102 protein-coding genes, 2 tRNA genes, 1 other RNA gene and 1 pseudogene (1 of these 106 running past the window's edge) are annotated in these 112657 nt (G+C 67.5%); 54 read left to right on the top strand and 52 right to left on the bottom strand.

Annotated elements, in window-relative coordinates:
* Together BBX35_RS09025 and BBX35_RS09020 are read left to right on the top strand one after the other, a co-directional pair.
* Positions 1 to 41, top strand: partial view of an aldehyde dehydrogenase (NADP(+)) gene (locus BBX35_RS09025; RefSeq protein WP_067218823.1) — the end only. The gene continues 1540 nt to the left of window position 1, outside the view; only the last 41 of its 1581 coding nucleotides appear in the window; its start codon lies beyond the left edge, outside the window; it ends in the stop codon at positions 39 to 41.
* 131 nt (positions 42 to 172) lie between these two features.
* On the top strand, positions 173 to 2650 hold the full coding sequence (locus BBX35_RS09020) for a mechanosensitive ion channel domain-containing protein (protein WP_067218821.1): 2478 nt from the start codon (positions 173 to 175) through the stop codon (positions 2648 to 2650).
* A gap of 154 nt (positions 2651 to 2804) precedes the next feature.
* On the opposite strand, the gene BBX35_RS23380 is transcribed toward BBX35_RS09020, so the two are convergent.
* Complete coding sequence (locus BBX35_RS23380; RefSeq protein ID WP_141687839.1) at positions 2805 to 3014, bottom strand: hypothetical protein; 210 nt, start codon at positions 3012 to 3014, stop codon at positions 2805 to 2807.
* On the opposite strand from BBX35_RS23380, the gene BBX35_RS09015 reads away from it, so the two are divergent.
* The 5 genes from BBX35_RS09015 to BBX35_RS08995 all read left to right on the top strand — a co-directional run bounded on the left by BBX35_RS09015 (position 3013) and on the right by BBX35_RS08995 (position 8396).
* A complete protein-coding gene (locus BBX35_RS09015) occupies positions 3013 to 4617 on the top strand; it encodes an ABC transporter substrate-binding protein (protein ID WP_088941657.1) in 1605 nt (534 codons plus the stop codon). The genes BBX35_RS23380 and BBX35_RS09015 overlap by 2 nt on opposite strands.
* Before the next feature lie 125 nt (positions 4618 to 4742).
* Positions 4743 to 5750 (top strand): ABC transporter permease subunit, encoded by a 1008-nt coding sequence (locus BBX35_RS09010; RefSeq protein WP_067219916.1) that lies wholly within the window; start codon positions 4743 to 4745, stop codon positions 5748 to 5750.
* A gap of 13 nt (positions 5751 to 5763) precedes the next feature.
* Positions 5764 to 6681: an ABC transporter permease subunit gene (locus BBX35_RS09005; protein WP_067218819.1), complete on the top strand. Its 918-nt coding sequence runs from the start codon at positions 5764 to 5766 to the stop codon at positions 6679 to 6681.
* A 3-nt stretch (positions 6682 to 6684) separates the two neighbouring features.
* On the top strand, positions 6685 to 7563 hold the full coding sequence (locus tag BBX35_RS09000) for an ABC transporter ATP-binding protein (protein ID WP_083206153.1): 879 nt from the start codon (positions 6685 to 6687) through the stop codon (positions 7561 to 7563).
* Positions 7560 to 8396 (top strand): dipeptide ABC transporter ATP-binding protein, encoded by an 837-nt coding sequence (locus tag BBX35_RS08995; protein WP_067218816.1) that lies wholly within the window; start codon positions 7560 to 7562, stop codon positions 8394 to 8396. Before BBX35_RS09000 ends, BBX35_RS08995 begins: the two co-directional genes overlap by 4 nt.
* Positions 8397 to 8441: 45 nt before the next feature.
* Here the strand turns inward: BBX35_RS08995 and BBX35_RS08990 are convergent, their stop codons facing one another.
* Positions 8442 to 9659 (bottom strand): coiled-coil domain-containing protein, encoded by a 1218-nt coding sequence (locus BBX35_RS08990; RefSeq protein WP_141687838.1) that lies wholly within the window; start codon positions 9657 to 9659, stop codon positions 8442 to 8444.
* Positions 9660 to 9820: 161 nt separating this feature from the next.
* Entirely contained in the window at positions 9821 to 10423 is a 603-nt protein-coding gene (locus tag BBX35_RS08985; protein ID WP_067218811.1) for a DUF1134 domain-containing protein, read from the bottom strand.
* A 216-nt stretch (positions 10424 to 10639) separates the two neighbouring features.
* On the opposite strand from BBX35_RS08985, the gene BBX35_RS08980 reads away from it, so the two are divergent.
* From BBX35_RS08980 to BBX35_RS08950, 7 genes are all read left to right on the top strand, one after another.
* Complete coding sequence (locus BBX35_RS08980; protein WP_208979805.1) at positions 10640 to 11080, top strand: hypothetical protein; 441 nt, start codon at positions 10640 to 10642, stop codon at positions 11078 to 11080.
* A 185-nt stretch (positions 11081 to 11265) separates the two neighbouring features.
* Complete coding sequence (gene chpT, locus BBX35_RS08975) at positions 11266 to 11910, top strand: histidine phosphotransferase ChpT (RefSeq protein ID WP_067218809.1); 645 nt, start codon at positions 11266 to 11268, stop codon at positions 11908 to 11910.
* Between the two features lie 131 nt (positions 11911 to 12041).
* Positions 12042 to 14804, top strand: a complete 2763-nt coding sequence (locus BBX35_RS08970) for a hybrid sensor histidine kinase/response regulator (protein WP_067218806.1) — start codon at positions 12042 to 12044, stop codon at positions 14802 to 14804.
* On the top strand, positions 14801 to 15280 hold the full coding sequence (locus BBX35_RS08965; protein WP_067218805.1) for a chemotaxis protein CheW: 480 nt from the start codon (positions 14801 to 14803) through the stop codon (positions 15278 to 15280). The genes BBX35_RS08970 and BBX35_RS08965 overlap by 4 nt, the downstream gene beginning before the upstream one ends.
* A gap of 47 nt (positions 15281 to 15327) precedes the next feature.
* Positions 15328 to 15693, top strand: coding sequence for a response regulator (locus BBX35_RS08960; RefSeq protein ID WP_067218802.1), 366 nt, complete (start codon positions 15328 to 15330; stop codon positions 15691 to 15693).
* 22 nt (positions 15694 to 15715) lie between these two features.
* On the top strand, positions 15716 to 16924 hold the full coding sequence (locus BBX35_RS08955) for a protein-glutamate methylesterase/protein-glutamine glutaminase (RefSeq protein ID WP_067218799.1): 1209 nt from the start codon (positions 15716 to 15718) through the stop codon (positions 16922 to 16924).
* Positions 16921 to 17784, top strand: coding sequence for a CheR family methyltransferase (locus tag BBX35_RS08950; protein ID WP_067218797.1), 864 nt, complete (start codon positions 16921 to 16923; stop codon positions 17782 to 17784). The genes BBX35_RS08955 and BBX35_RS08950 overlap by 4 nt, the downstream gene beginning before the upstream one ends.
* A 216-nt stretch (positions 17785 to 18000) precedes the next feature.
* On the opposite strand, the gene BBX35_RS08945 is transcribed toward BBX35_RS08950, so the two are convergent.
* Together BBX35_RS08945 and BBX35_RS08940 are read right to left on the bottom strand one after the other, a co-directional pair.
* Positions 18001 to 18076: transfer RNA gene (locus BBX35_RS08945), tRNA-Glu, on the bottom strand.
* Positions 18077 to 18299: 223 nt separating this feature from the next.
* The gene (locus BBX35_RS08940) at positions 18300 to 18659 is read right to left on the bottom strand and encodes a hypothetical protein (protein ID WP_067218794.1); all 360 of its coding nucleotides are present in this window, start codon (positions 18657 to 18659) and stop codon (positions 18300 to 18302) included.
* Here BBX35_RS08940 and BBX35_RS08935 point away from each other — a divergent pair.
* The 3 genes from BBX35_RS08935 to BBX35_RS08925 all read left to right on the top strand — a co-directional run bounded on the left by BBX35_RS08935 (position 18658) and on the right by BBX35_RS08925 (position 23104).
* Positions 18658 to 19695, top strand: coding sequence for an RluA family pseudouridine synthase (locus tag BBX35_RS08935; protein WP_088946069.1), 1038 nt, complete (start codon positions 18658 to 18660; stop codon positions 19693 to 19695). The two genes, BBX35_RS08940 and BBX35_RS08935, sit on opposite strands and share 2 nt — an antisense overlap.
* A gap of 158 nt (positions 19696 to 19853) precedes the next feature.
* Positions 19854 to 20756 carry an RNA polymerase sigma factor RpoH gene (gene rpoH, locus BBX35_RS08930; RefSeq protein ID WP_067218790.1) on the top strand — a complete coding sequence of 301 codons (903 nt, stop codon included), beginning with the start codon at positions 19854 to 19856 and terminating at the stop codon, positions 20754 to 20756.
* 149 nt (positions 20757 to 20905) lie between these two features.
* A complete protein-coding gene (locus BBX35_RS08925) occupies positions 20906 to 23104 on the top strand; it encodes a CHASE2 domain-containing protein (protein WP_067218787.1) in 2199 nt (732 codons plus the stop codon).
* On the opposite strand, the gene BBX35_RS08920 is transcribed toward BBX35_RS08925, so the two are convergent.
* Complete coding sequence (locus BBX35_RS08920; protein WP_067218785.1) at positions 23101 to 24045, bottom strand: DMT family transporter; 945 nt, start codon at positions 24043 to 24045, stop codon at positions 23101 to 23103. The genes BBX35_RS08925 and BBX35_RS08920 overlap by 4 nt on opposite strands.
* A 178-nt stretch (positions 24046 to 24223) precedes the next feature.
* On the opposite strand from BBX35_RS08920, the gene BBX35_RS08915 reads away from it, so the two are divergent.
* The 3 genes from BBX35_RS08915 to BBX35_RS23375 all read left to right on the top strand — a co-directional run bounded on the left by BBX35_RS08915 (position 24224) and on the right by BBX35_RS23375 (position 28765).
* Positions 24224 to 25492: an MFS transporter gene (locus tag BBX35_RS08915; RefSeq protein ID WP_067218782.1), complete on the top strand. Its 1269-nt coding sequence runs from the start codon at positions 24224 to 24226 to the stop codon at positions 25490 to 25492.
* A gap of 162 nt (positions 25493 to 25654) precedes the next feature.
* Positions 25655 to 26944, top strand: coding sequence for an adenylosuccinate synthase (locus BBX35_RS08910; protein ID WP_067218779.1), 1290 nt, complete (start codon positions 25655 to 25657; stop codon positions 26942 to 26944).
* 60 nt (positions 26945 to 27004) lie between these two features.
* The gene (locus BBX35_RS23375) at positions 27005 to 28765 is read left to right on the top strand and encodes a hypothetical protein (protein WP_067218777.1); all 1761 of its coding nucleotides are present in this window, start codon (positions 27005 to 27007) and stop codon (positions 28763 to 28765) included.
* Positions 28766 to 28898: 133 nt separating this feature from the next.
* Here BBX35_RS23375 and serA read toward each other — a convergent pair whose 3' ends face one another.
* From serA to BBX35_RS08790, 24 genes and pseudogenes are all read right to left on the bottom strand, one after another.
* The gene (gene serA, locus BBX35_RS08900) at positions 28899 to 30485 is read right to left on the bottom strand and encodes a phosphoglycerate dehydrogenase (protein ID WP_067218775.1); all 1587 of its coding nucleotides are present in this window, start codon (positions 30483 to 30485) and stop codon (positions 28899 to 28901) included.
* Between the two features lie 94 nt (positions 30486 to 30579).
* A complete protein-coding gene (locus tag BBX35_RS08895) occupies positions 30580 to 31755 on the bottom strand; it encodes a phosphoserine transaminase (protein ID WP_067218772.1) in 1176 nt (391 codons plus the stop codon).
* Positions 31756 to 32016: 261 nt separating this feature from the next.
* Positions 32017 to 32814 carry an outer membrane protein gene (locus BBX35_RS08890; RefSeq protein WP_067218770.1) on the bottom strand — a complete coding sequence of 266 codons (798 nt, stop codon included), beginning with the start codon at positions 32812 to 32814 and terminating at the stop codon, positions 32017 to 32019.
* Positions 32815 to 33086: 272 nt separating this feature from the next.
* Complete coding sequence (gene glmM, locus BBX35_RS08885; protein WP_067218767.1) at positions 33087 to 34433, bottom strand: phosphoglucosamine mutase; 1347 nt, start codon at positions 34431 to 34433, stop codon at positions 33087 to 33089.
* A gap of 287 nt (positions 34434 to 34720) precedes the next feature.
* Positions 34721 to 36649, bottom strand: a complete 1929-nt coding sequence (gene ftsH / locus BBX35_RS08880; protein ID WP_067218765.1) for an ATP-dependent zinc metalloprotease FtsH — start codon at positions 36647 to 36649, stop codon at positions 34721 to 34723.
* Positions 36650 to 36778: 129 nt separating this feature from the next.
* Complete coding sequence (gene tilS / locus BBX35_RS08875; protein WP_171901414.1) at positions 36779 to 38116, bottom strand: tRNA lysidine(34) synthetase TilS; 1338 nt, start codon at positions 38114 to 38116, stop codon at positions 36779 to 36781.
* Positions 38103 to 39095, bottom strand: coding sequence for a tol-pal system protein YbgF (gene ybgF / locus BBX35_RS08870; RefSeq protein ID WP_208979804.1), 993 nt, complete (start codon positions 39093 to 39095; stop codon positions 38103 to 38105). Before ybgF ends, tilS begins: the two co-directional genes overlap by 14 nt.
* 223 nt (positions 39096 to 39318) lie before the next feature.
* Positions 39319 to 39804, bottom strand: coding sequence for a peptidoglycan-associated lipoprotein Pal (gene pal / locus BBX35_RS08865; protein ID WP_067218757.1), 486 nt, complete (start codon positions 39802 to 39804; stop codon positions 39319 to 39321).
* A gap of 141 nt (positions 39805 to 39945) precedes the next feature.
* Entirely contained in the window at positions 39946 to 41301 is a 1356-nt protein-coding gene (tolB, locus tag BBX35_RS08860) for a Tol-Pal system beta propeller repeat protein TolB (protein ID WP_083206149.1), read from the bottom strand.
* A gap of 151 nt (positions 41302 to 41452) precedes the next feature.
* Positions 41453 to 42409, bottom strand: coding sequence for a cell envelope biogenesis protein TolA (locus BBX35_RS08855; protein WP_067218751.1), 957 nt, complete (start codon positions 42407 to 42409; stop codon positions 41453 to 41455).
* Positions 42410 to 42413: 4 nt separating this feature from the next.
* Complete coding sequence (tolR, locus tag BBX35_RS08850; RefSeq protein ID WP_067218749.1) at positions 42414 to 42863, bottom strand: protein TolR; 450 nt, start codon at positions 42861 to 42863, stop codon at positions 42414 to 42416.
* A gap of 3 nt (positions 42864 to 42866) precedes the next feature.
* Entirely contained in the window at positions 42867 to 43529 is a 663-nt protein-coding gene (gene tolQ, locus BBX35_RS08845) for a protein TolQ (protein WP_425274569.1), read from the bottom strand.
* A gap of 238 nt (positions 43530 to 43767) precedes the next feature.
* Positions 43768 to 44241: a tol-pal system-associated acyl-CoA thioesterase gene (gene ybgC / locus BBX35_RS08840; RefSeq protein WP_067218743.1), complete on the bottom strand. Its 474-nt coding sequence runs from the start codon at positions 44239 to 44241 to the stop codon at positions 43768 to 43770.
* On the bottom strand, positions 44228 to 45274 hold the full coding sequence (gene ruvB / locus BBX35_RS08835) for a Holliday junction branch migration DNA helicase RuvB (RefSeq protein ID WP_067218742.1): 1047 nt from the start codon (positions 45272 to 45274) through the stop codon (positions 44228 to 44230). Before ruvB ends, ybgC begins: the two co-directional genes overlap by 14 nt.
* The gene (ruvA, locus tag BBX35_RS08830; RefSeq protein ID WP_067218739.1) at positions 45271 to 45885 is read right to left on the bottom strand and encodes a Holliday junction branch migration protein RuvA; all 615 of its coding nucleotides are present in this window, start codon (positions 45883 to 45885) and stop codon (positions 45271 to 45273) included. The genes ruvB and ruvA overlap by 4 nt, the downstream gene beginning before the upstream one ends.
* Positions 45886 to 45928: 43 nt before the next feature.
* The gene (gene ruvC, locus BBX35_RS08825; RefSeq protein WP_067218737.1) at positions 45929 to 46447 is read right to left on the bottom strand and encodes a crossover junction endodeoxyribonuclease RuvC; all 519 of its coding nucleotides are present in this window, start codon (positions 46445 to 46447) and stop codon (positions 45929 to 45931) included.
* 169 nt (positions 46448 to 46616) lie between these two features.
* The gene (locus BBX35_RS24075; protein WP_425274577.1) at positions 46617 to 47252 is read right to left on the bottom strand and encodes a methyl-accepting chemotaxis protein; all 636 of its coding nucleotides are present in this window, start codon (positions 47250 to 47252) and stop codon (positions 46617 to 46619) included.
* A gap of 231 nt (positions 47253 to 47483) precedes the next feature.
* Positions 47484 to 47966 (bottom strand): annotated as a pseudogene (locus BBX35_RS24070) (protoglobin domain-containing protein); the annotation flags it as partial.
* Between the two features lie 288 nt (positions 47967 to 48254).
* Positions 48255 to 49004: a YebC/PmpR family DNA-binding transcriptional regulator gene (locus BBX35_RS08815; RefSeq protein WP_067218731.1), complete on the bottom strand. Its 750-nt coding sequence runs from the start codon at positions 49002 to 49004 to the stop codon at positions 48255 to 48257.
* 222 nt (positions 49005 to 49226) lie between these two features.
* Complete coding sequence (locus BBX35_RS08810; RefSeq protein ID WP_067218728.1) at positions 49227 to 50054, bottom strand: TIGR00282 family metallophosphoesterase; 828 nt, start codon at positions 50052 to 50054, stop codon at positions 49227 to 49229.
* On the bottom strand, positions 50051 to 50674 hold the full coding sequence (locus BBX35_RS08805) for a 5-formyltetrahydrofolate cyclo-ligase (RefSeq protein WP_341871216.1): 624 nt from the start codon (positions 50672 to 50674) through the stop codon (positions 50051 to 50053). Before BBX35_RS08805 ends, BBX35_RS08810 begins: the two co-directional genes overlap by 4 nt.
* A gap of 74 nt (positions 50675 to 50748) precedes the next feature.
* A non-coding RNA gene (gene ssrS / locus BBX35_RS08800) (6S RNA) lies at positions 50749 to 50904 on the bottom strand.
* 94 nt (positions 50905 to 50998) lie between these two features.
* Positions 50999 to 51376, bottom strand: coding sequence for a cell division protein ZapA (locus BBX35_RS08795; protein ID WP_067218725.1), 378 nt, complete (start codon positions 51374 to 51376; stop codon positions 50999 to 51001).
* 12 nt (positions 51377 to 51388) lie between these two features.
* Positions 51389 to 51739, bottom strand: a complete 351-nt coding sequence (locus tag BBX35_RS08790; protein WP_083206148.1) for a DUF4164 domain-containing protein — start codon at positions 51737 to 51739, stop codon at positions 51389 to 51391.
* A gap of 411 nt (positions 51740 to 52150) precedes the next feature.
* Here BBX35_RS08790 and tkt point away from each other — a divergent pair, with 411 nt between their 5' ends.
* From tkt to BBX35_RS08735, 11 genes are all read left to right on the top strand, one after another.
* Positions 52151 to 54133: a transketolase gene (gene tkt / locus BBX35_RS08785; protein ID WP_067218722.1), complete on the top strand. Its 1983-nt coding sequence runs from the start codon at positions 52151 to 52153 to the stop codon at positions 54131 to 54133.
* Positions 54134 to 54300: 167 nt separating this feature from the next.
* Positions 54301 to 55869, top strand: coding sequence for an adenylate/guanylate cyclase domain-containing protein (locus tag BBX35_RS08780; protein WP_067219906.1), 1569 nt, complete (start codon positions 54301 to 54303; stop codon positions 55867 to 55869).
* Between the two features lie 194 nt (positions 55870 to 56063).
* Positions 56064 to 57071, top strand: a complete 1008-nt coding sequence (gene gap, locus BBX35_RS08775; RefSeq protein ID WP_067218720.1) for a type I glyceraldehyde-3-phosphate dehydrogenase — start codon at positions 56064 to 56066, stop codon at positions 57069 to 57071.
* Positions 57072 to 57137: 66 nt separating this feature from the next.
* A complete protein-coding gene (locus BBX35_RS08770; protein WP_067218717.1) occupies positions 57138 to 58331 on the top strand; it encodes a phosphoglycerate kinase in 1194 nt (397 codons plus the stop codon).
* 109 nt (positions 58332 to 58440) lie between these two features.
* Positions 58441 to 59472 carry a class I fructose-bisphosphate aldolase gene (locus BBX35_RS08765; protein WP_067218715.1) on the top strand — a complete coding sequence of 344 codons (1032 nt, stop codon included), beginning with the start codon at positions 58441 to 58443 and terminating at the stop codon, positions 59470 to 59472.
* A 122-nt stretch (positions 59473 to 59594) separates the two neighbouring features.
* On the top strand, positions 59595 to 60239 hold the full coding sequence (locus BBX35_RS08760) for a thiamine phosphate synthase (RefSeq protein WP_067218712.1): 645 nt from the start codon (positions 59595 to 59597) through the stop codon (positions 60237 to 60239).
* Positions 60240 to 60565: 326 nt separating this feature from the next.
* A complete protein-coding gene (locus BBX35_RS08755; RefSeq protein WP_067218709.1) occupies positions 60566 to 61567 on the top strand; it encodes a tetratricopeptide repeat protein in 1002 nt (333 codons plus the stop codon).
* Positions 61568 to 61788: 221 nt separating this feature from the next.
* The gene (gene efp, locus BBX35_RS08750) at positions 61789 to 62352 is read left to right on the top strand and encodes an elongation factor P (protein ID WP_067218707.1); all 564 of its coding nucleotides are present in this window, start codon (positions 61789 to 61791) and stop codon (positions 62350 to 62352) included.
* Between the two features lie 102 nt (positions 62353 to 62454).
* Positions 62455 to 63249: an inositol monophosphatase family protein gene (locus tag BBX35_RS08745; protein WP_067218705.1), complete on the top strand. Its 795-nt coding sequence runs from the start codon at positions 62455 to 62457 to the stop codon at positions 63247 to 63249.
* 104 nt (positions 63250 to 63353) lie between these two features.
* The gene (locus BBX35_RS08740) at positions 63354 to 64355 is read left to right on the top strand and encodes a flagellar motor protein MotA (RefSeq protein WP_067218703.1); all 1002 of its coding nucleotides are present in this window, start codon (positions 63354 to 63356) and stop codon (positions 64353 to 64355) included.
* 26 nt (positions 64356 to 64381) lie between these two features.
* Entirely contained in the window at positions 64382 to 65413 is a 1032-nt protein-coding gene (locus BBX35_RS08735) for a peptidoglycan -binding protein (protein ID WP_067218701.1), read from the top strand.
* A gap of 156 nt (positions 65414 to 65569) precedes the next feature.
* Here BBX35_RS08735 and BBX35_RS08730 read toward each other — a convergent pair whose 3' ends face one another.
* Together BBX35_RS08730 and BBX35_RS08725 are read right to left on the bottom strand one after the other, a co-directional pair.
* The gene (locus tag BBX35_RS08730; protein WP_067218698.1) at positions 65570 to 66295 is read right to left on the bottom strand and encodes a DUF1013 domain-containing protein; all 726 of its coding nucleotides are present in this window, start codon (positions 66293 to 66295) and stop codon (positions 65570 to 65572) included.
* A gap of 134 nt (positions 66296 to 66429) precedes the next feature.
* Positions 66430 to 67440: an NAD(P)H-quinone oxidoreductase gene (locus BBX35_RS08725; protein WP_067218695.1), complete on the bottom strand. Its 1011-nt coding sequence runs from the start codon at positions 67438 to 67440 to the stop codon at positions 66430 to 66432.
* A gap of 162 nt (positions 67441 to 67602) precedes the next feature.
* Between BBX35_RS08725 and BBX35_RS08720 the strand changes: the two genes are divergently transcribed.
* Complete coding sequence (locus BBX35_RS08720; protein WP_067218692.1) at positions 67603 to 67797, top strand: DUF1192 domain-containing protein; 195 nt, start codon at positions 67603 to 67605, stop codon at positions 67795 to 67797.
* A gap of 432 nt (positions 67798 to 68229) precedes the next feature.
* Entirely contained in the window at positions 68230 to 68769 is a 540-nt protein-coding gene (gene rcdA, locus BBX35_RS08715) for a protease adaptor protein RcdA (RefSeq protein WP_067218689.1), read from the top strand.
* A gap of 151 nt (positions 68770 to 68920) precedes the next feature.
* On the opposite strand, the gene rpmE is transcribed toward rcdA, so the two are convergent.
* Positions 68921 to 69145, bottom strand: coding sequence for a 50S ribosomal protein L31 (gene rpmE / locus BBX35_RS08710; protein ID WP_067218687.1), 225 nt, complete (start codon positions 69143 to 69145; stop codon positions 68921 to 68923).
* Positions 69146 to 69420: 275 nt separating this feature from the next.
* On the opposite strand from rpmE, the gene BBX35_RS08705 reads away from it, so the two are divergent.
* Positions 69421 to 71340: an ABC transporter transmembrane domain-containing protein gene (locus tag BBX35_RS08705; RefSeq protein ID WP_083206145.1), complete on the top strand. Its 1920-nt coding sequence runs from the start codon at positions 69421 to 69423 to the stop codon at positions 71338 to 71340.
* Positions 71341 to 71427: 87 nt separating this feature from the next.
* Here BBX35_RS08705 and BBX35_RS08700 read toward each other — a convergent pair whose 3' ends face one another.
* From BBX35_RS08700 to BBX35_RS08685, 4 genes are all read right to left on the bottom strand, one after another.
* Entirely contained in the window at positions 71428 to 72219 is a 792-nt protein-coding gene (locus BBX35_RS08700; protein ID WP_067218682.1) for an SDR family NAD(P)-dependent oxidoreductase, read from the bottom strand.
* 170 nt (positions 72220 to 72389) lie between these two features.
* Positions 72390 to 74303 carry a propionyl-CoA synthetase gene (locus BBX35_RS08695; protein ID WP_067218680.1) on the bottom strand — a complete coding sequence of 638 codons (1914 nt, stop codon included), beginning with the start codon at positions 74301 to 74303 and terminating at the stop codon, positions 72390 to 72392.
* Positions 74304 to 74532: 229 nt separating this feature from the next.
* The gene (locus BBX35_RS08690) at positions 74533 to 75852 is read right to left on the bottom strand and encodes a type II toxin-antitoxin system HipA family toxin (RefSeq protein WP_067218677.1); all 1320 of its coding nucleotides are present in this window, start codon (positions 75850 to 75852) and stop codon (positions 74533 to 74535) included.
* Positions 75852 to 76112: a helix-turn-helix domain-containing protein gene (locus tag BBX35_RS08685; protein ID WP_067218675.1), complete on the bottom strand. Its 261-nt coding sequence runs from the start codon at positions 76110 to 76112 to the stop codon at positions 75852 to 75854. Before BBX35_RS08685 ends, BBX35_RS08690 begins: the two co-directional genes overlap by 1 nt.
* A gap of 179 nt (positions 76113 to 76291) precedes the next feature.
* Between BBX35_RS08685 and BBX35_RS08680 the strand changes: the two genes are divergently transcribed.
* Together BBX35_RS08680 and BBX35_RS08675 are read left to right on the top strand one after the other, a co-directional pair.
* Positions 76292 to 77056, top strand: a complete 765-nt coding sequence (locus BBX35_RS08680) for a sulfite exporter TauE/SafE family protein (protein ID WP_067218672.1) — start codon at positions 76292 to 76294, stop codon at positions 77054 to 77056.
* 117 nt (positions 77057 to 77173) lie between these two features.
* The gene (locus BBX35_RS08675) at positions 77174 to 78811 is read left to right on the top strand and encodes an acyl-CoA synthetase (protein WP_067218670.1); all 1638 of its coding nucleotides are present in this window, start codon (positions 77174 to 77176) and stop codon (positions 78809 to 78811) included.
* Positions 78812 to 78915: 104 nt separating this feature from the next.
* On the opposite strand, the gene BBX35_RS08670 is transcribed toward BBX35_RS08675, so the two are convergent.
* Positions 78916 to 79095 (bottom strand): YdcH family protein, encoded by a 180-nt coding sequence (locus BBX35_RS08670; RefSeq protein WP_067218667.1) that lies wholly within the window; start codon positions 79093 to 79095, stop codon positions 78916 to 78918.
* 412 nt (positions 79096 to 79507) lie between these two features.
* On the opposite strand from BBX35_RS08670, the gene BBX35_RS08665 reads away from it, so the two are divergent.
* The 3 genes from BBX35_RS08665 (at position 79508) to BBX35_RS08655 (ending at position 81488) form a co-directional block, all read left to right on the top strand.
* Positions 79508 to 79717, top strand: coding sequence for a YdcH family protein (locus BBX35_RS08665; protein ID WP_067219902.1), 210 nt, complete (start codon positions 79508 to 79510; stop codon positions 79715 to 79717).
* A gap of 150 nt (positions 79718 to 79867) precedes the next feature.
* Positions 79868 to 80365: a 5-(carboxyamino)imidazole ribonucleotide mutase gene (purE, locus tag BBX35_RS08660; protein WP_067218665.1), complete on the top strand. Its 498-nt coding sequence runs from the start codon at positions 79868 to 79870 to the stop codon at positions 80363 to 80365.
* 19 nt (positions 80366 to 80384) lie between these two features.
* A complete protein-coding gene (locus tag BBX35_RS08655) occupies positions 80385 to 81488 on the top strand; it encodes a 5-(carboxyamino)imidazole ribonucleotide synthase (protein ID WP_067218662.1) in 1104 nt (367 codons plus the stop codon).
* 30 nt (positions 81489 to 81518) lie between these two features.
* On the opposite strand, the gene BBX35_RS08650 is transcribed toward BBX35_RS08655, so the two are convergent.
* Positions 81519 to 82907, bottom strand: a complete 1389-nt coding sequence (locus BBX35_RS08650) for an MATE family efflux transporter (protein WP_067218661.1) — start codon at positions 82905 to 82907, stop codon at positions 81519 to 81521.
* A gap of 501 nt (positions 82908 to 83408) precedes the next feature.
* Here BBX35_RS08650 and rpsU point away from each other — a divergent pair.
* Together rpsU and BBX35_RS08640 are read left to right on the top strand one after the other, a co-directional pair.
* Positions 83409 to 83636: a 30S ribosomal protein S21 gene (gene rpsU, locus BBX35_RS08645; protein WP_029059436.1), complete on the top strand. Its 228-nt coding sequence runs from the start codon at positions 83409 to 83411 to the stop codon at positions 83634 to 83636.
* Positions 83637 to 83894: 258 nt separating this feature from the next.
* Positions 83895 to 84749 carry a tetratricopeptide repeat protein gene (locus BBX35_RS08640; RefSeq protein WP_244271598.1) on the top strand — a complete coding sequence of 285 codons (855 nt, stop codon included), beginning with the start codon at positions 83895 to 83897 and terminating at the stop codon, positions 84747 to 84749.
* Positions 84750 to 85065: 316 nt separating this feature from the next.
* Here BBX35_RS08640 and mepK read toward each other — a convergent pair whose 3' ends face one another.
* The 3 genes from mepK to BBX35_RS08625 form a co-directional block, all read right to left on the bottom strand.
* Positions 85066 to 86814: a peptidoglycan L,D-endopeptidase MepK gene (mepK, locus tag BBX35_RS08635; RefSeq protein ID WP_244271597.1), complete on the bottom strand. Its 1749-nt coding sequence runs from the start codon at positions 86812 to 86814 to the stop codon at positions 85066 to 85068.
* A gap of 331 nt (positions 86815 to 87145) precedes the next feature.
* Positions 87146 to 89143 (bottom strand): L,D-transpeptidase family protein, encoded by a 1998-nt coding sequence (locus tag BBX35_RS22770; protein ID WP_067218657.1) that lies wholly within the window; start codon positions 89141 to 89143, stop codon positions 87146 to 87148.
* 122 nt (positions 89144 to 89265) lie between these two features.
* Positions 89266 to 90828 carry a sigma-54-dependent transcriptional regulator gene (locus BBX35_RS08625; RefSeq protein WP_067218656.1) on the bottom strand — a complete coding sequence of 521 codons (1563 nt, stop codon included), beginning with the start codon at positions 90826 to 90828 and terminating at the stop codon, positions 89266 to 89268.
* Positions 90829 to 91033: 205 nt separating this feature from the next.
* Here BBX35_RS08625 and BBX35_RS08620 point away from each other — a divergent pair, with 205 nt between their 5' ends.
* The 7 genes from BBX35_RS08620 to BBX35_RS08590 all read left to right on the top strand — a co-directional run bounded on the left by BBX35_RS08620 (position 91034) and on the right by BBX35_RS08590 (position 98897).
* On the top strand, positions 91034 to 92896 hold the full coding sequence (locus tag BBX35_RS08620) for a M3 family oligoendopeptidase (RefSeq protein ID WP_067218655.1): 1863 nt from the start codon (positions 91034 to 91036) through the stop codon (positions 92894 to 92896).
* Positions 92893 to 93864 (top strand): heme-dependent oxidative N-demethylase family protein, encoded by a 972-nt coding sequence (locus BBX35_RS08615; protein WP_067218652.1) that lies wholly within the window; start codon positions 92893 to 92895, stop codon positions 93862 to 93864. Before BBX35_RS08620 ends, BBX35_RS08615 begins: the two co-directional genes overlap by 4 nt.
* A gap of 94 nt (positions 93865 to 93958) precedes the next feature.
* Positions 93959 to 95341 (top strand): ABC1 kinase family protein, encoded by a 1383-nt coding sequence (locus tag BBX35_RS08610; protein ID WP_067218648.1) that lies wholly within the window; start codon positions 93959 to 93961, stop codon positions 95339 to 95341.
* Between the two features lie 164 nt (positions 95342 to 95505).
* On the top strand, positions 95506 to 95790 hold the full coding sequence (locus tag BBX35_RS08605; RefSeq protein WP_083206142.1) for an aa3-type cytochrome c oxidase subunit IV: 285 nt from the start codon (positions 95506 to 95508) through the stop codon (positions 95788 to 95790).
* Positions 95791 to 95858: 68 nt separating this feature from the next.
* Positions 95859 to 96998 carry a Re/Si-specific NAD(P)(+) transhydrogenase subunit alpha gene (locus tag BBX35_RS08600; RefSeq protein WP_067218645.1) on the top strand — a complete coding sequence of 380 codons (1140 nt, stop codon included), beginning with the start codon at positions 95859 to 95861 and terminating at the stop codon, positions 96996 to 96998.
* Between the two features lie 11 nt (positions 96999 to 97009).
* A complete protein-coding gene (locus BBX35_RS08595; protein WP_067218643.1) occupies positions 97010 to 97486 on the top strand; it encodes a proton-translocating transhydrogenase family protein in 477 nt (158 codons plus the stop codon).
* A 13-nt stretch (positions 97487 to 97499) separates the two neighbouring features.
* Positions 97500 to 98897 carry an NAD(P)(+) transhydrogenase (Re/Si-specific) subunit beta gene (locus tag BBX35_RS08590; RefSeq protein ID WP_067218641.1) on the top strand — a complete coding sequence of 466 codons (1398 nt, stop codon included), beginning with the start codon at positions 97500 to 97502 and terminating at the stop codon, positions 98895 to 98897.
* A gap of 104 nt (positions 98898 to 99001) precedes the next feature.
* Here the strand turns inward: BBX35_RS08590 and BBX35_RS08585 are convergent, their stop codons facing one another.
* Both BBX35_RS08585 and BBX35_RS08580 read right to left on the bottom strand, forming a co-directional pair.
* Positions 99002 to 100978, bottom strand: coding sequence for a putative bifunctional diguanylate cyclase/phosphodiesterase (locus BBX35_RS08585; RefSeq protein ID WP_067218638.1), 1977 nt, complete (start codon positions 100976 to 100978; stop codon positions 99002 to 99004).
* On the bottom strand, positions 100975 to 101481 hold the full coding sequence (locus BBX35_RS08580; protein ID WP_141687837.1) for a putative pterin-binding protein: 507 nt from the start codon (positions 101479 to 101481) through the stop codon (positions 100975 to 100977). The genes BBX35_RS08585 and BBX35_RS08580 overlap by 4 nt, the downstream gene beginning before the upstream one ends.
* Positions 101482 to 101757: 276 nt before the next feature.
* Here BBX35_RS08580 and BBX35_RS08575 point away from each other — a divergent pair, with 276 nt between their 5' ends.
* Positions 101758 to 102021, top strand: a complete 264-nt coding sequence (locus BBX35_RS08575) for an excalibur calcium-binding domain-containing protein (RefSeq protein ID WP_244271596.1) — start codon at positions 101758 to 101760, stop codon at positions 102019 to 102021.
* A 109-nt stretch (positions 102022 to 102130) separates the two neighbouring features.
* On the opposite strand, the gene BBX35_RS08570 is transcribed toward BBX35_RS08575, so the two are convergent.
* The 3 genes from BBX35_RS08570 to BBX35_RS08560 form a co-directional block, all read right to left on the bottom strand.
* Positions 102131 to 102394 carry a DUF2312 domain-containing protein gene (locus BBX35_RS08570; protein ID WP_067218634.1) on the bottom strand — a complete coding sequence of 88 codons (264 nt, stop codon included), beginning with the start codon at positions 102392 to 102394 and terminating at the stop codon, positions 102131 to 102133.
* Between the two features lie 175 nt (positions 102395 to 102569).
* Positions 102570 to 102875: a DUF1244 domain-containing protein gene (locus BBX35_RS08565; RefSeq protein WP_067219889.1), complete on the bottom strand. Its 306-nt coding sequence runs from the start codon at positions 102873 to 102875 to the stop codon at positions 102570 to 102572.
* Between the two features lie 48 nt (positions 102876 to 102923).
* Positions 102924 to 103736 (bottom strand): N-formylglutamate amidohydrolase, encoded by an 813-nt coding sequence (locus tag BBX35_RS08560; protein WP_067218631.1) that lies wholly within the window; start codon positions 103734 to 103736, stop codon positions 102924 to 102926.
* Positions 103737 to 103997: 261 nt separating this feature from the next.
* Here BBX35_RS08560 and BBX35_RS08555 point away from each other — a divergent pair, with 261 nt between their 5' ends.
* The 4 genes from BBX35_RS08555 (at position 103998) to pyk (ending at position 108240) form a co-directional block, all read left to right on the top strand.
* Entirely contained in the window at positions 103998 to 104966 is a 969-nt protein-coding gene (locus tag BBX35_RS08555; RefSeq protein ID WP_067218628.1) for a DMT family transporter, read from the top strand.
* Positions 104963 to 106279 carry a glycerate kinase type-2 family protein gene (locus BBX35_RS08550; protein WP_067218626.1) on the top strand — a complete coding sequence of 439 codons (1317 nt, stop codon included), beginning with the start codon at positions 104963 to 104965 and terminating at the stop codon, positions 106277 to 106279. The genes BBX35_RS08555 and BBX35_RS08550 overlap by 4 nt, the downstream gene beginning before the upstream one ends.
* Before the next feature lie 111 nt (positions 106280 to 106390).
* Entirely contained in the window at positions 106391 to 106807 is a 417-nt protein-coding gene (locus BBX35_RS08545; RefSeq protein ID WP_067219887.1) for a DUF1036 domain-containing protein, read from the top strand.
* Positions 106804 to 108240 (top strand): pyruvate kinase, encoded by a 1437-nt coding sequence (gene pyk / locus BBX35_RS08540; RefSeq protein ID WP_067218624.1) that lies wholly within the window; start codon positions 106804 to 106806, stop codon positions 108238 to 108240. Before BBX35_RS08545 ends, pyk begins: the two co-directional genes overlap by 4 nt.
* Before the next feature lie 70 nt (positions 108241 to 108310).
* Here pyk and BBX35_RS08535 read toward each other — a convergent pair whose 3' ends face one another.
* The 5 genes from BBX35_RS08535 to cpdR all read right to left on the bottom strand — a co-directional run bounded on the left by BBX35_RS08535 (position 108311) and on the right by cpdR (position 111224).
* A complete protein-coding gene (locus tag BBX35_RS08535; protein ID WP_067218622.1) occupies positions 108311 to 109390 on the bottom strand; it encodes an alpha/beta fold hydrolase in 1080 nt (359 codons plus the stop codon).
* A 67-nt stretch (positions 109391 to 109457) separates the two neighbouring features.
* A complete protein-coding gene (locus BBX35_RS08530; protein WP_208979803.1) occupies positions 109458 to 110048 on the bottom strand; it encodes a tetratricopeptide repeat protein in 591 nt (196 codons plus the stop codon).
* Between the two features lie 165 nt (positions 110049 to 110213).
* Positions 110214 to 110339: a type B 50S ribosomal protein L36 gene (gene ykgO, locus BBX35_RS08525; RefSeq protein WP_029059454.1), complete on the bottom strand. Its 126-nt coding sequence runs from the start codon at positions 110337 to 110339 to the stop codon at positions 110214 to 110216.
* 273 nt (positions 110340 to 110612) lie between these two features.
* Positions 110613 to 110687, bottom strand: a tRNA-Val gene (locus BBX35_RS08520).
* Positions 110688 to 110864: 177 nt separating this feature from the next.
* Complete coding sequence (gene cpdR, locus BBX35_RS08515; RefSeq protein ID WP_067218617.1) at positions 110865 to 111224, bottom strand: cell cycle two-component system response regulator CpdR; 360 nt, start codon at positions 111222 to 111224, stop codon at positions 110865 to 110867.
* A 260-nt stretch (positions 111225 to 111484) separates the two neighbouring features.
* Between cpdR and BBX35_RS08510 the strand changes: the two genes are divergently transcribed.
* Positions 111485 to 112375 (top strand): N-formylglutamate amidohydrolase, encoded by an 891-nt coding sequence (locus BBX35_RS08510; RefSeq protein WP_067218615.1) that lies wholly within the window; start codon positions 111485 to 111487, stop codon positions 112373 to 112375.
* The last annotated feature ends 282 nt before the right edge of the window (positions 112376 to 112657 follow it).

The following is a 112657-nucleotide window of genomic DNA, read 5'->3' as shown; positions in this document are numbered from 1 at the left end:
ACGCCGAAAGCCCGCGTCTGGTTGACGGCACGCCTCGATAGGGTAGGTAGTTAGGAGAAACCTCCGGGGAAACGGTCGACATGCCGGCCGTTTCCGACACCGCCATCGTGCGCCCTGCCGTCCTGCTTGCGGACGGAACGGAGCGCCAAGGCGGACAAAAGAAGGACTCCGCATGCCCTGCAACGGACGCGTCGCCCGTCTCCTCCTCCCCCTGCTGCTTGCTGCCCTCCTGCTGTTGCCCTCAAGCCTGTCGGGACCCGCTTTTGCCCAGTCGGGCCAACCGGCACCGCAGCAATCCGGCGAACAGGCGTCGGGAAGTCCGGCGGGAGCGGCGCAATCCGTTGCACAGAGCCGGCGGGATGCGGAAGCGCTGATCCAGCTGCTGCAGGACCCCGGCGCACGCGGCGCGCTGATCGACTATCTGCAGCGCGACACCGCGACCGCTCCGGCGGGAACGCAGGCGGCTCCCTCCGCGGCTCCGGCTGACGCCCAGCCGGCCGAGACCGGCTCTGCCGAGGCCTCTCCGGCCGCCGCGGAAGGCGAAGTGGCGCCGGCCGAAGCCGAACGGCAGCCGACCCACATCGCGCTGCGCATCGCCCTTGCGACGCAGAACGTCCTCAGCGAGGGCATGGTCTATGTGGAGCGGATCGCCCGCTCCTTCACCTCGCTGCCGACCGCGCTGTCCTACAGCGCAGGAGCCAACTGGGAGCGCGTGCAGAGCATCCTGCTGCAGCTGGTGATCATCGCTTTCGTCGCCTTCGCCATCGTCACGCTGCTGCACCGTCTCGCCGACCGGCTGTTCGCCCGGCTGATCGGACAGGCCCAGACGATGACGGTGGTGCGGCGCGTCACGCTGCTGGTGCTGCACCTGCTGGTCGAGGCGCTGGTCGTCGCCCTCGCGCTGGGGGCCGGCTATGCCGTTGCGCTCTACACCGGCGAGAACCAGCGTCACGTCGAGCTGGTCGAATCGCTCTTCCTGAACGCCTTCTTCTTCATCCAGGTCGCCAAGGTGCTGACGCGCTTTGCGCTGAGCCCGGAATTCGCGGCCCTGCGCCTGGTGCCACTGGACGACGAGCAGGCGCTCTATTGGCGCCGCTGGCTGTTCACCATCTACAACGTGCTGGGCTACGGCACGATGGTGGTGGTGCCGCTGATCGCCAACAATATCTCGTTCCTGCTCGCAGACTCGGTGCGCATGATGATCGTGCTGGCCAGCGTCGTGATCGCGATTTCCGCGATCATGCGCAATCGCCTGGCGACCCGCGAGCGCATCCTCGCCTATGCCGAGCGCCAGTCGAACGTCGTCACCACCGGCCTGGTCGACATCGTCGCGCGCACCTGGCACATCGTCGCCATCATCTACGTGCTGATGCTGCTCGGCGTGTGGCTGTCGCGCCCGTTCGACGCGGTCACCTTCATGGTCCGCGCCACCGTCCTGTCGGTGCTGACGGTGATGATCGGCACCATCGTCTCGCTGGCGCTGACCCGCACCATCGCCGGCGGCGTGCGCCTGCCGCAGAACGTGCATGAGCGCCTGCCGATGCTGGAGCGGCGCCTCAACACCTTCGTGCCCCGGGTGCTGTCGCTGGTGCGGCTTGCCGTCTTCGTCGGCGTCATCCTCGGCATCCTGCATGCTTGGGACGTCATCGATGCGCTGTCCTGGTTCAGCACGACGGACGGCCAGGACTGGACCGGCCGCGCCGCCTCCGCCGGCATCATCCTCGGCGTCGGCTTCCTGATCTGGCTGGCAGTGATGAGCTGGGTGGACCTGCGGCTCAACCCGCGCGGCCGCCTGCCGACCTCGCGCGAGAAGACGCTGTTCAACCTGTTCCGCAACGCCTTCTCGATCCTGCTGGTGGTGATGATCACGCTGCTGGCCCTGTCGGAGATCGGCGTCAACATCGGCCCGCTGATCGCCGGTGCCGGTGTCTTCGGTCTGGCCATCTCCTTCGGTTCGCAGAAGCTGGTGCAGGACATCATCACCGGTGCCTTCATCCAGTTCGAGAACGCCATGAACGAGGGCGACGTCGTGACGCTCGGCGGCGTCACCGGCACGGTGGAGAAGCTGACGATCCGCTCGGTGCGCCTGCGCGACATCGACGGCACCGCCCACATGATCCCGTTCTCAACGGTCGACCGGGTCGCCAACTTCATGCGCGGCTGGGCATATCACGTGGCGGCGATCGGCGTTGCCTACGACAGCGACCTGACGGAAGTGAAGCTGGCCATGCATGCCGCCTTCGACCGGCTCATGCAGACCGACTACAAGTCGGAGATCCTCGAGCCGCTGGAGATGCACGGCATCACCATGTTCGGCGACAGCGCCATCACGGTGCGCGCGCGCATCAAGACCCGTCCGGGCTCGCAGTGGTCGGTCGGCCGCGCCTACAACGAGCACATCAAGGCGGAATTCGACGCGCGCGGCATCGAGATCCCGTTCCCGCAGGTCACCTACCACATGCCCCCGAAGGCTCTGGCCGCCGAGGAAGACGAGAAGGTGATCGAAGGCACCGCCAAGCCGGCGGACGCCAGCCCGAGCGACGGCGAAGCGCAGACGCAGGCCGCTCTGCCCGATGCCTCCGCGCCCAAGGCCCCGCGCCGCCGACGCAAGAAGAAGCCGCAGGACATCCCCTCCGAAGACGAGGTCTAACCCTACGTAATCGCCGACACCGATCAGCAACCGCCGGGCGCCCTGCGCCCGGCTGTCGTGTTTGCCGAACGCAAGGCAACGCACGACGTGTTGCGGAGCGGGCACAACCGGATCATCATGACCGGGAGTGATTGCGATTGAAACGAAGCATTCGTCACACCTGCCAATTGTGACGATGAAATTCTCGCAAGCCCTGCCGTTTAGGTTTTTTCTCCCAAAACGCCACGAAAATAGAAAGCATCATCCTGTTGTAACCCGTTTCGGGCGCGACTAATGTGCCCTCAAGGCCGTCTGCGGAAAAACAACCTTCCCAAAGGGAAGCATCGCCGCGACGTGCCGAATATTCAAACGGGAGAGTATCCATGATCATTCGCCGCAGCATGAAGGCCGCCCTTCTGGGCGTGAGCCTTGCCCTGTTCGCGACGGGCGCAGCCTCGGCCAAGAACCTCGTCTATTGCTCGGAAGGTTCGCCGGAAGGCTTCGATTCGGCGCTGTACACAGCCGGCACCACGTTCGACGCCTCGTCCAAGCCGGTGTTCAACCGCCTGGTCGAGTTCAAGCGCGGCACCACCGAGGTCCTGCCGGGCCTGGCCGAGAGCTGGTCGGTTTCCGACGACGGGCTGGAGTACACCTTCAACCTGCGCAAGGGCGTCAAGTTCCACACCACGTCCTTCTTCACGCCGACGCGCGACTTCAACGCCGACGACGTGGTGTTCTCCTTCGAGCGCCAGCGCGACCCGAACCATCCGTGGCACGCCTACACCGCCGGCGCGTCCTGGGAGTATTTCAACGGTATGTCGATGCCCGATCTCATCAAGGAGATCGTCAAGGTCGACGACTACACGGTGAAGTTCGTGCTGAACCGGCCTGAAGCGCCGATGATCGCCAACCTCGCCATGGACTTCGCCTCGATCCTGTCGGCCGAATACGCCGACAAGCTGGCCGCCGACGGCAAGATGGACATGATGAACCAGGAGCCGGTCGGCACCGGTCCGTTCTCCTTCGTCGGCTACCAGAAGGACGCGGTGATCCGCTACCAGGCCTTCGCCGACTACTGGGGCGGCAAGCAGCCGATCGACAACCTGATCTTCGCGATCACGCCGGACGCCTCGGTGCGCCTGCAGAAGCTGAAGGCCGGCGAGTGCCACGTGATGCCGTATCCGGCACCGGCCGACATCGCCGACATCAAGGCCGATTCCAACCTGAACCTGATGGAGCAGGAAGGCCTCAACGTCGGTTACCTCGCCTACAACACCCAGATGGCCCCCTTCGACAACCCGAAGGTCCGCAAGGCCCTCAACATGGCCATCAACAAGCAGGCGATCCTCGACGCGGTGTTCCAGGGCGCCGGCCAGGCGGCCAAGAACCCGATCCCGCCGACCATGTGGTCCTACAACGACCAGATCGTCGACGATCCGTACGATCCGGACGCAGCCAAGAAGATGCTCGACGAGGCCGGCGTCTCGGGCCTGAAGATGAAGGTCTGGGCGATGCCGGTGCAGCGCCCGTACAACCCGAACGCCCGCCGCATGGCGGAGCTGATCCAGGCGGACTTTGCCAAGGTCGGCGTCGAGGTCGAGATCGTCTCCTACGAGTGGGGCGAGTACCTCAAGCGTTCGAGCGAGAAGGACCGCGACGGCGCCATCCTGCTCGGCTGGACCGGTGACAACGGCGATCCGGACAACTTCCTCGCCGTGCTGCTCGGCTGCGACGGCGTCGGCGGCGCCAACCGTGCCCAGTGGTGCCACAAGCCGTTCGACGACCTGATCCAGAAGGCCAAGACCATCTCGGACAAGGCCGAGCGCACCAAGCTCTACGAAGAGGCCCAGGTGGTCTTCAAGGAGCAGGCGCCGTGGGCCACCATCGCCCATTCGGTCGTGTTCATGCCGATGTCGGCCAAGGTGTCCGGCTATGTCATGGACCCGCTCGGCGGCCACTGGTTTGACGGCGTCGACATCGCCGAGTAAACCGCGCGCCGCCGCGGCTTGAGCGCTCCGGAGGTCACCTTCCGGAGCGGACAGGCCCGGCCAACGCCATCCCGCACCGGCCCGGATCCAGTCCGGGGCCGGTGCGGTCGTTTTGGACGCATCCGATGATCCGTTTCCTGTTCGCACGACTGGCGCTGCTCGTCCCGACCTTCATCGGCGTGACGATCGTCGCCTTCGGCTTCATCCGCCTGCTGCCGGGCGATCCGGTGCTGCTGCTGGCCGGCGAGCGCGGCCTCAGCCCCGAGCGCTACAACCAGCTGATGGAGCAATTCGGCTTCTCCCAGCCGATCTGGCAGCAATATCTCGACTACATCGTCGGCGTTCTGACCGGCGATCTGGGCAATTCCATCGTCACCAAGAAGCCGGTCTTCGACGAATTCATGGCGCTGTTCCCGGCGACCGTCGAACTGGCCCTGTGCGCGATCATCATCGCGGTGGCGCTCGGCATCCCCGCCGGCATCCTCGCCGCAGTCCGGCGCGGCTCCATCGCCGACCAGGCGATCATGGGCACAGCGCTGATCGGCTACTCGATGCCGATCTTCTGGTGGGGCCTGCTGCTGATCATCTTCTTCTCGGGCATCCTGCAATGGACGCCGGTCTCGGGCCGCATCTCGCTGATGTACTTCTTCCCGCAGGTCACCGGCTTCATGCTGATCGACAGTCTCCTGTCGGGACAGAAGGGCGCCTTCCAGTCGGCCCTCAGCCACCTGATCCTGCCCTCCATCGTGCTGGCGACGATCCCGCTGGCGGTGATCGCCCGCCAGACCCGCTCGGCCATGCTGGAAGTGCTGGGCGAGGACTATGTGCGCACCGCAAGGGCCAAGGGCCTGGCGCCGCTGCGCGTCGTCGGCCTGCATGCGCTCAGAAACGCCATGATCCCGGTGCTGACCACCATCGGCCTGCAGGTGGGCGTGCTGCTCGCCGGCGCCATCCTCACCGAGACGATCTTCTCCTGGCCGGGCATCGGCAAGTGGATGATCGACAGCATCGCCCGCCGCGACTACCCCGTCGTGCAGGGCGGCCTGCTGATGATCGCCCTCATCGTGATGATCGTGAACCTGACGGTCGACATGCTCTACGGGCTTGTCAATCCGCGCATCCGCCACACCTGAGCCGGAGCCGACCATGACCGACACCCCCACTTCCGCCGTCTCCGTCGAAGCCGAAAGCCGCAACGCCACGCGGCAGATGCTCGCCGAGTTCTGGTTCTACTTCTCCCGCAACCGCGGCGCCGTCATCGGGCTCGTGGTCTTCACCACGCTGGTGCTCGTCGCGCTCGCTGCACCGCTGGTCGCGCCGCACGATCCCGACATGCAGTACCGCGACAGCTTCCTGACCCCGCCGTTCTGGTCGGAAGGCGGCAAGGCGGCCTTCCTGCTCGGCACCGATGCGGTCGGCCGCGACATCCTCTCGCGGCTGATCTACGGCGCGCGCTTCTCGCTGTTCATCGGTCTCGTCGTGGTGACCATCGCGCTCAGCGGCGGCATCGTGCTCGGCCTCGTCGCCGGCTTCTTCCGCGGCTGGGTCGACACCGTGATCATGCGGGTGATGGACGTGATCCTCGCCTTCCCCTCGCTGCTGCTGGCGCTGGTGCTGGTCGCCGTGCTGGGGCCTGGCCTCGTCAACGCCATGATCGCCATCGCGCTGGTGCTGCAGCCGCATTTCGTCCGCCTGACCCGCGCCGCGGTGCTGGCCGAGCGCAACCGCGACTATGTGGTGGCGGCACGGCTGGCCGGCGCCAGCCGGCTGCGGCTGATGTTCAAGACGATCCTGCCGAACTGCCTGGCACCGCTGATCGTGCAGGCGACCCTGTCCTTCTCCAACGCGATCCTCGATGCGGCGGCTCTCGGCTTCCTCGGCATGGGCGCACAGCCGCCCACCCCCGAATGGGGCACCATGCTGGCCGAGGCACGCGAGTTCATCCTGCGCGCCTGGTGGGTCGTCACCTTCCCGGGCCTTGCGATCCTGATCACCGTGCTGGCGATCAATCTGGTCGGCGACGGCCTGCGCGATGCCCTCGACCCGAAGCTGAAGCGGAGCTGACCGATGAGCCTGCTCGAAATCCGCAATCTCAGCGTCGAGTTCGACACCGCGAGCGGCCCGTTCCGCGCCCTTGCCGGCGTCGACTACACGGTCGAGGCCGGAGAGGTGCTCGCCATCGTCGGCGAGAGCGGCTCCGGCAAGTCGGTCGCCATGCTGGCGCTGATGGGCCTGCTGCCCGACACCGCGACGGTCACCGCCGACAAGATGACCTTCGAGGGCACGGACTTGAGGTCCCTGTCGGCGGCGCGCCGGCGCAAGGTGATCGGCAAGGACATCTCGATGATCTTCCAGGAGCCGATCGCCAGCCTCAATCCGTGCTTCACCGTCGGCTTCCAGCTCGACGAGGCGCTGAAGACGCATACGAAGCTCGACCGCCGGCAGCGCCGCGACCGGGTGATCGAACTGCTCACCGCCGTCGGCATTCCCGAGCCGGAACGCCGGGTGGGCGCGTTCCCGCATCAGATGTCGGGCGGCCAGTGCCAGCGGGTGATGATCGCCATCGCCACCGCCTGCAATCCGAAGCTGCTGATCGCCGACGAGCCGACCACCGCGCTCGACGTCACCATCCAGAAGCAGATCCTCGACCTTCTGACCGGATTGCAGCGCGACCACGGCATGGGGCTGATCATGATCACCCACGACATGGGCGTCGTCGCCGAGACCGCAGACCGGGTGGTCGTCCAGTATCAGGGCCGCCAGATGGAAACCGCCGACGTACTCACCCTGTTCGAGAACCCGAGCAATCCCTACACCAAGGCGCTGCTGTCGGCCCTGCCCGAGAACGCCACCGGCGACCGGCTGCCGACCGTTGCCGATTTCGCCAGGGACTTCACGCCCGGTGCCGGCAACGGGGCGGATACCGGACGGGAGGCGCGCTCATGAGCGATCCCATCCTGAAGGTCCGCGACCTCAAGCGCGACTACGAGATCGGCGGCGGCCTGTTTTCCGCCCCGCGCCTGCTGCACGCGGTCAAGGGCGTCAGCTTCGACGTGGAACGCGGCACGACGCTGGCGGTCGTCGGCGAAAGCGGCTGCGGCAAGTCGACCCTCGCCCGCATGCTGACGATGATCGACCAGCCGACCTCCGGCACCATCGAGATCGACGGCAAGGCGATCGACATCGCCCGCCACGGCGTCACCCGCGAGATGCGGCAGGCGGTGCAGATCGTCTTCCAGAACCCGTACGGCTCGCTCAATCCGCGCCAGAAGATCGGCGCGGTGCTGGAGGAGCCCCTGCTGCTCAACACCTCGATGAGCGCGGCCGAACGGCGCGATGCGGCACTTGCCATGCTGGAGAAGGTCGGGCTGAAGCCGGAACATTACGGACGCTATCCGCACATGTTCTCCGGCGGCCAGCGCCAGCGCGTGGCGATTGCACGCGCGATCATGCTGCGCCCGCGGCTGCTGGTGCTGGACGAGCCGGTCTCCGCGCTCGACCTCTCGGTGCAGGCGCAGATCCTCAACCTGCTCGCCGACCTGCAGGACGAATTCGGCCTCACCTATGTCTTCATCAGCCACGACCTGTCGGTGGTGCGCTACATCGCCGACAAGGTGATGGTGATGTATTTCGGCGAGGCGGTCGAATACGGCACGCGCGAGGAGGTCTTCGAGAACCCGCAGCACGAGTACACGCGCACGCTGTTCGCGGCGACGCCCAAGGCCGATGTCGCAAGCATTCGCGCGCGTCTGGAAAAGAAGAAGGCCGCTATCGGCTGAGGCTCAAGCTGGGGTCGGGGCTGGGGCTGTGCCCGGCTTCGGCCCCTAGCCGCCGCCGGCCTTGCCGCGGGCCGCCCGCTCGGGCGCCTGCGGAGGTGTCGGCGCGCCGTCGCTCGCCTGCGACTTGCGCTCGCGCACCGCACGGATGCGCGCGCCGAGCGACTGGGTGACCGCGCTGCCGGATGGCCTGTCGCCGTCGGCGGAGGTCGCCTCGCTCGCCGCAAGCACGGGAGCCAGATCCTCGTCGGTCCCAAGCGAAGCGGCAACGGAGGCGGCAAGCCCGGCCAGTTCCGACCGCAGCGCGAGGAAGTCTTCGTTGCCGCGCAGTTCCGCCCGCAGCCGTTCGTTCTCGGTGCGCAGCCGCGCCGCCTCGCCGGCCAGCGTCTCGTCGCCCTGGGCGCCTTCCGCCAGCACCGACAGGCGGGTGATTTCCGCCTGGGCGGCGATCAGACGGGACTCCGCCTCGAACAGCCGGTTGTCGCGGGCGCGCAGTTCCTGCCGGCTGAGCCCGGCGCTTCGGGGCGCCTGCGCGCCCTCGGCAGGAGTTTCGCTCGCCTCGCCGGCCCGGGCGGCCCGCTCCTCGGCGCGTTTCAGCTTGCGCTTGAGGGAGGCGATCTCGACTTCCAGCGCGGTCACCTTGGCAAATTCCGACGCGCGGCCGAGCGGATCTTCGCTTGCCTCTTCCGGTTTGGCGGCAGGCTGCTCGCCCGCATTGGCGGCATCACCGCCGGCACCCGGCAGGGCAGCGACCGCAAGCGCCGGCGTGGCGACGTCCGCCGCCGGCGACGTTTCATCGCCCTCGCCCCGCTCCGCGGCCTCGGCCGCCACCATCAGCCGCTTGACGCTGCGTTCCAGCTCGCGAATGCGGGCCTTGGCCCGCGCCAAGGCCTCGCCGCCGTCATGGATCTCGCGGCGCAGGTCTTCCTCGCGCGCCATGGCATCGCCCAGCGCCTGGTCCTTGGCGCGGAATTCCGCGCGCAGGTCGTCGGCCACCGCCTCGGCGCGGTCGCGCGCGATGCGGTTCTCCGTCGCCTGCTGCTGCAGCCGCTCGAGCCCTGCTTCGAGTTTCCGGTAATCGACCGCATGCCGGGCGCGCAGGCCGGCGATCTCGCCGCGCACGTCCGCATGGGTCATCGGCGTCGTCGCCTCGACCGCGGCACGGGTGAGCCGCACCGCGCGGCGCCAGACGGTCGGCATGAGCGCCACCGACAGCAGGCCGGCCAGGCAGAAGCCGAGGGCCACATACATTGCCGCTTCAATCAAGACCGCTCACCACCATCTGGCCCCTCAAGGCCGCGAGGGCGCACATGCGCACCTCGAAGCAAGGTGCCGCCGGACGCCGCCCGCGGCACGCCTGCATGTTTTACCATGCATTCTGATACAAGACGCGGCGTCATGCGCCAAGCATCTCGCGGGGCAAGCAATCAAAAAGGATTCCAGGTCGGCTGGTCGGTGAACTTGAGATAGCCGACATTGACGCCGAGACGCGCGCCGACGCCCGCCCGCACGGGAACCACGTAGATGTCGTGGTTGGACAACACCGTCATGCCGAAGCCGCCGATCAGATAGGCCGAGCCGTTGACGCCAACATAGCGGCGGTAGATCGCCGAAGTGTCGGGCAGATTGTAGACCAGCATCATCACCCGGGCGCCGTCGCCGCCGATGTCCCAACCGAAGGACGGGCCCTGCCAGAACACCTTGTGAGTGCCGGCGTTGCGCGTGTAGAGCTGCCCTTCGCCGTAGCGGGCACCGGCCAGCAGCGCGCCCGAGCCCTCCTCGCCGAGGATGTAGCCGTTCGGCTGGCCGTATTGCGAGACCGCGCGCTCCACCACCGAGGCAAGACCACCCGACAGCTGGCCGAAGAAGCGATGGCCGGCATCGACCAATTCGCCCTGGCTGTACTGCTCCGGCTGCTGAGCGCGCGCCTGCGGCACGCCTGCGGAAATCAACGCGGCGAGGCCGAGAACCAGCGTTGCGGCGAAGGCAGCCGCGGAACGGCGGGTGCGGAAGTGGGAAAGTCGCGTCATGATGGTCCGTCCTCAACGCTCTCATGCAAGGGAACGGCGCGAGCCTTGCGGGCGGCCGGGGGACACCGGCGCCGGACGCGGGCCGCGCCGGAAACCTCCGCGGTTGCCCCCGGGCCCGCCTTGCAGGCACAGTCGTCGTCCGGGGATCGCGGGACTGATTCGATGTCAGAGTGTAGTCGAAATCGGAAAAGATTATGGTGGACGGCGCACCGATACTTGCGCGCCCTCCCTGCCGTGCTGGCGCTTGTCGCGCTCGCGGGTCCCGTCCGTGCCCTCGACTATGCCACCGACCCGGTTTCGGGCTATGCGCTCGGCGGCCGCGACCCGGTCGCCTATTTCATCGACCGCATGCCGCGCGAGGGCGACCGGCGCCAGGAGCTGCGCTGGGACGACACGGTGTGGATGTTCGTCAACGAGGGCAACCGCGCCGCCTTCGCGAAGGATCCGCAGGTCTATGCGCCGCACTTGCGAGGCTGCGATCCGCTGGCGCTGGCGGAAGGCTTCGTCACCATCGGCAACCCGCTGATCTTCGCACTGCACGAGGGCCGGCTGCTGCTCTTCCATTCGGAGATCAACCGCTTCCTGTTCCTCTCCGATCCCGCGAGCCTGCTCGCCGAGGCCGAGAGTCGGGCGCGGGCGCAAGGGTGCAGCCGCTGAATTCCGCCATCGCCGGATGGCTTGGCAGCGTGGGAAGGGCGGTGTAACCCTTTCGCAAGGGCCGAATCGTGCCGCCCGGCGGGTCTGCGCCGGAGCAACATCGGCCCTGGCTGCCGGGAACGGCCGCCCGCATGACCGTAGCGCACTGCCAGGACTCCGCCAGGGACACCCGCCAAGGACATCGCATGACCGCCATCGACGAACTCAGCGCCCTCGATCTTGCCGCCCTGGTGGCGAGCCGCGTCTGCCACGACATCATTTCCCCCGTTGGCGCAATTACCAATGGCCTCGAGGTTCTCGACGAGGAGAACAACGAGGACATGAAGGAATTCGCGATGGACCTGATCCGCAAGAGCGCGCGTCAGGCCTCGGCGAAACTGCAGTTCGCGCGCCTCGCCTTCGGCGCCGCCGGTTCGGCCGGCGCGGAGATCGATCTCGGCGATGCCCATTCGGTCGCGGCCGGCTTCCTGGCCAACGAGAAGGCGGATCTCGACTGGCAGGTGCCCCGCCTGCTGATGGCCAAGAACCGGGTCAAGCTGCTGCTCAACCTGATCCTGCTGGCCAACCAGTGCGTCCCGCGCGGCGGCCTGATCACCGTCACCATGGACGGCGATGCCCTGACGCCCACCTTCCGGTTGAAAGTAACCGGATCGACAACCAAGGTTCCGGCGCTTGTCCTCGAGATGACATCCGGCAAGGAGCCGGAGAGGATCGACGCGCACACCGTGCAGCCGGTCTACGCAGTGCTTCTGGCACGCGAGTCGGGCATGGATTTAGAAGTCGTTAAGGAAGACGACGGAGTAAGGATTACTGCAGCCTGCATAGGTTAAACTGCTTCAAAAGCACCCCACACCGCTTCAGGCTATCTTAACTGTTTAAGCCGCATTGTCACCGATAGGGATGGGTGGTCCGGATACAGGGTTCGGATCGTGTACCAGTAACCAGTCGGGTGAGTATGGCCATGGACGACCTGCTTAGCGAGTTCCTCACAGAAACGAACGAGAGCCTGGATGTCGTCGACGTCGAGCTCGTTAAGTTCGAACAGGAACCGAACAACGCGAAGATTCTCGACAACGTTTTCCGTCTCGTCCACACGATCAAGGGCACCTGCGGCTTCCTTGGCCTGCCGCGGCTCGAGGCCCTCGCCCATGCCGGCGAGACGTTGATGGGCAAGTTCCGCGACGGCGCCAAGGTGACGCCCGACGCGGTTTCGCTCATTCTCTCCTCCATCGACCGGATCAAGGAGATCCTGGCCGAGCTCGAGGCCGCCAACGGCACCGAGCCGGCCGGCAGCGACCACGACCTGATCTCCGAGCTGGAGCGCATGGCGCTGGAAGCCGACACCCGCGGCAGTGCGGCCGACGAGGCTCCCGAGGCCGAGGATGACGGCCTGGCCCGCGGCGAGCTGGTCGAGCAGGTTCTGGAGCGCCCGCTGCGCCCCGGCGAAGTGTCCCTCGACGAGCTGGAGCGTGCGTTCCGCGAAGCCGAGGTCGAAGTCGAGCTCCCCGTTTCCGCTCCCATCTCCGAGATCGAGGCCGATGCCGAGATGGAGGCCGAGGCCGCCCCGCCGGCAGCGCTCGCTCCCCGCAGCCGTGTCCGCGAGGAAGAAGCTGCAACGCGCGAGACCGCCGAGAAGGGCGAGAAGAAGGCATCTGTCTCGAGCCAGTCGATCCGCGTTGCGGTCGAGACGCTCGAGCACCTGATGACCATGGTCTCCGAGCTGGTGCTCACCCGCAACCAGCTGCTCGAGATCGTCCGTCGCCACGAGGATTCCGAGTTCAAGGTGCCGCTGCAGCGCCTGTCGAACGTCACCGCCGAGCTGCAGGAAGGCGTCATGAAGACGCGCATGCAGCCGATCGGCAATGCCTGGCAGAAGCTGCCGCGCATCGTCCGCGATCTCAGCCAGGAACTCGACAAGCCGATCGAGCTGGAGATGATCGGCGCCGAGACCGAGCTGGACCGCCAGGTTCTCGAGCTGATCAAGGATCCGCTCACCCACATGATCCGCAACTCCGCCGATCACGGGCTGGAGATGCCGTCCGACCGTCGCGTCGCCGGCAAGCCGGAGAAGGGCACGATCACGCTGTCCGCCTATCATGAAGGCGGCCACATCATCATCGAGGTCAAGGACGACGGTCGCGGCATCGATGTCGACCGGGTCAAGGCCAAGGTGCTGGAGCGCGGGCTGGCCTCCGAGGCCGAGCTCGACAAGATGACGGATCAGCAGATCCACAAGTTCATCTTCCACGCAGGCTTCTCCACCGCGCAGAACATCACCAGCGTCTCGGGCCGCGGCGTCGGCATGGACGTGGTGCGCAACAACGTGGAGCTGATCGGCGGCACCATCGACCTGCGCTCTGTGCCGGGTCGCGGTTCCAGCTTCATCATCAAGATCCCGCTGACGCTCGCCATCGTCTCGGCGCTGATCGTCGAGGCCGGCGGCGACCGCTTCGCCATCCCGCAGCTGTCGGTGGTCGAGCTGGTGCGTGTCCAGTCCAACTCCGAGCATCGCATCGAGCGCATCAAGGACACCCCCGTCCTGCGCCTGCGCAACAAGCTGCTGCCGCTGGTGCACATGTCCCAGCTGCTCGGCGTCGGTCCCAATGACGGCGACCAGGAGATCGAGTCCGACACCGGCTTCATCGTGGTGATGCAGGTCGGCAGCCAGACCTTCGGCGTCGTCGTCGACGGCGTGTTCCACACCGAGGAAATCGTCGTCAAGCCGATGTCCTCCATGCTGCGCAACCTGACCATGTTCTCCGGCAATACCATCCTGGGCGATGGCGCGGTGATCATGATCATCGATCCGAACGGCGTCGCCTCGGCCATGGCAAGCCATGCCTCCAGCGTCGTCGCCGAGAACGAGCGCAAGGAAGCGGAGGACGCCATGACCTCCGCCCTCGACGGCCAGTCGACCGTGTCGATGCTGCTGTTCCGCGCCGGCTCGCCCGAGCCCAAGGCGGTGCCGCTGTCGCTGGTCACCCGCCTGGAGGAATTCGAGGTCTCCAAGATCGAGCATTCCAACGGCCGCGACCTGGTCCAGTACCGCGGCTCGCTGATGCCGCTGGTCTATATCGAGGCTTCGCAGACCCGCCGCGGCGAAGGCACCCAGCCGATGCTGGTGTTCTCGGACGCCGGCCGCTCCATGGGCCTCGTCGTCGACGAGATCGTCGACATCGTCGAGGACCGCATGAACATCGAGGTCGGCTCCGACCGGGCCGGCATCCTCGGATCGGCGGTCATCAAGGACAAGGCGACCGAGATCATCGACCTCGGCTACTACCTGCCGCAGGCCTTCGAGGACTGGTTCATGCGCAAGGAGATGGACATCGCCGCGCTGACCAAGAAGGTCCTGCTGGTCGACGACAGCGCCTTCTTCCGCAACATGCTGACGCCCGTGCTCAAGGCGGCCGGCTATGACGTCACCGCCGTCAACGGCGCGCGCCAGGCCTTCGAGCTGCTGGAGAACGGCGACACGTTCCAGGCGATCGTCAGCGACATCGAGATGCCGGAAATCAACGGCTTCGAGTTCTGCGAGGCTCTGCGCCGCGATCCGCGCTTCCGCAAGCTGCCGGTTCTGGCACTGTCGGCCGTGGTCTCCCCGGCCTCCATCGAGCGCGGCCGCCAGGCCGGTTTCGACGACTATGTGGCGAAGTTCGACCGTCCGGGGCTGATCGCCTCGCTGAAGGATCTGTTCGCCGGTGAAATGGGAATTGCGGCATGAGGCACAACGACAATCTCGCGGCCGGTATCGACGATACCATCCAGTATGTCACCGTCATCATCGGTGGCCAGCTCTTCGGCCTGCCGATCAGCCAGGTGCACGACGTCTTCGTTCCCGAGAGCGTGACCCGTGTGCCGCTGGCCGCCCCGGAAGTGGCCGGCGTGCTCAACCTGCGCGGTCGCATCGTCACGGCGATCGACATGCGCAAGCGCCTGCACCTGCCGGCCAGGGACGCGAATGCCCAGGTGATGGCCGTCGGCATCGAGCACAAGGGCGAGAGCTACGGCCTCGTCATCGACCAGGTCGGCGAAGTGCTGCGCCTGTCGAACGACTCGATGGAGCCGAATCCTTCCAACCTCGACAAGCGCTGGGCGGAAATTTCCGGCGGCGTGCACCGGCTGGACGGCAAGCTGATGATCATTCTCGACGTCACCCGCCTCTTCGGAGCGATGTTCGAGCCCATGGCTGCGGCCTGACGCGACCAAACCGGCGAAGAGAAACCCGACACTCGGGAGAACAAGATATGAAGCACTGTCTGGTCGTCGACGACTCCAGCGTCATCCGCAAGGTCGCCCGCCGCATTCTCGAGGACCTCTCCTTCGAGATCTCCGAGGCCGAGGACGGTCTCAAGGCCCTGCAGGCCTGCCGCGAGCGCATGCCCGACGCGATCCTGCTGGACTGGAACATGCCCGAGATGGACGGTCTGGAGTTCCTGCTGGCGCTGCGCAAGGAATATGGCGGCGAGAAGCCCATCGTGGTGTTCTGCACCACGGAGAACGACGTGGCCCATATCACCCGTGCCATGCGCGCGGGCGCCAACGAGTACATCATGAAGCCGTTCGACAAGGACATCGTGGAAGCGAAGTTCCAGGAAGCCGGACTGCTGTAACCCCTCTGCAGGGCTGTACCACATGATCGCCAGTTCTTCAGCGCCGGCCCCACGGGACGGCGCCAGGGCGGATTGCATCCGCGTCATGGTTGTTGACGATTCCGTCGTCATTCGCGGCCTGCTCAGCCGCTGGGTCGAGGCAGACCCGGCCCTTGAGCTCGTCGCCTCCCATCGCAACGGCAAGCTCGCCGTCGACGACATCGAACGCTCCAACCCCGATGTCGTGGTGCTGGACATCGAGATGCCGGAGATGGACGGCCTGACCGCCCTTCCCCTGATGCTGCGCAAGAAGCGCGATCTCGTCGTCGTCATGGCCTCGACGCTGACCCGCCGCAACGCGGAAGTGAGCTTGCGCGCCCTCTCGCTCGGCGCGCAGGACTACGTCCCCAAGCCGGAGTCGACCAGCGAGGTCACCACCTCCATCGACTTCCGCCGCGAGCTCATCGACAAGGTGAAGGCCCTGGGCCAGCGCCGCCGCGGCAGCAGCTCGGCCGGTGGACGCATGATGCGTGCCCAGACCGCAGCCGGTCGCACCGCCTCGCAGACCCCGGCCAGCGCCGCGCCGGCCGGCTATACCCGTCTTGCCGCCGGTGCGGCGGCACAGGCCGCCGCTCCGGCAATCCGCACGCGCGCCTATTCCAGCGCCCGCCCGCGCATCGTCGCCATCGGCTCGTCGACCGGCGGCCCGCAGGCGCTGCAGCAGCTGTTCACCGACATCGGCACCGCGATCCGCGAAGTGCCTGTGGTGGTGACCCAGCACATGCCGCCGACCTTCACCGCGATCCTGGCCGAGCATATCGCCAAGGCGGCCATGCGCCCCGCCAAGGAAGCCGACAACGGCGAAGTGCTGAAGCCCGGTCACATCTATGTCGCGCCGGGCGGCCTGCACATGATCGTCGACAAGGACGGCGGCCAGGTGGTGGCACGGCTGACCGATGCCCCGCCGGTGAACTTCTGCAAGCCGGCGGTCGATCCGCTGTTCGACAGCGTCGCCAAGGTCTACGGCTCGGCCACCCTGGCGGTGGTCCTGACCGGCATGGGACATGACGGCGCGGCCGGCGTGCGCACGATCGCGGCCGGCGGCGGCAGCGTCATCGCCCAGGACGAGGCGACCAGCGTGGTATGGGGCATGCCCGGCGCGGCAGCGCAGACGGGTATGTGTTGCGAGATCCTGCCGATCACCCGCATCGGCCCCAAGATCTCCGGATTGTTGAATGGAGGCCCCAGGTGATTGCGTCCCAGTTCGAGTATCTCAAGCAGTACCTGAAGGCCAAGTCCGGGCTGGTTCTGACCAACGAGAAGCAGTACCTGGTGGAGAGCCGGCTGCTGCCGGTGGCGCGGCGTCACAGCCTCGCCGGCCTGTCGGAACTCGTCCAGGCGATGCAGAAGCCGACGGGAACCCAGCTCTGCGCCGAGGTGGTCGAAGCCATGACCACCAACGAGTCGTTCTTCTTCCGCGACGGCATGCCGTTCCAGCACTTCCGCGAAGTGATGCTGCCGGCCATGCTGAAGGCACGGGCCGACCGCCGGACCATCCGCATCTGGTGCGCGGCCGCCTCCACGGGCCAGGAGCCCTATTCCCTCGCCATCTGCCTGAAGGAAGCAGCCCAGAAACTCGCCGGCTTCCGCGTCGAGATCATCGGCACCGACCTGTCGAACGAGGTTCTGGAAAAGGCCAAGACCGGCATCTACAGCCAGTTCGAGGTTCAGCGCGGCCTGCCGATCCAGATGCTGCTGAAATATTTCACCCAGAAGGGCGATCTCTGGCAGATCAACCCCGAGCTGCGCTCTATGGTGCAGTGGCGCAAGCTCAACCTGCTCGAGAGCTTTTCGACGCTCGGCTCGTTCGACATCGTCTATTGCCGCAATGTGCTGATCTATTTCGACCAGCCGACCAAGGTGGACGTGCTGCAGCGCATCTCCAAGCAGATGCCCGCCGACGGCTATCTGGTGCTGGGCGCGGCCGAGACCGTCGTCGGCCTGACCGATGCCTTCCGGCCGGTGCCGGACCTGCGCGGCCTCTACCAGCCGACGGCTGCCACCGGCACGCAGGGACTTGCATCCCGCTCGCGCTTCCAGGTCGCAGGCTGACGCAAGCCAGGATCTGAAGCCTTCACGACAACGAAACGCCGGTGCCAACGCGCCGGCGTTTTGCGTTGCGGTCGAGGGTCAAGCTGGCAAGAGCGCCGCACCGGAGATACGGACAAACGACATGCAAATCCCGGGACGGGGCGCATTCATTTCGATTTTCGGGAGATTTCGCAGCACCGGCGGCAAGTCGCTGTGTCTCAAGCGCTGCCGGAAAGTTGGCACCCCCAAGGGGACTCGAACCCCTGTTTCCGCCGTGAGAGGGCGGCGTCCTAGACCGCTAGACGATGGGGGCGTCGGCCGGTCAGTTACGAACAGGAGGCGTAGGTAGAACGCCCGCGCGCCGAATGCAAGCCCCATTTTTCGCAAAGCCTGTGGACAGTGAAAAAAGCGGTGCTTTTGCCGAACCTGCAGCAACGGCGGAGGGCGGCCCTGCCTGCCGGGCACCGGATCGGCGCACGCAGCAGGCAGGGCGAAATGGTTTGCCGGGGCGGGCTAGTCCCCCGGCCTGCGCCCGCTTACTGGGCGACGAAAGCGGTCTCGCCGACGAGGCGGCCGGTGGCCGCTTCCAGATGCAGCAGCTTGCTGGCGGTGCCGTCGCGCACCAGCAGGATCAGCCGATCGCCCGAAAGGACCATGCTTTCCACCCGCCCGTCCTTGCCGATGGCGACCGTAGCGGCTATATCGCTGCCGTCCGCCCGCTTGCCGCTTTCGGACAGCTTGTAGATGATGGCCGCGAGAACGGCCATGAAGCCGAGCACCATGACGAGGCTAGAGACGGCGAGCAGCCGCTTCAGCTTCTTCTGAACCCGTTCCATCGCCGGATCCAGCGGGGCTTCCGCGTCGCGGTCTTCGTCGTCCATTGCCGGATGTGTCATGTCTATGTCCATTGAAGAGGAAGGCGATGCCGATGGCGTCGCGATCGCAGCCCTTGCCGTTTCCGATGAGGATGCCGGCAGCCGCCTCGACGCCTGCCTTGCCCGCCACCTGCCGGAAATCAGCCGCAGCCGCATCCAGTCCCTGATCCGTCAGGGCCGGGCGCGCGTCGGCGGGCGGACCATAATGGAGCCAAAATACCGGGTCAATTCGGGCGAGGAACTGGCGCTGGAGCTGCCCGAACCGGAGGAAGCCGAGCCGACTCCGGAGGATATCCCGCTGACGATCGTCTATGAGGACGATCACCTTGTCGTGATCGACAAGCCCGCAGGCCTCGTCGTCCATCCCGGCCCCGGCAACTGGAGCGGTACGCTGGTCAATGCGCTGCTGCACCATTGCGGCGACAGCCTGTCGGGCATCGGCGGCGTCAAGCGCCCGGGCATCGTCCACCGGCTCGACAAGGACACCAGCGGCTTGCTGGTCGTCGCCAAGACCGATCTCGCCCATCAGGGGCTGGCCGCCCAGTTCGCCGACCACGGCCGGACCGGCCCGCTGGAGCGCGAATATGTCGCGCTGGTCTGGGGCGCACCGATGCAGCTGCGCGGCACCGTCGATGCCGATCTTGCCCGCTCCTCCGCCAATCGCCAGAAGATCGCCGTGACCAAGTCCGGCGGCCGCCACGCCATCACGCACTGGCAGGTGCGCGAGCGTTTCGGCCCGAAGGACGCTGCGCCGATCGCCGCCCTGATGGCCTGCCGCCTGGAAACCGGGCGCACCCACCAGATCCGCGTGCACATGGCCCATATCGGCCATCCGCTGGTCGGCGATGCCGATTACGGCGCGCATTTCCGCACCAAGTCGGCGCGCCTGCCCGAGGAGGTCCGCGACGTGGTGGATGCCTTCCCGCGTCAGGCGCTGCATGCGGGCCTGCTCGCCTTTGCGCATCCGGCCACCGGCGAGACGCTGCGTTTCGAAAGCCCCCTTCCCGACGACATGGACACCCTGCTCAAGGCAATCCGGACGCTTTCGCCGTCATAATTTGCAAAATTATGTCCTGATATTGCCGAAATGAACCCTATATTGGGAAGTCCGGCGTGCCATTCGGGCGCCGAAACAGAATGCCCTGCGATGGAGGTCTCGCGACGGTCGAAAGCCGGAGCGACCCCGGAGGGATCGTTGGGAGAAAGGGTGCATTCATGGCCCAGAACATTCCGGCGCTGAGTTCCGGCGAAGGCGGTCTCAGCCGATATCTGGACGAAATCCGGCGGTTTCCGATGCTGGAACCGCAAGAAGAATACATGCTCGCCAAGCGCTACAAGGAGCATGGCGACCCGGCCGCAGCCGAGCGGCTGGTGACGTCTCACCTGCGCCTCGTTGCCAAGATCGCCATGGGATATCGCGGCTACGGCCTGCCGATTTCCGAGGTCGTGTCCGAGGGCAATGTCGGCCTGATGCAGGCGGTGAAGCGTTTCGAGCCGGACAAGGGCTTCCGTCTCGCCACCTATGCCATGTGGTGGATCAAGGCCGCGATCCAGGAATACATCCTGCGGTCCTGGTCGCTCGTGAAGATGGGCACCACCGCCAACCAGAAGCGTCTCTTCTTCAACCTGCGCCGGCTCAAGGGCCGCATCCAGGCGCTCGACGAGGGCGACCTGCGCCCCGAGCACGTCACCGAGATCGCCACCAAGCTCGGCGTCAGCGAGGAGGAGGTCGTTTCGATGAACCGCCGGCTCGCCGGCGACGCCTCGCTCAACGCGCCGATCCGCGCGGAGGCCGACAGCGGCGAGTGGCAGGACTGGCTCGTCGACGAGAGCGACAGCCAGGAGGCGATCTTCGCCCAGCAGGAAGAGCTGGATCAGCGGCGCAAGCTGCTCGGCGATGCGATGGAAGTTCTCAACGACCGCGAACGGCGGATCTTCGAGGCCCGGCGCCTGTCCGAGGACCCGATCACGCTCGAGGACCTGTCGACGGAGTTCGGCGTCAGCCGCGAGCGCGTGCGCCAGATCGAGGTGCGCGCCTTCGAGAAGGTGCAGAAGGCGGTGCGCCGCGGCGCCCGCGAGCTGGAACAGCCGCAGGCCCAGATCGCCGGCCAGGCCTGACAGGCCGGAGCGCCTCTCGCTCCGCCTCAATCGCAGTCCCGCGCCTCCGGCGCGGGACGCGCGTTTCCGCAAAGCGGATTCCCCTTTCAGATCCGATGCTCTAACCTTCCCGCCGGCGCGACGAAGCGCGGCAGGGAGGCGGACCATACATGCGCATCACGCGACGCAAGCATCTGCTGGTGGCTGCGGTGGGATGCCTGTTCCTGATCGTCGTGACTGCGCTGCGCGCCTACGATCCCTCCTTCGTCTCCACCATCCGCCTGATGGGCTTCGACGGCTACCAGCGCTTCTGGCCCCGTCCGCATGACGACTTTCCCGTGCGCATCGTCGACATCGACGAACGCTCGCTGGCCGTGCACGGCCAGTGGCCGTGGCGCCGCGACAAGCTGGCCGAGCTGACCCGCGCACTGGCGGAGCTTGGCGCCGCCGCCATCGCCTACGACGTGATCTTCGCCGAGCCGGACCGCCTGTCGCCGCATCGCTATGTCCCGGACCTGAAGATCGGCAACGATGCGGCGCTGGAAGGGCTGGCCGAGCGCCTGCCCGACACGGACAAGGTCTTCGCCGAGGCGATTGCCGAGGCCCCCGTCGTGCTCGGTTTCGCGACGCTGCCCAACGCCAATGGCGGCAAGCCGGCCTCCAAGGCCGGGTTTGCCCATGCAGGCAGCGACCCGACCGGCAGCATCCCTTCCTTCGCTTCCGCCCTCGTCAGCCTGCCGGTGCTGGAAGACGCCGCGACGGGCAGCGGCGGCGTCAGCCTGTCCAGCCGCGACACGATCGGTATCGTCCGGCGCGTGCCCATGGTCTTCACCGACGGCACGGGCCTCTTCCCCAGCCTGGTGATGGAAGCGCTCCGGGTCGCCCAGGGCGCGGGCACCTTCATCATTCGCTCCGCAGATGCGAGCGGCGAACTGGGCACAGGCGCACCCGCCGTCACGGACATCAAGGTGGGCGCCCTGCCCTTCCCCACCACCGCGCAGGGCGAGCTCTGGGTGTATTTCAACGAGGACCGGCCGGACCGCTATGTGTCCGCCGCCGATGTGCTCGACCCCGAAACGCGCGCCAGCCTCGCGCCGCAGATCGAGGGGCAGATCGTCTTCATCGGCACGTCCTCCGTCGGGCTATACGATATCCGGGCGACGCCGCTCGGCGATCTCGTGCCCGGCGTCTCGGTCCACGCGCAGGCCGCCGAGCAGATCCTCGCCGGCACCTTCCTCAGCCGGCCGGACTGGGCGGACGGCGCAGAGATCATCGCCACCTTCCTGCTCGGCCTGATCGTCATCGCGCTGATCATCGCGTTCGGCTCGATCTGGGCGGCCGTGGTGGGCGGTGTGGTCGCCTTCTCGCTCTATGCCGGCGCCATTCACCTGTTCCGCACGCAGGGCCTGCTGCTCGATCCGATCTACCCGACCGCCGTGAACCTCTTCGTCGTCTATGCGGCGGCGACCGCCCTGCTCTACTTCCTTACCGAGCGCGAGAAGCGCTTCGTGCGCGCTGCCTTCGGCCAGTATCTGGCACCGGAAATGGTCAAGCGGCTGGAGACGGCGCCCGACGCGCTGCGGCTCGGCGGCGAGATGCGCGACATGACCATCATGTTCATGGATGTGCGCGGCTTCACCCCGATCTCCGAGCAGCTGACGCCGACGGATCTCGTCGCCTTCCTCAACGCGCTGCTGTCGCCGCTTTCCGACGAGATCCAGGCACGCAGCGGCACCATCGACAAATATATCGGCGACAGCATCATGGCCTTCTGGAACGCACCGATGGATGTGGGCGACCACGCGGCCAAGGCGTGCCGGACCGCGCTGGAGATGGTGCGGATCGTCGACCGGCTCAACGCGGAGGATGCCTTCCGTTTTCGCGAACGCGGCCTGCCGACCCAGACCGTGCGGATCGGCGTCGGGCTCAACACGGGCGAGGCCTGCGTCGGCAACATGGGCTCCGACCGCCGTTTCAACTATTCGGTCATCGGCGACGCCGTGAACGTCGCCGCGCGGATCGAGTCGAGCTGCAAGGCGGTCGGCGCCGATTGCGTCGTCTCCGAGGACACGGCGCGCGCGGCAAAGGGCTTTGCCTTCCTGGAGGCCGGCGCGATCCCGCTGAAGGGCAAGAGCGTGCCGATCCGCCTGTTCGCGCTGGTCGGAGATCCCGATTATGCCGCCGGAGAGGAGTTCCAGGCGCTGGCGCAAACCCATGCGGCCATGGTCGCGGCCATCGATGCCGGCGAGAAGGACAAGGCTCGCGACGGCCTCGCCGCCTGCCGCGCGAAGGCCCCCGAACGGCTCGCCGACGTCTACGACCGCTTCGCCGAGCGCATCGAGGTGATGCCGCAACACGCCAGCGCTTAGGGTCGACGCCCTCCAGCCGGATGGCGCGACCTGCCTAAAAGCGCTAGCACGCGCCCGTCGAGCAGCAGCAGCCCAAGCAAAAGCACGGCCATGCCCACCATCTGCAGCACGGACAAGGCCTCGCCCAGCAGGCTTGCGGAGATCAGCACCGCCGACACCGGGATCAGCAGCGTCACCAGCGAAGCATTGGTGGCCCCTGCCTCGGTCAACAGGCGAAAGTAGATCAGATAGGCGAGCGCCGTGCAGGCGGTGCCGAGCGCCACGACGCAAGCCCAGGCTGCCGGCCCGACCGCGGCGGGCGCCCAGCCGCCCGGAACCGAAAGCGCCTGCCAGACCGCAAGCGGCAGCAGCAGCAGGCTGGAGCCGGTCAGCTGCCCGGTTGCCGCGACCATGACCGGGATCCCTCGAAACCGGCGGGCGAAGGCTGCGGCAAAGGCATAGGACAGCGCGGCGCCCAGACACAGGGCCTGCGCCCACACCGGTTCGCCCGAAAGGCGTGCCAGCGCCCCCGCCTCCAGCCCCGGCAGCAGCAGGAGCGCGACGCCGGCAAAGCCGACAGCGATGCCGGCGACCCGGTGGGCCCGCAGGACCTCCTGGCGGAAGAGGACGGAGGCGACCAGCACCGTGAAGATCGGCGTCGTCGCGTTGAGGATCGAGGCAAGGCTCGCAGAGATACCGGTCTGGCCCCACAGGATCAGCGAGAAGGGGATCGCGTTGTTGAGCAATCCCATCACCAGGAACGCACCGAGCGTCGAGGGATCTCGCGGAAAGGTGAGCCCGCGCATCGCCAGCAGAGCGTGCAGGACGAGCGCGGCCAGCAGCACCCGCAGGAACGCGAGAACGAAGGGCGGGATCTCCACCAGCGCGATCTTGCCGAAGGGAAAGGTCGCCCCCCAGACGAGCGCCAGCACGATCAGCAGCAGCCAGTTTTTCCAGGTCATCGTCGTCTCTTGCAGGCAATGTATCCGAGGCAAGGACTAAGCAGGACCCGGCCCCGCGCCCACCCGATTTGCGACCTCGCCCGACCATCCAGGTTGAAAAGTCGAAACAAGGGCTTGTGGCGAGCGGCAAGCAGGGTCAGGATCGATTTTCCCGCCGCTGCCAGGAATGCTGGCTCGAATGCCCGATCACCCCGCCTCCCTCGCCTCCCGCCCGCTGCTGTTCCGCCTCGTGCCGTTGCTCGTCGCGGCCGGCCTGTTGCTCGGCGCCAACGGCGTTGCGATGACCGTGATCGCGGTGCGCGGCCGTCTCAACGGCCTGTCCGACACGACCATCGGCCTGTTCGGCTCCGCCTATTATGCCGGCTTCATTCTCGGCGTTCTGGTGACGCCGATCCTGATCCAGCGGGTCGGACATATCCGGGTGTTCTCCGCCCTTGCGGCGCTGAGCGCGATTGCCGTGCTGCTGTTGCTGCTGACCACGCCGGGCCTTTCCTGGGCGGGCCTGCGCTTCGTCAGCGGCATCGCCTTCTGCGGCACGGCGATGGTGCTGGAAAGCTGGCTCAACGCGCTGTCGTCCAATGCCGAGCGCGGCCGCATTCTCAGCATCTACCGCATCGTCGACCTCGGCGCCGTCACCGGCGGCCAGTTCCTGCTCCCCGCCTTCGGCGCCGGCGGTTTCGAGATTCTGGTGGTCATCGGCCTCGTCTTCTGCGCCGCGCTGATCCCCGTATCGCTCGCCCGCGAGGGCAATCCGCCGGTCTCCGACACGCGCCGCGTCAACTACTTCTCGATCTGGGTGATCTCTCCGGTCGCCGCCGTCGGCTGCCTGACCATCGGCCTGACCAACGGCGCCTTCCGGACCGTCGGGCCGGTCTATGCGGAAGGTGTCGGCCTCGATGCGGACGGGCTGGCGCTCCTGATCAGCCTGTGGGTGATCGCCGGCGCCATCTTCCAGTTCCCGCTCGGCTGGGCCTCGGACCGGATCGACCGGCGCTATGTACTGATCCTGGCAACGCTGGGCGCCGGGCTCTCCTGCCTGTTCCTGTCGGGCGTCACCATGGAAGCGGCGATCTTCCTCGGCGCCTTCCTGTTCGGCGGCTTCGCGCTGCCGCTCTATTCGCTCTCCGCCGCCCATGCCAACGACCACGCAGGCCCCGGGCAATATGTCGAGCTGGCGGCCGGGCTCACCATGTTCTTCGCGCTCGGCGCCATGGTCGGCCCGCTCATCGCCTCGGCGGTGATGGACCGGTTCGGCCCGACCGCCTTCTTCGTCTATACCGGCGGCCTGCATCTCGCCTTCGTCGCCTTTGTCGGCCTGCGGCTCTTCGTCCGGGGGGCGGCCCCGGCCAGCCACCGCGGCCGCTTCGTCTGGCTTCTGCGGACTTCCCCGGCGATCTTTCGCCTGGCAAGCAGTCAGAAGGGGCAGGACAAGCCCGACCGGGAGTGACTTTTCCGCCGCGCCGGCGTGGAAAGCGGGTCTTGGGGCTCGTCAATGCGGACTGTCGCCGTTATAGTCCGCCTCACAGTGCCCCGGTCGGCTGAACCGGGGTTTTTCGTGTGCGCTGGTGCCGCTGCCAGCCGTGTTTGCCTGATCGAAGGAACGTCTCGAATGGCCAATGTCGTCGTCGTCGGATCTCAATGGGGTGACGAAGGAAAGGGCAAGATTGTCGACTGGCTCTCGGAGCAGGCCGACGTCGTCGTGCGCTTTCAGGGCGGGCACAATGCCGGCCATACCCTGGTGATCGACGGGGTCAGCTACAAGCTGTCGCTGCTGCCCTCGGGCGTCGTGCGCGGCAAGCTGTCGGTGATCGGCAACGGCGTCGTGATCGACCCGCATGCGCTGGTGGCCGAGATCGGCCGGCTGGCCGAGCAGGGCGTCCAGGTGTCGCCGGAGACGCTGGCCATCGCCGGCAACGCGACGCTGATCCTGTCGCTGCACCGCGAGCTCGACGCGCTGCGCGAGAATGCCGTCACCGGCACCAAGATCGGCACCACCAAGCGCGGCATCGGCCCGGCCTACGAAGACAAGGTCGGCCGGCGCGCCATCCGCATCATGGATCTCGCCAACCTGAAGAGCCTGCCGGCGAAGATCGACCGGCTGCTGGCGCACCACAACGCGCTGCGCCGCGGCCTCGGCGAGCCGGAAATCGATCCGGCTACGATCTTCAGCGAGCTGGAAACCGTCGCCGGCCAGGTGCTGCCCTACATGCAGACCGTGTGGGCGCTGCTCGACAACAGCCGCCGCGACGGCAAGCGCATCCTCTTCGAAGGCGCGCAGGGCACGCTGCTCGACATCGACCACGGCACCTATCCCTTCGTCACCTCGTCCAACACGGTTTCGGGACAGGCGGCGGCGGGCAGCGGTCTCGGCCCGAACGCCATCGGCTACGTGCTGGGCATCACCAAGGCCTACACCACCCGCGTCGGCGAAGGCCCCTTCCCGACCGAGCAGGACAACGAGGTCGGCGAGTTCCTCGGCACCCGCGGCCGCGAATTCGGCACGGTGACCGGGCGCAAGCGCCGCTGCGGCTGGTTCGACGCCGTGCTGGTGCGCCAGAGCTGCAGCATCAACGGCATCAACGGCATCGCGCTGACCAAGCTGGACGTGCTGGACGGCCTCGACGAGATCAAGATCTGCGTCGCCTACGAGCTCGACGGCCAGCGCATCGACCACCTGCCGGCCTCCCAGGGCGCGCAGGCTCGCGTCAAGCCGATCTACGAAACCCTTCCGGGCTGGAAGGAATCGACGGAAGGTGCCCGCAGCTGGGCCGACCTGCCGGCGCAGGCGGTCAAGTATGTCCGCCTTGTCGAGGAGTTGATCGGCGCGCCGGTCGCGCTGCTCTCGACCTCGCCGGAGCGGGATGACACAATCCTTGTCCAGAATCCGTTTCAGGATTAAGCCTTAAACCGTGGACCGCGCCCTGGCGCGGTCCGGTGTGCGGCGATCACGAGTGGCGATATGGCAGATTACTACCCGGTTTTGAAAAAAACCGTCGCAGCGCTTCCAGAGAACACCGGAGCGGCCCGGCGCGAGATCTACCAGCGTGCGCGCAAGGCCATCGTCGCCCAGCTCAAGGCCTATGATCCGCCGCTCTCGCCTTCGGAAATCACCGCCGAACAGCTGCGGCTGGAGGAATCCATCCGCAAGGTCGAGGCGGAGGCTGCGCGCGAGACCCTCGGATTTTCCGCAAGCCAGCAGCCGGTGGCGACACCGCGGCCGGCTGCACCGCAACCGGCAGCCGCCCCCAAGCCGCCGCAGCCCGCGGCACGCCCGGCCGCGCCGGAGGCTCCCGCCCAGCAGCCGGCAAGTCCTGCTGCACCGGCAGCCCCTCGTCCGGCGCAAACTGCGTCCGCACCCGCCCCGCGCGCACCGGCGGCCCCCGAGCCGCCGCGCGACACGCTGAAAAGCGCCATCGCGGAAGCACGCAAGCTGGGCGATGCCGCCGACCAGGCGGGACGCTCCGCCCGCGGAGCGCTCGACGGAGAGCCGGCACGGACGGCACCGCAGAAGCGCGAACCGACACTCGGCGCCGACCCTGCCCTGGAGGCCGACGAGGCGCCACGCGGCGCCTCCACGCGCGGCAATCGCATGTCCGCGCCGACGCGCGACACCGGACGATCGCTTCCCTATGACGGCGATCTGCGGCCGTCCCGCCTTCCCGCCATTCTCGGCGGCATCGCGCTCCTGATGCTGATCTTTGGCGTCGGAGCCATCGGCTATTCGCAGCGCGACACGCTGATGGGTCTGTTCGCAGGCGACGACAGCGAGACCGCGACGAGCCAGCCGACCGCGACCACCGGCACGGACGCTCCGGCTGCCGGCAACGGTTCGGATGCGGCTCCCTCCTCGCGCAAGGACACCGCGCGCCTGCTCGACGGACCGGCGCCGGACGCCCGCCCCGTCACCACGACGCGTATCACTCCCAACGGCCCGCAGACCGATACTCTGGCGCCGGGTACGCCTGCTGCCGGCCAGGACAGCGGCGGCGTGCGTACGGTGGAACCGCAGGAGCCTGCGTCCCAGACCGACACGGCGGACACCACCGAGGAGCCGGACGCCGTCGAAACGCCGCTGGACAGCACGGCCGAAACGCCGGCAGACGCCCAGCCGCAACAGGATACCCAGACGGCGGCCACCACACCGGCCCAGCCCGACCCGACCGCCAGCACCGACGCCCCGGTGGCCCAGCGCGCCATCCTCTACGAGGAAGGGGCGACAGGCGGCAGCGCCGGACAGGCCTCCGCCGGCCGTGCCGTCTGGAGCGTGACCGAAGAGACCATCGACGGACGCGCCGAGACGGTCCTGCGCATGCGCGTCGAGGTTCCGGATCGCAACATCGCTGCGAACCTGACGCTGAAGCCGAACCGCGACGATACCCTGCCGGCGAGCCACCTGCTCGAGGTTCAGTTCGAGCTGCCGGAAGGCTTCTCGGGCCAGGGCGTCGCCGAAGTTCCCGGCCTCGTCATGAAGACCACCGAAGAAGCCCGCGGCGACGCGCTGATCGGCGCGTCGGTGAAGGTTGCCGACGGTTACTTCTGGGTGGCTCTGTCCAACCTGCCGGACGAGCAGGAGCGGAACCTGACCCTGCTGCGCGACCGCGGCTGGATCGACATTCCGATGCTCTACGAGAACGGCAAGCGCGCCATCCTGACGCTGGAAAAGGGCACGCCCGGCACCCGCGCAGTGCAGCAGGCAACGGACGCCTGGCGCGCCGGCTGACCCGCACCCCGCGACAGCGGACACCGGGTTTTCCTGCGATCGATACGAAAAGGCCGGAGCGGCAAACCCGCTCCGGCCTTTTCTTTTGTGTCGCCATTTTCGTTTGGCGGGGATGCCGCGAGGCGCGCCCCCGTCAGAACTCCAGCGGCTTTGCCTGCTTCACATGCGGCAGCGCGCTGATCTTCGCCAGCACTGCCTCCGGCACCTCGCCGTCCACCTCGACCAGGCAGATCGCGTCTTCGCCCGGCGCCGTACGGCCGAGGTTGAAGGTGGCGATGTTCACGCCCGCCTCGCCCAGCAAGGTGCCGAGCTGACCGATGAAGCCCGGCTTGTCCTCGTTGGTGACGTAGAGCATGTGGGGACCGAGCTCGGCCTCCATGTTGATGCCCTTCACCTGGATGATGCGCGGCTTGCTGTCGGAGAAGACCGTGCCGGCGACGGACCGCTCCTGGCGCTCGGTCTTCACGGTCAGGCGGATATAGTTCTCATAGGCACCGGCCTGGGCCCGGCGGACCTCTTCGACGAGGATGCCGCGCTCGCGCGCCATCACCGGAGCCGAGACCATGTTGACGGTCTGCAACAGCGGCTGCAGCACGCCGGTCAGGGCCGCCGCCGTCAGCGCCTTGATGTTCATCTCGGCGACGTCGCCCTCGTATTCGAGGCGGATGCCGCTGAGGCTGGTCTCGGTCAGCTGGCCGGCGAAGGAGCCGAGCAGTTCGGCCAGCTTGACGAAAGGCGTCAGGCGGGGCGCTTCCTCGGCGGTGATCGACGGCATGTTGAGCGCGTTGGAGACGGCACCCTTCATCAGGTAATCCGACATCTGCTCGGCAACCTGCAGGGCGACATTCTCCTGCGCCTCGGTGGTCGAGGCACCCAGATGCGGCGTGCAAACCAGGTTCGGCGCGCCGAACAGGACGTTCTCCGTCGCCGGTTCGTCGACGAACACGTCGACACCGGCACCGCCCACCTTGCCGCTCTCGAGCGCCGCGCGCAGCGCCGCCTCGTCGACCAGTCCGCCGCGTGCGCAGTTGATCAGGATGACGCCCTTGCGCATCTTCGCGATCGCCGCGGCGTCGATGATGTTGCGGGTCTTCTCGGTCAGCGGCGTGTGCAGCGAGATCACATCGGCCCGCGCCAGCAGCGTGTCCAGGTCGACCTTCTCGACGCCAAGGTCGATGGCCCGCTCGTCCGACAGGAACGGATCAAACGCCACCACCCGCATCTTCAGGCCGATGGCGCGGTCGGCGACGATGGAGCCGATATTGCCGCAGCCGATCAGGCCGAAGGTCTTGGAGGTGATCTCGGCGCCCATGAAGCGGGACTTCTCCCACTTGCCGGCCTGGGTGGAGGTATCGGCGGCGGGGATCTGCCGGGCGACCGCGAACATCATCGCGATGGCGTGCTCGGCCGTGGTGATGGAGTTGCCGAAGGGCGTGTTCATCACGATGACACCCTTGGCGGAGGCCGCCGGAATGTCGACATTGTCGACGCCGATGCCGGCACGACCGACCACCTTGAGGCGGTCGGTGGCCTCGAGCAGCTTGGCCGTCACCTTGGTGGCAGAGCGGATCGCAAGGCCGTCATAGTCGCCGATGGCGGCGAGCAGCGCATCCTTGTCCTTGCCCAGATCCGGGCGGTAGTCGACCTCGACGCCGCGCGAGCGGAAAATCTCGACAGCGGCTTCGGACAGCTTGTCGGAAATCAGAACCTTGGGGGCCATTGGCTAGTCTCCCTGGCTTGCCGGTCCGCCTCCCTTGCGAAGGGATTCGCAAGGGGGCAGCCGGTCATGTCTGTCTCTCGTGTGGGAAAGAGGCTCAGGCGGCCTTGCCGGGCGCCTGCAGCTGACGCTCGAAAGCCCAGTCGAGCCAAGGCAGCAGCGCCTCGACGTCGGCCTGCTCGACCGTGGCGCCGCACCAGATGCGGAAGCCGGACGGAGCATCGCGATAGGCACCGATGTCGTAGGCAACGCCCGCCGTGTCGAGGGCCGTGGCCATCGCCTTGGCGAAGGCGGCCTGCAACTCGGCATCGAGCGCGGTCACGCGCGGATCGACGATCCGCAGGCAGACGGAGGTATTGGAGCGGGTCGCAGGGTCGCTCGCCAGGAAGTCGACCCAGTCGGTGCGTGCCACCCAGTCGGCGACGGCACCGGCATTGCCGTCGGCACGGGCGATCATGGCCTTCAGGCCGCCGATCTCCTTCGCCCACTTCAGCGCGTCGATATAGTCCTCGACGCAGAGCATGGACGGGGTGTTGATCGTCTCGCCCTTGAAGATGCCCTCGATCAGCTTGCCGCCCTTGGTCATGCGGAAGATCTTCGGCATCGGCCAAGCGGGAGTGTAGCTCTCCAGGCGCTCGACGGCGCGCGGGCTCAGGATGAGCATGCCGTGCGCGGCCTCGCCGCCCAGCGCCTTCTGCCAGGAGAAGGTAACGACGTCGAGCTTGGCGAAGTCCAGCGGCTGGGCAAAGGCGGCCGAGGTCGCATCGCAGATCGTCAGGCCTTCGCGGTCGGTCGGGATCCAGTCGGCATTCGGCACGCGCACGCCCGAGGTCGTGCCGTTCCACGTGAAGACGACGTCATGCGAGAAGTCGACGGTCGAGAGGTCGGGAAGCTCGCCATACGGCGCTTCGATGACCCGCGTATCGGAAAGGCGCAGCTGCTTGACCGCGTCGCTGACCCAGCCGGAGCCGAAGCTTTCCCAAGCCAGAAGGTCGACGCCGCGCGGGCCGAGCAGCGACCACATGGCCATCTCGACGGCGCCGGTATCGGACGCCGGAACGATGCCGATCCGGTAATCGGCCGGCACCTGGAGAACCTCGCGGGTGAGCTCGATCGCCTCGGCCAGCTTGGCCTTGCCCGGCTTGGCGCGGTGGGAACGGCCCAGGGGCGCATCGGCAAGCGCCGCGGCCGACCAGCCGGGACGTTTCGCGCAAGGACCAGAGGAAAAACGGGGATTTGCCGGCCGAACGGCCGGTTCTGCATGCTGCGTCATCTGACTACCCTTCCAGATAGGTGCTCCTCGTTGGGGAGGAGTGTCCCACCGACGGAGATATCCGAAGGGCTCAAGAACCACAAGTCCCGTCTGATTTGACCATGCATCTTGTCGCAGTATCTCGCGGAACGAACCGCGATCATGCGGAAGGCGGCTCTTCCCTCCTGAAGGGGTCCCCATAACGAAAGGAACCGGGCACGAGGCCCGGTTCCTGGAGACTTTGCAAGTCGCCGCTGCGGCACGAGGCCGCAAAGGGCCTGCTCAGTACTTGGCCATGATCGGCTCCGGCAGGAAGGCCGGGCCCGAGTTGAACGTGTAGCGCATGCCGACGCGGAACTCGTGCGCAGCCAGATCCTCGTAGCGGATCTTGTAGGACGGGTTGGCGCCGCCCGTGCTGAAGCTCTTGCTGTAGGCGTTGCCGATGTTCAGGTAGCGGTAACCGGCATCGATCGCCCAGTTCTGGCTCAGCTCGTAGGAGCCACCGGCCATCAGGGCCCAGGAGAAGTTCCAGCTGCTGTCGCCCGGATAAGAACCGGAGGTGCCGTTCGGGTTGACGAACTTCACATCCTTGGAGGTCACGTAGGAGGTACCGATACCGGCGCCGACATACGGGGTGAAGCCCGCCCAGGTGCCGAGGTCGATGTAACCGTTGACCAGGAAGGTCAGCACGTCGATGTCGGCCGTCTCCGTGGAGAAGCCGGCGAGGCCGGGGCCGCCGCACGGCGCCGGGCACGGCGCATAGCCGGTAACCTTGGCCGGGAACTCGTAGTCCACCGTCACGTCTGCACGCAGATAGTCGCTGAACTTGTAGCCGACGCCGACGCCGACCATGCCGGTGCGATCCATCTTCTCGTTGGTGAAGTTGGACGGCCCGTAGGCGACGCTGGGGGTCTGGTAGATCTTGTAGCCGATGTCGCCACGCAGATACCAACCGCCCGTCACAACCGGCACTTCGGGAACATGTTCGATCACCGGGATCGGCATGTCCGCTGCGTGGACGGCTGACGAGACGATTATCGCGACGCCAGCCAGGCACATTTTCTTGATATGGCTGCTCATGTCTCGGTCCTCGTAGGGTGCGTCCGAACAGTCATCCTTTGCCGGCCGCGCACGTGAAACACGAGGATAGATTTGTCGAAAATGCTTAAGGGCGGCTTAACCGTAAAATTTAACCGTGTTTTTTTACCTTAACGAAGAGTAAACGACTGGAAAGACCCATAGCAATCGGCAACAGTTCTCCTCCGATATTTGCAAAGCATTAACCATACGCAAGAGGCCGCCTCCCCTATCGGGAAGACGGCCCCTCGAATGAAGCGTGCGAAGGGAGGGGATCAGGCGGCTGCGCGCGCCACCGCCTCCGCGATCCGGTCGACCACACCGGTCAGGACGTCCTCATTGTCCGCCTCGCCCATGACGCGGATCAGCGGCTCGGTGCCCGATGCACGGATCAGCAGGCGTCCGCTGTTGCCGAGCGTCTTGCGGCCGTCCTCGATCGCCGCCTGCACGCTGGGATCGTCGAGCGGCGTGGCACCGGAATAACGCACGTTGCGCAGGATCTGCGGCACCGGATCGAACCGGCGGCAGACCTCGGAGACCGGCCGGCCGAGCTTGGACACGCAGGCCAGCACCTGCAACGCCGCGACAAGGCCGTCGCCGGTGGTGGCGAAGTCGGACAGGACGATGTGGCCGGACTGCTCGCCGCCCACGTTGTAGCCGTGCTGGCGCATGTGCTCGACCACGTAGCGGTCGCCGACCTTGGTGCGCGCCAGCGTCAGGCCGAGGCCGCCGAGATAGCGCTCCAGGCCGAGATTGGACATCACCGTCGCAACGATGCCGGAGGCCGCCAGGCGCCCGTCCTCGAGCCAGGACTGGGCGACAACCGCCATCAGCTGATCGCCGTCGACCACCTTGCCGTTCTCGTCGACGATGATCACCCGGTCCGCATCGCCATCGAGCGCGATGCCGATATCCGCCCTCACCTCATGCACCTTGCGGCACAGGGCATCGGTGTCGGTCGAGCCGCATTTCAGGTTGATGTTGTAGCCGTCCGGATCGACGCCGATGGCGATCACTTCGGCACCGAGTTCCCAGAGAACCTCGGGGGCGACCTTGTAGGCGGCGCCATTGGCGCAGTCGACGACGATCCTCAGGCCGGCCAGGCTCATCTCGCGCGGCAAGGTGCGCTTGGCGAATTCCACATAGCGGTCGCGCATGCCATCGATGCGCTTGGCCCGGCCGAGTTCGGACGGCGAGGCCAACTGACGCGACAGGTCCTGATCGATCAGTCGTTCGATCTCCTTCTCCGCATCGTCCGACAGCTTGTAGCCGTCGGGGCCGAAGAACTTGATGCCGTTGTCCTGATAGGGATTGTGCGAGGCGGAGATCATCACGCCGAGATCGGCGCGCACCGAGCGCGTCAGCATCGCCACGGCCGGCGTCGGCATCGGCCCGAGCAGCAGCACGTCGAGCCCCACGGCGGTGAAGCCGGCGACCAGCGCGTTCTCGATCATGTAGCCGGACAGGCGCGTGTCCTTGCCGATCACCACCCGGTGGCGATGAACGCCGTTGCGGAAGGACAAACCGGCGGCCATGCCGACCTTGAGGGCGATATCCGGCGTCATCGGCGCACGATTGGCCGTGCCGCGAATGCCGTCGGTTCCGAAATACTTGCGCGTCATGTCGACCCTGTCTTCTGCGGCGGGAGGCCTGCCGGACCGGCGTCCGTGCGGCCACACGGCGGGCCGTGACCCGCTGCTGCAGCTGCACCCGGCCCTTGTGCCGGTCTCGCCTGTCGCGCGCCGGCAGGCGTTCCTGCCTCGCCGACGGCCCCTCCATGTAGCACCAAGCTGCCACAAAGGAGTTCAAAATTTGTTTTCGTTCGTTACAGGCAAGAGCCCGCCCGCCGGAACGGAAACGGCCCGGCAGTCGCCTGCCGGGCCGTTTACTCGATCTTTCAAGAGACCGCTCAGCCCTGCGGCTGGGGCTCCATGCCACCCGTCGGGGCATCGCCCTCGCCGCGGCGCTTGGCGCCGGTCTTCGGCACCGCCGAGGCGCGCGCCGTCGGCTGGTCGTCGTCCGTCTCGCGCACCGGCGGCTTGCCGTCGAGCAGATCGCGGATCTCGTCGCCCGACAGCGTCTCGTATTCGAGCAGGCCGTTGGCGATGATGTGGAGCTGCTCTTCGTGCTCCGACAGGACGCGCTGAGCGGTCTCGTAGCCGGTGTTGACGAAGGACTTGATCTCCGCATCGACGATCCGCTGGGTGTCTTCCGACACATGCTGGCTCTTGGCGACGGAGTGGCCGAGGAAGACCTCCTCCTGATTCTCGCCATAGAGCAGCGGGCCCAGCTTGTCGGACATGCCGAACTGGGTCGCCATGGCACGTGCGAGGCGCGTCGCCATCTGGATGTCGCCCGAAGCGCCGGAGGTCACCTTCTCGTAGCCGAAGATCATCTCCTCGGCGACACGGCCGCCCATCGCCACGGCAAGGTCGGCCTTGCACTTGGCGCGGGTCAGCGAGACCTGGTCCTTTTCCGGCAGGCGCATGACCATGCCGAGCGCACGTCCGCGCGGGATGATCGTCGCCTTGTGGATCGGATCGGAGGCCGGCATGTGCAGCGCCACCAGGGCGTGGCCCGCCTCATGATAGGCCGTGAGCTTCTTCTCTTCCTCGGTCATGACCAGCGTGCGGCGCTCCGCACCCATCATGACCTTGTCCTTGGCGTCCTCGAACTCGGCCATGGTGACAAGCCGCTTGCCGCGGCGAGCCGCAAGCAGTGCTGCCTCGTTGACGAGGTTCATCAGATCCGCACCGGAGAAGCCCGGAGTACCGCGCGCCAGCGTGCGGACATTGACGTCCGGCGCCAGCGGCACCTTGCGCATGTGGACCTTGAGGATCTTCTCGCGGCCCGTGACATCCGGGTTCGGCACGACGATCTGCCGGTCGAAACGGCCCGGGCGCAGCAGCGCGGGGTCGAGCACGTCCGGACGGTTGGTCGCGGCGATGATGATGACGCCCTCGTTCGGCTCGAAGCCGTCCATCTCCACGAGCAGCTGGTTCAGCGTCTGCTCGCGCTCGTCGTTGCCGCCGCCAAGGCCGGCACCACGATGGCGGCCGACCGCGTCGATCTCGTCGATGAAGATGATGCAGGGTGCGTTCTTCTTCGCCTGCTCGAACATGTCGCGGACACGGCTCGCGCCGACGCCGACGAACATCTCGACGAAGTCGGAACCCGAGATCGTAAAGAACGGCACATTCGCTTCGCCGGCGACGGCACGCGCGGTCAGCGTCTTGCCGGTGCCCGGAGGGCCGACCAGCAGCACGCCGCGCGGGATGCGGCCGCCCAGGCGCTGGAACTTCTGCGGATCGCGGAGGAACTCGACGATCTCCTGCAGGTCTTCCTTGGCCTCGTCGATGCCGGCGACGTCCTCGAAGGTGACACGGCCATGGGCCTCGGTCAGCAGCTTGGCCTTGGACTTGCCGAAGCCCATCGCCTTGCCGCCCGAGCCCTGCATCTGGCGCATCACGAAGATCCAGATGCCGAGAATGATCAGCATCGGGAACCAGGAGATCAGCGCGCCGAGCAGGGAGAAGCTCTCCTGCGGCGGACGGGCGATGATCCGCACGTCCTTGGAGCGCAGCATCTCGACATACTCGCCGGCCGACTCGGGCGCATAGGACTGGAACGAGCCGCCGCTGTTGTAGGTGCCGATGATCTGCTGACCCTGGATCGTCACCTCGCGCACGTCGCCCTGCTCGGCCTGATTCAGGAACTGCGAGAAGGGAATGTCGTTCGACACCGTGCGCTGTCCCGGGCTCTGGAAGAGCTGGAACAGGGCGATCAGCAACAGGCCGATGATCACCCAGAGGGCAAAATTGCGAAAATTGGCGTTCATGAGCGGTTCCTTCACCGCGACGAGGCGGCGGTCTGCGCTGGAAAGAAGTCCTTCAGAGCCAAGATAGGTCCGCGCGACCGGACTGCCAAGGCGACGAAGGAGATTCGCACGAAACAGGTCTCATTTTTCTTAAATTTCTCCCCGGCCGAAGGGATTCGCCCCAAGTTCCGGGCGCCACAGGCTTTCCCGTCGTGCGATCGGGACCAACCGGACGCCCGCAGGCGCTTCCCCGGCAAGACCGGGACAATAGGACGCATCGCCGGGCCCCAGCAGCAAAGGAGCCCCGGCAAAGGCCTGCGACGGCCAGTCTCCAGCCGCCTTGCGGTCGAACCCGTGGTCCGAAAGCCGGCCCAGCGGCACGATGCGAAAATAACCGCCGCACTCTGCCTCCAGCAGGAAGCGACGGTCGAAGACAACCCGGCCGGGTCCGTTCAAGTCCGCAGGCGCCAGCCCGGTCCGCCCCGGCTCGCGCCAGAAGACGATCTCGCCATCGCGCCGGCGCGCCACCACTCCCGAAAGCGTCACCTGAACGCGATCGCTTTCCGCGAGCCGCTCCACCAGCCCTTCCAGCCGCACCAGGCGCGGCGGATAGGTCTCCCCGCCGACATCCGCAAGCAACCTTGCAAGGAGGCGCAGCAGCGTTTCGCGCGGCAGGCGGGCCAGCGCCGCGACGGAGACCCGCGCGGGGCCCGCCGGATGAAAAACGGCCGCGGACGCCAGCACCGCATCGACCTGCGCGTCGACGACCGCCGCCGCCGAGGCCAGACGCGCTGCCGTCGCAGCGAGCGTCTCGGCATCGAGGCCCTCGCGCGCCAGCGCCGGCATCAAGCCACGCAGCCGCGTTCGCGCATAGGCAGGGTCCTCATTGGAGGGGTCTTCGGCGAAGGTCTCGCCGGCAGCCTCGCATGTGGCGATCAGGCTTGCCTTGGAGATCGCCAGCAAGGGCCGCAGCACAGCCACGCAGGTTCCCGCATCATCCTGCCAGACGCCCCGAGCGGACATCGCGGCAAGGCCGTAGACGCCGCTGCCTCGGGCAAGGCGCAGCAGAAAGGTTTCGGCCTGGTCGTCCAGATGGTGGGCCAGCACCAGCGCGTCGGCGCCAAGCTCCGCGCAGGCTGCCAGCAGCAGCCCCTGGCGCAGGTCGCGTGCCGCAGCCTGTCGGTTGGCCGCGGGCTTGGGCGCGGTCGACGTCAGGATCCGGCAGGGAAAGCCCAGCCGCTCGGAGAGGGCGGCAACGGCGCGCGCCTCCTCGGCGGCTTCCGGGCGCAGACCGTGATCGACGGTCAGAACGTGAATTTCGGGAGCATCGGTCCTGCGCGCGCGCCAGGCGGCGACAAGCAGCAGCAGAGCCGTGGAATCCGGGCCGCCCGACACGGCAAGCGCGAGGCGGCGAAACGGGATCAGCAGAGCAAGGAGGGCGTCGGCCTGCGTCTCGCAGACGGGCCGCACGCGGTCAGACGCAGCCACCGCTCTGCTGCTGGGCCTGGGCTTCGGCACGGATCGAGGTCGGCGCGCCCGGATACTTGGTCAACAGTTCGCTGAAGGTGGCGCAGGCGGCGTCCTTCTGGCCGATGCCCTTGAGCGACAGGCCGAGCTTCAGCAGGCTATCGGTCACCTTGGAACTGTCGGGATAGTCGGTATAGCTCTTCAGGAACGCATCGGCCGCATCGCGGTACTGCTTGCGGGCATAGAGGCTCTCGCCCAGCCAGAACTGCGCATTGGCCGCCAGCGGATCGTTGGGATGCTGCTGCAGAAAGTCCTTGAAGCCGGCTTCGGCGCCGGAATAGTCGCCGGCCATGATCATCGAGTAAGCGCTGTCGTAGGACGCACGCGGCGAGCTGCCGGACGAAGGGGCCGACGCCATGCCGAACGAGTCCTGCTGCTGCTGGCCACCGGAAACGCCGGGGGGCAGGTCGCCCTGCCCTCCGCCGGTTGCGTAGCCGCCCGCGCCGCCCTGGCCGCGCGCCAGCGCCGACAGGTCGAGCGGCCCGGTTCCGAGCGAGCCGGAGCCATCCTGGGAATAGCCGCCCTCGGCACCGAACTCGGCATCGCCCGACCCGTCCGCAGGCAGCTGGCCGAGCGTGCCGGACGCCGGGCCGTAGCTCTCGCCGCCCTGGAGACCGGCGAGATCGCCGGGCTGACCGGAGGGTTGGCCAGAAGGCTGAGCCGGCGCCGCGTCCGACCGCTTGCGGCCGCCCTGTTCCAGCTGCTGGAAGCGATACTCGTTGTCTTCCTGCATCCGCTGGAGCTGCTCCTGCAGCTGGCGGATCTGGTAGTTGAGCTGCTCGATCTGGCCGGTGAGGTTGCGCATCTGCTCCTCGACCTGGTTGATCCGCACCGCAGCATCGCTGTCGTTGCGGGAGCCGAAAAGCTGCGCCGACGCCCCTTGCGGCACCGCAAGCAGCATCACCAGCGCAAACACGCCGGGTAGAATTCTGAAAGCCATGGGTTTCAATCGCTTCATGCCTGTCCTCCGCCCGTGCGACGGCGGGGCGAGTGCCCGGCCATTCGCCTGAACGCAATAGCACAGGGCGCTGCGACTTCGGCCAAATTTTGACGTTGGCGCTGGCCGCGCGCCTCGCCCGGAGCACAAACGCAAGGGCGGCCGCGACGGTGTCCCGTCCGGCCGCCCCGAAGGCAGATCGTTACCGATACGGCTGGTAGGCCGCTCAGCTTCCGGCGTTGTCGAGCACGGTCACCGCACGACGGTTCTGCGTCCAGCAGCTCTCGTCGTTGCAAACTGCGACCGGGCGCTCCTTGCCATAGGACACCGTCTTGATGCGGTTGCCCGGAATGCCGCGCGCGACCAGGTAGTTGCGCACCGCATCCGCGCGCCTTGCGCCAAGAGCGATGTTGTACTGGCGCGTGCCGCGCTCGTCCGCATGACCCTCGATGGTCACGGTGTAGCGGCTGTAGCTGTTCAGCCACTGTGCCTGCTTGTCCAGCGTCGCGGTCGCCTGCGGCGACAGCGTCGTCTGGTCGTTGCCGAAGAACACGCGGTCGCCGACGTTCACCACGAAGTCCTGACCGGTGCCGGGCTGGACGTTGCCAGTCAGCCCGTCCGGCTTGGTCTGCGCGCAGGCCGCCAGCAGCATCGCGCCGGCGACAACGGAGGCAATGCGCGCACCGCGGCTTCGCATCCCGAAATTCATCATGAAACTCACTCCTGATCCCCACCACCCCGACAGGGTAAACGCTTCTACAGCGAAACCGGTTAAGCGCGCGTTCATCAACGTGGTTAACGAAATCTTGCGCAGCTCAAGCTGGGGGCTGACCCCCAGCTTAGGCGCGGTTGCCTATTCCAGCAAGGGAGACCAGGCCGGGTCCGAACCGAAGGCCGGCGTCGGCAGGCGCTGCTCGTTGTAACCGGTCAGGTCCACGGTCCACAGCTGCGGCCCGCCATTGGCGCCCGGCGTATCGCGGAAGAACACCAGCACGCGGCCGTTCGGCGACCAGGCCGGCCCCTCGTTGTGATAGCCCTCGGTCAGGACGCGCTCGCCCGAGCCGTCCGGCCGCATCACGCCGATCATGAAGCGCCCCTGGTTCATCTTCGTGAAGGCGATCAGGTCGCCGCGCGGCGACCAGACCGGCGTCGAATAACGTCCCGGTCCGAAGCTGATGCGCTGCGGATTGCCGCCATTGGCGTCCATCACGTAGAGCTGCTGCGTGCCGCCGCGGTCGGACTCGAAGACGATCCGGCTGCCGTCCGGCGAATAGGACGGGCTGGTGTCGATGGCCGGCGTGTTGGTCAGCCGCGTGGTGCGGCGCGAGCGCAGGTCCATCTCGAAGATGTTGGCATTGCCGCCCTGCTGCAGGCTCATCGCCACCCGCTGGCCGTCAGGCGAGAAGCGCGGTGCGAAAGTCATGCCCGGGAAGTTGCCGACCATCTCGCGCTGACCCGTCTCGATGTTGAGCAGGTAGACGCGCGGCTCGGTGCCGGCATAGGCCATGTAGGTCACTTCCTGCCGCGAGGGCGAGAAGCGCGGCGTCAGCACCAGATCGCTGCCGTTGGTCAGGTAACGCACGTTGGCGCCGTCCTGGTCCATGATGGCCAGCCGCTTGACGCGCTTGTCCTTGGCGCCGGTCTCGTCGATGTAGACGATGCGGGTATCGAAATAGCCCTTCTCGCCGGTCAGCCGCTCATAGATCGCGTCGGCGATGATATGCGCCATGCGCCGCCAGTTGTCGGCCGTGGTGTAGAACTGCTGGCCCAGCATCTGCTGGCCGGCGAAAACGTCCCACAGGCGGAATTCGGCACGGATACGGCCGTCCGACTGCCGCTCGATCGCACCGACCACCAGCGCCTGCGCGCCGATCGGGCGCCAGGAGCCGAACTCCGGCGGCGTGTTCACGTTCACGCCCGTCTCGATGAAGCTGGCCGGGTCGAGAGGCCGGAAGAGACCGGACCGGGCAAGATCGGCCTTGATCACGTCGGTGATTTCCGACGCCAGCTGCGCCTCGCCCCCAGCTCCCGAAAAGGCCGGAAGGGCGATGGGCAGCGGCTCGATGTTGCCTTGGTTGATGACGATCTCCAAAGCTGCCGACGCGCGCTCGGACGGAAGCAGTCCGAAGCTCAGAACGACCGCTGCAAGCAGCAGGGCGGCCATTCGCGAGCAGGAGCGTGCAATGCTGGCAGATGCCTGTCTGATCATACTCTAGGCTCCGTCGGTCCTTGTGTCGCGGCGAACCGCGAATGCGGTGGCGCCGGTGTCCGGCCCATCCGTTGCGTGAGAATTCGTCATTTTCGCGTCCCTTGCGAATCTTGCCAAATCCGCGAGGCCTGCAAGAAGTCCCGGTCCATGGTCAACCGCCGAGCAGTTCGCGCGGATCAAACTCGATTTCCACGTCCCGCCAGGCATCGTATTTCGCCGCGGGAAGCGAATAGGGCGCGCAGCGCAGAACCGCCCGGCGGGCGCTCTCGGCCGCAATGCCGAAGGTCGGGTTGGAACTGGAGTTGATTACCGAGGGTTCGCTGTCAATTTCGCCGCCGATGGTCAGCGAGAATTTCAGTTTCACGGTCAGGTCGCCAGCGCCGGCCGCACCCGCAGGCGGGTTCCAGCAGCGCGAGATCTGTCCGCGCAGCGCATCGATTTCCGACTGGCTCATCGTCACGCCGCTCTGACCGAGACGGCTGCCCAGCGAGGCCGGCTGCGTCGAATTCGAGCTCGACCCGCCCGCAGGCTCCACCTTGTTGAGCAACGCGGCGATCTCGTTCGGATTGAAGTTCTCGCGCGGCTGCTCGCGCCGCGGCTGCGGCGGCGGGGTCGGCTTGGACCGCGGGCGCACGGTCGGCGGCGGCGGCGTTTCAGCCACCTTCTTCTCGGGCTCGGGCGTCGGGGCAGGTGCCGGCTCGGGCTCCGCGCGTGGTGCCGGCGGCTCCGGCTGCGGCGCCGGTGGCTCAGGCTGAGGCGCCGGAGGCTCCGGCGTCGGCCGCTCGGGCGCCGGGGTCGGCTCGGGAGCCGGGGCCGGTGTCGGCTCGGGCACGGCCTGGTTCGGCCGCTTTGCCTCGGTCTGCGCCGGCTTTTCTTCCGCCTTCGGCTCCTCGACGGGCTTCTCCGTCGGCCGGGTCGCCTCGACTTCGCGCACCTCGGCGGTCTTCTCGCCGATGCGCAGGCGCGTCAGCTCGGAGACGGGAACCAGATCGACCGGCAGCGTATCCACCGGCCCGATGTCGAACGGCTTCGCATCGGGGAACGAGATCACTCCCCAAAGCAGCACGGCCAGATGGCCCGCAGTCGATGCGATGAGCCCGACACGCATGTGCCTACTGCTGCTCCTCGAGCGTCACGAGGCCGAGCCGCTTGTAGCCGGCCGCGTTGATGCGCCCCATCACCTTCATGATGGTGCCGTAGTCGGCGTCCTGGTCGCCGCGCACGAAGATGCGCTCGTCGTAGCCGTTCTGGGCAATCGCCTCCAGCTTCGGCACCACCTCCTCGGCGGCGATCTCCGTATCCTGGATATAGATGCGCCCGTCGGCAGCGACCGAAATCGTGATCGGCTCCGTCGCCCCTTCCAGGGGCTTGGCCTGGGTCTCCGGCAGGTCGAGCGGCACGCCGACGGTGAGCAGCGGCGCGGCGACCATGAAGATGATCAGCAGCACGAGCATCACGTCCACGAAGGGCGTGACGTTGATCTCGCTCATCGGCTGATGGCGCTTTCGGCGACGGCGGCGGCCGGCCTCCTCGGGCGCCGCACCGGCGGACTGCATGCCCATGGATCAGCTCCTCTCGTCGATCTGACGCGACAGGATGGCCGAGAACTCGTCGGCAAAGCCTTCCATGCGGGCGGACAGCTTGCCCGCATCCGCCGACAGCTTGTTGTAGGCAATCACCGCCGGAATGGCCGCGAGCAGGCCGAGCGCGGTCGCCAGCAGCGCCTCGGCGATGCCCGGCGCCACCACGGCCAGATTAGTGTTCTTGGACGCGGCAATCGCCTGGAAGCTGGTCATGATGCCCCAGACCGTGCCGAACAGGCCGATGAAGGGCGCTGCCGAGCCCACGGTCGCCAGCACCAGAAGTCTCGCCTCCAGCCGTTCCGCCTCGCGGGCGATGGTCACGTCCATCACCCGGTCGATGCGCTGGCGCAGGCTGGCGATGGCCGGGCGCGCGCCTTCATGGCTACGCTTCCACTCGCGCATCGCGGCGATAAACAGGGCCGCCATCGAATGGTTCGCCCGCCCCGAAAGGGTGCGGTACAGCTCTTCCAGCGACTGGCCGGACCAGAAAACGGTCTCGAAGCGGTTCATCTGGCGCTTGGTGCGCGTGAACAGCAGCCACTTGTCGACGATGATCGCCCAGCACCAGATCGATGCCAGGACCAGGCCCAGCATCACCAGCTTGACGACCAGATGCGCCTGAAGAAACAGCGCGAAGAAAGACATGTCGCCCTGCGGTGCCGCGAGGGTCGTTTGTGCAAGTTCCACGGGATTCATCTAATTCAGGACCTCTTGCCCGATACCATTGGCGCACATGCCGGATCGGTTGCCGGTTGCCCGTATCGATCGGGCCAGTCGGTTTGTCCGCTGATCGACCGCCTCAATGACGAGCGATTTTGGCGAAACTGGGACTGTTTCCGCCGATAACCTGCGGCATTAAGCCAGCGTTAAGGTTACTGTCCCGTTAAGACGGCGAGATGTCGCCGGCAAGGCGCGCCGCGAGCGCCTCCGGCAGGCGGCGCGGGCGCCCTTCCGGCGAGATGACGGCAACCGTCACCGCCGCGGCGAAGAGAAGCACCCCTTCGCGGCGGACCTCCTGGGCGAGAACGATGCGCGCGCCGCGCGCTTCCCTGAGGTGTGTTGCGACCTCGAGCAGGTCGTCGATGCGGGCCGGCGCATGGAAATCGATCTCCATGTGGCGGACGGCAAAGGCCAGCGGCTCGCCGTGCGCTCCGCTCGCCAGCTCGTTGTGGTGGATGCCGCAAAGGCGCAGGAAATCAGAGCGCCCCCGCTCGGCGAATTTCAGATAGGCGGCGTGATAGACCACGCCAGTGAAATCAGTGTCCTCGTAATAGACCCGCACCGGCAGGACATGGCGCCCGGCCTCCAGCCGGCCGGCAAGATCCGGCCAGCGCGGCGCATCCTCACGCGTCGTCATCGGTGAACAGCCCGAGCTGCGGCACGTTGGAGCCCTGCGGCACCGCAAGGCCGAGATGCTGGAAGGCCTGTGGCGTCAGGATGCGGCCGCGCGGCGTGCGCTGGATGTAACCCTGCTGGATCAAGTAGGGCTCGACGATCTCCTCGATGGCATCGCGCGGCTCCGACAGGGCAGCTGCGATGGTCTCGATGCCGACGGGACCGCCGCCGAATTTCAGCGCGATCTGGTTGAGGTAACGCCGGTCGAGCTGGTCGAGGCCGGCACTGTCCACCTCCAGCTGGGTCAGCGCCCGGTCGGCAATCGCCGCATCGACCGTCTCCTGCCCGCCGACCACCGCAAAGTCGCGCACCCGCCGCAGCAGGCGGCCGGCGATGCGCGGCGTGCCGCGCGCGCGCCGGGCGATCTCCCGCGCGCCGTCGTCGCTCATGCCGATGCCGAGAATGCGCGCACCACGGCGCACGATCAGCTCCAGCTCCTCGGAGGTGTAGAATTGCAGGCGGACCGGAATGCCGAACCGGTCGCGCAGCGGCGTCGTCAAGAGACCGAGCCGCGTCGTTGCCGCAACGAGGGTGAAGCGCGCCAGATCGATCTTCACCGAACGCGCCGCCGGCCCCTCGCCGATGATCAGGTCGAGCTGGAAGTCCTCCATCGCCGGATAGAGCACTTCTTCGACGGCCGGGCTGAGACGATGGATCTCGTCGATGAACAGCACGTCGCGCTCTTCCAGGTTGGTCAGCAGCGCGGCGAGATCACCGGCCTTGGCGATGACCGGACCGGAGGTCGCCCGGAAATTGACGCCGAGCTCGCGCGCCATGATCTGGGCGAGCGTCGTCTTGCCGAGCCCCGGAGGCCCAACGAACAGCACATGGTCGAGCGATTCGCCCCGCGCCTTGGCGGCGCCGATGAAGACCTTGAGATTGGCGCGCGCCTGCGCCTGGCCGACGAAATCGTCGAGCACCTGCGGGCGCATCGTCGTGTCGATCTCGTCGCCGCGCAGTTCGGGCGAGACGAGACGGCCGGCGTCCTCGCTCATCTGGCAAGCTCCTTGAGGCCGAGGCGGATCAGCGTGGCGGCCTCGGCCCCCTCGCCTGCGCTCTTGACGGCAGCGGCCACCGCGGCGCTCGCCTGCGCCTGCTGGTAGCCGAGATTGACGAGGGCAGACACCGCATCGCCGACCGCCGTCGGCACGGCGGCAGAGGCCTGCTGCGAGGCCGCGATGGTGCCCGCATCGACACTGGCAAAGGCAGGCGCCTTGCTCTTCAGCTCGGTGACGATGCGCTCGGCCACCCGCTTGCCGATACCCGGCGCCCGGGCGATCTGGGCCGTATCGCCCAGCGCAACCGCATTGGCGAGTTCCGATGCCTTCATCACGCCGAGGGCGGCAAGCGCCACCTTGGCGCCCACCCCCTGCACGGTCATCAGCAGCTGGAACCAGGCCTTCTCCGAAGCGCTGGAGAACCCGTAGAGGCGGATCAGGTCCTCGCGGACCAGGGTCTCGATATGCAGCACCGCCGCCTCGCCGCGTCCGGGCAGCCCCTGCAGCACCCGCGCCGGCGCGAAGACCAGATAGCCGACGCCATGCACGTCGAGGATCAGGTGATCGTCGCCGATCTCGTCGACCACACCCTTCAGCTTGCCGATCATGCCCGTCTCCCGGCTCCCTGTTTCCCGGCTCTCGCAGACAGAGTCATCGCGCGAGCTTCTCGGCAATGCGTGCCGCCGCCGGCGTCACCCGATGCTGGGCATGGCAGATGGCGATGGCCAGCGCATCGGCCGCATCGTCCGAGTTGAACGTCGCCTTCGGCATCAGGACCTTCACCATCATGCGGATCTGGTCCTTTTCCGCGTGCCCCGTCCCCACCACCGTCTTCTTGACGAGGTTCGGCGCATACTCGGCCACGTCCAAGCCGTTCAGCGCCGGCACGAGCAGCGCGATACCGCGCGCCTGGCCGAGCTTCAGCGTCGCGCCCGCATCCTTGTTGACGAAGGTCAGCTCGACCGCCGCCTCGTGCGGAGCCTGCTGCCCGACGACCTCCTGCAGCCCGTCGTGCAACTGCCGCAGACGATCCGACAGCGGCAGGCGGTTGTCGGAAACGACCGTGCCGCTGGCCGCGAAGGTCATGCGGTTTCCCTCCACGACGATCACGCCCCAGCCGGTGCGGCGGAGACCGGGATCGATGCCGAGTATGCGAATCGGGAGTGCCATGGAACAAATCGGTAACGCCATTCGCCGCGCCTGACCAGCACGGACATGCCCGAGGCACCGCAAACCAGCAGAAAACCGGGCGCCGGACAGGGTTCGGCCCGCCGGGTTACCGGGCGGGCCATCACCTGTCGAGACTGTCGGAGAGAGGCGCCGGCAGGTCCGCGTCGGCTCACGCCGCGCGGATGGTCGCGATGAGCTCGGTCATGCGAACCTGCAACTCGCGAATGTCCGTGTTGAGGCGGGAGGACTGTTCGCCCACCGCTCCAGCCACCTCCTTGCCGCGCAGGGCAGCCTGCAGGATCCCCGCCGTGCACTCGCTGACGCGCGTCGTCCCGTTCGATGCCTCGGAGATGTTGCGGCTGATCTCGCCGGTTGCCGCGCTCTGCTGCTGCACGGCGGCAGCAATGGCAGTGGCGATGTTGTTCATGGTCTCGATCGTCGAGGAGACGCTGCCGATCGCATCGGCCGAGTCGCCGGTCGCGGTCTGGATCTCGCCGATCTGGGCGGCGATGTCCGCGGTCGCCCGCGAGGTCTGCTCGGCAAGCCCCTTGACCTCGGCCGCAACGACGGCGAAGCCCTTGCCCGCCTCTCCCGCGCGCGCCGCCTCGATGGTGGCGTTCAACGCCAGGAGGTTCGTCTGTCCGGCAATGTCCGAGATCAGTTTCACGATGTCGCCGATCCGCTGGGAGGCGGCGGTCAGCGAGGTGATCTTGTCGTTCGACAGGGCCGCGGCCGAGACCGCCTGTTGCGAGACGCGCCGCGCCTCGTCGGCCTGGCGCGCGATCTCGCGGATGCTGGCCGCCATTTCCTCGGAGGCTGCCGCGGCAGCCTGGACATTGCCGGAGGCCTCGCCCGAGGCCCGCTCGGCAAAGTGGCTGCTTTCGGTATTCCTGGCCGAGACCGTTCCCAGTTCGCGCGAAACCTCGTCCAGCGCCGCCGCTGTCTGTGCGCAGGTGTCCACGGCTGTGGCAACGGCCTGCTCGAACCGGCCGGCAATCGCATCCAGCGTCTCGCGCCGGTCGCGATGACCGGCCTCGATGTAGACGGAGATCGCAAGATCCATGTCGAGCAGGGCCGCCGACTGGACCGCCTTCTGGATCGCTATGACCCGGCTGCGCGCATCCCGGGAGAACAGGCCCGCGCGCATTTCCCTCGCCACCCCTTCGACGAGACCGTTGAGCACGAAGTTGTAACCGCCGATATACCAGCGCGGCTCGAGGCCAAGCCGGTTGTGCGCTTCGCCGACCTTCGTCACCGAGTCCGCATAATCTTCGGTGAAGCGGGCATCGGCGATGATCGACCAATGCCGCAGCTGCATTTGCTTGGCATGGGCCATGTGGTCGGGCGACTTGAAGAACTTCCGCGCATCCGCAAAGCCGGAAATATGGCGGTAGAACCCGTCGAGAATGTCAGGCAACAACCGCATGATCACCGGCTTCGCCTCGCGAAGCAGAGAAAGGGCAGTATCATCAAGCCTGTAGAATGCGCGCCTCTCGGCGATTGTGTCCCTGGCAGCCATCCGATGTCCTCGCAAGCTGGGAAATGGCAACTCACGTAAAACTACGGACGTAGAAATACCTACCCAGCAGTTTACGTAGGGTAAAATCGCAAAGTCACCATACGGAATTACCCGTACAAAGCGCCGTCGCTTTTCTTCCCTCCAACGCAAAATCCGAGGCGGAGACAAGAGCGTACCCGACTTCCTTTTCGCGCCGCCCCGAGAGGCGCCACGCTGATGCCGACACGAAAAAGCCCGGCGGGAGACCCGCCGGGCTTTTCAAGCGCGCAGCAATGAGAGAGGTCTCGCTCAGGCCGCCGTGAGGCGGGCCAGCGTTTCCTCGTCCACGTCGAAATTCGAGTAGACGTTCTGGACGTCGTCGTCGTCTTCCAGCAAGCCGATGAGCTTCAGCATGGTCTGGGCCTTGTCGGCATCGACCGGGGTCAGCGTCTGCGGCTTCCACACGGTCTTGACGGTCTCGGCCTCGCCGAGGGTCTCTTCCAACGCCTTGGACACATCGCCCAGATCCTCGAAGGCGCAGGTGACCACATGGCCGCTCTCGTCGGACTGCACATCCTCGGCGCCGGCCTCGATGGCGGCCTCCAGCATGGCGTCTGCACTGCCGGCGGAGGCCGGGTAGACGATCTCGCCGATGCGGTCGAACATGAAGGCGACCGAGCCGGTCTCGCCCATCGAGCCGCCGCACTTGGAGAAGTAGGAGCGCACGTTGGAGGCCGAGCGGTTGCGGTTGTCCGTCAGCAGCTCGACGATCACCGCGACGCCTGCCGGGCCGTAGCCCTCGTAGCGGAGCTCTTCGTAATTGTCGCCGTCGCCGGCCTGGGACTTGTTGATGGCCCGCTGGATGTTGTCCTTGGGCATCGACTGGGCCTTGGCGTTCTGCACGGCCAGGCGCAGGCGCGGATTGGAGTTGATGTCCGGTCCGCCCATCTTCGCCGCGACCGTGATCTCCTTCGACAGTTTGGAGAAGATCTTCGAGCGGACGGCGTCCTGACGGCCCTTCCGGTGCATGATGTTCTTAAATTGGGAATGTCCGGCCATGTCGCTTCCTGGTCTTGTCGGGAACGCCGGCGGTCTCGGCCGCGGTGGCGCGGGCCGGACACGGTCTCCAGGCGCGTTCCTCCCGGATTGATGTCGGGCGGACAGAGCGGATCGGGCGCAGCCGATCCGGGTCTGCCTGCAATCTCAAATGATCGGCGCGTTATAGGCTGCGGCGGCAAGAAAATCCAGCATCCGCTGGCGCCTCCGGCAACGCCTTTTGCGTCATTTCGCCGTCCAGAACGAGGGCAACGCCCGCGCCAGCCGGCCGCCCAGCCGCACCGGCTCGATCGCCGTGGCAAGGCCCGTGGCATCGTCCACCTCGACGGCCACCCCGCACACTGTCGCATCGCCCGAAGCCGGGGTGAACCGGCCGGACGGAATCTTGCGCAGGAAGCGCGAGATCGGCTCGTCCTTTTCCATGCCGAGCACGGAATCGTAGTCGCCGCACATGCCGGCATCGCTCATGTAGGCGGTGCCGCCGGGCAGGATCTGATGATCGGCCGTGGGCACATGCGTGTGCGTTCCCACCACCAGCGTCGCCCGTCCGTCGACGAAATGCGCCAGCGCCTGCTTTTCGCTGGTCGCCTCCGCATGCATGTCGATGACGATGGCATCGGCCACCTGGCCGAGCGGCGTTGCGTCGAGCACCCGCTCCACCGCCAGGAAAGGATCGTCGAGACTGTCCATGAACACCCGGCCCATGGCGTTCATCACCAGCACCCTTGCGCCATTGCGCGCGGTGAACAGGTTGGCGCCGCGCCCGGGCGCGCCTTGCGGGAAGTTCAGCGGCCGCAACAGGCGGTCCTGCCGCTCGATATAGACGAGCGTGTCGCGCTGGTCCCACACGTGATTGCCCGTGGTGACGACGTCCGCCCCCGCGTCCAGCACGTCCTGCAGGATCTCCTCGGTGATGCCGAAGCCAGCCGCGGCGTTCTCGCCATTGACGATGACGAAGTCGATGGAATGGCGCTCGACCAGTCCCGGCAGCACGTCGGTCGCCGCCTGCCGGCCGCTGCGGCCGACGAGATCACCCAGAAACAGCAGCCTCATGCCCGCTCGGGTCCTTCCAGTTGGACGAAGCCGCGCTCGGTCAGGATCCGGTCGAGACGGCGGTCGTGGTTTTCCTCCGGCACGCTTTCCACTTCCTGCAGCGAAAAGGCAATACCGACGGTGGCCGGCGGCGCTCCGCGCGCCGTGCCGATATGGGCGATGGCCCGGTCGTAATAGCCCCGACCGTAGCCGATCCGGCCGCCGCGCCTGTCGAAGGCGGCCAGCGGCACCAGCATGCAGTCCGGCACGAGGACATCGGCGTCGGCCGGCGGTTCAGCCGTGCCGAATCCGGCCGGCACCAGCACCGTCTCGCGGGTCAGCCGGCGGAACACCAGGTCGCCGTCGACGATGGCCGGCAGGCACAGCGCATGTCCGCGTGCGCGCAGCGCGTCCATCAGGGGCCGGGGATCGATCTCGTCGCGGATCGGCCAGAAGCCGGAGACGATGGCGCCATCGGGAAAATCGAGCGCATCCACCGCCTCGGCCAGCGCCAGGCCGCCTTCGATGCGCGCCTGGACAGGCAAGCCGGCACGGCGGCCCAGCGCCTCCTTGCGGCGCATGGATTTCAATTCGCGCAGGGCGCGGATCTCTTGGGGAATGTCGGTATCGGGAAAGATCAAGCGTCGCGCTCCCGGATGCGGCGGCCGAAGGGGCTGCCGACGCTCCGTCCAGGGCGACGGCGAACGAGGGAAATGACGTGGCCACCTCGGCCGTTGGAGGTTGCAATCCCGGGAAACCTACAGAGTAGGTGGGCGCCGTATACTCCAGCCCACGAGCCGGAGCAGGTACAGCTCCCTAGGGATGCGTAAGGCCCCGGGGATATGTCTCCTGACGCACCGCGCAGCCACGCCAATCCCGATATAGGGTCGCTTTGCCGTGAAATACAACACACGTTTTCGCATGGCCGGCCGGCAGCGTCCGGAACGCCGGGCCCGCGCGGGCGATCAGGCATCCGCCGGTCGCATGGACCGCGCCAGGCCATCGGCCAGCGCCTCGATCCGCTCGGCCGCCGTGACGATCTTGCCTGCGAGTTCCGCGTCGTTACGCGCCGCGCTGTCGAGAGCCGCGCGCCGCGCCTCGCGCAGGCTGTCGACCTCGTCCTGCAGGGCTGCCAGCCGGCGCTCGCGCTCGGCCAGTTCGTCGGTGACCATGATCCCGGCCATCACCGTCAGGCGCAGGTCGCCGATTTCGCCGAAACTGCCGCGCAGGCTGTCGATGGCACTGTCGAAGCGGCGGGCGAGCGCGGTCAGCCGCTCTTCCTCGCCGTCGTCGCAGGCCATGCGGAAGCTGCGTCCGTTGATCGTCACGATTATCTGAGCCATCGCCTCGTCGCCTCAGCCGCCATGCGTCTCGAGCACGGAGCGGATCGATTCCATTGCCGACACGAGCCTGCGCGAGACTTCGCGATTGGCATCCTCCAGCCGGGCGACGCGCGCCTCGGCCGTATCCAGCGTCGCAGCCAGCGAGGACCGGTCCTCGCCCAGCCGCTGCAGTTCTTCCTGCAGCCCGCCCAGCGACATGTCGGACTCCATACGCCGCTGCACTGTTGCATCAAGCCGCGAAACGGCACGGGCCAGCCGCTCCAGCGCGGCAGCGACGCTGTCGCCGGATCCTGCCGCGGACGCGACCGGCCGGGTCTCGCCCCCGCCAGACTGCCCCCCGGAAAGTCCCGACGTATCGTCCATTCCAACCCCTTGTGGCTTCGCTGCCGGATTCGCTGCGCGCACCATGCCGCTCGCGGGCGGAATACCCGCATCCGCCCTTTGCCGCTATACCATTCCTTGCCGCGGGATGCGAGATCGACGGATGCACCCGCTCTCCCCGGCTCTCCGGCCATCCGCTTTGTTGACTCGCCCAAGGTTCCTGATATTTGTCGAGCCGCCTCGGCGGGGTCCGGTGAAAACCGGTCGCAACCGCCGGAAAACCGATATCGCCGGCGGCCCGGACACCACCCGCACCGACCCGTCCCGAGCGGGCGCAGCACCTCCCCGCAGCGCCAGCCACGGACAGGCCGGAGTCGGAACCGGGGCCCGTGCGGTGCCCGCATCACGGACGAGTAGCCCGCGTGGGCCGCCGACAGGGACGAACGGAATCAGATGATCGATCTCGAAAAGCACAATCGCATGGCCAATGCGATCCGTTTCCTCGCAGCAGATGCCGTGGAAGCGGCCAAGTCCGGCCATCCCGGCCTGCCCATGGGCGCAGCCGACATCGCGACCGTGCTGTTCACCCAGGTGATGCACTACGACCCGACCCGCCCGGACTGGCCGGACCGTGACCGGTTCATCCTGTCGGCCGGCCACGGCTCGATGCTGCTCTATGCGGTGCACTACCTGCTCGGCTCCGAGGACTTCACCCTCGACCAGCTCAAGAAGTTCCGCCAGATCGGCGCGCTGACCGCCGGTCATCCCGAGTTCGGCCATGGCGCCGGCATCGAGACGACCACCGGCCCGCTTGGCCAGGGCCTTGCCAATGCCGTCGGCATGGCGATTTCCGAGCGCCACCTGCGCGAGACCTTCGGCGACGCCCTCACCGACCACTACACCTATGTGCTGGCCGGCGACGGCTGCCTGATGGAGGGCATCAGCCAGGAGGCGATCTCTCTCGCCGGTCACCTGAAGCTCGACCGCCTGATCGTCATCTGGGACGACAACGGCATCTCGATCGACGGCAAGGTGTCGCTGACCGACAGCACCAACCAGCTGGAGCGCTTCGAGGCCAGCGGCTGGGCGACCGTCGCCATCGACGGCCACGACCCCGCGGCCATCGCCGCAGCGCTCGTGAAGGCGCGCGAGAACGACCGCCCGACCCTGATCGCCGCCAAGACCACCATCGGCTTCGGCGCCCCGAACAAGGCCGGCTCGGAGAAGGTCCACGGCTCGCCGCTCGGCGCCGAGGAACTTGCCGCGACCCGCAAGGCGCTCGGCTGGACCCACGAGGCCTTCGAGGTCCCGAGCGACATTCTCGACGCCTGGCGCATCGCCGGCCTGCGCTCCGGCCAGGCCCGCAAGGAGTGGGAGAAGCGTCTTGCCGCGGCCGACACCGAGCTGCGCTCGGAGTTCGAGCGTCGTCTGCGCGGCGACCTGCCGGCCGGTTTCGCCGACGCGATGGCGAAGCTGAAGAAGCAGATCGCCCAGGACAAGCCGACCATGGCGACCCGCAAGGCCTCCGAATACGTGCTCGGCACGATCACCAAGGTGGTGCCGGAGACCATCGGCGGCTCCGCCGACCTGACCGGCTCGAACAATACCAAGACGGCCGACACCGCCCCGATCACGCCGGACGACTTCACCGGCCGCTACCTGCACTGGGGCATTCGCGAGCACGGCATGGCCGCCGCGATGAACGGCATGGCGCTGCATGGCGGCACCATTCCCTATTCCGGCACCTTCCTGGTGTTCTCGGACTATGCCCGTCCGGCCATCCGCCTTGCGGCCCTGATGCGTCAGCGCGTCATCCACGTGATGACCCATGACAGCATCGGCCTCGGCGAGGACGGCCCGACCCACCAGCCAGTCGAGCATTATGCCGCGCTGCGTGCGATCCCGAACCTCGACTTCTACCGTCCGGCCGACGTGACCGAGACGCTTGAATGCTGGCAGCTGGCCCTGGAGAGCAGCGAAACGCCGAGCGTTCTCGCCCTGACCCGCCAGAACCTGCCGCCGGTGCGCACCAGCTTCGAGACCGAGAACCTGTCCGCCCGCGGCGCCTATGTTGTGGCAGGCGGCGACGAGGCGCCCGAGGTGACCATCTTCGCCTCCGGCTCGGAGGTCGAGATCGCCCTCAAGGCCCGCGAGACGCTGGAAGCCGCCGGCACCGCGACCCGCGTCGTCTCCGTGCCCTGCATGGAGCGCTTCGAGCGCCAGTCGGCCGATTACCGCGCCGACATCGCCGGCTCGGCAAAGGTCAAGGTCGCCATCGAGGCCGGCATCCGCATGGGCTGGGACGCGATCATCGGTTCCGACGGCATCTTCGTCGGCATGACCGGCTTCGGCGCCAGCGGCCCCTACCAGGAGCTCTACCGTCACTTCGGCATCACGCCGGAAGCGGTCGTCGCCGCGGTCAACGCCCGCCTGTAAGCGGCGGTTTCCGGTAAGATCCGGACAGGGCGGCGCAGCCGCGCCGCCCTCTCCTGTCCGTTGCGCTTGCGCAGCGATCGGCTGTAAGAACTGTCGATCATCGGGAGGTCGCCCACGTGTCACCCAGTTCCGGGAAGCGCCATTCCACACACGCCCTCTGGCGCTCCATCGCGGAGCGCCCCTGGATTCTCGCTGTCGCGGTGGTCCTGGCGCTGGTGTTGCTGCCGCTTGCCGTCTGGCTCGATCTGCGAAACCTCTCCGACGCCGGCCTGACCACACAGGCGCGCACCCTCAATGCGATGGTGTCGGAAATCCGCGCCTATTACGGCTCCAACGTCGTCGGCCGGGTCCAGGGCTACACCGGCGATTCCGTCGCCGTTCACAATTACGAGGATGTGCCCGGCGCGATCCCGATCCCGGCGACCCTGTCGCTGGAACTCGGCGGCGTGATCGCCGGCCGCGGCGGCGGCGATGTCGACTACCGTTTCGTCTCCGACCTTTCCTTCGCCAACCGCGCCCCGCACAAGCTCGATGCGTTCGAGACCGCCGCGCTGGCAAGCTTCCGCCAGAGCCGGGCGCCGGACGCGGTCGCGACGGACCTGTCGGGCTCGTTGTTCGAGCGGCAGATCCGCATGGCGGTTCCGGTGGTGATGGGCCAGGCCTGCGTCTCTTGCCACAACACCCATCCCGAGAGCCCCAAGCGCGACTGGCAGGTCGGCGATGTGCGCGGCATCCAGGCGATTACCGTGCACCAGCCGATCGCCAGGAACCTCTTCTCGTTCAAGTACCTGTTCATGTATTTCGCCGGTGCCGGGGCCTTCGGCGCCGCCTTTGCCGGGCTGCAGTGGCGCCAGGCCAACGACTTCCGCCGCATGAACGCGGAGCTGGAGGAAGCTAACGGCTTTCTCGCCTCCATCTCCATGAAGATCTCGAAATACCTCTCGCCGCAGATCTACAAGTCGATCTTCTCCGGCGAAAAGGACGTGGTGATCTCCACGGAGCGCAAGAAGCTGACGATCTTCTTCTCCGACATCAAGGACTTCACCGAGACGGCGGAGCACCTGCAGCCCGAGGAGCTGACCAGTCTGCTCAACGAGTATTTCACGGAAATGTCGGCCATCGCCCAGGCCCATGGCGCGACCGTCGACAAGTTCATCGGCGACGCGATCCTCGCCTTCTTCGGCGATCCCGAGACACGCGGCGCGCGCGAGGATGCCAATGCCTGTCTCGACATGGCCATCGCGATGCAGAAGCGCATGGTCGAGCTCAAGGGCCGCTGGCGCCGGCGCGGGATCGAGAAGCCCTTCGAGGTCCGCATGGGCATCAACACCGGCTACTGCAATGTCGGCAACTTCGGCTCCGCCGACCGCATGGACTACACGATCATCGGCGCCGAGGCGAACCTCGCCGCCCGCCTGCAGGGCATCGCCCAGCCGGGCGGCATCGTCATTTCCTACGAGACCTGGGCCCATGTGCAGGACCGGGTGCGCGTGCGCCGACTGGAACCGATCACGCTGAAGGGCATTCCGGGAGAGATCGTGCCCTACGCCGTGGAGGGCCTGCACGAGGTGGAAAACGCCGCGCCGCAGACGATCAACGAGGAGGACGAGGGTCTCGTCCTCCATCTCGACATCGCCAAGCTCGACGCGGACGCCCGGCGCAAGGCCGAGGCCGTGCTCGAAAAGGCCCTCGGCGCAGTGCGGATGCAGGAGCATGGAAAGGGCGACAAGGCCTGAGCCATGCAGCCGCATCGGCCAGATATGTTGCTTCAACCCGTTGCATCCGTGACGCGGCTTGGGTAACCAGCCATCGGGCGCCGCGCAGCGGCGTTCCAAAGACGACAGGAGCCGGACAACACCTCCTTGGATCGACCGGCTCGACCAGATCAATCGCCCAAGGAATGCGGTTCGCCGCCACAGGAGAGACAAGCATGACCGTGAAGGTTGCCATCAACGGGTTTGGTCGCATCGGACGCAACGTGCTGCGCGCCATCGTGGAGTCGGGCCGGACCGACATCCAGGTCGTAGCGATCAACGATCTCGGCCCGGTCGAGACCAACGCCCACCTGCTGCGCTACGACTCCGTCCATGGCCGCTTCCCGGCGAAGGTGACCGTCGACGGCGACACCATCGACGTCGGTACCGGCCCGATCAAGGTCACGGCCCTGCGCGACCCGAAGGAGCTGCCCTGGGGCGACCTCGGCGTCGACATCGCCATGGAGTGCACCGGCATCTTCACCGACCGCGACAAGGCCGCCCTGCACCTGGAGAACGGCTCCAAGCGCGTGCTGGTCTCCGCGCCGGCCAACGGCGCCGACCTGACGGTCGTCTACGGCGTGAACCACGACAAGCTCTCCAGCGAGCACAAGGTCGTATCCAACGCCTCCTGCACCACCAACTGCCTGGCTCCGGTCGCCAAGGTCCTCAACGACGCCTTCGGCATCGAGAAGGGCTTCATGACGACGGTGCACGCCTATACGGGCGACCAGCCGACGCTCGACACCATGCACAAGGACCTGTACCGCGCCCGCGCCGCGGCCATGTCGATGATCCCGACCTCGACCGGCGCCGCCAAGGCCGTCGGCCTGGTGCTGCCGGAGCTGAACGGCAAGCTGGACGGCGTCTCGATCCGCGTCCCGACGCCGAACGTCTCGGTCGTCGACTTCAAGTTCGTGCCCAAGCGCAAGGTCACGGTCGCCGAGGTCAACGCCGCGCTGGTGGCGGCCGCCGATGGCGGTCTCAAGGGCATTCTCGCCTATACCGACGAGCCGCTGGTCTCCATCGACCTGAACCACAACGGCGCCTCGTCGACCTTCGCACTCGACCAGACCAAGGTCATCGACGGCGACCTCGTCCGCGTCATGTCCTGGTACGACAACGAGTGGGGCTTCTCCAACCGCATGTCGGACACCGCGGTGGCCTTCGCGAAGACCATCTGAGTTGGCAGCAGCGGCCGGCGCCCTTCGCGCCGGCCGTCTCACATGAGATATCCAGGCGAGCGATCCATGACCTTCAAGACCCTTGACGATCTCGGCAACCTGTCCGGCCGCCGCGCCTTGGTGCGCGTCGACCTGAACGTGCCGATGGACGGCAACCGGGTGACCGACACGACCCGCATCGACCGGGTGCTGCCGACCATCCGCGAGCTCTCGGACAAGGGCGCGCGGGTCGTGCTGCTCGCCCATTTCGGCCGCCCCAAGGGCGCCGTGATGCCGGAGATGAGCCTGGCGCCGGTCGCCGCGGCTCTCACCGAGCGGCTCGGCCGGCCGGTTGCCTTCGCCGCCGACTGCATCGGCGACCTTGCCGCCTCGCTCATCGACGGGCTGAAGGACGGCGACGTCGCGCTGCTCGAGAACACCCGCTTCCACGCGGGCGAGGAAAAGAACGACGGCGCCTTCGCCGACGCTCTGGCTGCGCTCGGCGATCTCTATGTCAACGACGCCTTCTCCGCCGCCCACCGCGCGCATGCCTCGACCGAAGGTCTGGCCCGCCGCCTGCCCGCCTATGCCGGCCGCACCATGCAGGCCGAGCTGGAGGCCCTCGCCTCCGCCCTGACCACGCCCGTTCGCCCGGTGCTCGCCGTCGTCGGCGGCGCCAAGGTCTCCTCCAAGATCGATCTGCTCGAGAATCTCGTGAAGAAGGTCGACATGCTGGTGATCGGCGGCGGCATGGCCAACACCTTCCTCGCCGCCAAGGGCGTCTCCGTCGGCAAGTCGCTGTGCGAGCACGACCTGGCCGACACCGCGCGGCGGATCATGGATGCGGCGGCAGCTGCCGGCTGCGAGATCGTCCTCCCCGTCGACGCCGTCGTCGCACGCGAGTTCAAGGCGGGTGCCGCCAGCGAGACCGTTTCGGTCGATGCGGTGCCGGCCGATGCCATGATCCTCGATGTCGGCGCCGCCTCCATCGACAATGTCCGCGCCAAGATCGACGCGGCCGCCACGCTGGTGTGGAACGGCCCGCTCGGCGCGTTCGAGATCGAGCCCTTCGACACCGCCACGGTCGCTGCGGCGCGCCACGCGGCCGAGCGCACCCGCGCCGGCTCGCTGACGACGGTCGCAGGCGGCGGCGACACGGTCGCTGCGCTCAACCATGCCGGCGTTGCCGACGACTTTTCCTACGTGTCGACCGCCGGCGGTGCCTTCCTCGAATGGCTCGAGGGCAAGGCCCTTCCGGGCGTCGTCGCACTCGAGAATTAATCCTGTCGACGAAACAGCTTGCGCCGCGCCTTCAAAAGCGCGGCGCTTTTGGTAGAAAGCCGCCAACGCAACGCGGCGATGCTTGCAAGCAAGAAGAGGGTCTCATCGGATGAGTGAACGTCTCGAGGATATCGCACAGGCCATGGTGGCCACCGGTCAGGGCATCCTTGCCGCCGACGAAAGCACCGGCACGATCAAGAAGCGCTTCGACCAGATCGGCACGGAGAACAGCGAGGACAACCGTCGCGCCTATCGCGAGATGCTGTTCTCCAGCACCGAGGCGATGAACGACTACATCTCCGGCGTCATCCTGTTCGACGAGACGCTGCGCCAGAAGGCGGCCGACGGCACCCCGTTCGTCGAGATGATCCGCAAGTCCGGCGCCGTTCCGGGCATCAAGGTCGACATGGGCGCCAAGCCGCTGGCCGGCTTCCCGGGCGAGACCATCACCGAAGGCCTCGACGGCCTGCGCGAGCGCCTTGCCGAGTACCATGATCTGGGCGCGCGGTTCGCCAAGTGGCGTGCGGTCATCGACATCAACGAGGAAGACGGCCTGCCGTCCAGCACCTGCATCCAGGCCAATGCCCATGCGCTGGCCCGCTATGCGGCCCTGTGCCAGGAAGCCGGCATCGTGCCGATCGTCGAGCCGGAAGTGCTGATGGACGGCCCCTCCGCCGCCCACGACATCGAGACCTGCTACGAGGTCACCGAGTGGACGCTGAACACGGTGTTCGCCGAACTGTTCCAGATGGACATCCTGCTCGAGGGCATCATCCTCAAGCCGAACATGATCGTTCCGGGCAAGAACGCCCCGATCCAGGCCTCGGCCGAGGAAGTCGCCGAGCTGACCGTGCGCTGCCTGAAGGCCACCGTGCCGGCAGCCGTGCCGGGCATCGCCTTCCTGTCCGGCGGCCAGTCGGACGAGCTGGCGACCGAGCACCTGCACCTGATGAACGCAGCCGGCCCGCTTCCCTGGAAGCTGACCTTCTCCTACGGCCGCGCGCTGCAGCAGGCTGCGCTCAAGGCCTGGGGCGGCAAGTCCGAGAACGTTCCGGCCGGCCAGGCCGCGTTCCTGCACCGCGCCCGCATGAACGGCCTCGCCGCCAAGGGCGAGTGGGCGAAGTCGCTCGAGACCGCCTGACCGGACACTCATCCGATCGGCAAGCTTGACGAGAGGGGCGGTTTCGCCCCTCTTTTGCCGTGATCGCCCCTCATTCCGGGACGGGTTCCGATTGCCCGGCCCACGAAGCGGAAGGATGCGCCGTGCACCCGCGCCTCTATCTGATTACGCCCGCCAGTTTCGAGCTCGACGGGTTCTGCAAGGACCTCGCCTCCGCCCTTTCCGGCGGCGACGTGGCGTGCCTGCTGATCACCGACGGCGGCTGGGGCGAAGCCGGTTTCCAGAAGATCGCGGAGACAATCGTGCCCATCGCCCAGGCGGCGGGCACGGCGGTGCTGGTGCAGAACGATTCGCGTGCCGCCGGGCGCAGCCGCGCCGACGGCATCCATGTCGACACCTCCGACGAGGACCTGAAGCGGGCGCTGGAGAACTTCCAGCCCAAGGGCATCGTCGGTGCGGGCGGCATCCGCACCCGCCACGACGCCATGACGGTCGCCGAGGCCGGCGTCGACTACGTCCTGTTCGGCCTGCTGGAGCGCGACGAGGACGTCGAGCCGCATGCCAAGACGCTGCAGTTCTCGTCTTGGTGGGCGCAGATGTTCGAGACGCCCTGCGTTGCCCTGTGCGGCAGCGATCTCGCCGGCGTCGAGGGATGCGCTGCCACCGGCGCGGATTTCGTCGCCCTGCGCGGCGCCGTGTGGAACCATCCCGAGGGCCCGCAGGCAGCCGTTCACGCCGCCAACGAGGTCCTGTCGCGCTATGAGCTGACGGAGGCCGAGAGCGGATGATCGCAGGCGGCGGACGGGTCCGGTTCCAGGCAAGCGCGCTGGCGCTGCTGCTGCTCCTTGGAGCTGCGGCCTCCCCCGCAGTTGCGCAGGACGGCGCTACGACCGCGCCCGCCCAGCCGCAGCCCGAGCAAGCGCAGCCCACCCAACCGCAACCCGGTGAGCAGCAGCCCGACCAGCCACCGGCCGCAACGCCTGCTCCGGCCCCTGCTCCGCAGCCTGCGCCCGAGACACCCGCGCCTGCCGCACCTTCCGGCGAGGAACCGGCCGCATCGCCCGAAGCACCGGCCGGCGCTGACCAGGCTGCCGAGCCTCCCGCATCCGGCTTCATGCCATCGGCCGCGGAGATCTCCGAGCGCCTGTCCGCCGTGCCGCGGCAAGAGGTGGGCGGCGACCAGGACATCCCCCTGCTCGTGCCGCCGACCAGCGTCGCCCCGCCCCTGCCGCTCGAGATCGAGGGCGAGGTCCGCGACTATGCCTACGGCGCCTTCCAGCGCGGCTGGTACCTTACCGCCCTGTCGCTCGCCACCCCGCGTGCGGAGGCAGGCGATCCCGCCGCCCAGACCCTGCTCGGCGTGCTCTACGAGACCGGCCGCGGCCTGCCGCAGGATGCCGAACGCGCCGCCAGCTGGTATCAGCTCGCCTCCTCCAGCGGAAACACGCGCGCGGCCCTGCGCTACGGCCTCATGCTGCTCAACGGTCTCGGCGTTCCGGAGGACAAGGTGAAGGCCGGCGACATGTTCGAGGTCGCCGCCAATGCCGACATTCCCGAGGCGATCTACAATCTCGCCGGGCTTTATCGCACCGGCGAGGGGCGCCCGCTTGATCCCGACCGGGCGCTGGAGCTGCTGGAAAAGGCCGCCGATCTCGGCGATGTCGATGCCCGCTTCCAGCTCGCCCAGTTCTATCTCGACGGCCCCGCCGACATTCGCAGCGAGGCACGCGCCGCCTTCTGGATGGGCCGCGCCGCCCGCCAGGGCCATGTCGGTGCGCAGGTGCGCTACGCCATCCTGCGGTTCAACGGCCGGGGCGTCGCCCCCGACGAGACCGAGGCCGCCGACTGGTTCGAGCGCGCCGCCAGCGCCGGCAACCCGGTCGCCATGAACCGCCTCGCGCGGACCTATGCCTTCGGCCGCGGCCGCGATGTCGACCTGGAAAAGGCCGCCGGCTGGCACATGGCCGCCCGCGCGCTCGGCATCTCAGACCTGGAGATGGACGGGCTGCTCGGCTCCATCGACGCGGAGACCCTGGCCAAGGCGACGGCGTTTGCCGAGCGCTATGCGGCCGCCGCCGACCCGACGGTGGTGGAGAACCCCGACAACACGCCCTGAGCCGGCGAAACCGCCTTTTTGCTTGATTGGCAACCGGAAGTGTGGTGGACAGGCCGCGCACCAGACAATGTGCCCGGCCGACGCGACGGCGCCTATTCTAGGAACCAGGTCCGGATCGGGCCCGGCGGCCTCGGCGGCGCCGGACACGCCTGCGGCTGGGGCCGACGGATGGCCCCCGCGGAGCGCATCGCTGCAGGACCTTTGGAGACGGAACGAGACACATGAAGATCAACGGTAACGAGATCAAGCCGGGCAACGTGCTGCAGCACCAGGAAACGCTCTGGGCTGTGGTCAAGGTCGAGCACGTGAAGCCGGGCAAGGGCGGCGCCTTCGCGCAGGTCGAGATGAAGAACCTCATCGACGGCCGCAAGCTCAACGAGCGCTTCCGCTCCGCCGACAAGGTCGAGCGCGTGCGCCTCGAGCAGAAGGACTTCCAGTATCTCTATCCGCAGGAAGACATGCTGGTGTTCATGAACACCGAGACCTACGAGCAGATCGAGCTCCAGGCCGACTTCGTCGGCGAGCGCGCCGCCTTCCTGCAGGACGGCATGATGGTCACGCTCGAGATGCACGAAGAGCGTCCGATCGGCATCACCCTGCCGCAGTATGTGACGCTGGAGATCACCGAGGCCGACGCCGTGGTGAAGGGCCAGACCCAGTCCTCGTCCTACAAGCCGGCCATGCTGGAAAACGGCGTGCGCGTCATGGTGCCGCCGTTCATCACCGCCGGCGAGAAGATCATCGTCGACACCGAGCTGGTCGAGTACGTCCGCCGCGCCGACTGATCTTGCCCTTTGGCCGGCGGCCCCATTGCGCCGCCGGTCTTTCGTCTCCCGTGAAGGCGCGCCGTCCGGCAGCCACCCGCCAGGAATTTTCCAGGAACCGCCATGTCCCGCTCCGCCATCCTGAATGTCATGGTCCAGGCCGCGCTGAAGGCCGGTCGTAGCCTCGCTCGCGATTTCGGCGAGGTCGAGAACCTGCAGGTCTCCCGCAAGGGGCCGAGCGACTTCGTGTCGGCCGCCGACATCGCCGCCGAGAAGATCGTGCGCGCGGAGCTGCAGAAGGCGCGCCCGAGCTACGGCTTCCTGATGGAAGAGTCCGGCGTGATCGAGGGCGAGGATCCGCAGCACCGCTGGATCGTCGACCCGCTCGACGGCACCACGAACTTCCTGCATGGCATCCCGATGTTCAACGTCTCCATCGCGCTTGAGCGCGAGGGCGTGATCGTCGCCGGCGTCATCTACAATCCGGCGATGGACGAGCTGTTCACCGCCGAGCGCGGCCGCGGCGCCTTCCTCAATGACCGCCGCCTGCGCGTTGCCGCCCGCAAGTCCATGCCGGATTGCGTCATCGCCACCGGCATTCCCTTCCTCGGCGTCGGCGACCATGCCCGCACGCTGAAGGAGCTGCGCCACGTCATGGGCGAAGTTGCCGGCATTCGCCGTTGCGGCGCCGCCGCCCTCGACCTTGCCTGGACCGCTGCCGGCCGCTTCGACGGCTTCTGGGAACACGGCCTGTCCCCGTGGGACATGGCGGCCGGCCTGCTGCTGGTCCGCGAGGCCGGCGGCTACGTCACCGACATCAACGGCGGCGAGAAGATGTTCGAGACCCGCTCGATCGTCGCCGGCAACGAGCAGGTTCAGGCACAGCTGCGCGAGCTTTTGAAGAACGCCCGCAGCTGACGACTGCCCCAGCGGCAGGACGGCTCACCGACATTACGGCTTTTCAGGCCGGTGAAAATCACGCTATCAAGGGCTTGTCCTCAACAGGGAGAAGACAAGCCGTCATGGCGCGAGCCTACGATCCGTACAGCCTGTCCAGTCCCTGGGTCTATCTGATCCGGATGATCATCTTCCTGGCGGTCGTCGCGTTCATCGCGCTGATCCTGTACCGCCAGATCGCCACCGCCTTCATGAGCAATCCCGGTCTCAACGGGCTGATCATCGGCACCGGCCTCGTCGGCATCCTGCTGGCGATCCGTCAGGTGATCCGCCTGATGCCGGAGGTGAACTGGGTGAACGGCTTCCGGCTCGGCGACCCGGGCATCGAGGTTCGCCGCCCGCCGGTGCTGCTGGCGCCGATGGCGACGCTGCTCGGCAACCGCGCCGGCGACACCATCCTCTCCCCGGCGACGACCCGCTCGATCCTCGATTCCATCGGCATGCGCCTCGACGAGGCGCGCGAGATGGCGCGCTACCTCACCGGACTTCTCGTCTTCCTCGGCCTGCTCGGCACCTTCTGGGGCCTGTTGCAGACCGTGGGCTCGGTCAACGTGACGATCCAGAGCCTCGATGTCGGCTCGGGCGATGCCAACGTCATCTTCGAGGACCTCAAGGCCGGTCTCGAGGCCCCGCTTGCGGGCATGGGCACGGCCTTCTCGTCCTCGCTCTTCGGCCTTACCGGATCGCTGATCCTCGGCTTCCTCGACCTGCAGGCCGGCCAGGCGCAGAACCGCTTCTACAACGAGCTGGAAGACTGGCTGACCACCCTCACCGACATCGAGCCGGAAGACAGCAGCGGCGGCAGCTCCGGCCTCGTCGAACTGCGCTTCGCCATCGACAACCTGCGCAAGGCGGTGGCCGAGGGCGGGGGCGGCGCAGGGCGCAACGCCGCCGTTGCCATGGCCAATCTCGCGGAAGGCATCCAGGGTCTCGTCCAGCATGTGCGCAGCGAACAGCAGATGATGCGCGACTGGGCGGACGAGCAGTCCGAGCAGCAGAAGCGCATCGAGCACCTGCTCAAGACCATGTCCACCGCCTTCGAACGGATCAAGGACGAGGCCAAATGAGCCGCCTCGCCGGGAGCTGACAGACCATGGCCGGCACGCGAATGAGGCGGCGTGAGGGACGGACGGATTACTGGCCCGGCTTCGTCGATGCCATGGCATCGCTGCTGCTCGTCATCATCTTCCTGCTGTCGATCTTCGTGCTGGCCCAGTTCTTCCTCGGCCAGCAGCTGTCGGGCCGCGACACCGTCCTCAACCGCCTGAATGCCCAGATCTCGGAGCTGACCGAGCTGCTGGCGCTGGAGCGCGCCGGAAGCCGCGACCTGCAGGACACCATCGCCACCCTGACCGCCAACCTGACCGATGCCGAGGCCGAGCAGCAGCGCCTGCAGGGCCTGCTCGACGCCTCTTCCGACCGCGCCAGCCAGACCGGCGGCGCCCTTGCCGGCATGGAAAGCGCGCTCGAGGAAGAGCGCCGGCTCTCCCAGCGCGCCCTCTCCCAGGTCGAACTGCTGAACCAGCAGATCTCCGCCCTGCGCCGTCAGATCGCCGCGCTTGAGGACGCGCTGGAGGCGTCGGAAGGGCGCGACCGCGAAAGCCAGGCCAAGATCGCCGATCTCGGTCGCCGGCTGAACGTCGCGCTGGCCCAGCGCGTGCAGGAACTGTCGCGCTATCGCTCCGACTTCTTCGGCCGCCTGCGCGAGATCCTGTCCCAGCGCTCGGATATCCGCGTCGTCGGCGACCGGTTCGTCTTCCAGTCGGAGGTGCTGTTCTCCTCCGGCGCCGAGACGATCAACCCGGCCGGCGAGGAAGAGCTGCAGAAGCTCGCCGACGCGATCAAGGAGCTCGCCGTCCAGATCCCGGCCGAGATCAACTGGGTCCTGCGCGTCGATGGCCACACCGATGCGCGTCCCCTGTCGGGAACCGGACGCTTCCGCAACAACTGGGAGCTCTCGGCGGCGCGTGCCATTTCGGTGGTGCGCTACCTGATCGATCAGGGCGTCGATCCCAAGCGCCTGGTCGCCGCCGGTTTCGGCGAATACCAGCCGCTTGAGGAAGGCGACAGCGACGAGGCACTGGCACGCAACCGCCGCATCGAGCTGAAGCTGACCGAGCGCTGATCGCCGAGGCAGCGATGCGGGGCGCACCCCGCTTTTGCGGCCCTCGAAAATGCGAAAGGCCGTTTCCGATCCGGAAACGGCCTTTTTTCATCGAAAATCGCTGAAATCAGCTCGAAACTCTGTCGCGCAACATATCACTGCCGCGCGCCGGGCGACTTAATAGTCGTCGTCGTCCTCGTCGCGGGGCTTGCCCTTGAGCGAATTGAGCTTCGCGAACACCGCGTCGGCGTCGATTTCCTCGTCCTTCGGCTGCGAAGGCGCGGGACGGGCAAAGGCGGCAGCCATCGCGTCCTCGGAGGTGGTCTCGTCGACCGGCAGCAGCGTCTCCTCGTAGTGCTCGCCCTCGGGCCGCGGCGGCAGGTTCTTCGAGGCCTTCTCGACTTCCATGTCCAGCTCGATCTGGCTGCACAGGCCGAGGGTCACCGGATCCATCGGGGTCAGGTTGTTGGAGTTCCAGTGGGTGCGCTCGCGGATCGCCAGGATCGTCGGCTTGGTCGTACCGACCATGCGCATGATCTGCGAATCCTTCAGCTCCGGGTGGTTGCGCACCAGCCACAGGATCGCGTTCGGGCGGTCCTGGCGGCGCGACACCGGCGTGTAGCGCGGGCCCTTTTTCTTGCTCTCCGGCACGCGGGTCTTGGGCTCCTGCAGCTTCAGCCGGTAGCCGGTGTTGCCCTGCGCCTTCTCGATCTCCTCGCGGGTGAGCTGGCCGGTCATCACCGGATCGAGGCCCTTGATGCCCTGGGCGGCCTCTCCGTCGGCAATGGCCTTCACCTCGAGCGGGTGGAGTTTGCAGAAATCGGCAATCTGGTCGAAGCTGAGGGACGTGTTGTCCACAAGCCACACGGCCGTCGCCTTGGGCATCAAGGGAGTGGTCGCCATGTGTAATGCCTCCTGTTTGCTCCGCCGGGAACCGCACTCGTGAGCGCAGGAGCCGGCAAAGCCTAAATCATCTGTCGCATGGAAGGGGAACTGTCAGGCTTATACGCGTTCCCCTTCATGAAATCAAACATGGATCACGTCGCGGCTTCGGTCAAAAGCACGATCTTGCCGATGTGTCCGGAGCTCTCCATCCGGGCATGTGCCGCAGCGGCTTCTGCCAGCGGGAAGGTGGAATCCATCACCGGCCGCACCGTCCCGGCCTCGATCAGCGGCCACACCTTTTCGCGCAGGCGCGCAGCGATGGCGGCCTTGAAGGCGGCCTCGCGCGGGCGCAGCGTCGAGCCGGTATGGACCAGCCGCTTGACCATCAGGCGCGAGAAATTGACGTTCTCGGCGATGCCGTTCAGCGTCGCGATCTGGCAGATGCGGCCTTCCACGGCCGCGACCTTCCAGTTCCGCTCCACATAGTCGCCGCCGACCATGTCGAGGATCACCTCGACCCCGTGGCCGCCGGTCGCCTCCAGGATCGCCTCGACGAAATCCGCCTTGTTGTAGTTGATCGCGTGGTCGGCCCCGAGCTTGCGGGCCGCCTCCGCCTTTTCTTCCGAGCCTACGGTGGTGAACACTTCCGCACCGAAGGCCTTCGCCAGCTGGATCGCCGTCGTGCCGATACCGGACGTGCCGCCATGCACCAGGAAGCGCTCGCCCGACTTCAGCCCGACCCGGTCGAACACGTTGGTCCAGACCGTGAAGAAGGTCTCGGGCAGCGCCGCCGCTTCCGTCATCGAAAGACCGGCGGGAACGGGAAGCACGCTGCCGGCGGGCGCGGTCACATATTCGGCATAGCCGCCGCCCGGCACCAGGGCGCAGACCTTGTCGCCCTTCGCGATGCCGGAGACGTCGGGGCCGATCGAGACGACGGTGCCGGCGACCTCCAGGCCTGGAATGTCCGTGACACCAGGGGGCGGCGGGTAGTGGCCCATGCGCTGGATGACGTCCGGCCGGTTGACGCCGGCGACCTCGACACGGATCAGCACCTCGCCGGCCGCCGCCGCGGGAACGGGGCGCTCCATCGGCACCAGCACGTCGGGCCCACCGGGGGTCTCGAAGCCGATTGCCGTCATCATGCGGGGCGTGTCGCTCATGTGCCTCTCCTCTTTCGGGACTGTCTTCGGACCCGTTCCTCGATCCGTGCCGAGTCCCGGTTTAAGACGTCCCGCAAGGCCTGACAATTGACGAGCACGTGGTCGGACACTCATCCTGACCCATGTCGAGGCGCTGCGGGGACGCAAGAGGAGAACGCCGGAATGCGGGACGAGTTCGATTCGAAGGGCAGCGCACCGGCTGCCGCGGTCGTCGTGGGCGAAGACCTGTCGCGACTGTCTGTGGATGACTTGACGCGGCGCATAGAGCGCTTGACAGAAGAGATTTCGCGCACCGAACGCGAACGGGAGGCCCGCGGCGGCGTGCGCGCTGCCGCCGACGCGCTGTTCCGCAAATGACTGGCGCGACGCGCATCCATAGTTAACCCACGCTATTTACTTCAAATTTGACTTTGCGCACCCTGGAGTCAGGCAAGCAGATTCACTAAAAATTTAGTCATTTACCGTTTATTAAGCTTTCCAATTCATAACTGTGGGTATCCAGTCATCTGGATTTCGAGTGGCTCCTGTCCACTCTGTTTGACGCCTCCCTGTTAATGACTTCGAGCCGCGGACGCCGCGGCTCTTTTTTTGCCGGCTCCTTCGGTGTATCCCCTGTTGCGTGCCTTGCCGCCTGCGCCAGACGGTGTGGCACGCCGATTGCACGATACACTTTGACCCGACCGCATAGACCCGATTTGGGACACTTGCCGTGCCAAGGCCTCGCAGAAGCGCCGGCAGGCACCGCGGTTGAAAGGTATTGAGACAAAGCTGGACAGGAGGCACTGGCGCATGACGGACTGGTTCTCATCCACACGGCGAAGCACCATCGACTTCGCCGACCGGCTCGCCAATTCGGAGATGTTCTCCGCGCTCTTCCGGGACGGAATGGCCCTGGTCGAGGAGACCGCTGCGTATCTCGACGGCGAAGGGCGGGTGCAGTCGAAGTCGCTGCCGCGTGCCGGCTCCCTCGCCTATGCGACGGAATCGATGCGGCTGACCACGCGGCTGATGCAGATGGCCTCCTGGTTGCTGCTCCAGCGTGCCGTCAACGAGGGCGAGATGTCGGCCGAGCAGGCCGGCAGCGAGAAGAACAAGGTGCGCCTCGACACGCTCTCCTCCACGCGCGGCGGTCCCGGCTGGCAGGAACTGCCCGAGGACCTGCGCGACCTGATCGAGCGCTCCGTGCGCCTGCAGGAGCGGATCCAGCATCTCGACAGGATGATCTACGAGAGCCGCCATGCGGAACCGGTGCCGGTCGACAACCCGGTCGCCGTCCAGCTCGACGTGCTCAGCGCCGCTTTCGGCGGACGCCGCAACTCTCTCGGCTGACAGGTCTTACAAGCGAACAAGGCGCGCCCTCGTCAGCAGGGCGCGCAAGATCTCACACAGTGACAAGCCATGAAAAAACCCCGGAGCCTGAGGCATCCGGGGTTTTTCGTGTCTTGCACCGCCCGGCAGAGCGGAGCGGATTTCCGGGCAATCAGTTGCCCAGGAAACCGGCGTACTTGTTCTTGAAGCGCGAGACGCGGCCGCCACGGTCCATGAGCTGGCGGTCGCCGCCGGTCCATGCCGGATGGGTGCGCGGATCGATGTCGAGCTGCAGCGAGTCGCCGTCCTCGCCATAGGTCGAGCGCGTGTGGAACTCGGTGCCGTCCGTCATGACCACCTTGATGGAGTGGTAGTCCGGATGAATGTCCTTCTTCATCTTCTCGTCCCCGTGCCTGCGGCTTACACCGGCCCTGGGGAGGCGCGGCGCATCGTGTTTGAGTTGTCGGCGTGTCTCCGGCGGTCGGGCAGGACAGGCGCGCCCGGTGGCGGCGTGTCGCAGCTTCTCGACGAAGTCACGGATTCTTTGGCGGGCCACGCCGGAAAGCGCGCAGCACCCGAAACCTTGAGCGCGAGCCTATAGCCCATCCCCCGGCCGAAAACAAGGCCGCAAAGCCGAGTTTCCGCCCGGCGCGGTTTCCCGTGCCGCGACAAATGCGACCGCTCGCGCAGGTTGGCCTTGCCGTCTCGAACCGGTATGGTCCGCCAGGCATCCGGCAGGAACAGAGAGCAAGAAAAAGCGTGTCCCGATACGGTTCCCCATCAACGCCCGATCGCGGCGGAAAACGCGACCTGCGGCCCCTGGCCACCCTTCTCCCGTACCTCGCCCGGTATCGGGGCCGTGCAGCGCTTGCGCTGCTGGCGCTGATGGGCGCGGCCGGCACGACGCTCGTCCTGCCCATCGCCATCCGCCGGATGATCGATTTCGGCTTCGGCGCGGACGATCCCTCGCTGGTCGACAACTATTTCTCGGTGCTCATTCTCGTCGCCGCCGCGCTCGCCACCTTCTCGGCCCTGCGCTACTACATGGTGACCTCGCTGGGCGAGCGGATCGTCGCGGACCTGCGCGCGGACGTCTACAGCCACATCATCCGCCTTTCCCCCGGCTATTTCGACAGCGCCCGCTCCGGCGAGATGGTCTCGCGCCTCACGGCCGACGCCACCCAGGTGAAGTCAGCCGTCGGCGCCAGCGCGTCGATTGCCATGCGCAACCTGATGATGTTCCTCGGCGCCTCGGCGATGATGGTCGTCACCAGCCCGCGCCTGTCGATGTTCGTGCTCGGCGCGATCCCGGTCATCGTCCTGCCGCTCATCGCCTTCGGCCGCAGCGTGCGCCGCCGCTCGCGCCATGCGCAGGACACGCTGGCCGACGCCTCCGCCTACGCATCCGAGACGCTCGGTGCCGTCCGCACCCTCCAGGCCTTCACCAACGAGGCGATGGCCAGCCTGCGTTTCGGCAGCAGCGTCGAGGAAGCCTTCCGCGCCGCCCGCACGGCGATCTTCGCCCGCGCCCTGCTCACCGCCTTTGCGATGTTCATCATTGCCGGCAGCGTCGTCACGGTGCTGTGGGTCGGCGCCAGCGACGTGTTCGTCGGCCGCATCACTGCGGGCGAGCTCGGCCAGTTCCTGCTCTACTCGATCTTCGCCGCCGGCGCCCTCGGCGAGCTCAGCCAGGTCTGGGGCGAGATTTCGCTCGCCGCCGGTGCCGCCGAGCGCCTGTCCGAGTTGCTGAAGATCGAGCCGGAAATCGCCGCCCCGGCCACGCCGGTGAAGTTGCCGCCGCGCCTGTCGGGCGCGGTCGGGCTCGACGGCGTCTCCTTCGCCTACGGCGCGGGCGGCGGGCTGCCCGTGCTCACCGATGTCAGCCTCGATGTCGCGCCCGGCGAGACCGTCGCCATCGTCGGCCCGTCCGGCGCCGGCAAGTCGACGCTGTTCCACCTGTTGATGCGCTTCTACGATCCCACCAGCGGCACGGTGCGCGTCGACGGCACCTCCTTGCGCGACTGCGATCCGCTCGACCTGCGCCGCCAGATCGCGCTCGTGCCGCAGGACACCACGGTGTTTGCCGCCAGCATCGCCGACAACATCGCCTTCGGCCGGCCCGAGGCGACCCGCGCGGAGATCGAGGCCGCCGCCCGCTCCGCCTTTGCCGACGAGTTCATCCGCGCCCTTCCCGAGGGCTACGACACCGCCGTCGGCGAGCGCGGCATCACCCTGTCGGGCGGCCAGCGCCAGCGCATCGCCATTGCCCGCGCCATCCTGAAGGACGCTCCGATCCTGCTGCTCGACGAGGCGACCAGCGCGCTCGATGCCGAGAGCGAGACCCTGGTGCAGACCGCGCTGGAAGGTTTGATGCAGGGGCGCACCACGCTCGTGATCGCCCATCGCCTCGCCACGGTGCTGAAGTCCGACCGGATCATCGTCATGGAGGGCGGGCGCATCGTCGAGAGCGGCACCCATGCCGATCTCGTCGCGCGCGGCGGCCTCTATGCCAAGCTCGCCAAGCTGCAGTTCGAGAGCGGGGCGCAGGCCTTCGACAGCCCGCGCGAGGACCGCAGCTCCGCCGCCGAGTAGAGCGCGCTCACTCTCGCCCGCATGCGAAAAGGCCGGACGCTGCGGGCGCCCGGCCTTTTTTCGTCGTGTCGAGCAGGATGGCCCGGCTCAGTCCTCTTCGGCGACCGGCACCGTGTAGTTGAGCGGCAGGCGCCCGCCGTCGGCATAGAGCGTCTGGCCAGTCATGTAGCTGGAATCGTCCGAGGCGAGGAACGCGGCAACGCCCGCGATCTCCGACGGCTCGCCGACGCGGCCGAGCGGGGTGCGCGAGAGCACCCGCATGCGCGCGGCCTTGTCGGAGTTCACCGAGGCCAGCATGTCGGTCATGATCGAGCCGGGGCCGATGCCGTTGACGCGGATGCCGTAGGGGGCCAGCGACAGCGCCGCGACCTTGGTCAGCTGGTTCATGCCGCCCTTGGAGATCGAATAGGGCACCTGGTTGGCGATGGCGAAGACCGCGTTCACCGACGACATGTTGATGATGACGCCCGGCTCGCCGCCTGCTTCCACCTTGTCGACCATGTGACGGGCGATTGCCTGGGTGCACAGGAACGCGCCCTTCAGGTTCACCGACAGCACGCGGTCGAAATCCGCCTCGTCGAGATCGAGGAAGTCGCCGCCGATGACGATGCCGGCATTGTTCACCAGAATGTCGATGTCGCCGAAGGCATCCAGCGTCGCCGCCACCAGGTTGCGCACGTCGAGCTTCTCCGCGACGTTGCAGTGGACGTAGCGCACCTCGCCGAAGGACTTCAGCTCTTCCTCGGCCGCCTCGCCGCGCGCATCGTCCACATCGGCGATGACAACCTTGGCGCCATCGGAGAGAAAACGGCGCGCAATGGCGTAGCCGATACCGCCGGCCGCGCCGGTGACGATGGCAACCTTGTTTTCCAGGGACACGGGGTTCCTCGCTGCTGTCTGTTCACGCAATTTCGGGACAGGCCGCTCCGGAAAGGGGCAGCCATCTCAGCGGGCGAACATAGGCCGCGCCGCCGCCCCTGTCGATGCACCAGCGGCAAAACCGTCTGGAGAACCGGGGCGGCCGGGCGCGGGGTGCTTGTCGCCGCTGCTCAGCCGGCGACCGGCAGGCCCCGCTCCTTCAGCGCGGCGGCGATCTCGTCGATGATCGCGGGATCGTCGATGGTCGCCGGCATGCGGTACTCCGTCCCGTCCGCGACCTGCCGCATGGTGGCGCGCAGGATCTTGCCCGAGCGGGTCTTGGGCAACCGGTCGACGGTGATCGCCAGCTTGAACGCGGCGACGGGGCCGATCTTCTCCCGCACCAGGGCCACGAGTTCCTTCTCGATCTCCGAATGCGGCCGGTTGACGCCGGCCTTCAGCACGACGAAGCCGCAGGGCGCCTGGCCCTTGAGCTGGTCGGCAACGCCGATCACCGCGCATTCGGCCACGTCCTTGTGGCTCGCCAGCACCTCTTCCATCGCGCCCGTCGACAAGCGGTGTCCCGCCACGTTGATGATGTCGTCGGTGCGCGCCATGATGAAAAGATAGCCGTCCTCGTCCATCAGGCCGGCATCCGCCGTCTTGTAGCAGCCGGGGAACTCCTCCAGGTAGCTCGCGTGGAACCGCTCCGGCGCATTCCACAGCGTCGGCAGGCAGCCCGGCGGCAGCGGCAGCTTGATCACCACATTGCCGAGCGTGCCCCTGGCGACCGGGTGCCCGGCATCGTCCACCACCTGCACGTCGTAGCCGGGCATGGGAACGGTCGGCGAGCCGTGCTTGACCGGCAGCATGCCGAGCCCGACCGGATTGCCGACGATGGGCCAGCCCGTCTCCGTCTGCCACCAGTGGTCGATCACCGGCACGCCGAGCTTGTCCTCCGCCCAGGCGATGGTGTCCGGGTCGGCGCGCTCGCCGGCCAGGAACAGGCTGCGGAAGGCGGCAAGGTCGTAGTCGCCGATCAGCTTGCCTTCGGGATCTTCCTTCTTGATCGCGCGGAAGGCCGTCGGCGCGGTGAACAGGCTGACGACGCCGTGCTCGGAAATCACCCGCCAGAATACGCCGGCATCGGGCGTGCCGATGGGCTTGCCCTCGAACACCACCGTCGTCGCCCCTTGCAGCAGCGGCGCATAGACGATGTAGGAATGCCCGACCACCCAGCCGACATCGGAGGCCGCCCAGAACACCTCGCCCGGCGCGATGCCGTAGTGGTTTTCCATGGTCCACTTCAGCGCGACCATATGGCCGCCATTGTCGCGCACCACGCCCTTCGGCTGGCCGGTCGTGCCGGAGGTGTAGAGGATGTAGAGCGGGTCGGTCGCCTTCACCGGGACGCAAGGCACCTCGCGCCCCTGCGCCAGCGCATCGGCGGTGAGCGCGCCGAAATCGTGATCGCGCGCGCCGCCCAGCGCCGCCTCGGCCTGCGGCCGCTGCAGCACGAAACAGGCCTCGGGCTTGTGCCGGGACATGTCGATGGCCGCATCCAGCAGCGGCTTGTAGGCCACCACCCGGCCCGGCTCGATGCCGCAGGACGCGGCGACGATGGCCTTCGGCGTCGCGTCGTCGATGCGCGTGGCAAGCTCGCGCGCGGCAAAACCGCCGAAGACGACCGAATGCACCGCGCCGAGCCTGGCGCAGGCCAGCATCGCCATCACCGCCTCGGGGATCATCGGCATGTAGATGATGACGCGGTCGCCCCTGCCGATCCCGTGATCGGCCAGCACCGCGGCCATCGCGTTCACCCGCGCCAGCGTCTCCTCATAGGTGAAGACGGCCTTCGCGCCGGTGATCGGGCTGTCGTAGATGATCGCCGGCTGGCCGGGGCGTCCGCGCTCCACATGCCGGTCGAGGCAGTTGTAGCAGGTGTTGCACTCGGCGCCCGCGAACCACTGGCCGTAGCCGCCCATCGACGGATCGAAGACCTTGTCCCAGGGCTTCACCCAGTCGATCTCGGCCGCGGCCTTCGCCCAGAAGGCCTCCGGATCGCGCTGCCACGCCTCGTAGACCTCGTGATAACGGCTCGCCATCTGGGTGTCTCCTCCCTGTCGCTTCCGGTCGCACCGCCGCGCGGGGCGTGCAGGCCGAACCTTTTCCCGCCGCTCGCATGCGCAGGAGCCTCCTCGCCCCCGCCCGGCGACCGGACGTCTTCGACTGCGTATCTGCCGTCACCGAAAGGGGGAAGGCAAGCCTTGCGGCCCTATACATTCGGCGAATGGGAAGTTTGCTTAGGTCCGCCGGCGTCGCCTCCCAAGCAACTCAACGTTCCCGCAACAGGCGGGAGATCGCCGCAATGCGCGGCATGGCCGCGTCCCTGACCGAGGCGTGGATCCGCTCGGGAAACCCCGGCGGCAAGGCCTGTTCCACCTCTTCGAAAGCGCGCTCCGCCCTGCCGGCCACGTGCTCCAGCGCACGCAACGCCGTTCTTTCGGCAACATTGGCCAATCTGGCCGTCTGCAGAAAGTGGCGCGGCTGTATCTCGTCCACACGATAATGCCGGTTGCGGCCGGCAGACATGGCGAGCTTCATCTGCCTTTTCGTGATCTGGCGAGCATCCAATAGCGGCTGGACAGTAAGGATGTCGTAGAACGGTGTCAGGCGAAACGCACCGCCCGGCCTCAGGAAGAGGCTGAAGTTTTTCGCATGCCCGTCCGTTGCTCCGATCGCCCAGAAGAAAATCTGGGCGGCCAGGAACCGCTCCTGATCCTCGAGCGGCGTATCGCTTCCCTTGAGCAGATCGAGAATCTCGGCCATGCCCGGCCCGCCGTCGCTCTGGTATTTGAGCGTCGGGGGAACCGACAGCGCCTGGCAGCAGTCTTCCTGGGGCAGCCGCAGCAGGCGGCCGTCCCGCGTCCGCAAACGGTCGAAGCGCTCGATCACCAGCGCTTTCGTCTCTCCGAAGACGCATATCTCCGCCGCATTGACGGCAAGCCCGAAGGCCTCGGCCAGTTTCAGGCAGTAGAACTCGTTCTCCACGCTGTCGGTGAGGTTGATCCCGCCGGGTAGCACCCCGATCTGCGTCTTGAAGATATGTGTCGTCGGCGTCGTGCCATGCGGTTTCAGCCAGCGTCCGTCATGGCGCAGAAGAGCGGTCTTTTCCTGGACGCCGGCAAGAGAGATCCGAAAATCTTCGTCCCGCTCGATACCCAGCGGTGCCATTGCAAGGTTCCGAAGGACCCTTTCGACGGCAGCCTCGTCCAGGACTTCGCCATCCGAGGGGCCGTCCTCCTTGCGCTCTTCGTCGCCGGCAACGAACTGCAGGGCTCCGACGCAATCGCGGCCGATCCGCGACAGCATGGCGAAGGCATCGATCCCCCGCGCGCCCACCGTCTCGGCCACCCGTCGGCGCAGGGCGTCGGAATCGGGCAGCAGGTTCTCGAACACCGCAAGGACCGGCTCCCCGCGATAGGCATCCTCCCGCAGAGGCAGCGACAAGGACACCGGAACCGCATTGGCCCGCTCCAGCCACCCGGCGTCATAGCGGAATGCAACACCTCCACCCGGCTCCTTCAGCAGAAGGCCGACGAGGCGTCCGTTCTGGTAGACCCGCAGAGGCGGGTATGTTGGCCGGCGCCCCATTATCCGAACAGATCTTCGAGATCGTCGGTATGTGACGGGCCGGGCTCACGCGTACTGATCCTGAAATCCAGATCGAGCGCAGCCAGGATGGCCAGCAGCGTCTCGATACGTGCGGCCGGATTGCCGGTCTCGATGAGCGAGATCGTACCCTGCCGAAGACCGGTCCGTTCGCTGAGCTCCATCTGGCTCAGCCCCCGCTTTTTGCGGACGCGCCGGATAATGCTGCCGATCTGCTTCGGACTGCGTGCAAGGTCGCTCATGCTGGCCTCCTCACAGCGTTATACGCCAAGCCCAATATCTGACAAATATATAACACAGCGTATAATCTAATTTTATACGCTAAAACATATATAATTAAATTATACGCCTTGGCGTATAGCGTTTGCTTTTCCCGGACGGGACCTTAGTATGCCCCGCACCCTCCTTCAGGAAGCCCATCTTGCACCCCGTCACCGACCCCTTGTTCTACGCCTTCGCCATTCCGGCGGTGATCCTGGTCGGCCTGGCCAAGGGCGGCTTCGGCGGACCGCTGGCGCTGCTCGGCGTGCCCATGATGAGCCTGGTGATCCCGCCGGTGCAGGCAGCCGGCATCATGCTGCCGATCCTCGTGGTCATGGACATGTCCGGCCTCATCGCCTATCGCGGCAAGTATGACGGGGAGAGCCTGCGCATCCTGCTGCCGCCGGCGATCCTGGGCATCGGCATCGGCTATCTCGCGGCCGCCCATGTCAGCGACGCGCATGTGCGCCTGCTGGTCGGCAGCGTCGCCATCCTCTTCACGCTCGACTATCTGCGCGGTGGCGCCCGGCGAGGCGAGCCGAAGCCGCAGCGACCATGGGCCGGCCGCTTCTGGGGCGCGATCTCCGGCTTCACCAGCTTCGTCAGCCATACCGGCGGCCCGCCCTACCAGATCTACATGCTGCCGTTGCGGCTCGACCCGATCCGCTTTGCCGGCACCACCGTGCTGTTCTTCACCTCGATGAACGCGGTCAAGCTGGTGCCCTATGCCGCGCTCGGCCAGTTCGACGCGACGAACCTTGCCACCTCCGCGATGCTGCTGCCGCTGGCCCCGCTGGCGACGCTTGCCGGCGTCTGGCTGGTGCGGCGGGTGCAGCCGGCGCTGTTCTACCGCATCACCTATCTCGCCGTCGGCGTCATCGGCCTGAAGCTCCTGTGGGACGGTCTGAGCGCCTTGCTCGCCTGAACGGCGCCCAGACCCTCCCCCTTTCTATCCGGTTGATCGGCGGGCGCTTTGCCGCTTTGATGCCGGGGAACGGCGAAAGCGAAAAGCGCCGGCGACAGGGCACCTTCGGAGGAACGAATGGCCGATAACGGCAACCCCTTCACGCGCGATCTCGACAAGGTCCAGGCGAACTACACACCGCTGTCGCCCTTGAGCTTCCTGGCCAGGGCCGCCGCCGTCTTCCCCGAACACATCGCCATCGTGCACGGGCGCCAGCGCGTCTCCTATGCCGAGTTCTATGCCCGCACCCGCAGGCTCGCCTCGGCGCTGACCGCAAGGGGCATCGGCAAGAACGACACAGTCACGGTGATGCTCTCCAACACCCCGCCGATGCTCGAGGCTCATTACGGCGTGCCGATGACCGGCGCCGTGCTGCACTCGCTCAACACCCGGCTCGACGCCGCCGTCCTCGCCTTTCAGCTCGACCATGCGGAAAGCAAGGTCGTCATCACCGACAGGGAATTCGCCCCGGTGATGAAGGAGGCGCTGGCACTGGCCAAGGTCTCCCCGCTCGTCATCGACTACGACGACCCGGAGTTCCCGCAGACCGGCGAGTTGCTGGGCGAGATCGGCTACGAGGACTTCGTCGCGTCCGGCGATACCGACTTCGCCTGGCAGCTGCCGGCGGACGAGTGGGACGCCATCTCGCTGAACTATACCTCCGGCACGACCGGCAATCCGAAGGGCGTCGTCTACCACCATCGCGGCGCCTATCTGCTGGCCCAGGCCAACGTCCTGACCGCCTCCATGGCTCGGCATCCGGTCTACCTGTGGACCCTGCCGATGTTCCATTGCAACGGCTGGTGCTTTCCATGGTCGCTGTCGCTGGTCGCCGGCACCCATGTGTGCCTGCGCTGGGTCCGTGCGAAGCAGATCTGGGAGGCACTCGCCGAGGAGGGCGTCACCCATCTGTGCGGCGCGCCCATCGTCATGTCGACCGTCCTCAACGCGCCGGACGAGGAAAAGCGCGACCTCGACGGGCGCATCGTCGAGTTCTTCACCGCCGCGGCTCCCCCGCCCGAGGCCGTGCTTGCGGCGATGAAGGAAGCGGGCTTCAACGTCACCCACCTCTATGGCCTGACCGAGGTCTACGGCCCCGCCGTCGTCAACGACTGGAAGCGGGAATGGGACGACCGGCCCGCCGCCGAGCAGGCCGCCCTGAAGGCCCGCCAGGGCGTGCGCTACGTGGCGCTGGAGGATCTTGCGGTGCTCGATCCCCAGACCATGCAGCCCGTGCCGGCCGACGGCGAGACCCTCGGCGAGGTGATGTTCCGCGGCAATGTCGTGATGAAGGGCTATCTCAAGAACCCGGAAGCGACGGCCGAGGCCTTCTCCGGCGGCTGGTTCCATTCCGGCGACCTCGGCGTGATGCACGAGGACGGCTACATCCAGCTCAAGGATCGCTCCAAGGACATCATCATCTCCGGCGGCGAGAACATCTCCTCCATCGAGGTGGAGGACGTGCTGTTCAAGCATCGCGACGTCATGGCCGCCGCCGTGGTCGCCCGCCCGGACGACAAGTGGGGCGAGACGCCTTGCGCCTTCGTCGAGCTGCGCCCCGGCGCGTCGGTCGGGGCGGAGGAGATCATCGAGTTTTGCCGCGAGCGGCTTGCCCGCTTCAAGGTCCCCCGCCACGTGGTCTTTACCGAGCTGCCGAAGACCTCCACCGGCAAGATCCAGAAATTCGTGCTGCGCGAGATGGCCCGCAAGGTCTGACGGCGCCCGCAAGCCTGCCCCAAAACGGCAAAAGCCGCGGCACTGCCGCGGCTTCTGCTGTCAGCGGCAGGGCTTTTCGGCCCTGCCCGTGTCAATGCAAGTCTTCAGTGCAGGGTGGAACCGGCGCGAATCCGCTCGATCTCGTCCTTGAGCTGAAGTTTCTGGCGCTTGAGGGTGGCTATCTCCAGCGAGTCCGCGCTTGGATGACGCATCGCCTCTTCCAGTTTCCGCTCAAGATCCGAGTGACGTTTCCTCAACTCGACCAGATGCGACTGAAGTGACATGGACAAACCTCCTTGCCTATTCGCGTTTGACAACATGAGTGTGACACAGCCTGCCTTGCCTGTCGAACGCTTCCGAGGCCCCTCGCGGCGATTGCGAAATCGGCGTTAGCGCCGGGTTTACGCCCTGTTCCCCTACGTCGTTTTGACAGAATTCCCGCTGTTCGCCGCCTGCGACACCCTGTCCCGGCCGCTCGTCATGCCCTCCCTTCACCATCGCGTTCAACGGGTCTACCGCCCGGCCCGCCATCGCGGTATCCTTGCGACGAGAAGCGGTTTTGCCTGCGGAGGGGAGTGTTTCCGCGGCAGGAGAGAGGATCGGCTTTTCGGAAAGGCACTGCGACACGCGGGAGCTCTTCCGCTGATCTTGCGGGCGTTTGCGCCGGAAGTCTGGAGTAGAGGCATGGATGCGGGCATGGACAGCGAGTTCGACGACAAGACGGTGCGCATCGAGCTTGCGCGCCTGCGTCAGGAGCACCGGGACCTCGACATGGCCATCGGCGCCATGGTGGAGACCGGGCGTGCCGACGCCCTGCAGCTGCAGCGGCTGAAGAAGAAGAAGCTGTCGCTGAAGGACCGCATCACGACGCTTGAGGATCGCCTGCTTCCCGACATCATCGCCTGACCGGATCCCCTGACCGGATACCCTGACCGGCGCCCCGCCGTGGTTTGCCGTAGCAGCGGCCCCGCAAGCCCCTTGCGCCCTGCCCGGCTCTGCCTATAGTGCGGAGCCTTCCGGCACGACCGGCAACAGCAACCTCAGTCAGGGGCGCGCATGGGCGAGGCAAATCCGCAAGTGGCGATCATCATGGGCAGTCAGTCCGACTGGCCGACCATGAAACACGCCGCCGACACGCTGGAGGCGCTCGGCGTCCCGCATGAGGCGCGCATCGTCTCGGCCCACCGCACGCCGCAGCGGCTCTACGATTTCGCGACCGGCGCCCGCGAGGCCGGCTTCAAGGTGGTGATCGCCGGCGCCGGCGGCGCCGCGCACCTGCCCGGCATGACCGCGTCCATGACCCCGCTTCCCGTGTTCGGCGTGCCGATCGAGTCCCGCACGCTGAAGGGCGAGGACAGCCTTCTGTCCATCGTCCAGATGCCGGCCGGCATTCCCGTCGGCACGCTCGCCATCGGCCGGGCCGGCGCGGTCAATGCCGCGCTGCTGGCGGCCGCGGTGCTGGCCCTGACCGACAGCGCCCTTGCCGAACGGCTCGATGCCTGGCGCCGGCGCCAGTCCGAGTCGGTCGCCGAGCACCCTTCCGACGACGCATGACCATCAGGAACGACGGCAGATGATCAAGACCGGTGACCGGCCCCTGCGGCCCGGCGACACGATCGGCATTCTCGGCGGCGGCCAGCTCGGCCGCATGATCGCGCTGGCGGCAGCTCCCCTCGGCCTGAAGACCCACATCTTCTGTCCCGATCCGGCGAGCCCCGCCTTCGACGTCGCCCATACCCACACCATCGCCGGCTATGACGACATTTCCGCGCTGGACATCTTCGCCGCCTCCGTCGACGTGGTGACCTACGAGTTCGAGAATGTCCCCGGCCCGACCGCCAGCCATCTGGCGGCCCGGGTGCCGGTGCGCCCCGGACCGCGCGCCCTTGCGGTGTCGCAAGACCGGCTGGAGGAAAAGACCTTCCTGCAAGCGGCCGGCATTCCGGTCGCCGGCTTCTGGCGCGTCGACAGCGACGAGGCGGCGGTCGCCGCCCTCGAGGACGCCGGCGGCAAGGGCATCCTCAAGACTCGGCGTCTCGGCTATGACGGCAAGGGCCAGATCCTGCTGCGCTCGGCCGCGGAGGCGCGCGACGCCTTCACCCGGCTCGGCCGCCAGGCTGCGATCATGGAGGCCTTCGTTCCCTTCGAGCGCGAGGTTTCGGTCATCGCCGCGCGCGGCGTCGACGGCACGCTTCGCGCCTACGACGTCGCCGAGAACGTCCACCGCGACCACATCCTCAAGACCTCGACCGTCCCGGCCGCGCTCGAGCCCGAGCTCGCCGCGCAGGCCCGGCAGATGGCCGAGACCATCTGCGAGCGGCTCGACTATGTCGGCGTGATCGGCGTCGAGATGTTCGTTCTGCCGGAAGGCGCCGGCGGGCCCCGCCTCGTCGTCAACGAGATCGCCCCGCGCGTGCACAATTCCGGCCACTGGACCCAGGACGCCTGCCAGGTCTCGCAGTTCGAGCAGCATGTGCGCGCCGTCGCCGGCTGGCCGCTGGGCAGCGCCGAGCGCCATTCCGACGTGGTCATGGAGAACCTGATCGGCGACGAGGCCGACCGCTGGGAGGCGATCCTCGCGGAGGCCGGCGCCTCGCTGCATCTCTACGGCAAGGCGGAAAGCCGCAAGGGCCGCAAGATGGGCCACGTCAACCGCATCCGTCCGCTGAGGGCCTGAGGGCCCTCGGCCCTCAGGATCCCTCCGCCGTCACAGCAGGCCGATCCTCTCGCGCAGCACGAAGCGCCACATGACGAGGACGGAGACGAAGGCAAGACCCGCCGCCAGTCCGAGCCAGATCCCGATGCCGCCGAGGCCGAGCGGGAAGCCGAGGATATAGGCGCCGGTCATCCCCACGCCCCAATAGCCGACGATGGCCATGATCATCGGCACCTTGGTGTCCGACAGGCCGCGCAGCAGGCTGCCGCCGATCACCTGCGCCCCGTCGAAGACCTGGAACAGCGCGGCGACCGCCAGGAAGCCGACGCCGATGGCGAAAACATTCGCCGCATCCGGGTTGTCAAAATCGAGGAACAGGCCGACCAGCGTGCCGGGGATCACCCAGAAGGCGATGGCGCAGGCGCCCATGAAGGCCATGCCGATGCCGAAGCCCGTCCAGCCGGCGCGCCCGACGCCCGGCCGGTCGCCGCGCCCGGCCGCCAGGCCGATGCGGATCATCGCCGCCTGGCCGATGCCGATCGGCACCATGAAGGTGATGGAGGCGAGCTGCGTCGCGATGCCGTGGGCGGCGAGTTCGATGGTGCCGATCCAGCCCATCAGCACCGACGTGCCGGAAAACAGCGCCACCTCGACCAGCAGCGTCACGGCGATGGGCCAGCCCAGCCGGACGATCTCGGCCAGCTTCGGCCAGTCCGACCGCCAGATCCGGCCGAACACGTGGTAGCGCCGCAGCTGGCGGTCGCGCAGCACGTAGCCGACCAGCAGCAGCAGCGTCACCGTCGCGGTGATCACCGAGCCGATGGCCGCGCCCACCAGTTCCAGCCGCGGAAAGCCGAAATGGCCGAAGATCAGCACATAGTTGACGATGGCGTTCAGCACGGCACCGGCGATGGTCGCCCACAGCACCGCCTGCGCCCGCTCCATCACGGTGATGAAGCTGCGCAGCGCCATGGTCAGCAGCGAAGGCAGCAGCGAGATCATCATGATGCGGGCATAGCCGCCGGCGAGCGCTGCCACTTCCGGCTTCTGGCCGAGCGCGATCAGCAGCTCCTCGGTGTGCCACATGACGGCCCAGGCCGGGACGGAATAGAGCGCGACGAACCAGAAGCCCATGCGCACGGCCCGGCGCAACTCGCGCGCCTGCCCCTGGCCCCGCGCCTGCGCCGCCAGCGGGATCACCGCCTGCAGGACGCCCATGCCGAACAGCCAGAGCACGATATAGAGGTTGAAGGCGAGGACCGCGGCGGCCAGCTCGGTGGCGCCGAGCCAGCCGATCATCAGGACGTCGGCCGTGTTGACCGCCATCTGCGCCACCTGCGCCCCGGCGATCGGCGCGCCGAGCGCCAGCGTCGGCAGGATGTCGCCGCGCCAAAGGACGGAAAACCGGCCGGCCGCGCGGGTCGGAGACGTATCGTTCATCCCATGCACTCCGGGAGTGCCCGGAGCTCACGCCGGCGCGTCGATACAGGGCAAGCCTGGGAAAGACGCAGCCAGGTCCCGCACGGGCAAAGGACTTGGACACCGAGTGGCGCTGCGCCGCAAGGGGCGAAACCTGCACCAGCAACCGGGACCCTTTCCTAGTCGCTCATTACAACCCTGTCCAGAAAAACCGACCGGTATCTCTTGCCTCCGACGCGCGGAAACCCTATGAGGAGCCGGGCCGGAAACGACCCCTGCAAAGCTCGGAAACAGTACATTTCTCGGGCGAATGCAGGTGGACAAGCGCGGTCGCCTCTGCTAACACAACGCCCTGACTGGCGACGCGAGGGCGGCGCGGCCTTGACTTTGTGCAGGTTGCAGCCCCTTCCCGGATGGCGACCGGTTCCGGTTGCGGTTCGACTTCGCTTCCGCATCACATTGAGATTGCTCCGGCACAGGATGCAGGTCCGCATCCCGTGCAAACACGATGGGAAAAGACGCGTGCAGGTTCTGGTCCGCGACAACAATGTCGATCAGGCGCTCAAGGCGCTTAAGAAGAAAATGCAGCGCGAAGGCATCTTTCGCGAGATGAAGCTTCGCGGCCACTACGAAAAGCCGTCCGAGAAGAAGGCCCGCGAAAAGGCCGAGGCCGTTCGCCGCGCCCGCAAGCTGGCGCGCAAGCGCGCCCAGCGCGAAGGCCTGCTGCCGAGCAAGGCTCCCCGCCGCTAAACGGCCTGGCGCGACGCCTGTCGCGCCTCCTTCTGCCGATCCCTTCAGGTCTTTCGCCTCCTGCTCCGGGCCGACGCGCCCGGCATGGAGGCGAAGCCGTTTGAGCCGGCCAGCCTGCCCCTTGCGGCGGCTGCCGGAGCGGCGGACCCGCCGGGTTTCCGCCCGAATCGGCTGACACCCTCGCGTGGGTGGATCGCAACGGACGATCATGCCATTGTCCTTTGCAGATCACCCGCAACGAGGACAGGACCAATCGAGGTGCCGGCAGTGCATAAGGCGAAGTTTCGACCCGCTCCCTGGAAGGGCCTCATCCTTTCCGCAGCCCTTCTTGCGGCGGGCTGTCAGGCCTCGGGCCTTTCGTCCGGCATTCCGATCGACCGTTCGGCCGGCTCGGCCGCCAACATCGATTCGCTGAACGCGGTGATCGAGGCGAACCCGCGCGATGCGGCGGCCTACAACACCCGCGGCATCGCCTATGGCCAGGCCGGGCGTTTCAAGGAAGCTATGGCGGACTTCGACACCGCCCTGCAGCTCTCGCCGAATTCCTACCAGGCCTATGCCAACCGCGCGCTGGTCCACCGGCGGATGGGCAATATCAATGCCGCCGTCAACGACTACAGCGCCGCGCTGCGCATCAAGCCCGACTACGACCTTGCGCTGGTCGGGCGCGGCAATGCCTATCGCGAGCTCGGCCGGGACGACCAGGCGCTCGCCGATTTCGACGCGGCGATCCGCCTCGATTCCAGCAATGCCCGCGCCTTCCACAATCGCGGCCTGATCCACCAGGCGCGCAGCAACCACCAGCGCGCCGTCGAGGACTTCGCCACCGCCATCGGTCTCGACCCCAATGCGGCCGAGCCCTATATCGCGCGCGGCATCTCCTATCTCGCCCTCAACGATCCCAAGGCCGCCCTGTCGGACCTGTCCGACGCGGTCAATCGCGACCAGCGGTCGGCAATCGCCTGGGCCAACCGGGGCATCGCCCTGGAAACGCTGGGCCAGGCCAGCGACGCGCGCCGGTCCTACAACCGCGCGCTCGGCATCGATGCCTCCAACGAGATCGCCCGCGAGGGTGTCGGCCGGCTCGACCGCGGCTCGCCCACCCGCAGCTGACGACAGGTACGGCGCGACGGGATACCACGGTCCCCGCGCCAGTCTCTCTCGCTCACCCGTTTGCCCGAAAGCCGTTCCGCCGGCCTCATCCGTACGCGTCGGCCGATCCTGCGCCACGCAAAGCCACGGCTTCCTTCCATTCTCTCTCCCCTCGCCTCGTCGCCGCCTTTCCCGCGCGAGCCTGATATCGCACGCCTGATACCTGTGCCTTGACGGCCTCGGCACCTGATGCCTGACGGGACCCGCAAACGCGAAACGGCCGGCAGCGATCTCTCGCTGCCGGCCGTTGCCGTATTCGGATGAAGGTCGCCTGGCCTCAGTGAAGCGAGACGACCGGAAGCAGAACCACCGCCGGGCCTTCGAACCGGTCCGGGCGCGGCATCTCGCCGTCGCGTGCGGACACGCCGAAGCGGTTGGCATAGACCCGGCCGCCCGGGGCCATCAGCAGTTCCAGGCGGCGCTGGTTCGGATGCTGCAGCTGGGCGAAGGTCTGGGCGCGGGTGTTGGTCAGGCCCGAGATGATGTCGGGGATCGCCGTGCGGTCCGGCAGCGCCGCGAAGCGGGCCAGCGGATCGCGGATCACCGGCTCGGGCAGACGGCCCGACACGGAAGCCTGCCGTGCGGCCGGAGCCGCGGAGGCGGCCGGCGCCCGGGTCTGCGAGGCGGTCGAGGTTCCGAGCGCGGAGGCCGAAGCCGTGGCCGGCGCATAGGCCAGCGTCGCGCCGGCGATATCCACCTGCGGCTTGCGGCCCGGCTGCACACCGGTTGCCGCGGCGATGGCCGACACGCCGTCGGTCGGCGCCGGGCGCGGACGGGCGGCGGCGAGCGCTGCACCGGTGGAAGCCTCGATCGGCCCCTGGCGCAGTTCGGCCGGCTTGGCGTGCGGCGCGATGGCGGCAACCGTGATCGGAGCCTGTGCGGCGGGCGTCTGCTCGGCGGCGGCGACTGTGGTCGCCTCCACGGCCGGGAGACCGCCGGCCAGCCTGCGGGCCTGCCCGTCGAGCGTGCCGCCATTGCCTGCGCCGGCTGCCGCGGCGACGATCGCCGGGAAGTCCTGCGGCTTCAGGCGCGGCATAACCTGGACGATGGTCGCCGATTCGCTGGCGGCGGCGGGAACCGGGGCCGGAGCGGCCGCCGACCTCACGCCGGGAGGCGCTTCGGTGGGAACGGGAGCCGGGCTTTCGGCAGCGGGTGCCGGAGCAGCGCTGGCGACCTGGGTGCGGGTGACCGGAGCCGGCGGGGTCGGCTGCGTCGCGACATCCTCACCCTCGTCCTCGTCGCCGCCGAAGATGCGGGCGAACAGGCTCGGGCCGCCGGAGCTCGCGCCGCCGGCCGGACGCCGCGTGATGCCGCCATCCTCGATGTCGCCCGAACGGCGCGTCGTTCCGGGCGATGCGCTGGCAACGGCCGTCGGCCGGCTGGAGACGCCGCGCTTGTGACGGGCCAGCGCCTCGGCATAGCCGGGCATCTTCTTGCCGTCGGTCGGAACGTGGATGGTGTCGCCGCGCGGGAAGACCTTGGCCAGCTGCGAGCGGGTCATGCGCGGCCAGTGGCGCACCGAGCCGGTGTCCATGTGCACGAAGGGCGTGCGCGAGGTCGGGTAGAAGCCGACGCCGCCGATCTCCTTGCGCAGGCCGATGGCGCGCAGCTTCGAGATGTTCACGCCGGGGATGAAGAAGTCCATCGCCTTGCCGCGCGTGTGCTGGCTGTTCTTGGCAACGCCGCGCGAGCGGCCGCGCAGCATGTTGTTGGTTGCGGGAGAGCGATAGGACGAGACGACGTGGATCGCCTCGTTCGTGCCGGCCTGCTGGTACACTTCCCAGATGAGATCGAACAGCTTCGGATCCATCTTGGTGCTTTCGTTGCGTCGCCAGTCCCGCAGGAACCGGTTCAGCTCGCGAAGCCCCTCGGAGACGTAGCGGCCGTTACGCTTGAACGTGATCGACACGCGCTCATGCGTATGGGTGTTGTACAGCTTCAGCGTGCGCGTCTCGGCAGACGCCGGAGACAGCGACATGGGCGACAGCAGCGCCAGGGCGAAAGCGGCAAGCGCCAGTGCTGGCAACGCGCTATATCGCAGCCGGGAAAACCATGCCTCGAGCAATGTCAGTCTCGCTTGTTTGCCGGCGGTTCCGCCGAACATCGCCCCCCGTCGGACTGATGTAAGGGACCGAGGTTAAGAAGCCTTTACCGTATTCCGAAATGAGCGCAAATCGTGGCAATTGCGCATCATTGCCGAAAAAAATGCCGGTACTCGGCCTTTTCCCTCATGTGTGACCCGTCCGTCAAGGGTACCGCGCCCATTCGCGCCTGCTCGAAGGGCGCGCAAGGGGCAGTTCAGGTCGCCTGAAAACGACTCACGCGCGCAGGTTTCGGCACGATTTCTTCAGATCTCCTCAGTAGTCGGAGCTGGCACGCTGGCGGCGCATGAACATGCGCTGGCGCTCGGCGGCAAAGTCGACGACCTTGCGCTTCTTCGCCGGCTCGGCCTGCGCTGCCACCGGGCGCGAGCGCTTCACCGGAGCGGCCACCGCAAAGCGCTGCCAGTCCTCCCAGCCCTCGATTTCCAGCGCCTTGGTCAGCGTGGCGTTGTGGCCGTAGATGTCCGGCCGGCGCTGCAGCTTGCCGTTCTCGTCGACGAAGGCGGTGAAATAGGCCAGATGCACCGGCACCGGCCGGGTCAGGTCCGCCCGCTTTTCCTGGCCGCCGATCATCGACTTCAGCCGCGCCGCGGTCCACTCGCCGTCCATCTGCAACAGCGCATCGGCGAAGTCGAACGGATCCTGCACGCGCACGCAGCCATGCGAGAAGGCCCGGGCAGAGCGGGAGAACAGGCTCTTGGACGGCGTGTCGTGCAGATAGACCGCGTGCCGGTTGGGGAACATGAACTTGATCTGGCCCAGCGCGTTGCCGCCGCCCGGCCGCTGGCGGATACGCACCTTGTTGAGGTTCACCCCCGACCAGTCGACCGAGGACGGATCGACCACGCGTCCGCCGGCCAGCACCTCGTAGTTCCGCTGCGACAGATAGCTGGCATCCGAGCGGATCGACGGCAGCAGCTCCTCCGAGGCGATGGAATAGGGCACGTTCCAGTAGGGATTGACGATGACGTGGTCCATCACGTCCGAGAAGACCGGCGTCTGGTTCGACGGCTTGCCGACGACGACGCGGGTCTCGTAGACCTGCGCCCCGTCGCGGAACAGCCGCGCCTTGAACTCCGGAATGTTCACGAAGATATGGAAGGCGCCGAGGTCGCGCGGCATCCAGCGCCAGCGCTCCATGTTGGCGAGGATGTCGCTCTCGGCCATGCCGTCGTCGGAAGCCGCGTTGAGCGCCAGCAGCGTGCGCGGACCGACGACGCCGTCCGCATGCAGCCCGTTCTCGCGCTGGAAGGCGAACACAGCCTCCTTCACCCGCGCATCGAACAGCTCTTCCGCCAGGACTTCGCTGCCGGCGGCCTCGCTCGCCGCGCTCTCTCCGGCAACGGTCGCGTCTGCCACGGCTGCATCTGCCACGGACGCGTCCGCAACAGCGTCCTCGGCGGACACCGCGTCCGCAACGGCATCGGCAGCCGCCTCGGCCTCTGCCGGCGCCTCTGCGGCAGTTTCCACCGCAAGGCCCAGACGGGCGCGGAGCACGGCAACGCGCGCATCGCGCATGCCTTCCTTCAGCGTCGGCCCTTCCGGCACCACCGGCGGCGTGTCGTCCTTGCCCCGCGCGCGGAGCTCGGCCAGCTTTTCGCGCAGCGCCGCAAAGCCCGGCTGCGGCGGGTTGTAGCCCGCAAGCGTCGCCGCCGGATCGGCGGAGGCGGCAAGCGCGGCCAGCACCTCCTGCGGCTCGGGATGCACCGGGTCCAGCGTCACGTTCTTCGACAGGGAGACCGGCTGCACGCGCCCGGCCTGCGCCTGATCGGCATAGGCAAGAGCCGCCGCCGACAGCAGCGCCTCGAACCGCGCGGCCCGCGCCTCGTCCATGCGTCCGGCAGAGCGGGCCAACTCGCCCGGCAGGGCGTAGTCGGAGACCTTCAGCCCGTCGCGGTCGGCCTGCGCGAGACGCGCAACGAGCCGCCGCGCCTCCAGCGTCGGCACGCCGTCGGCGATCCACAGCGGCTCATGGCCGCGTGCGGCGTAGAACTCTTCGAGCTGCTTGCGTCGCTCGGCGTTCATGAAGGGCAGCGCAGTGTCGCTTTCGGAAAGACCGGCCCCCGTCTCCAGCAGCACGGCCAGCGCCGGCTCGGGCAGCGGCGCGGCGATGACGGCCGGCGTCTCGGCCTCCGTGGCCGCACCAGGGATCGCGCCCGTGGTCGCCAGCGCCGGCAGCGCGCTCGTCAGCATCAGGCCGGCAAGGGTGGCTGCGGCAATGCGGGCCGGGCGGAAACGAATGCTGCGGGCCATGAAGCTCTTCCGGTTGCCCCGTCCGGGCGAACCGCGCCCGTGTCGAGGTGATTCTCCTGGGTGAGCCCTCACCAAGCCGCCACGGCGCCGTCAATGCAAGTCACGTCGCGTCACGGGCAGCGCTACTCGGCCGCCTCCGCATCGGGTGTTGCATCGAGGCCATAGTCCTTCAACTTGCGGTAGAGGGTCGAGCGCCCGATCGACAACCTGCGCGCGACTTCGGTCATCCGCCCGCCGTAGTGGTCGATGGCGGTGCGGATCATCTCCGCCTCCACGTCCTCCAGCTTGCGGACATGGCCGTGATCGTCGAGCGAGCGCATGTAGCCGAAGGGCGTCGCCGGCCCGCCCCCGCCATCGCCGAGGGCGACACCGGCGGTCTGCGGTGCCCGCGCGTCGGTCTCGTCTCCGTCTCCGGTTTCCGCTGTCGGGCCTGCCTCGTGCGAAAGCACAGGCCGCGGGGCCGGCACGCGCGCGGTGCCCGCCAGACTGCCGACGCTCGCCTGCACCTGCGGGAAGTCGTCGGCGACCAGATGGTCGCCCTCGCACAGCACCACGGCGCGGAACACCGCGTTCTCCAGCTGGCGGATGTTGCCCGGCCAGTCGTAGGCCTGCAGCATCGCGACCGCATCCGGCGCCACGGTGGAGATATGCGGGCGCCCCTCTTCGGCGGCGAAACGCGCCAGGAAGTGCCGCACCAGATCGGGGATGTCTTCCGGCCGGTCGCGCAGCGGCGGCAACCACAGCGGAAAGACGTTGAGCCGGTAATAGAGGTCCTCGCGGAACTGGCCGTCCTTGACCAGGTCGATCAGCCGCCGGTTGGTCGCCGAGATCAACCGGAAATCGACCTTCACCGGCCGCCGCGAGCCGATCGGGTCGATCTCGCCCTCCTGCAGCGCCCGCAACAGCTTCACCTGGATGTCGAGCGACAGCTCGCCGACTTCGTCGAGGAACAGCGTGCCGCCATGCGCTTCCTGGAACTTGCCGACATGCTTGTCGACCGCTCCGGTGAACGCCCCCTTCTCGTGGCCGAACAGGATCGATTCCACCAGATGCTCGGGGATAGCGCCGCAATTCACGGTGATGAAGGGCTTGGCCCGCCGCTCGCTGGAGCCCTGGATCGCGCGGGCGATCAGCTCCTTGCCGACGCCCGATTCGCCCTCGATGAGCACCGGGATATGCGAGGTGGCGGCCCGCCGCCCGACGCGGATCACCCGCTCCATCGCGTCCGACCGCGTGACGATGTCGTCGAAGGAGAACGTACCGCTCGCCTGCTTGTGGATCCGGGTGATCTCGCCTTCCAGCGCCGACATGCGCATGAAGGTGCGGATCGCCACCTCCAGCCGCTCCGGCGACACCGGCTTGACCACGAAGTCCTGCGCCCCGGCGCGGATCGCGTTCACGGCCGCATCGATGCCGGCATGCGCCGTCTGCACGATGATCGGCACGGTCTTCTTCATCTCGCGAAGCTTGGCGATCACGCCCATGCCGTCCAGCTCGGGCATCACCAGGTCGAGGATGACGAGATCGACGTCGCCGCCTTCCGCCGAGGCCATCATCGCCACGGCCTCCGCGCCGTTCTCGACACTGCGCGCCCGGTAGCCGAAGCGCTTGACCGCTTCTTCCAGCAGGCGCCGCTGTACGGGATCGTCGTCGGCGATGAGGATGCGTCCGCCTGTGGGGATCATGCGTTCGCCTGCCTTTTCGGAACTGTCTCAATTCGGGTCAGGCTATCCGTGCACCGGTAAACAAAATGTCCACATTTGCCGGCGCGCGCCCTCTTCGCGCCGCCTTTAGCCGTTGCTCTCGACGAACAATCCACAATATCCAAGGGACAGAACGATATGGCGCGCACGCCGCGCCAAGAGACCAGGACACGAGAGCGGAGACCTCATGACGCACGCGACAGGCTGGACACAGGCACGGGGCGCACTCGCACAGGGCGCCCGCTCGGCGGCGGAAGGCGGCAGCGCGGCGAGCGAGCTCGGCACCCTGCCGGAGTGGAACCTTGCCGATCTCTATCCCGCCCATGATTCCCCGCAGGTCGCGGCCGATCTCGCCCAGGCGGCGCGCGACGCGAGCGCCTTCGAGCAGCGCTACAAGGGCAAGCTCGAGGAGATGGCCCGCCGCTCCGGCGCCGAGCTCGCCGGTGTCATTCGCGAGATGGAGGCCCTCGACGACCTGATGGGCCGCCTCGCCTCCTATGCCGGCCTCTTCTACTCGGGCAACACCACCGATCCGGTGCGGCAGAAGTTCTACGGCGACGTGCAGGAGAAGCTGACCGCCGCCAGCACCCACCTGATCTTCTTCGCGCTGGAGCTGAACCGCATCGACGACGCCGTGCTCGACGAGGCCGCCCGCGATCCGGAGCTCGGGCATTACCGCCCGTGGCTCGACGACATCCGCAAGGCCCGCCCGCACCAGCTGGAAGACCGCATCGAGCAGCTCTTCCACGAGAAGTCGGTGACCGGGGCCGGCGCCTGGAACCGCCTCTTCGACGAGACGATGGCGGGCCTGCGCTTCGATGTCGACGGCATCGAGCTGTCGCTGGAGCCGACCCTCAACCTGCTGCAGGACGCGGACGGCAGCCGGCGCGAGACCGCCGCCAAGGCGCTCAGCAAGACCTTCCGCCAGAACCTGCCGGTCTTCACGCTGATCACCAACACGCTGGCCAAGGACAAGGAAATCTCCGACCGCTGGCGCGGCTTCACGGACATCGCCGACAGCCGGCACCTGGCCAACCGGGTCGAGCGCGAAGTGGTCGACGCCCTGGTCGAGGCCGTGCGCGAGGCCTATCCGGCCCTCTCCCACCGCTACTACGCGATGAAGGCCGGCTGGCTCGGCCGCGACGTGCTGGACTTCTGGGACCGCAACGCGCCGCTCCCCTCCGCCGACACCCGCCGCATCCCCTGGGACGAGGCGCGCGAGACCGTGCTCGGCGCCTATGGCCGCTTCTCGCCGAAGATGGCGGACATCGCCCGCGACTTCTTCGACAAGGGCTGGATCGACGCGCCGGCGCGCACCGGCAAGGCACCGGGCGCCTTCGCCCATCCGACCGTGCCCAGCGCCCATCCTTACGTGCTGCTCAACTATCAGGGCCGCACCCGAGACGTCATGACCCTGGCCCATGAGCTCGGCCACGGCGTCCATCAGGTGCTGGCCGCCCCGAACGGCGCCCTGATGGCGCCGACGCCCCTGACGCTGGCCGAAACTGCGAGCGTCTTCGGCGAAATGCTGACCTTCAAGGCGCTGCTCGGCCAGGCCGAGACGCCGGAGAAGCGCAAGATCCTGCTGGCCGGCAAGGTCGAGGACATGATCAACACCGTGGTCCGGCAGATCGCCTTCTACACGTTCGAGCGTAAGGTCCACGCGGCCCGCCGCGAGGGCGAGCTGACCTCCGCCGACCTGTGCGACTTGTGGATGTCGGTGCAGACGGAGAGCCTTGGCCCGGCAATCCGCCTCGGCGAAGGATACGAGACCTACTGGACCTACATCCCGCACTTCATCCACTCGCCCTTCTACGTCTACGCCTATGCCTTCGGCGATTGCCTGGTGAACTCGCTCTACGCAGTCTACGAGGACGCGGAAGCCGGCTTCCAGGACAAGTATTTCGCCATGCTGTCGGCCGGCGGCACCAAGCACCACTCGGAGCTGCTCGCCCCGTTCGGGTTGGATGCCACCGACCCCGCCTTCTGGCGCAAGGGCCTATCGGTCATCGCCGGGTTCATCGACGAACTGGAACGGCTCGACGCATGAACGACCTCGACGGCGGGGGGCGGGATCGCCCCTCCCCCGCCGGCCCGCCCTTTTCCCACACGCCCTATGACGGCTCGGCCCGGCCCTTCAGCGTCGGCCTGCAGCCGCTCGACCTTGCCGACTGGATCGAGCCCGACGCGCAGCTCGCCGAACAGCTGGACGAGAAGGAGCGCCTCCTTGCCGGCGGCGGCGAAGCCCCCGTCCTGCTCGCCGAGGACGGCACGCAAGACGCACAGCAGGAAGTGCTCGACCTGCTGGCTGCGCACCTGCCGCACCATTTCCCCGATCTCTATCGCCGCGAGGGCGAGGCGATCCGCATCCTGCCCGCCGGGCGCGCGGTCGCGCTGTCGGGCGAGGACGACATCCCGCTCGGCCGCGCCGCCCGGCTGGTGCAGGAAGACCTGATCCTCATGCGCGCCTCGCCGCAGGGCTACCGCCTTGCCGCCGGCGCGCTCTGCTTTCCCTCGTCCTGGTCGCTCACCGACAAGTTCGCCCGGCCGATGACCGCGATCCACGAGACGGTGCCCGGCTTCAACGACGGGCGCATGGGGCCGATGGTCGCACGCATCTTCGACAACCTGCCCGTCGACCGTCCGAGCTGGCGGCTCAACTGGTCGCTCTATACGGGCCCGGCGCTGCACCGCCCGTTCCCCAAGCGGATCGCCGCGGACGGCACCGATCCGCACCGGCTGGCACGGGACGAGGCCGGCGGCCTGCATGTGCGGGTCGAGCGCCAGACCCTGCGCCGCTTGCCCAAAAGCGGCGACATCCTCTTCACCATCCGCATCCATCACGATCCGGTCGCCGCCTTCGCGCGCCATCCGCTCGGGGGGCAGCTGGCGCTCGGCCTGCGCCGGCAATTGCTGGAGCTCGACACGGCCCAGACCGCCTACAAGGGGCTGACCGCCGACCGCGACGCCATCGCCGAGGCGCTGGCACGGCTTGCCGACTCGTTGCCCGGTGCATGACCGCACCTGCCCCGGCCGGATCGATCCACTATATCTGTCATGACGTAGCAGCAGTTCCGGACGCGCGTTCGTCCCGTAACCGGCCGAGGCAAGAATGAGCACCCAACCACCCCGCGACCGCGAGCAGAACCGCCTGAGCGCCCGTGTCGGCCGCTATGCCCGCGTCGGCGCCAACATGAGCGGCCTTGCCGCGAAGATCGCCGGTGCGCGCGTCTTCGGCTACACCATCGACAACGAGAAGCAGGCGGCGGAGCTGGCGGCGGCTCTCGGCGGGCTGAAGGGCCCGCTGATGAAGGTCGCCCAGCTGATCTCGACCATTCCCGATGCGGTGCCGCCCGAATATGCCGCCGAGCTGGCGCAGCTGCAGTCCGATGCCCCGCCGATGGGCTGGGCCTTCGTCAAGCGGCGCATGTCGGCGGAGCTCGGCCGCGACTGGCAGTCGCGTTTCGCCAGCTTCGACCGCGAGCCGTCGGCCGCCGCCTCGCTCGGCCAGGTGCACCGGGCGCGGGCGCAGGACGGCGCGGACCTTGCCTGCAAACTGCAATATCCGGACATGGCCTCGACGGTGGAGGCGGACCTGCGCCAGCTGTCGCTGCTTTTCTCCGTCCACCGCCGCATGGGCCCGGCCATCGACACCAGCGAGATCGCCCGCGAGATCGGCGACCGGGTGCGCGAGGAGCTCGACTACCGGCGCGAGGCCCGCCACATGGCCGCCTATGCGCAGATCTTCGCGGACGAACCGCGCATCCGCGTGCCGAAAGTGCACGAGGACCTGTCGACCAGGCGCCTGCTCACCATGTCCTGGCTCGATGGCCGGCCGCTGCTGAGCTTCAAGGATCATCCGCTGGAGGACCGCAACCGCCTCGCCGAGGTGATGTTCCGCGCCTGGTGGCACCCGTTCAGCCATCACGGGTTGATCCATGGCGACCCGCATCTGGGCAACTACACGGTCTTCACCGAGGGCGAAGCACCCGCCGGCATCAACCTGCTCGACTACGGCTGCATCCGCATCTTCCCGCCCGGCTTCGTGCGCGGCGTCGTCGATCTCTATCGCGGGTTGCTGCATGGCGACGACGATCTCGTCGTCTCCGCCTACGAGCGCTGGGGCTTCCGCGGCCTCACCCGCGAGCTGATCGACATTCTCAACATCTGGGCCCGCTTCATCTACGGCCCGCTCTTGAGCGACCGGGTCCGCTCCATCGCCGACGGCATCAAGCCGGCCGAGTACGGGCGCAAGGAAGCCTTCCGCGTCCATCAGGCGCTGAAGGAAAAGGGCCCGGTCACGGTACCGCGCGAGTTCGTCTTCATGGACCGGGCGGCCATCGGCCTCGGCGGCGTGTTCCTCCATCTGAAGGCCGAGCTCAACTTCTTCCGCCTGTTCAACGAACAGATCGAGGACTTCGAGCAGGACACCGTCGCCGCCCGCCAGGCGGCGCTGCTGGAAGGGGTGGGCCTGACGCCGTCGGTCGCCGGCTGATCCGGCCCGTCCGACCCTTGCACTGATATGGCCGCGACCGGCCTTCAGGTCGCTGCGCGACTGCCCCTCGCGCAGCTTGTCTCGCAGCGCAAACTGCGCGTTGCCCGAGGGAAGCTGTCTGCTATAAGTACGCCAAACATCCACCCTGGCTACGAGAGGGATCCATGGCAGACCACAACGCTCCGTCGATGGACTACGCAGAGCACGAGCGCACCTACAACGGCTTCATCAACTTCTCGAAGGTCGGCACCATCGCCTCCCTGAACGTGATGCTGTGCCTCATTCTCTTCACGTTCGGCGGCGGCGCCGGCACGTTCTTCGGCTGGGTCGCGCTGATCGCGACGCTTGCGGCTGCGGCCGTCGGCCTTGCCACCGGCGCCAAGGGCTGGATCCCCTCCGCCGTGGTGTTTCTGGTCACCGGCCTGCTCGCGATCGTGACCGCCGCCTGAGCGGCTTTTCGTCGATCGCAGATTTTTCGAACGCTGGCCGATTTTCGCATACTGGGAGGAGACAACCGATGAAGCTCGCTGTGCCCCGCGAGAGCGAGGCAGGAGAAACACGCGTCGCCGCAACGCCCGACACCGTGAAGCGGTTCGTCTCGCTCGGCTTCGAAGTCAGTGTCGAAACCGGCGCCGGCACGTTGTCGCGCGTGGTCGATGCCGACTATCAGGCCGCCGGCGCCACCATCGCTAAGGACGCCAAGGCGACGCTCGAGGGCGCCGACCTGGTTCTCAAGGTTCGCCGCCCCAGCGCGGCCGAGCTCGGCCTGATGAAAAAGGGCGCCATCGTCATCGCGACGATGGACCCTTACGGCCATGAGGACGCCGTCAAGGCGATGGCCGAGGCCGGTATCTCCGCCTTCGCCATGGAGTTCATGCCGCGCATCACCCGCGCACAGGTCATGGACGTCCTGTCTTCCCAGGCAAACCTCGCCGGCTACCAGGCTGTCATCGACGGCGCCGCGGAATACGACCGCGCCATGCCGATGATGATGACCGCGGCCGGCACGGTTCCGGCCGCGCGCGTGTTCGTCATGGGTGCCGGCGTCGCCGGTCTCCAGGCGATCGCGACCGCCCGCCGCCTCGGCGCGGTGGTCAGCGCCACCGACGTGCGTCCGGCCGCCAAGGAGCAGGTCGAGTCGCTCGGCGCCAAGTTCGTCGCCGTGGAGGACGACGAGTTCCGCCAGGCGGAGACGGCCGGCGGCTACGCCAAGGAAATGTCGGACGAGTACAAGAAGAAGCAGGCCGAGCTGGTCGCTTCGCACATCGCCAAGCAGGACATCGTCGTCACCACCGCCCTGATCCCCGGCCGGCCCGCGCCGCGCCTGATCACCAAGGAGATGGTCGCCTCGATGAAGCCCGGCTCGGTGATCGTCGACCTCGCCGTCGAGCGCGGCGGCAATGTCGAGGGCGCGGTGCCCGGCAAGGTCGCCCAGGTGGGGGATGTGAAGATCGTCGGCCACCTCAACGTGCCCGGCCGCATCGCCGCCTCCGCCTCGGCGCTCTATGCCAAGAACCTGGTCGCCTTCGCAGAGACGCTGGTCGACAAGGAGGCCAAGGCCATTGCCGTGAACTGGGAGGACGAGCTGGTCAAGGCGACCGTCCTCACCCGCGACGGCAAGGTGGTTCACCCGGCCTTCGCGCCGGCAGCCGGATAAGGGGGGACGCCATGTCGGAACTCAACGCCAACGAAACGCTGGAGCGCGCCCGCGCTGCCGCGGAAGCTGCACGCGAGGCGGCAGAAACCGCCCAGGCGGCGGCCGATGCGGCCCGCGGCTATGCGGACCAGATCGCCGGCGGGGCGAGCGATTCGATCGCTCACGCCGCCTCCGCCCTCACGGGCGGGGCGATCGATCCCTTCGTCTTCCAATTCACCATCTTCGTGCTGGCGATCTTCGTCGGCTACTACGTGGTCTGGTCGGTGACGCCGGCCCTGCACACGCCGCTGATGTCGGTCACGAACGCCATTTCGAGCGTCATCGTGGTCGGCGCGCTGCTGGCCGTGGGCGTCGACCTTGCCGCCGATGGCGCCGGGTATGCGCGGGGCTTCGGCTTCCTTGCGCTGATCATGGCCAGCGTCAACATCTTCGGCGGCTTCCTGGTCACGCAGCGCATGCTCGCCATGTACAAGAAGAAGCAGAGATAGGGGGCCGGACACGATGCTTTCCGCCAATGTCACGGCCGTCCTCTATGTGATTTCGGCTGTTCTCTTCATCCTGGCGCTGCGCGGGCTGTCCAGCCCCGAGACCTCGCGCCAGGGCAACATGTTCGGCATGGTCGGCATGGCCATCGCCATCGTCACCACCCTGCTGACCGCCGCACCCGGCTTCTCCGGCCTGGTGCTCATCATCGCCGGCCTTGCCATCGGTGGCGGCGTCGGCGCGGTGATCGCCAAGCGCGTGCCGATGACCGCCATGCCGCAGCTCGTCGCCGCCTTCCACTCGCTGGTCGGCATGGCCGCGGTGCTGGTGGCCGCCGGTGCGCTCTATGCGCCCCAGGCCTTCGGCATCGGCACGGTCGGCACCATCCACGGGGCCAGCCTCGTGGAGATGTCGCTCGGCGTCGCCATCGGCGCGATCACCTTCACCGGTTCGGTCATCGCCTTCGCCAAGCTCGACGGGCGCATGTCCGGCGCGCCGATCATGCTGCCCGCACGCCACCTCATCAATGGCGGCCTGGCGGCCCTGATCGTCCTCATGGTCATCATCTTCGTCGCGACCGAGAGCCACACCGTCTTCTGGATGATCGTCGTCCTGTCGCTGATCTTCGGCGGCCTGATCATCATCCCGATCGGCGGCGCGGACATGCCGGTCGTGGTGTCCATGCTCAACTCCTATTCGGGCTGGGCGGCCGCCGGCATCGGCTTCACGCTGGGCAACATGGCGCTGATCGTCGTCGGCGCGCTGGTCGGCTCCTCGGGTGCGATCCTGTCCTACATCATGTGCAAGGGCATGAACCGCTCCTTCATCTCCGTCATTCTCGGCGGCTTCGGCGGCGAGACCGCTGCGGCCGGCGGCGGCGGGGCGGACGACCGTCCGGTCAAGCAGGGCTCTGCCGAGGACGCGGCCTTCATCATGAAGAACGCTGCCAAGGTCATCATCGTGCCGGGCTACGGCATGGCGGTTGCCCAGGCGCAGCACGCCCTGCGCGAGCTGGCCGACACGCTCAAGGAGGAAGGCGTCGAGGTCAAGTACGCCATCCACCCGGTGGCGGGCCGCATGCCGGGCCACATGAACGTGCTGCTGGCCGAGGCGCAGGTGCCGTATGACGAGGTCTTCGAGCTGGAGGACATCAACTCCGAGTTCGCCCAGGCCGACGTCGTCTACGTCATCGGTGCCAACGACGTCACCAACCCGGCAGCGCGCGACGATCCGTCCTCGCCGATCTACGGCATGCCGATCCTCGACGTCGACAAGGCCGGCACGGTGCTCTTCGTCAAGCGCGGCATGGGCTCCGGCTATGCCGGCATCCAGAACGAGCTGTTCTTCCTGGACAAGACGATGATGCTGTTCGGCGACGCCAAGAAGATGACCGAGGGCATCGTCAAGGCGCTCTGAGCCTCGCCTCATCGCCATTGCACGCAATTCGCGGCGCGCCACCCCCGGGGGCGCGCCGTTTTCGTTTCGCAAGGCGAAGGTTTCGAAGGGCGGGAGGGTTGCGCTCAGGAGCGGTGCTGCAGCAGGGGCGTTCCCCGGGTCAGCTGGTACTGCGCCTCGAAGCCCCCGCAGAAGGCCGGGATGGCGCTTGCGGCCATCGGCCGGGCAAACAGGAAGCCCTGCACGATCTGGCAGCCGGTCTCGTGGACGAAGCGCAGCTGGTCCGCAGTCTCGATGCCCTCGATCAGCGTTTCGGCGCCGAGCGTCTCGGCCAGCTGCAGGATGCCCTGCACGATGCTGGCGCGGATGTGCTCGTCGCCCTCCAGCACGAAGGAGCGGTCGATCTTCAGCACGTCCGGCTTCAGCCGCATCAGGTAGGCGATGTTGGAATAGCCGGAGCCGAAATCGTCGAGCGCCAGCCGGACGCCGAGCTCGGCAAGCGCGGCCAGATTGGCCCCCACCTGGGCATCGTCGATCAGCAGCACCCCTTCGGTAATCTCGATCTCGAGTTGGCGCGCCGTCAGGCCGTGGCGGCCGAGCGCCGCCGCCACCAGTTCCGCAAGGCCGGGGGTCTGGAAGGTGCGCGGCGACAGGTTGACCGACACCCGCAGCCGCCGTCCCGCCTCGGCCCAGGAGGCCGCGGTGCGGCAGGCCTCGTCGATCACGAACCGGTCGAGTTCGGCGATCTGGTCGCCTTCCTCGAGGATCGGAATGAACAGCGCCGGCGGGATGACCTCGCCGGTGGCGGCGTCGCGCCAGCGCACCAGCGCCTCCGCACCGGTCACCGTGCCGGATCCGACATGGACCTGCGGCTGGAACTCGAGGAACAGCTGCCCCGCCGCCAGCGCCTGCGGCAACGACATGCGCAGCGCCTCGGCGCGGTCGCGGCGATCCGAGATGCCGGCCTCGAAGAACACCTGGCGTCCGCGTCCGCGGGCCTTGGCCTCATAAAGGGCAGCGTCCGCCGCCATGATCGTCGCGTCGATGGTCGGGCCGTCGTCCGGCCAGACCGCAATGCCGCAACTGAAATGCAGCGGGATCGTCTCGCCCTTGAAGACCAGCTCCGGCGGCGAGGACATGCGCTCGGCGATCAGCGCGGCGGGATCGCCGGCCTCGTCCTGCGCCAGGGGCAGCGTTGCGACGAACTCGTCCCCGCCCCAGCGCGCGACAATGCCGCGATCGCCGAACCGCTCCGACAGCCAGCCGGCCGCGGTCTTCAGCAATTCGTCGCCCGCCAGATGGCCGTGCCGGTCGTTGACCGCCTTGAACCGGTCGAGATCGAAGATGAGCAGGGCCTGTCTCGGCGTCGGCCCGGCCGCCGTCGTCGCGGTGGCCCATTCGGTGAACCCGCGCCGGTTGGCGAGGCCGGTCAGGCTGTCGATGCCGCTGGCGAGCCGCAGCTCGGTGACCATCCGCCGGTTGCGCCAGCGCAGCGCCAGCGAGATGAAGGACAGCACCAGCAGCATGGTCACGCTGGCGATGACCTCGAACCAGGCGCCGGCCGAGTTCTCCGCGCGGATCTTCAACGCCTCGTCGATATCCGCCTCGACGCCGCGCATGTAGTCGCCGATCGCGCGCGTCAGTTCGAAACTGGTGCGGCGCAGGTCGGCGAGCGTCGTCGGAGTGATGGGGGTCTGTCCCGAGGCAAGCCGGTCGAGACCGCCCAGCAGCGCCCAGGCGATGGGCGCCACACCGGAATCGGGCTCGACGAGCGGGCCCCGGCTCAGACCGCTCAGGACCTCGAGACGGATGTGCAGGTGGTCGGCGGCATCGGAGATCAGCCCCCGCGCGGCCGGCGAGGCGGCATCGACGCTCAGCGCCTGCAGCATGCCGTCCACCCGTGCCACCTCGGCGAAGGTGTAGCGCATATGGCGCACCATGTGCTGTCCGGCATCCGGCTCCGGCTGGTTCAGCGTGGCGACGCCGCGCAGCGCCACCAGCGTCGCCACCAGGCAGGCACAGGCCACCGCGCCGCCCACCAGCCACGGCTGCACCTTACGGAGCAGCGCGGATTGCGCCAGGATCCGTCTGAGGACGTTCACCACTCGATCTCGACGATCAGCCAGACGCTGCGGTCGGCATAGGTGCGTGTCTCCAGTTCCGGATACTGGTCGACCGGATAGATGATCCGTGCCGGACCGCGTTGGCGCAGGGTCAGCCGCTCCTGGCCGGCGCGGGTCGCGACGACGATGGGCCACCGCTCCCAGTCCCCGCGCGGGATGTCGGCCGAATAGCCATCGGAGGCGCGCACCACCAGGCCCTCGGCCTCGCTGGCGCCGATCATGCGGACGAATTCGGACAGGAGAACCCCACGAAACTCGATCAGCGGCTCGTCGGGGCTGGCGCGGCCGCGGATCTCGACCATCGGCAGGCGCTCGATCTCGTCGAGGGAGAGGTCCCGCGTCACGCCGCCATGTCGCAACAGGATCGTCCCGGCCGCCGTCACCCGGTCGGACGGCGCCAGACCCGCCGCCTGCGCGCTCAACGATCCGGCGAGAAAAACCGCGGCACCCAGAAGAGCTGCGAACATTCGTGCGATAGACATGAGGTCCTCCATCCGGCAGTCGTCCAGGAAGACCTCTCCATCTTGCACGACGCCTTAGTCTGTCGGCGGCGAATGTAACCTGTTGCCGTGAAGGCAAGCTTAATCTCTCCGCAGTTTTTGCAGGGATCCAGCGCGCAACAGAGCAGGAAAAACCGGGGCTGCGCCGGTTTCCTCGCCGCCCCTGTCCATCGCCCGCCTTGCGGTCAATTTCCGGTTGCGGCCGGTTGGTGGCTTCCCCTTGCGTGGCGCGCTTTGATGGCACGGGGGACTGCCACGATGATACTCGAAGCACTTTGCCTGATGGGCGCGCTCGGGCCGGCCGGTCCCTATACGCCCGTCGATCCGCCGGCCGTCACGCTGGTCCAGGCGCGCCGCGGGCTCACCTGCAAGCAGATGCCCGATTGCCGCTCGGCGGTGATCCTGTGGTGCTCCGGCTATGGCCGCGCCGATGGCGACGGCGACGGAATCCCTTGCGAGAATGTGTGCTCCTCGCGCCGTCAGGTCGAGGCGATCCTGCGGGAGATCGGCTGCGACAAGTAGCGGCACGGCCCGCGCGCTCGCGCCTCACGAAAAAACCCGGCACGCGGGGCTCGCATGCCGGGTTTCATCGGGTGTGGTGCTGCGGCCGCGCGGCCGCGCGCCGTTCGGATCAGGCGTCGTTCGCCGGTCCGTTCATGCCCAGCGCATGCATGTAGAGGTCGAGGATCGCGTCCTCCTCCTCGCGCTCGTGCGGCTGCTTCTTGCGCAGGGAGATCACCTTGCGCAGGATCTTGACGTCGAAGCCGGTGCCCTTGGCTTCCGCGTAGACATCCTTGATGTCGTCCGAGATCACCTTCTTCTCTTCCTCGAGACGCTCGATGCGCTCGACAAATGCACGCAGCTGGTCGCCGGCGACGCCGCCTGGATCGGACATGGGTACTCGTCTCCTTCATGGGTGCGGGCCGGACGGCCTGCGGATCGGGGTGATGAAACGGGGCCGGGAGGCAAAGTGCCTCCCGTGATGCCGATCTGCATGCGCGGAAAATCGGGCGGATGCAAGACCGGGGAACGAAAACGGAACGATATTCACATGGGCGTTGCGCAGCGTCTCACTCGTGCGGGCGCGCCTTTTCGAAGGCAGCCTGCTGCTCGGCGCTCGCCTCGTTCTGGTGGAGATCCTTCCACTGTGAATACGGCATGCCGTAGACGATCTCGCGCGCGGCTTCCTTGTCCAGCGCGACGCCCTTCTCGTTGGCCGCATCCAGATACCAGTTGGACAGGCAGTTCCGGCAGAAGCCGGCAAGGTTCATCATGTCGATGTTCTGCACGTCGGTGCGCTTGCGCAGATGCGAGACCAGCCGGCGGAATGCGGCCGCCTCCAGTTCGGTGCGCGTTGCCTCGTCGATTTCGGCCATGTCCTTCTCCATCTCTCGCGGACCCGGTCCCTCGCGGGATCCGGCCGCTCAGTCGCAGCGCGATCCGTAGTGGCGGATCGTGTTGAGGTCCGGCGCTTGCTGCAGCACCGTCGCGACCAGCGGCACCAGACGCTGCGTCCAGGCCTCGATGCCGGCCGCATCCTTGATCAGGTCCTGGCGGACCTCCAGCAACGCATGCGCCAGCCCTCGCGCCGTACCATGCCGGTACATGCAGTCGTTCTTCAAGGCCCCGTCATAGGGCTCGTTGTCGCCCACCACCAGATCGGGATCGGTGCGCAGGGCGTCAAGCAGCGGCAGCGCGAAACGCGGATCGCTGTCCCACAAAATACCCGCATGCCAGGGCCGCGGCACGCCGCGCCACACGGGCGTATAGCTGTGGATCGACAGGATCGCCGGGGGATGGCCCTCCGCGATCGCCGCGTCGATCTCCGCCGCCACCGCCTCGTGATAGGGCCGGTGATAGGTGACGAGCCGGTGCTGGCGCTCGGCCGCATCGTGCGTCGCATTGCCCGGCACCACCGAGCCGTCCGACAGGCGCATCACCAGCGTCGGATCGTCCTCGCCCCGGTTCGGGTCGATCAGCAGCCGCGAATAGGTGGTCATCAAGGCCGGCACGCCGAAGGCCTGCGCCAGTCCCAGCGTCAGTTCGCGCACGCCGATGTCGTAGGCGATGTGGCGCGAGAACTCCGAAGCCGGCAGCCCGAGCGAGCCGTAGCGCGCCGGCAGGGCGTTGCTGGCATGGTCGCACAGCAGCAGAAGCCCGCGCGAGCGGTCGCCCTCGACCTTCTCGAACGGCGCCTCGTCCGGGGATTTCGCGGCAGGAAACCGGGTCTCGGCCATCTCGGCTCCGTCTGGCATATCCGCCCGCCTTTCGCTCGGCGCCCGGGGGCGGCGCAGGCGGCAAGGGGCTTGCGGTGGAACTTGCAGGATTCAGGTTCCGCTGTGCACCATATCCCGCGTCCGCTTTCAACTGCATTTTCGCCTCGACTCGCGATAAGAGCTATCGGCGATTTCCGACAAGACAGGCCGGCACTGGATGCCTAATCTCCGCCGGGCCATCTGCCTGGCCCCTTCGAACGTTTTCCCGAAAGACCGTACGGCATGACCACCGCCCCCGCCCCGCTCAGCGCCGCTCCCGACCAGCGTCTCCTGGTCGCCTTCGTGGCGCTGCTCGCCGGAGCCATCGCCATGGGCATCTCGCCGGCCTTCGTGCGCCATGCCGATGTCGGCCCCTTCGCCAGCGCCTTCTGGCGCGCGACCCTCGCCCTGCCGCTGCTGGCCGTGTGGGCGCGGCTCGAGCGGCCAAGGGGCACCCCCGCCCCGCGCTGGACCCCGGCGACCCTCGCCGCCGGCGTGCTGTTCGCCGGCGACCTGTTCTTCTGGCACCTGGCGATCATGAACACCACGGCGGCCAACGCGACGCTGCTGGCGACCCTCGCCCCGCTCTGGGTGATGCTGGCCTCCGGCGCCCTGCTCAAGGAGCCGGTCACCCGCGCCATGGCCCTTGGCCTTGCCGCCTGCCTTCTCGGCGCCGCCCTGCTCATCGGCAGCAGCTTCGCCTTCGCGCCGGAGCGCCTGACCGGCGATCTCTACGGCGTCGTCACCTCGGTCTTCTTCGGCGCCTATTTCATCGCCATGCGCTTTGCCCGGCGCGGCAGCACCGGCATGACGCCCGGCCTCCTGGTCTATCGCAGCTCGCTCGTAACCGCCGCCGTCCTCTTCGTCGTCGCCCTGGCGCTGGAGGAGACGATCCTGCCCACCACGCTGACCGGCGTCGTCATGCTGGTCGCGCTCGGCGTCGTCGCCCACGCGCTCGGCCAGGGCCTGCTCGCCTTCGCGCTCGGCTCCCTGTCGGCCGGCTTTTCCGCGCTCGTCATCTTCCTGGAGGCGGTTGCCGCCGCCGCTGTCGGCTATCTCTTCCTCGGCGAGAGCATCGGCCCGGCCCAGGCGCTCGGCGGCGCCGTCATCCTTGCCGGCATCTACATCGCCCGGCCGCGCGCCGCGCCCGTCCCGGTCGCCCCGGCCGCCGCTCCGACCCAACCCGCCACCCCGACCCGCGAGGCCGAATGACCGACACCGCCGCCATGCGTGCCCTGCTGCAGGACCTGTTCGCCGCCGCCGTCGATGCCGCCCGCGCCGAGACCTGCCTGCCGCCGCACCTTCCCGCCCCGGCGGAAAGCGGCCGCATCGTGCTGCTCGGCGCCGGCAAGGCCGCCGGGGCCATGATGAAGGTGGCGGAAAACCATTATCGCGAGACCCATGGCCTTGGCCCGGACCGTCTCGTCGGCCTCGGCGTCACCCGCCACGGCTACGGCCAGGAGACGCAACTGATCGAAATGGTCGAGGCCGGCCACCCGGTGCCCGACCAGGCCGGCATCGACGCCACCCGCCGCACGCTTGAACTGGCGGCCGCCGCCCGTCCGGGCGACCATATCGTCGTGCTGCTGTCCGGCGGCGGCTCGGCCAACTGGATCGCCCCGGTCGAGGGCCTGTCGCTCGCCGACAAGCAGGCGCTGACCCGCGCCCTGCTGCGCTCCGGCGCAACCATCGAGCAGATCAACACCGTCCGCCGCCATCTCTCCCGCATCAAGGGCGGGCGCCTTGCCGCTGCCCGCCCGCACGGCGTGCCGATGACGACGCTCGCGGTCTCCGACGTGCCGCGCGACGAACCCATCGCCATCGCCTCCGGCCCCACCGTCGCCGATCCGACGACGCTGGCCGACGCCCGCGCCCTTGTCGCCCGCTATGCCCCGGATGCGCCCGAAAGCGTCCACCGCGCCCTTGCCGATCCGGCCAACGAGACGCCCAAGCCCGGCGACCCGCTGTTTGCCGGCACGCGCTTCGAGATCGTCGCCCGACCGGCCCTGTCGCTCGAGCGCGCGGCGACACTCGCCCGCGAACAGGGCTACGAGCCGGTCCTGCTCGGCGACAGCCTGGAGGGCGAGGCGCGCGAGGTTGCGGCCGAGCATGCCCGCATGGCCCGCGAGATCCAGGCGGCCGGCCGGCGCGCCGTGCTGCTGTCCGGCGGCGAGCTGACCGTGACGATCCGCGGCGAGGGCCGCGGCGGTCCCAACCAGGAATATGCCCTCGCTCTCGCCATCGCTCTCGACGGTGCTCGCGGAATTGCCGCAGTTGCAGGCGACACTGATGGAACGGACGGCGGTGCAGGATCGGCAGATGATCCGGCCGGCGCCTTGGTCGACGAAACGACTCTCGCCCGCGCCGCAAGGTCAGGTCATGATGCCGCCGCATTTCTGGAGAGAAACGACAGCACCGGTTTCTTCGATCATCTCGGGGATCTGCTGAGACCCGGTCCAACCTATACCAACGTCAACGACTTCCGGGCCGTCCTCATTGACAAGGCGGAAGCCCGTCGGTCATAAGATGACGCGCATGGTCGTGGCACGAGTAATCGAATGATGAAAAAGGCCGAGAGGCAACGGCAAACCACGGCAGTCAGAACGATCCGGCTGGGCCTTGCATCCTGCGGCGCGATGGCGCTCGCCCTGTCGGCTCTCAGTGTTCTCGGTGCGACTCCGGCCCATGCCGAGCTCCGCCTGTGCAACAAGACGGAGAGCCAGGTCGGCGTCGCGATAGGCTATCGCGAAGAGGCCGACTGGGTCACCGAAGGCTGGTGGAACCTGCCGGCAAATTCCTGTGAAACGTTGGTGGCGGGCTCGCTCGTGTCACGTTTCTATTATATCTATGCGGTGGATTACGATCAGTTCGGGGAGTGGGGCGGCCGCGCCTTCATGTGTACCCGCGAGAAGGAATTCACCATCCGGGGTATCGAGGACTGCGTCGCCCGCGGCTTCGAACGGACCGGATTCTTCGAAATCGATACGGGCGAGCAAGCCAGCTGGACGGTCCAGCTGACAGAGCCCGTGCAAGGGGGGACAGGCGGACAATGAAGCGTGACAGGCGGGTCAAGATTCTAGCGACACTCGGACCCTCCTCCTCGGATCCGCAAACGATCGAGAAGCTCTACACCGCCGGTGCCGACGTCTTCCGCATCAACATGAGTCACACCGACCACCCGCGCCTGCATGCGCTGGTGGCGATGATTCGCGAGATCGAGACGAAGATCGGCCGGCCGATCGGCATCCTTGCCGACCTCCAGGGTCCCAAGCTGCGTGTGGGCACCTTCGAGGGCGATGCGGTGACGCTGGAGAACGGCGCCAGCTTCACCCTCGACAGCGACAAGACGCCGGGCAACGCCTCGCGCGTCCACCTCCCCCATCGCGAGATCCTTCAGGCGCTCGAGCCGGGCCACCGCCTGCTGCTCGACGACGGCAAGATCCGCCTGCGCGTGACCTCCTGCACCAAGACCAGCGCCGAGACGGTGGTCGAGGTCGGCGGCAAGCTGTCCAACCGCAAGGGCGTCAGCGTTCCCGACACGGAGATCCCGGTCGGCGCGCTCACCGACAAGGACCGCAAGGACCTCGACGCCGCGCTGGAGGCCAATGTCGACTGGATCGCGCTGTCCTTCATCCAGCGCCCGGACGACCTTGCCGACGTGCGCAAGGTGACGCGCGGCCGCGCCGGCATCCTCGCCAAGATCGAGAAGCCGCAGGCCATCGAACGGCTGAGCGAGATCATCGACCTCTCCGACGCGCTGATGGTCGCCCGTGGCGATCTCGGCGTCGAGATGCCGCTGGAACAGGTTCCGGGCCTGCAGAAGCAGATCGTCCGCGCCTGCCGCCGCGCCGGCAAGCCGGTGGTCGTCGCCACCCAGATGCTGGAATCGATGATCACCGCTCCGGTGCCGACCCGCGCCGAGGTGTCCGACGTCGCCACCGCCGTGTTCGAGGGCGCCGACGCGGTCATGCTCTCCGCCGAATCGGCCGCCGGCCAGTTCCCGGTCGAGGCGGTCGCCACCATGGACCGCATCGCCCGCCAGGTGGAGCGCGACCCCAACTATCGCGGCATCATCCACGCCCAGCGGCAGGAGCCGGAGCCGACCGGCGCCGATGCCATCGCCGCTGCCGCGCGCCAGATCGCCGAGACGCTGAACCTTGCCGCCGTGGTCTGCTACACGACCTCCGGCGCCACCGGTCTGCGCGCCTCGCGCGAGCGCCCGTCCGTGCCGGTCATCGTCATCTCGCCGGTGCTGTCGACCGCCCGCCGCCTGTCGCTTGCCTGGGGCCTGCACTGCGTGGTTTCGGACGACGCCCGCGACGAGAACGACATGGTCGACCGCGCCTGCCAGATCTCCTTTCAGGAGGAACTGGCAAAGCCCGGCCAGCGCATCATCACGACGGCCGGCGTGCCCTTCGGCACCCCCGGCTCGACCAACATGCTGCGCATCGCCTTCGTCGGCAGCGACGGTCGCGGCGGTCTTTGAAGCCTTAGCCGCTCGCAACAGCGGCGGCCTCTGATCCTGAGCCGCTCGCAACAGCGGCGGCTTCTGATCCTCAGTCGCTCGCAGCGGCAGCAGCGGCAGCATTCGACGAGGCGGCTTCGGCCGTCTCGTTTTCGTTTCGGGCCCCCTCATCGCTCCATCCGGCGTCCGGGAAGACCATCGCCACCACCTTCTCGATTTCCAGCAGCACCGCATCCGTGCGCGTATGGTGCGGCATGTGGCCGGCCCGCTCCAGCGTCACCAGCCAGGCATTGGGCAGGTCCCGCGCCAGCCCGTGCGAATGGATATGCGGATAGACGACGCTGTCCGTCTCGCCGGTGATCACCGCCGCCGGCTGGGTGATCTCGCCGTATCGCAGCGAGGCCACCTCCACCTCCCCCTTCAGGAAGGCGACGTCCTGTGCATTCGCCCGGAAGGTCTGCGGGCGGAACAGCAGCGGCAGGCCCAGCCGCTCGGCGTAGTTTTCCGGCGCCTCGGCCGGGCGGAAGATTCCCTCGATGGCGGACGGTGCGACCAGCGCCGCGCCGAACGGGGCCAGCGTGTGGGAAAACACCGCGCCGGCCACCGGCAGGGCGGCCGCGTCGTAATACCAGTTGGTGCCGCCGGGCCAGGGGTGGGTCGCCGGCGCCAGAAACACCAGCCCGGCAAAGAGATCGGCGCGCGCCAGCCCCAGTTGCGCCGCCACCGCCCCGCCCCAGGAATGGCCGACGGCAACCGCCCGCTCGATGCCGAGGCTGTCGGTCAGCCCGGCGATCAACGCCGCCTGGGCGGCCGGGCGGTACATGTCCTCGCCGCCGCGCTGCGAATAGCCGTGGCCGGGCCGGTCGACGAAGACGAGCCGTGCGGCCTTGCCCTTCGCTGCCGGCCAGTCGCTCAGCGGGCCGGCCAGCGCCATATGCGGATCGCGCAGGTTGGCACTCGCCCCGTGCACGAAGACCAGCGCCGGATCGCCCTCGCGCCAGCCCTCGGGACGGATGTCGAGATAGTGCAGCCGCACGCCGTCGATCTCGGCGAAGGTGCCGATCGGCGGATAGCGCTCCTCCGCCTCGCGCCCGCGCATGTCCGCCAGCAGGGCAAGACCGGAGAGCAGCAGCGCCAGCGCCGACAACAGGACAAGGGCAAGGGTGGGCATGGCGGGAAGGTCCGGCTTTGGCGAAGTACGGGCGAGAGGGCGAAAGGCGGGACCCGCGAGACGCGCGTCAGATCGGCGAGCCGGCCGCCGCCTTTTCCATGTCCTCTACCGCCTTACGCGCGTTCTCGCTGACCGGATGTATCTTCAGCACCTGGCGGAAGGTTTCCAGCGCCTCGTCGTCGCGCCCGATTCGCCGCAGGATGATGCCGAGGCCCGACATCGCGCCCCAGTGGCGCGGCTCCAGCGCCAGCACCCGCTCGATATCGACCATCGACCGGCCGAAATCCTCGCGCAGGTAATTCACCGTCGCGCGCCGGTTCCAGGCTTCCGGAAAGTCGGGGGCGAGCCGCACCGTCACGTCGAGCAGGTCGAGCGCCAGCGCGTAGTCCTTGGCCTGCATGGCGGCCGCTGCCCGCATCATCAGGAGGTCGACGGTGGGGCTGCCCGAACGCGACCAGATGCGCTGGATGCGGCTGACGAGCGGGCGTGCCTGCTCGTCGCTTTCCACCTTGGCAAGTTCGGTGAACAGCCCGTCGAGCTCGTTCTTCGGCGTCTCGTTATCGGTCACCGCGGGAGCGGGACCGGACGGCGGCTCGACCTCGGTGGTCGGCGCGTCGAGATCGTCGAGCGAGGGGGGAAGTGCTTGCGGAGGAAGCACGTCGGGCCTTCCCTCCTGCGCCAGCGCGGAGACGGAAAGGCACATCAGGAAGGACAACGCCAAAAACGATCGCATCCGGGGAGTATGTCGCCCCGGATGCGATCGTCAATGCCATCGGCAAAATTTGAAAGCGTCGGACAGGCGCGCGGGGCCTGCCGCCGTGCCTCAGCCCTGGCGGGCCTTGAAGCGCGGAGCCTTCTTGTTGATGATGTAGACACGACCCTTGCGGCGAACCATGCGGTTGTCGCGGTGACGGCCCATCAGCGCCTTGAGCGAATTCTTGATCTTCATCGTCTCGTCTCCGTCAACGGTGCCACGTTGGCGGCGGCATCCTCAATGTTGCGCCGCGCCTTGCGGGCCCGGCTGTCTGCTTGCGGACGATGAGGATCGGTGAGGACCTTCGTCGTCCTGCCCGCCGGCTCCACCTCCTCGCGCTGGTCCGATAGAACCGCGCGCCGGGGGCGGTGCCCGATCCGCTTGAGGCAGATGCTGGAAGCAGCTGACCTTGGCGGCCGTTTGCCGGGCTTTGCCAACTGCCTCGAAGTCTCGGCAGTCTGGCGAAGATGGTGGGCGTGACAGGGATTGAACCTGTGACCCCTACGATGTCAACGTAGTGCTCTCCCGCTGAGCTACACGCCCGAAACTCTTCGATCCGGCCAAGTTGCCGGAAGGCCGACGCCGACGGGACGGCGCGGTGGGATGCGATATAGCGGGCTTCGATTTTCGGTGCAAGCCCTTCTCGCAAACTAAATTGTCGCTGTCCCGCACCGGCGCCGCGTGCGGTGGAAAACCTGTTGAGAGGTCGCTGCCCGCTCCTCAGGCGGCCAGCATGCGCTCCACTTCCAGGACCAGATCCTTCAGGTGGAAGGGCTTGGACAGCACCTTGGCATCCTTGGGGGCCTGCGAGTCCGGGTTCAGCGCCACCGCGGCGAAGCCGGTGATGAACATCACCTTCAGGTCCGGGTCGAGCTGCGTCGCGCGGCGGGCCAGCTCGATGCCGTCCATCTCCGGCATGACGATGTCGGTCAGCAGCAGGGAAAAGGGTTCCTCGCGCAGGCGCTCGTAGGCGCTCTTGCCGTTGTCGAAGGAGACGACGTCGTAACCGGCCTTCTGCAGCGCCTTGGCGAGGAAGCGCCGCATGTCGTTGTCGTCTTCCGCAAGTAGGATCCGTGTCATTCGTTGCTTCGTCCCGCTTCGCTCGGCGAATCCGCTGGGCGTTTCGCATTCCGGGCGCCGGCCGCAAACCGCGCGTCCGAAGGTCCCGTTTTGGCACATCTTTCGGATCGTTATAAGGCCGATTGACGGTAAACATCCAGTGAAAGCGGTGTTCCGCCCTGCGGCCGCGATGGTTACCCACCGCCCGTGTGGACATTAACGCCGATTCGGGGGCTAATAGGGAAATTCAACGAGGCGGCCGTCGGGCGGAGTGCATGCATATGCAGGTGGTGAACGGGTTCGAGGACACGAAGCCTTTCGACGTCCTGCACCCGGCCGAGCAATCCGCGCCCTTCGTGTTCAACTCGCCCCATTCCGGGCGCCACTACCCCTTGCCCTTCCTGCAGTCCTCGCGGCTCGATGCGCTGGCGATCCGCCGCTCCGAGGATGCCTTCGTCGACGAACTCTTTGCCGGCGTCGTCGAGCTCGGCGCCCCGCTGCTCTGCGCCCGCTTCCCGCGCGCCTATCTCGACGTCAACCGCGAGCCCTACGAGCTCGACCCGAAGATGTACGAGGACCGGCTGCCGCCCTATGCCAACAGCCGCTCGATCCGCGTTGCCGGCGGGCTCGGCACCATCGCCCGCGTCGTCGGCGAGGCGCAGGAGATCTACCGCACCCGCCTCCCCGTGCGCGAGGCGCTCGACCGCATCGAGACGATCTACAAGCCCTATCACCAGACCCTGCGCCGGCTGCTCGCCCGCACCCATGTCGCTTTCGGCCATGCGGTGCTGATCGACTGCCACTCCATGCCCTCGACGATCCGCAGCAGCGACAACGGCCCGCGCCCGGACTTCATCCTCGGCGACCGCTACGGCACGAGCTGCGCCCGCTCGCTGATCGACCAGGCCACCGACATCCTGCGCGGCATGGGTTACACGGTGGCGCGCAACAAGCCCTATGCCGGTGGCTTCATCACCGAGCATTACGGCCGACCGGCCAAGGGGCTTCACGCCCTGCAGGTGGAGATCAACCGCAGCCTCTACATGGACGAGGCGCGCACGGACCGCAGCTCCGGCTTTGCCGAGCTCTCCCGCGACATGCGCCGCTTCTGCGAGGAGCTGGTGGCAGGCAGCGATGCCGACCTCGCGCCGGACGCACTGGCGGCCGAGTAAGCCTCTCTCGACCCCCCGACCCGTTTGCATCGCCCAGAGGACGACCGCGCTCGCGGCGGCCGGAAAGCCGCGCAGAAAAAAGGGCCGCTCTCTTGCGAGGCGGCCCGAGTCTAGGGAGGAAACGCCCAAGGAGGGCGGCGCGACATGGCAAGCCATATCGCACTGCAACAAGTTTCCATCGCGGCGCACAAAAGTCAATACGACATCCGGATTTTTCTCGTTCGCAGCAACGCGGATTTCTGGAAATTTCATGTTTTTCAATGGCATAGACTTTAATAAATC

It is taken from the genome of Stappia indica, assembly GCF_001696535.1.
In the GTDB taxonomy this organism is placed as follows: domain Bacteria; phylum Pseudomonadota; class Alphaproteobacteria; order Rhizobiales; family Stappiaceae; genus Stappia; species Stappia indica.
This window is presented reverse-complemented; position numbering and strand designations above follow the sequence as displayed.

What these genes read in the sequence shown, in the direction of transcription:
- BBX35_RS09020 (WP_067218821.1), top strand. Translation starts at nt 173, where the DNA reads ATGCCCTGCAACGGACGCGTCGCCCGTCTCCTCCTCCCCCTGCTGCTT.
- BBX35_RS09015 (WP_088941657.1), top strand. Translation starts at nt 3,013, where the DNA reads ATGATCATTCGCCGCAGCATGAAGGCCGCCCTTCTGGGCGTGAGCCTT.
- BBX35_RS23380 (WP_141687839.1), bottom strand. Translation starts at nt 3,014, where the DNA reads ATGGATACTCTCCCGTTTGAATATTCGGCACGTCGCGGCGATGCTTCC.
- BBX35_RS09010 (WP_067219916.1), top strand. Translation starts at nt 4,743, where the DNA reads ATGATCCGTTTCCTGTTCGCACGACTGGCGCTGCTCGTCCCGACCTTC.
- BBX35_RS09005 (WP_067218819.1), top strand. Translation starts at nt 5,764, where the DNA reads ATGACCGACACCCCCACTTCCGCCGTCTCCGTCGAAGCCGAAAGCCGC.
- BBX35_RS09000 (WP_083206153.1), top strand. Translation starts at nt 6,685, where the DNA reads ATGAGCCTGCTCGAAATCCGCAATCTCAGCGTCGAGTTCGACACCGCG.
- BBX35_RS08995 (WP_067218816.1), top strand. Translation starts at nt 7,560, where the DNA reads ATGAGCGATCCCATCCTGAAGGTCCGCGACCTCAAGCGCGACTACGAG.
- BBX35_RS08985 (WP_067218811.1), bottom strand. Translation starts at nt 10,423, where the DNA reads ATGACGCGACTTTCCCACTTCCGCACCCGCCGTTCCGCGGCTGCCTTC.
- chpT (WP_067218809.1), top strand. Translation starts at nt 11,266, where the DNA reads ATGACCGCCATCGACGAACTCAGCGCCCTCGATCTTGCCGCCCTGGTG.
- BBX35_RS08970 (WP_067218806.1), top strand. Translation starts at nt 12,042, where the DNA reads ATGGACGACCTGCTTAGCGAGTTCCTCACAGAAACGAACGAGAGCCTG.
- BBX35_RS08965 (WP_067218805.1), top strand. Translation starts at nt 14,801, where the DNA reads ATGAGGCACAACGACAATCTCGCGGCCGGTATCGACGATACCATCCAG.
- BBX35_RS08960 (WP_067218802.1), top strand. Translation starts at nt 15,328, where the DNA reads ATGAAGCACTGTCTGGTCGTCGACGACTCCAGCGTCATCCGCAAGGTC.
- BBX35_RS08955 (WP_067218799.1), top strand. Translation starts at nt 15,716, where the DNA reads ATGATCGCCAGTTCTTCAGCGCCGGCCCCACGGGACGGCGCCAGGGCG.
- BBX35_RS08935 (WP_088946069.1), top strand. Translation starts at nt 18,658, where the DNA reads ATGTCTATGTCCATTGAAGAGGAAGGCGATGCCGATGGCGTCGCGATC.
- BBX35_RS08940 (WP_067218794.1), bottom strand. Translation starts at nt 18,659, where the DNA reads ATGACACATCCGGCAATGGACGACGAAGACCGCGACGCGGAAGCCCCG.
- rpoH (WP_067218790.1), top strand. Translation starts at nt 19,854, where the DNA reads ATGGCCCAGAACATTCCGGCGCTGAGTTCCGGCGAAGGCGGTCTCAGC.
- BBX35_RS08925 (WP_067218787.1), top strand. Translation starts at nt 20,906, where the DNA reads ATGCGCATCACGCGACGCAAGCATCTGCTGGTGGCTGCGGTGGGATGC.
- BBX35_RS08920 (WP_067218785.1), bottom strand. Translation starts at nt 24,045, where the DNA reads ATGACCTGGAAAAACTGGCTGCTGCTGATCGTGCTGGCGCTCGTCTGG.
- BBX35_RS08915 (WP_067218782.1), top strand. Translation starts at nt 24,224, where the DNA reads ATGCCCGATCACCCCGCCTCCCTCGCCTCCCGCCCGCTGCTGTTCCGC.
- BBX35_RS08910 (WP_067218779.1), top strand. Translation starts at nt 25,655, where the DNA reads ATGGCCAATGTCGTCGTCGTCGGATCTCAATGGGGTGACGAAGGAAAG.
- BBX35_RS23375 (WP_067218777.1), top strand. Translation starts at nt 27,005, where the DNA reads ATGGCAGATTACTACCCGGTTTTGAAAAAAACCGTCGCAGCGCTTCCA.
- serA (WP_067218775.1), bottom strand. Translation starts at nt 30,485, where the DNA reads ATGGCCCCCAAGGTTCTGATTTCCGACAAGCTGTCCGAAGCCGCTGTC.
- BBX35_RS08895 (WP_067218772.1), bottom strand. Translation starts at nt 31,755, where the DNA reads ATGACGCAGCATGCAGAACCGGCCGTTCGGCCGGCAAATCCCCGTTTT.
- BBX35_RS08890 (WP_067218770.1), bottom strand. Translation starts at nt 32,814, where the DNA reads ATGAGCAGCCATATCAAGAAAATGTGCCTGGCTGGCGTCGCGATAATC.
- glmM (WP_067218767.1), bottom strand. Translation starts at nt 34,433, where the DNA reads ATGACGCGCAAGTATTTCGGAACCGACGGCATTCGCGGCACGGCCAAT.
- ftsH (WP_067218765.1), bottom strand. Translation starts at nt 36,649, where the DNA reads ATGAACGCCAATTTTCGCAATTTTGCCCTCTGGGTGATCATCGGCCTG.
- ybgF (WP_208979804.1), bottom strand. Translation starts at nt 39,095, where the DNA reads ATGGCTTTCAGAATTCTACCCGGCGTGTTTGCGCTGGTGATGCTGCTT.
- pal (WP_067218757.1), bottom strand. Translation starts at nt 39,804, where the DNA reads ATGATGAATTTCGGGATGCGAAGCCGCGGTGCGCGCATTGCCTCCGTT.
- tolB (WP_083206149.1), bottom strand. Translation starts at nt 41,301, where the DNA reads ATGATCAGACAGGCATCTGCCAGCATTGCACGCTCCTGCTCGCGAATG.
- BBX35_RS08855 (WP_067218751.1), bottom strand. Translation starts at nt 42,409, where the DNA reads ATGCGTGTCGGGCTCATCGCATCGACTGCGGGCCATCTGGCCGTGCTG.
- tolR (WP_067218749.1), bottom strand. Translation starts at nt 42,863, where the DNA reads ATGGGCATGCAGTCCGCCGGTGCGGCGCCCGAGGAGGCCGGCCGCCGC.
- tolQ (WP_425274569.1), bottom strand. Translation starts at nt 43,529, where the DNA reads ATGTCTTTCTTCGCGCTGTTTCTTCAGGCGCATCTGGTCGTCAAGCTG.
- ybgC (WP_067218743.1), bottom strand. Translation starts at nt 44,241, where the DNA reads ATGACGACGCGTGAGGATGCGCCGCGCTGGCCGGATCTTGCCGGCCGG.
- ruvB (WP_067218742.1), bottom strand. Translation starts at nt 45,274, where the DNA reads ATGAGCGAGGACGCCGGCCGTCTCGTCTCGCCCGAACTGCGCGGCGAC.
- ruvA (WP_067218739.1), bottom strand. Translation starts at nt 45,885, where the DNA reads ATGATCGGCAAGCTGAAGGGTGTGGTCGACGAGATCGGCGACGATCAC.
- ruvC (WP_067218737.1), bottom strand. Translation starts at nt 46,447, where the DNA reads ATGGCACTCCCGATTCGCATACTCGGCATCGATCCCGGTCTCCGCCGC.
- BBX35_RS24075 (WP_425274577.1), bottom strand. Translation starts at nt 47,252, where the DNA reads ATGGCGGCCAGCATCCGCGAGATCGCGCGCCAGGCCGACGAGGCGCGG.
- BBX35_RS08815 (WP_067218731.1), bottom strand. Translation starts at nt 49,004, where the DNA reads ATGGCCGGACATTCCCAATTTAAGAACATCATGCACCGGAAGGGCCGT.
- BBX35_RS08810 (WP_067218728.1), bottom strand. Translation starts at nt 50,054, where the DNA reads ATGAGGCTGCTGTTTCTGGGTGATCTCGTCGGCCGCAGCGGCCGGCAG.
- BBX35_RS08795 (WP_067218725.1), bottom strand. Translation starts at nt 51,376, where the DNA reads ATGGCTCAGATAATCGTGACGATCAACGGACGCAGCTTCCGCATGGCC.
- BBX35_RS08790 (WP_083206148.1), bottom strand. Translation starts at nt 51,739, where the DNA reads ATGGACGATACGTCGGGACTTTCCGGGGGGCAGTCTGGCGGGGGCGAG.
- tkt (WP_067218722.1), top strand. Translation starts at nt 52,151, where the DNA reads ATGATCGATCTCGAAAAGCACAATCGCATGGCCAATGCGATCCGTTTC.
- gap (WP_067218720.1), top strand. Translation starts at nt 56,064, where the DNA reads ATGACCGTGAAGGTTGCCATCAACGGGTTTGGTCGCATCGGACGCAAC.
- BBX35_RS08770 (WP_067218717.1), top strand. Translation starts at nt 57,138, where the DNA reads ATGACCTTCAAGACCCTTGACGATCTCGGCAACCTGTCCGGCCGCCGC.
- BBX35_RS08765 (WP_067218715.1), top strand. Translation starts at nt 58,441, where the DNA reads ATGAGTGAACGTCTCGAGGATATCGCACAGGCCATGGTGGCCACCGGT.
- BBX35_RS08755 (WP_067218709.1), top strand. Translation starts at nt 60,566, where the DNA reads ATGCCATCGGCCGCGGAGATCTCCGAGCGCCTGTCCGCCGTGCCGCGG.
- efp (WP_067218707.1), top strand. Translation starts at nt 61,789, where the DNA reads ATGAAGATCAACGGTAACGAGATCAAGCCGGGCAACGTGCTGCAGCAC.
- BBX35_RS08745 (WP_067218705.1), top strand. Translation starts at nt 62,455, where the DNA reads ATGTCCCGCTCCGCCATCCTGAATGTCATGGTCCAGGCCGCGCTGAAG.
- BBX35_RS08740 (WP_067218703.1), top strand. Translation starts at nt 63,354, where the DNA reads ATGGCGCGAGCCTACGATCCGTACAGCCTGTCCAGTCCCTGGGTCTAT.
- BBX35_RS08735 (WP_067218701.1), top strand. Translation starts at nt 64,382, where the DNA reads ATGGCCGGCACGCGAATGAGGCGGCGTGAGGGACGGACGGATTACTGG.
- BBX35_RS08730 (WP_067218698.1), bottom strand. Translation starts at nt 66,295, where the DNA reads ATGGCGACCACTCCCTTGATGCCCAAGGCGACGGCCGTGTGGCTTGTG.
- BBX35_RS08725 (WP_067218695.1), bottom strand. Translation starts at nt 67,440, where the DNA reads ATGAGCGACACGCCCCGCATGATGACGGCAATCGGCTTCGAGACCCCC.
- BBX35_RS08720 (WP_067218692.1), top strand. Translation starts at nt 67,603, where the DNA reads ATGCGGGACGAGTTCGATTCGAAGGGCAGCGCACCGGCTGCCGCGGTC.
- rcdA (WP_067218689.1), top strand. Translation starts at nt 68,230, where the DNA reads ATGACGGACTGGTTCTCATCCACACGGCGAAGCACCATCGACTTCGCC.
- rpmE (WP_067218687.1), bottom strand. Translation starts at nt 69,145, where the DNA reads ATGAAGAAGGACATTCATCCGGACTACCACTCCATCAAGGTGGTCATG.
- BBX35_RS08705 (WP_083206145.1), top strand. Translation starts at nt 69,421, where the DNA reads ATGCGACCGCTCGCGCAGGTTGGCCTTGCCGTCTCGAACCGGTATGGT.
- BBX35_RS08695 (WP_067218680.1), bottom strand. Translation starts at nt 74,303, where the DNA reads ATGGCGAGCCGTTATCACGAGGTCTACGAGGCGTGGCAGCGCGATCCG.
- BBX35_RS08690 (WP_067218677.1), bottom strand. Translation starts at nt 75,852, where the DNA reads ATGGGGCGCCGGCCAACATACCCGCCTCTGCGGGTCTACCAGAACGGA.
- BBX35_RS08685 (WP_067218675.1), bottom strand. Translation starts at nt 76,112, where the DNA reads ATGAGCGACCTTGCACGCAGTCCGAAGCAGATCGGCAGCATTATCCGG.
- BBX35_RS08675 (WP_067218670.1), top strand. Translation starts at nt 77,174, where the DNA reads ATGGCCGATAACGGCAACCCCTTCACGCGCGATCTCGACAAGGTCCAG.
- BBX35_RS08670 (WP_067218667.1), bottom strand. Translation starts at nt 79,095, where the DNA reads ATGTCACTTCAGTCGCATCTGGTCGAGTTGAGGAAACGTCACTCGGAT.
- BBX35_RS08665 (WP_067219902.1), top strand. Translation starts at nt 79,508, where the DNA reads ATGGACAGCGAGTTCGACGACAAGACGGTGCGCATCGAGCTTGCGCGC.
- purE (WP_067218665.1), top strand. Translation starts at nt 79,868, where the DNA reads ATGGGCGAGGCAAATCCGCAAGTGGCGATCATCATGGGCAGTCAGTCC.
- BBX35_RS08655 (WP_067218662.1), top strand. Translation starts at nt 80,385, where the DNA reads ATGATCAAGACCGGTGACCGGCCCCTGCGGCCCGGCGACACGATCGGC.
- BBX35_RS08650 (WP_067218661.1), bottom strand. Translation starts at nt 82,907, where the DNA reads ATGAACGATACGTCTCCGACCCGCGCGGCCGGCCGGTTTTCCGTCCTT.
- BBX35_RS22770 (WP_067218657.1), bottom strand. Translation starts at nt 89,143, where the DNA reads ATGGCCCGCAGCATTCGTTTCCGCCCGGCCCGCATTGCCGCAGCCACC.
- BBX35_RS08625 (WP_067218656.1), bottom strand. Translation starts at nt 90,828, where the DNA reads ATGATCCCCACAGGCGGACGCATCCTCATCGCCGACGACGATCCCGTA.
- BBX35_RS08620 (WP_067218655.1), top strand. Translation starts at nt 91,034, where the DNA reads ATGACGCACGCGACAGGCTGGACACAGGCACGGGGCGCACTCGCACAG.
- BBX35_RS08615 (WP_067218652.1), top strand. Translation starts at nt 92,893, where the DNA reads ATGAACGACCTCGACGGCGGGGGGCGGGATCGCCCCTCCCCCGCCGGC.
- BBX35_RS08610 (WP_067218648.1), top strand. Translation starts at nt 93,959, where the DNA reads ATGAGCACCCAACCACCCCGCGACCGCGAGCAGAACCGCCTGAGCGCC.
- BBX35_RS08605 (WP_083206142.1), top strand. Translation starts at nt 95,506, where the DNA reads ATGGCAGACCACAACGCTCCGTCGATGGACTACGCAGAGCACGAGCGC.
- BBX35_RS08600 (WP_067218645.1), top strand. Translation starts at nt 95,859, where the DNA reads ATGAAGCTCGCTGTGCCCCGCGAGAGCGAGGCAGGAGAAACACGCGTC.
- BBX35_RS08595 (WP_067218643.1), top strand. Translation starts at nt 97,010, where the DNA reads ATGTCGGAACTCAACGCCAACGAAACGCTGGAGCGCGCCCGCGCTGCC.
- BBX35_RS08590 (WP_067218641.1), top strand. Translation starts at nt 97,500, where the DNA reads ATGCTTTCCGCCAATGTCACGGCCGTCCTCTATGTGATTTCGGCTGTT.
- BBX35_RS08580 (WP_141687837.1), bottom strand. Translation starts at nt 101,481, where the DNA reads ATGTCTATCGCACGAATGTTCGCAGCTCTTCTGGGTGCCGCGGTTTTT.
- BBX35_RS08575 (WP_244271596.1), top strand. Translation starts at nt 101,758, where the DNA reads ATGATACTCGAAGCACTTTGCCTGATGGGCGCGCTCGGGCCGGCCGGT.
- BBX35_RS08570 (WP_067218634.1), bottom strand. Translation starts at nt 102,394, where the DNA reads ATGTCCGATCCAGGCGGCGTCGCCGGCGACCAGCTGCGTGCATTTGTC.
- BBX35_RS08565 (WP_067219889.1), bottom strand. Translation starts at nt 102,875, where the DNA reads ATGGCCGAAATCGACGAGGCAACGCGCACCGAACTGGAGGCGGCCGCA.
- BBX35_RS08560 (WP_067218631.1), bottom strand. Translation starts at nt 103,736, where the DNA reads ATGGCCGAGACCCGGTTTCCTGCCGCGAAATCCCCGGACGAGGCGCCG.
- BBX35_RS08555 (WP_067218628.1), top strand. Translation starts at nt 103,998, where the DNA reads ATGACCACCGCCCCCGCCCCGCTCAGCGCCGCTCCCGACCAGCGTCTC.
- BBX35_RS08550 (WP_067218626.1), top strand. Translation starts at nt 104,963, where the DNA reads ATGACCGACACCGCCGCCATGCGTGCCCTGCTGCAGGACCTGTTCGCC.
- BBX35_RS08545 (WP_067219887.1), top strand. Translation starts at nt 106,391, where the DNA reads ATGGCGCTCGCCCTGTCGGCTCTCAGTGTTCTCGGTGCGACTCCGGCC.
- pyk (WP_067218624.1), top strand. Translation starts at nt 106,804, where the DNA reads ATGAAGCGTGACAGGCGGGTCAAGATTCTAGCGACACTCGGACCCTCC.
- BBX35_RS08535 (WP_067218622.1), bottom strand. Translation starts at nt 109,390, where the DNA reads ATGCCCACCCTTGCCCTTGTCCTGTTGTCGGCGCTGGCGCTGCTGCTC.
- ykgO (WP_029059454.1), bottom strand. Translation starts at nt 110,339, where the DNA reads ATGAAGATCAAGAATTCGCTCAAGGCGCTGATGGGCCGTCACCGCGAC.
- cpdR (WP_067218617.1), bottom strand. Translation starts at nt 111,224, where the DNA reads ATGACACGGATCCTACTTGCGGAAGACGACAACGACATGCGGCGCTTC.
- BBX35_RS08510 (WP_067218615.1), top strand. Translation starts at nt 111,485, where the DNA reads ATGCAGGTGGTGAACGGGTTCGAGGACACGAAGCCTTTCGACGTCCTG.